General features: G+C 67.2%; 101 protein-coding genes and 3 tRNA genes (1 of these 104 running past the window's edge). 53 read left to right on the top strand and 51 right to left on the bottom strand.

Annotated features, from left to right (window positions below; all coding sequences use genetic code 11):
* The 3 genes from NO930_RS13380 to NO930_RS13370 all read left to right on the top strand — a co-directional run.
* Positions 1 to 1,274 (top strand): MFS transporter (locus NO930_RS13380; protein ID WP_256403793.1); only part of this gene is annotated, 1,274 nt, incomplete at its 5' end.
* A gap of 88 nt (positions 1,275 to 1,362) precedes the next feature.
* Positions 1,363 to 2,136: an NAD(P)-binding domain-containing protein gene (locus tag NO930_RS13375; RefSeq protein WP_256403423.1), complete on the top strand. Its 774-nt coding sequence runs from the start codon at positions 1,363 to 1,365 to the stop codon at positions 2,134 to 2,136.
* Between the two features lie 38 nt (positions 2,137 to 2,174).
* On the top strand, positions 2,175 to 3,674 hold the full coding sequence (locus NO930_RS13370) for a small ribosomal subunit Rsm22 family protein (RefSeq protein ID WP_256403424.1): 1,500 nt from the start codon (positions 2,175 to 2,177) through the stop codon (positions 3,672 to 3,674).
* A gap of 82 nt (positions 3,675 to 3,756) precedes the next feature.
* Here the strand turns inward: NO930_RS13370 and NO930_RS13365 are convergent, their stop codons facing one another.
* Positions 3,757 to 4,008: a hypothetical protein gene (locus NO930_RS13365; RefSeq protein WP_256403425.1), complete on the bottom strand. Its 252-nt coding sequence runs from the start codon at positions 4,006 to 4,008 to the stop codon at positions 3,757 to 3,759.
* A gap of 153 nt (positions 4,009 to 4,161) precedes the next feature.
* Positions 4,162 to 4,920: an SOS response-associated peptidase gene (locus NO930_RS13360; RefSeq protein WP_256403426.1), complete on the bottom strand. Its 759-nt coding sequence runs from the start codon at positions 4,918 to 4,920 to the stop codon at positions 4,162 to 4,164.
* 328 nt (positions 4,921 to 5,248) lie between these two features.
* Here NO930_RS13360 and NO930_RS13355 point away from each other — a divergent pair, with 328 nt between their 5' ends.
* A complete protein-coding gene (locus NO930_RS13355) occupies positions 5,249 to 6,010 on the top strand; it encodes a ribonuclease H-like domain-containing protein (RefSeq protein ID WP_256403427.1) in 762 nt (253 codons plus the stop codon).
* Between the two features lie 28 nt (positions 6,011 to 6,038).
* On the opposite strand, the gene NO930_RS13350 is transcribed toward NO930_RS13355, so the two are convergent.
* The 3 genes from NO930_RS13350 to NO930_RS13340 form a co-directional block, all read right to left on the bottom strand.
* Positions 6,039 to 6,350, bottom strand: a complete 312-nt coding sequence (locus tag NO930_RS13350; RefSeq protein ID WP_137784410.1) for a DUF6360 family protein — start codon at positions 6,348 to 6,350, stop codon at positions 6,039 to 6,041.
* Positions 6,351 to 6,352: 2 nt separating this feature from the next.
* Positions 6,353 to 8,101, bottom strand: coding sequence for a nitrite/sulfite reductase (locus NO930_RS13345; protein WP_256403428.1), 1,749 nt, complete (start codon positions 8,099 to 8,101; stop codon positions 6,353 to 6,355).
* A gap of 80 nt (positions 8,102 to 8,181) precedes the next feature.
* Positions 8,182 to 8,499, bottom strand: coding sequence for a DUF8134 family protein (locus NO930_RS13340; protein ID WP_199242195.1), 318 nt, complete (start codon positions 8,497 to 8,499; stop codon positions 8,182 to 8,184).
* Between the two features lie 216 nt (positions 8,500 to 8,715).
* On the opposite strand from NO930_RS13340, the gene NO930_RS13335 reads away from it, so the two are divergent.
* Positions 8,716 to 8,844: a hypothetical protein gene (locus NO930_RS13335; protein ID WP_255511561.1), complete on the top strand. Its 129-nt coding sequence runs from the start codon at positions 8,716 to 8,718 to the stop codon at positions 8,842 to 8,844.
* Positions 8,841 to 9,029 carry a hypothetical protein gene (locus NO930_RS13330; RefSeq protein WP_137783266.1) on the top strand — a complete coding sequence of 63 codons (189 nt, stop codon included), beginning with the start codon at positions 8,841 to 8,843 and terminating at the stop codon, positions 9,027 to 9,029. The genes NO930_RS13335 and NO930_RS13330 overlap by 4 nt, the downstream gene beginning before the upstream one ends.
* Before the next feature lie 33 nt (positions 9,030 to 9,062).
* On the opposite strand, the gene NO930_RS13325 is transcribed toward NO930_RS13330, so the two are convergent.
* Entirely contained in the window at positions 9,063 to 9,602 is a 540-nt protein-coding gene (locus tag NO930_RS13325; protein ID WP_137783265.1) for a CBS domain-containing protein, read from the bottom strand.
* Positions 9,603 to 9,751: 149 nt separating this feature from the next.
* Here NO930_RS13325 and NO930_RS13320 point away from each other — a divergent pair, with 149 nt between their 5' ends.
* The 5 genes from NO930_RS13320 (at position 9,752) to NO930_RS13300 (ending at position 13,116) form a co-directional block, all read left to right on the top strand.
* On the top strand, positions 9,752 to 10,768 hold the full coding sequence (locus NO930_RS13320; RefSeq protein ID WP_137783267.1) for a thiamine pyrophosphate-dependent dehydrogenase E1 component subunit alpha: 1,017 nt from the start codon (positions 9,752 to 9,754) through the stop codon (positions 10,766 to 10,768).
* Positions 10,765 to 11,793, top strand: a complete 1,029-nt coding sequence (locus tag NO930_RS13315; protein WP_137783264.1) for an alpha-ketoacid dehydrogenase subunit beta — start codon at positions 10,765 to 10,767, stop codon at positions 11,791 to 11,793. The genes NO930_RS13320 and NO930_RS13315 overlap by 4 nt, the downstream gene beginning before the upstream one ends.
* Positions 11,790 to 12,077 carry a lipoyl domain-containing protein gene (locus tag NO930_RS13310; RefSeq protein WP_137783263.1) on the top strand — a complete coding sequence of 96 codons (288 nt, stop codon included), beginning with the start codon at positions 11,790 to 11,792 and terminating at the stop codon, positions 12,075 to 12,077. Before NO930_RS13315 ends, NO930_RS13310 begins: the two co-directional genes overlap by 4 nt.
* Before the next feature lie 81 nt (positions 12,078 to 12,158).
* Positions 12,159 to 12,530 (top strand): methylglyoxal synthase, encoded by a 372-nt coding sequence (locus NO930_RS13305; protein ID WP_137783262.1) that lies wholly within the window; start codon positions 12,159 to 12,161, stop codon positions 12,528 to 12,530.
* A gap of 88 nt (positions 12,531 to 12,618) precedes the next feature.
* Entirely contained in the window at positions 12,619 to 13,116 is a 498-nt protein-coding gene (locus NO930_RS13300; protein ID WP_137783261.1) for a DUF7332 family protein, read from the top strand.
* Between the two features lie 91 nt (positions 13,117 to 13,207).
* On the opposite strand, the gene NO930_RS13295 is transcribed toward NO930_RS13300, so the two are convergent.
* On the bottom strand, positions 13,208 to 13,657 hold the full coding sequence (locus tag NO930_RS13295) for an Lrp/AsnC family transcriptional regulator (protein ID WP_137783260.1): 450 nt from the start codon (positions 13,655 to 13,657) through the stop codon (positions 13,208 to 13,210).
* 131 nt (positions 13,658 to 13,788) lie between these two features.
* Here NO930_RS13295 and ileS point away from each other — a divergent pair, with 131 nt between their 5' ends.
* The 3 genes from ileS (at position 13,789) to NO930_RS13280 (ending at position 18,133) form a co-directional block, all read left to right on the top strand.
* Positions 13,789 to 16,938, top strand: a complete 3,150-nt coding sequence (gene ileS / locus NO930_RS13290; protein WP_256403429.1) for an isoleucine--tRNA ligase — start codon at positions 13,789 to 13,791, stop codon at positions 16,936 to 16,938.
* Positions 16,939 to 17,104: 166 nt separating this feature from the next.
* Positions 17,105 to 17,575: a GNAT family N-acetyltransferase gene (locus NO930_RS13285; RefSeq protein WP_137783607.1), complete on the top strand. Its 471-nt coding sequence runs from the start codon at positions 17,105 to 17,107 to the stop codon at positions 17,573 to 17,575.
* A gap of 63 nt (positions 17,576 to 17,638) precedes the next feature.
* Positions 17,639 to 18,133: a hypothetical protein gene (locus tag NO930_RS13280; RefSeq protein WP_137783606.1), complete on the top strand. Its 495-nt coding sequence runs from the start codon at positions 17,639 to 17,641 to the stop codon at positions 18,131 to 18,133.
* A 19-nt stretch (positions 18,134 to 18,152) separates the two neighbouring features.
* Here NO930_RS13280 and lrpA1 read toward each other — a convergent pair whose 3' ends face one another.
* The 3 genes from lrpA1 to NO930_RS13265 all read right to left on the bottom strand — a co-directional run bounded on the left by lrpA1 (position 18,153) and on the right by NO930_RS13265 (position 21,523).
* On the bottom strand, positions 18,153 to 18,581 hold the full coding sequence (lrpA1, locus tag NO930_RS13275) for an HTH-type transcriptional regulator LrpA1 (RefSeq protein ID WP_256403430.1): 429 nt from the start codon (positions 18,579 to 18,581) through the stop codon (positions 18,153 to 18,155).
* A 105-nt stretch (positions 18,582 to 18,686) separates the two neighbouring features.
* Positions 18,687 to 19,625 carry a thiamine pyrophosphate-dependent enzyme gene (locus tag NO930_RS13270; protein ID WP_137783604.1) on the bottom strand — a complete coding sequence of 313 codons (939 nt, stop codon included), beginning with the start codon at positions 19,623 to 19,625 and terminating at the stop codon, positions 18,687 to 18,689.
* Positions 19,626 to 19,627: 2 nt separating this feature from the next.
* Complete coding sequence (locus NO930_RS13265) at positions 19,628 to 21,523, bottom strand: 2-oxoacid:acceptor oxidoreductase subunit alpha (protein WP_256403431.1); 1,896 nt, start codon at positions 21,521 to 21,523, stop codon at positions 19,628 to 19,630.
* Positions 21,524 to 21,686: 163 nt separating this feature from the next.
* Between NO930_RS13265 and dph5 the strand changes: the two genes are divergently transcribed.
* From dph5 to NO930_RS13250, 3 genes are all read left to right on the top strand, one after another.
* The gene (gene dph5, locus NO930_RS13260) at positions 21,687 to 22,484 is read left to right on the top strand and encodes a diphthine synthase (RefSeq protein ID WP_256403432.1); all 798 of its coding nucleotides are present in this window, start codon (positions 21,687 to 21,689) and stop codon (positions 22,482 to 22,484) included.
* Positions 22,485 to 22,548: 64 nt separating this feature from the next.
* On the top strand, positions 22,549 to 22,932 hold the full coding sequence (locus NO930_RS13255; RefSeq protein WP_137784263.1) for a CBS domain-containing protein: 384 nt from the start codon (positions 22,549 to 22,551) through the stop codon (positions 22,930 to 22,932).
* A 68-nt stretch (positions 22,933 to 23,000) separates the two neighbouring features.
* Positions 23,001 to 23,375, top strand: coding sequence for a CBS domain-containing protein (locus NO930_RS13250; RefSeq protein WP_137784262.1), 375 nt, complete (start codon positions 23,001 to 23,003; stop codon positions 23,373 to 23,375).
* A gap of 25 nt (positions 23,376 to 23,400) precedes the next feature.
* Here the strand turns inward: NO930_RS13250 and NO930_RS13245 are convergent, their stop codons facing one another.
* The 6 genes from NO930_RS13245 to NO930_RS13220 all read right to left on the bottom strand — a co-directional run bounded on the left by NO930_RS13245 (position 23,401) and on the right by NO930_RS13220 (position 29,337).
* Positions 23,401 to 24,648 carry an MgtC/SapB family protein gene (locus NO930_RS13245; protein ID WP_256403434.1) on the bottom strand — a complete coding sequence of 416 codons (1,248 nt, stop codon included), beginning with the start codon at positions 24,646 to 24,648 and terminating at the stop codon, positions 23,401 to 23,403.
* A 129-nt stretch (positions 24,649 to 24,777) separates the two neighbouring features.
* Positions 24,778 to 25,740: an archaeosortase A gene (artA, locus tag NO930_RS13240; RefSeq protein ID WP_137783925.1), complete on the bottom strand. Its 963-nt coding sequence runs from the start codon at positions 25,738 to 25,740 to the stop codon at positions 24,778 to 24,780.
* Positions 25,741 to 25,855: 115 nt separating this feature from the next.
* A complete protein-coding gene (locus NO930_RS13235) occupies positions 25,856 to 26,308 on the bottom strand; it encodes a transcription elongation factor Spt5 (protein WP_008004357.1) in 453 nt (150 codons plus the stop codon).
* The gene (locus NO930_RS13230; protein WP_006628863.1) at positions 26,308 to 26,484 is read right to left on the bottom strand and encodes a protein translocase SEC61 complex subunit gamma; all 177 of its coding nucleotides are present in this window, start codon (positions 26,482 to 26,484) and stop codon (positions 26,308 to 26,310) included. Before NO930_RS13230 ends, NO930_RS13235 begins: the two co-directional genes overlap by 1 nt.
* Before the next feature lie 77 nt (positions 26,485 to 26,561).
* Positions 26,562 to 27,719: a cell division protein FtsZ gene (gene ftsZ, locus NO930_RS13225; RefSeq protein ID WP_256403435.1), complete on the bottom strand. Its 1,158-nt coding sequence runs from the start codon at positions 27,717 to 27,719 to the stop codon at positions 26,562 to 26,564.
* A 142-nt stretch (positions 27,720 to 27,861) separates the two neighbouring features.
* Entirely contained in the window at positions 27,862 to 29,337 is a 1,476-nt protein-coding gene (locus NO930_RS13220; protein WP_256403436.1) for a D-aminoacyl-tRNA deacylase, read from the bottom strand.
* 149 nt (positions 29,338 to 29,486) lie between these two features.
* On the opposite strand from NO930_RS13220, the gene NO930_RS13215 reads away from it, so the two are divergent.
* The 3 genes from NO930_RS13215 (at position 29,487) to NO930_RS13205 (ending at position 32,202) form a co-directional block, all read left to right on the top strand.
* Complete coding sequence (locus tag NO930_RS13215) at positions 29,487 to 30,674, top strand: redox-regulated ATPase YchF (protein ID WP_256403437.1); 1,188 nt, start codon at positions 29,487 to 29,489, stop codon at positions 30,672 to 30,674.
* 92 nt (positions 30,675 to 30,766) lie between these two features.
* A complete protein-coding gene (locus NO930_RS13210) occupies positions 30,767 to 31,597 on the top strand; it encodes an amidohydrolase family protein (RefSeq protein WP_256403438.1) in 831 nt (276 codons plus the stop codon).
* Positions 31,598 to 31,704: 107 nt separating this feature from the next.
* Positions 31,705 to 32,202, top strand: coding sequence for a DUF371 domain-containing protein (locus NO930_RS13205; protein ID WP_256403439.1), 498 nt, complete (start codon positions 31,705 to 31,707; stop codon positions 32,200 to 32,202).
* A 3-nt stretch (positions 32,203 to 32,205) separates the two neighbouring features.
* Here NO930_RS13205 and NO930_RS13200 read toward each other — a convergent pair whose 3' ends face one another.
* Both NO930_RS13200 and NO930_RS13195 read right to left on the bottom strand, forming a co-directional pair.
* Positions 32,206 to 32,757, bottom strand: coding sequence for a DUF7122 family protein (locus NO930_RS13200; protein ID WP_256403440.1), 552 nt, complete (start codon positions 32,755 to 32,757; stop codon positions 32,206 to 32,208).
* Positions 32,754 to 33,719 carry an RsmB/NOP family class I SAM-dependent RNA methyltransferase gene (locus NO930_RS13195; RefSeq protein WP_137784366.1) on the bottom strand — a complete coding sequence of 322 codons (966 nt, stop codon included), beginning with the start codon at positions 33,717 to 33,719 and terminating at the stop codon, positions 32,754 to 32,756. The genes NO930_RS13200 and NO930_RS13195 overlap by 4 nt, the downstream gene beginning before the upstream one ends.
* A 119-nt stretch (positions 33,720 to 33,838) precedes the next feature.
* Here NO930_RS13195 and NO930_RS13190 point away from each other — a divergent pair, with 119 nt between their 5' ends.
* Complete coding sequence (locus NO930_RS13190) at positions 33,839 to 34,579, top strand: proteasome assembly chaperone family protein (protein WP_256403441.1); 741 nt, start codon at positions 33,839 to 33,841, stop codon at positions 34,577 to 34,579.
* A gap of 10 nt (positions 34,580 to 34,589) precedes the next feature.
* On the opposite strand, the gene NO930_RS13185 is transcribed toward NO930_RS13190, so the two are convergent.
* Both NO930_RS13185 and NO930_RS13180 read right to left on the bottom strand, forming a co-directional pair.
* Positions 34,590 to 35,972, bottom strand: coding sequence for an isochorismate synthase (locus NO930_RS13185; RefSeq protein ID WP_256403442.1), 1,383 nt, complete (start codon positions 35,970 to 35,972; stop codon positions 34,590 to 34,592).
* 125 nt (positions 35,973 to 36,097) lie between these two features.
* Positions 36,098 to 36,706, bottom strand: coding sequence for a sulfite oxidase-like oxidoreductase (locus tag NO930_RS13180; protein WP_137784063.1), 609 nt, complete (start codon positions 36,704 to 36,706; stop codon positions 36,098 to 36,100).
* A gap of 221 nt (positions 36,707 to 36,927) precedes the next feature.
* On the opposite strand from NO930_RS13180, the gene NO930_RS13175 reads away from it, so the two are divergent.
* Both NO930_RS13175 and NO930_RS13170 read left to right on the top strand, forming a co-directional pair.
* Complete coding sequence (locus NO930_RS13175) at positions 36,928 to 37,143, top strand: DUF7120 family protein (RefSeq protein ID WP_049982317.1); 216 nt, start codon at positions 36,928 to 36,930, stop codon at positions 37,141 to 37,143.
* Between the two features lie 119 nt (positions 37,144 to 37,262).
* Positions 37,263 to 37,541: a UPF0058 family protein gene (locus NO930_RS13170; protein ID WP_137784064.1), complete on the top strand. Its 279-nt coding sequence runs from the start codon at positions 37,263 to 37,265 to the stop codon at positions 37,539 to 37,541.
* Positions 37,542 to 37,593: 52 nt separating this feature from the next.
* Here the strand turns inward: NO930_RS13170 and aspS are convergent, their stop codons facing one another.
* From aspS to NO930_RS13145, 5 genes are all read right to left on the bottom strand, one after another.
* Entirely contained in the window at positions 37,594 to 38,898 is a 1,305-nt protein-coding gene (gene aspS, locus NO930_RS13165) for an aspartate--tRNA(Asn) ligase (RefSeq protein ID WP_256403443.1), read from the bottom strand.
* Between the two features lie 106 nt (positions 38,899 to 39,004).
* Entirely contained in the window at positions 39,005 to 40,366 is a 1,362-nt protein-coding gene (larC, locus tag NO930_RS13160) for a nickel pincer cofactor biosynthesis protein LarC (RefSeq protein WP_256403792.1), read from the bottom strand.
* A 162-nt stretch (positions 40,367 to 40,528) separates the two neighbouring features.
* Positions 40,529 to 40,613 (bottom strand) — tRNA-Leu (locus tag NO930_RS13155).
* Positions 40,614 to 40,749: 136 nt separating this feature from the next.
* Positions 40,750 to 41,136 (bottom strand): ferredoxin, encoded by a 387-nt coding sequence (locus tag NO930_RS13150; RefSeq protein ID WP_137784316.1) that lies wholly within the window; start codon positions 41,134 to 41,136, stop codon positions 40,750 to 40,752.
* Positions 41,137 to 41,283: 147 nt separating this feature from the next.
* Complete coding sequence (locus NO930_RS13145) at positions 41,284 to 41,742, bottom strand: DUF5796 family protein (protein ID WP_137784317.1); 459 nt, start codon at positions 41,740 to 41,742, stop codon at positions 41,284 to 41,286.
* 264 nt (positions 41,743 to 42,006) lie between these two features.
* Between NO930_RS13145 and NO930_RS13140 the strand changes: the two genes are divergently transcribed.
* Together NO930_RS13140 and NO930_RS13135 are read left to right on the top strand one after the other, a co-directional pair.
* Positions 42,007 to 42,906: a shikimate kinase gene (locus NO930_RS13140; protein ID WP_256403445.1), complete on the top strand. Its 900-nt coding sequence runs from the start codon at positions 42,007 to 42,009 to the stop codon at positions 42,904 to 42,906.
* Between the two features lie 4 nt (positions 42,907 to 42,910).
* Positions 42,911 to 43,204: a chorismate mutase gene (locus NO930_RS13135; protein WP_137783253.1), complete on the top strand. Its 294-nt coding sequence runs from the start codon at positions 42,911 to 42,913 to the stop codon at positions 43,202 to 43,204.
* On the opposite strand, the gene NO930_RS13130 is transcribed toward NO930_RS13135, so the two are convergent.
* Together NO930_RS13130 and NO930_RS13125 are read right to left on the bottom strand one after the other, a co-directional pair.
* Entirely contained in the window at positions 43,201 to 43,554 is a 354-nt protein-coding gene (locus NO930_RS13130) for a type II toxin-antitoxin system PemK/MazF family toxin (RefSeq protein ID WP_137783254.1), read from the bottom strand. The two genes, NO930_RS13135 and NO930_RS13130, sit on opposite strands and share 4 nt — an antisense overlap.
* A 3-nt stretch (positions 43,555 to 43,557) precedes the next feature.
* Positions 43,558 to 43,824 (bottom strand): AbrB/MazE/SpoVT family DNA-binding domain-containing protein, encoded by a 267-nt coding sequence (locus NO930_RS13125; protein WP_137783255.1) that lies wholly within the window; start codon positions 43,822 to 43,824, stop codon positions 43,558 to 43,560.
* A 313-nt stretch (positions 43,825 to 44,137) separates the two neighbouring features.
* On the opposite strand from NO930_RS13125, the gene NO930_RS13120 reads away from it, so the two are divergent.
* From NO930_RS13120 to NO930_RS13110, 3 genes are all read left to right on the top strand, one after another.
* On the top strand, positions 44,138 to 45,133 hold the full coding sequence (locus NO930_RS13120; RefSeq protein WP_256403446.1) for a class I SAM-dependent methyltransferase: 996 nt from the start codon (positions 44,138 to 44,140) through the stop codon (positions 45,131 to 45,133).
* A gap of 567 nt (positions 45,134 to 45,700) precedes the next feature.
* Positions 45,701 to 45,773: transfer RNA gene (locus tag NO930_RS13115), tRNA-Thr, on the top strand.
* A gap of 693 nt (positions 45,774 to 46,466) precedes the next feature.
* Positions 46,467 to 46,811 carry a hypothetical protein gene (locus NO930_RS13110; RefSeq protein ID WP_256403447.1) on the top strand — a complete coding sequence of 115 codons (345 nt, stop codon included), beginning with the start codon at positions 46,467 to 46,469 and terminating at the stop codon, positions 46,809 to 46,811.
* A gap of 72 nt (positions 46,812 to 46,883) precedes the next feature.
* On the opposite strand, the gene NO930_RS13105 is transcribed toward NO930_RS13110, so the two are convergent.
* Together NO930_RS13105 and NO930_RS13100 are read right to left on the bottom strand one after the other, a co-directional pair.
* Positions 46,884 to 50,795, bottom strand: coding sequence for an Eco57I restriction-modification methylase domain-containing protein (locus tag NO930_RS13105; protein ID WP_256403448.1), 3,912 nt, complete (start codon positions 50,793 to 50,795; stop codon positions 46,884 to 46,886).
* A 137-nt stretch (positions 50,796 to 50,932) separates the two neighbouring features.
* Positions 50,933 to 51,367: a hypothetical protein gene (locus NO930_RS13100; RefSeq protein WP_256403449.1), complete on the bottom strand. Its 435-nt coding sequence runs from the start codon at positions 51,365 to 51,367 to the stop codon at positions 50,933 to 50,935.
* A gap of 172 nt (positions 51,368 to 51,539) precedes the next feature.
* Here NO930_RS13100 and NO930_RS13095 point away from each other — a divergent pair, with 172 nt between their 5' ends.
* The gene (locus tag NO930_RS13095; protein ID WP_256403450.1) at positions 51,540 to 51,785 is read left to right on the top strand and encodes an ArsR family transcriptional regulator; all 246 of its coding nucleotides are present in this window, start codon (positions 51,540 to 51,542) and stop codon (positions 51,783 to 51,785) included.
* A gap of 807 nt (positions 51,786 to 52,592) precedes the next feature.
* Here NO930_RS13095 and NO930_RS13090 read toward each other — a convergent pair.
* The 5 genes from NO930_RS13090 to NO930_RS13070 form a co-directional block, all read right to left on the bottom strand.
* Entirely contained in the window at positions 52,593 to 54,569 is a 1,977-nt protein-coding gene (locus tag NO930_RS13090; RefSeq protein WP_256403451.1) for a hypothetical protein, read from the bottom strand.
* Between the two features lie 792 nt (positions 54,570 to 55,361).
* Positions 55,362 to 56,045, bottom strand: coding sequence for a hypothetical protein (locus tag NO930_RS13085; RefSeq protein ID WP_256403452.1), 684 nt, complete (start codon positions 56,043 to 56,045; stop codon positions 55,362 to 55,364).
* Between the two features lie 49 nt (positions 56,046 to 56,094).
* On the bottom strand, positions 56,095 to 57,102 hold the full coding sequence (locus NO930_RS13080; protein ID WP_256403453.1) for a tyrosine-type recombinase/integrase: 1,008 nt from the start codon (positions 57,100 to 57,102) through the stop codon (positions 56,095 to 56,097).
* A gap of 268 nt (positions 57,103 to 57,370) precedes the next feature.
* Positions 57,371 to 59,191: a sensor histidine kinase gene (locus tag NO930_RS13075; protein ID WP_256403454.1), complete on the bottom strand. Its 1,821-nt coding sequence runs from the start codon at positions 59,189 to 59,191 to the stop codon at positions 57,371 to 57,373.
* On the bottom strand, positions 59,191 to 60,147 hold the full coding sequence (locus NO930_RS13070) for a glycine betaine ABC transporter substrate-binding protein (RefSeq protein ID WP_256403455.1): 957 nt from the start codon (positions 60,145 to 60,147) through the stop codon (positions 59,191 to 59,193). The genes NO930_RS13075 and NO930_RS13070 overlap by 1 nt, the downstream gene beginning before the upstream one ends.
* A gap of 114 nt (positions 60,148 to 60,261) precedes the next feature.
* Between NO930_RS13070 and NO930_RS13065 the strand changes: the two genes are divergently transcribed.
* On the top strand, positions 60,262 to 60,828 hold the full coding sequence (locus tag NO930_RS13065) for a peptidylprolyl isomerase (protein WP_137783259.1): 567 nt from the start codon (positions 60,262 to 60,264) through the stop codon (positions 60,826 to 60,828).
* A 157-nt stretch (positions 60,829 to 60,985) separates the two neighbouring features.
* Here the strand turns inward: NO930_RS13065 and sod are convergent, their stop codons facing one another.
* Positions 60,986 to 61,585, bottom strand: coding sequence for a superoxide dismutase (gene sod / locus NO930_RS13060; RefSeq protein ID WP_256403791.1), 600 nt, complete (start codon positions 61,583 to 61,585; stop codon positions 60,986 to 60,988).
* 385 nt (positions 61,586 to 61,970) lie between these two features.
* A tRNA-Ser gene (locus tag NO930_RS13055) sits at positions 61,971 to 62,054 on the bottom strand.
* 311 nt (positions 62,055 to 62,365) lie between these two features.
* Between NO930_RS13055 and NO930_RS13050 the strand changes: the two genes are divergently transcribed.
* Positions 62,366 to 63,319 (top strand): D-2-hydroxyacid dehydrogenase, encoded by a 954-nt coding sequence (locus tag NO930_RS13050; RefSeq protein WP_256403790.1) that lies wholly within the window; start codon positions 62,366 to 62,368, stop codon positions 63,317 to 63,319.
* A gap of 57 nt (positions 63,320 to 63,376) precedes the next feature.
* On the opposite strand, the gene katG is transcribed toward NO930_RS13050, so the two are convergent.
* Positions 63,377 to 65,518 (bottom strand): catalase/peroxidase HPI, encoded by a 2,142-nt coding sequence (katG, locus tag NO930_RS13045; RefSeq protein ID WP_256403789.1) that lies wholly within the window; start codon positions 65,516 to 65,518, stop codon positions 63,377 to 63,379.
* Between the two features lie 412 nt (positions 65,519 to 65,930).
* Between katG and NO930_RS13040 the strand changes: the two genes are divergently transcribed.
* Positions 65,931 to 67,250 (top strand): phosphoribosylglycinamide synthetase C domain-containing protein, encoded by a 1,320-nt coding sequence (locus tag NO930_RS13040; protein WP_256403788.1) that lies wholly within the window; start codon positions 65,931 to 65,933, stop codon positions 67,248 to 67,250.
* 60 nt (positions 67,251 to 67,310) lie between these two features.
* Entirely contained in the window at positions 67,311 to 67,868 is a 558-nt protein-coding gene (locus tag NO930_RS13035) for a helix-turn-helix domain-containing protein (RefSeq protein WP_256403787.1), read from the top strand.
* Between the two features lie 96 nt (positions 67,869 to 67,964).
* Here the strand turns inward: NO930_RS13035 and NO930_RS13030 are convergent, their stop codons facing one another.
* Entirely contained in the window at positions 67,965 to 68,369 is a 405-nt protein-coding gene (locus NO930_RS13030; protein WP_256403786.1) for a universal stress protein, read from the bottom strand.
* A gap of 127 nt (positions 68,370 to 68,496) precedes the next feature.
* Between NO930_RS13030 and NO930_RS13025 the strand changes: the two genes are divergently transcribed.
* From NO930_RS13025 to NO930_RS13010, 4 genes are all read left to right on the top strand, one after another.
* The gene (locus tag NO930_RS13025) at positions 68,497 to 69,828 is read left to right on the top strand and encodes an HD domain-containing protein (RefSeq protein WP_256403785.1); all 1,332 of its coding nucleotides are present in this window, start codon (positions 68,497 to 68,499) and stop codon (positions 69,826 to 69,828) included.
* A 70-nt stretch (positions 69,829 to 69,898) separates the two neighbouring features.
* Positions 69,899 to 70,963 (top strand): amidohydrolase family protein, encoded by a 1,065-nt coding sequence (locus NO930_RS13020; protein ID WP_256403784.1) that lies wholly within the window; start codon positions 69,899 to 69,901, stop codon positions 70,961 to 70,963.
* Positions 70,964 to 71,054: 91 nt separating this feature from the next.
* Entirely contained in the window at positions 71,055 to 71,510 is a 456-nt protein-coding gene (locus NO930_RS13015; RefSeq protein ID WP_256403783.1) for a hypothetical protein, read from the top strand.
* Between the two features lie 89 nt (positions 71,511 to 71,599).
* A complete protein-coding gene (locus NO930_RS13010) occupies positions 71,600 to 72,256 on the top strand; it encodes a thymidine kinase (protein ID WP_256403782.1) in 657 nt (218 codons plus the stop codon).
* Between the two features lie 39 nt (positions 72,257 to 72,295).
* Here NO930_RS13010 and NO930_RS13005 read toward each other — a convergent pair whose 3' ends face one another.
* Positions 72,296 to 73,489, bottom strand: a complete 1,194-nt coding sequence (locus NO930_RS13005; RefSeq protein WP_256403781.1) for a PAS domain-containing response regulator — start codon at positions 73,487 to 73,489, stop codon at positions 72,296 to 72,298.
* Between the two features lie 111 nt (positions 73,490 to 73,600).
* On the opposite strand from NO930_RS13005, the gene NO930_RS13000 reads away from it, so the two are divergent.
* The 9 genes from NO930_RS13000 (at position 73,601) to NO930_RS12960 (ending at position 83,662) form a co-directional block, all read left to right on the top strand.
* On the top strand, positions 73,601 to 74,704 hold the full coding sequence (locus NO930_RS13000) for a pyridoxal phosphate-dependent aminotransferase (protein WP_256403780.1): 1,104 nt from the start codon (positions 73,601 to 73,603) through the stop codon (positions 74,702 to 74,704).
* Between the two features lie 269 nt (positions 74,705 to 74,973).
* A complete protein-coding gene (locus NO930_RS12995; RefSeq protein ID WP_425601451.1) occupies positions 74,974 to 76,158 on the top strand; it encodes a LeuA family protein in 1,185 nt (394 codons plus the stop codon).
* 370 nt (positions 76,159 to 76,528) lie between these two features.
* The gene (gene ilvB, locus NO930_RS12990; protein WP_256403779.1) at positions 76,529 to 78,319 is read left to right on the top strand and encodes a biosynthetic-type acetolactate synthase large subunit; all 1,791 of its coding nucleotides are present in this window, start codon (positions 76,529 to 76,531) and stop codon (positions 78,317 to 78,319) included.
* Positions 78,316 to 78,993, top strand: a complete 678-nt coding sequence (gene ilvN / locus NO930_RS12985; protein WP_256403778.1) for an acetolactate synthase small subunit — start codon at positions 78,316 to 78,318, stop codon at positions 78,991 to 78,993. Before ilvB ends, ilvN begins: the two co-directional genes overlap by 4 nt.
* A 17-nt stretch (positions 78,994 to 79,010) precedes the next feature.
* A complete protein-coding gene (ilvC, locus tag NO930_RS12980) occupies positions 79,011 to 80,063 on the top strand; it encodes a ketol-acid reductoisomerase (protein ID WP_137784629.1) in 1,053 nt (350 codons plus the stop codon).
* A gap of 61 nt (positions 80,064 to 80,124) precedes the next feature.
* The gene (gene leuC, locus NO930_RS12975) at positions 80,125 to 81,546 is read left to right on the top strand and encodes a 3-isopropylmalate dehydratase large subunit (RefSeq protein ID WP_256403777.1); all 1,422 of its coding nucleotides are present in this window, start codon (positions 80,125 to 80,127) and stop codon (positions 81,544 to 81,546) included.
* The gene (leuD, locus tag NO930_RS12970; protein ID WP_137784654.1) at positions 81,543 to 82,211 is read left to right on the top strand and encodes a 3-isopropylmalate dehydratase small subunit; all 669 of its coding nucleotides are present in this window, start codon (positions 81,543 to 81,545) and stop codon (positions 82,209 to 82,211) included. Before leuC ends, leuD begins: the two co-directional genes overlap by 4 nt.
* Positions 82,208 to 83,200 carry an isocitrate/isopropylmalate family dehydrogenase gene (locus NO930_RS12965; RefSeq protein ID WP_256403776.1) on the top strand — a complete coding sequence of 331 codons (993 nt, stop codon included), beginning with the start codon at positions 82,208 to 82,210 and terminating at the stop codon, positions 83,198 to 83,200. Before leuD ends, NO930_RS12965 begins: the two co-directional genes overlap by 4 nt.
* Before the next feature lie 90 nt (positions 83,201 to 83,290).
* The gene (locus NO930_RS12960; RefSeq protein WP_049982345.1) at positions 83,291 to 83,662 is read left to right on the top strand and encodes a DUF555 domain-containing protein; all 372 of its coding nucleotides are present in this window, start codon (positions 83,291 to 83,293) and stop codon (positions 83,660 to 83,662) included.
* Positions 83,663 to 83,691: 29 nt separating this feature from the next.
* On the opposite strand, the gene NO930_RS12955 is transcribed toward NO930_RS12960, so the two are convergent.
* The gene (locus NO930_RS12955) at positions 83,692 to 85,617 is read right to left on the bottom strand and encodes a beta-CASP ribonuclease aCPSF1 (protein ID WP_256403775.1); all 1,926 of its coding nucleotides are present in this window, start codon (positions 85,615 to 85,617) and stop codon (positions 83,692 to 83,694) included.
* 199 nt (positions 85,618 to 85,816) lie between these two features.
* On the opposite strand from NO930_RS12955, the gene NO930_RS12950 reads away from it, so the two are divergent.
* A complete protein-coding gene (locus NO930_RS12950; protein WP_256403774.1) occupies positions 85,817 to 86,356 on the top strand; it encodes a DUF7984 family protein in 540 nt (179 codons plus the stop codon).
* A gap of 25 nt (positions 86,357 to 86,381) precedes the next feature.
* Here the strand turns inward: NO930_RS12950 and NO930_RS12945 are convergent, their stop codons facing one another.
* From NO930_RS12945 to NO930_RS12920, 6 genes are all read right to left on the bottom strand, one after another.
* On the bottom strand, positions 86,382 to 87,266 hold the full coding sequence (locus NO930_RS12945; protein WP_256403773.1) for an SDR family oxidoreductase: 885 nt from the start codon (positions 87,264 to 87,266) through the stop codon (positions 86,382 to 86,384).
* A gap of 68 nt (positions 87,267 to 87,334) precedes the next feature.
* Positions 87,335 to 88,150: an archaeal proteasome endopeptidase complex subunit alpha gene (gene psmA / locus NO930_RS12940; protein WP_256403772.1), complete on the bottom strand. Its 816-nt coding sequence runs from the start codon at positions 88,148 to 88,150 to the stop codon at positions 87,335 to 87,337.
* A gap of 4 nt (positions 88,151 to 88,154) precedes the next feature.
* Positions 88,155 to 88,634, bottom strand: a complete 480-nt coding sequence (locus NO930_RS12935) for an Rpp14/Pop5 family protein (protein WP_256403771.1) — start codon at positions 88,632 to 88,634, stop codon at positions 88,155 to 88,157.
* A gap of 7 nt (positions 88,635 to 88,641) precedes the next feature.
* Complete coding sequence (locus NO930_RS12930; protein ID WP_256403770.1) at positions 88,642 to 89,292, bottom strand: class I SAM-dependent methyltransferase; 651 nt, start codon at positions 89,290 to 89,292, stop codon at positions 88,642 to 88,644.
* Positions 89,276 to 90,079: an RNase P subunit p30 family protein gene (locus NO930_RS12925; protein WP_256403794.1), complete on the bottom strand. Its 804-nt coding sequence runs from the start codon at positions 90,077 to 90,079 to the stop codon at positions 89,276 to 89,278. The genes NO930_RS12930 and NO930_RS12925 overlap by 17 nt, the downstream gene beginning before the upstream one ends.
* Before the next feature lie 83 nt (positions 90,080 to 90,162).
* Positions 90,163 to 91,059: a DUF6498-containing protein gene (locus NO930_RS12920; protein WP_256403769.1), complete on the bottom strand. Its 897-nt coding sequence runs from the start codon at positions 91,057 to 91,059 to the stop codon at positions 90,163 to 90,165.
* Positions 91,060 to 91,162: 103 nt separating this feature from the next.
* On the opposite strand from NO930_RS12920, the gene NO930_RS12915 reads away from it, so the two are divergent.
* Positions 91,163 to 91,447: a DUF357 domain-containing protein gene (locus NO930_RS12915; RefSeq protein WP_256403768.1), complete on the top strand. Its 285-nt coding sequence runs from the start codon at positions 91,163 to 91,165 to the stop codon at positions 91,445 to 91,447.
* Positions 91,448 to 91,498: 51 nt separating this feature from the next.
* Here NO930_RS12915 and NO930_RS12910 read toward each other — a convergent pair whose 3' ends face one another.
* The 5 genes from NO930_RS12910 to glpK form a co-directional block, all read right to left on the bottom strand.
* Complete coding sequence (locus NO930_RS12910) at positions 91,499 to 92,008, bottom strand: MOSC domain-containing protein (RefSeq protein WP_256403767.1); 510 nt, start codon at positions 92,006 to 92,008, stop codon at positions 91,499 to 91,501.
* A 147-nt stretch (positions 92,009 to 92,155) separates the two neighbouring features.
* Positions 92,156 to 92,848, bottom strand: a complete 693-nt coding sequence (locus NO930_RS12905) for an HAD-IIB family hydrolase (RefSeq protein ID WP_256403766.1) — start codon at positions 92,846 to 92,848, stop codon at positions 92,156 to 92,158.
* A 156-nt stretch (positions 92,849 to 93,004) separates the two neighbouring features.
* Positions 93,005 to 94,168 carry a Cdc6/Cdc18 family protein gene (locus NO930_RS12900; RefSeq protein WP_256403765.1) on the bottom strand — a complete coding sequence of 388 codons (1,164 nt, stop codon included), beginning with the start codon at positions 94,166 to 94,168 and terminating at the stop codon, positions 93,005 to 93,007.
* 271 nt (positions 94,169 to 94,439) lie between these two features.
* Entirely contained in the window at positions 94,440 to 95,528 is a 1,089-nt protein-coding gene (locus NO930_RS12895; protein WP_137783674.1) for a DUF7973 family transport facilitator, read from the bottom strand.
* A gap of 3 nt (positions 95,529 to 95,531) precedes the next feature.
* Positions 95,532 to 97,061 (bottom strand): glycerol kinase GlpK, encoded by a 1,530-nt coding sequence (glpK, locus tag NO930_RS12890; RefSeq protein ID WP_137783675.1) that lies wholly within the window; start codon positions 97,059 to 97,061, stop codon positions 95,532 to 95,534.
* Positions 97,062 to 97,469: 408 nt separating this feature from the next.
* Here glpK and glpA point away from each other — a divergent pair, with 408 nt between their 5' ends.
* The 5 genes from glpA to NO930_RS12865 all read left to right on the top strand — a co-directional run.
* The gene (glpA, locus tag NO930_RS12885) at positions 97,470 to 99,251 is read left to right on the top strand and encodes an anaerobic glycerol-3-phosphate dehydrogenase subunit GlpA (RefSeq protein ID WP_256403764.1); all 1,782 of its coding nucleotides are present in this window, start codon (positions 97,470 to 97,472) and stop codon (positions 99,249 to 99,251) included.
* Positions 99,238 to 100,617 carry a glycerol-3-phosphate dehydrogenase subunit GlpB gene (gene glpB / locus NO930_RS12880; protein WP_256403763.1) on the top strand — a complete coding sequence of 460 codons (1,380 nt, stop codon included), beginning with the start codon at positions 99,238 to 99,240 and terminating at the stop codon, positions 100,615 to 100,617. The genes glpA and glpB overlap by 14 nt, the downstream gene beginning before the upstream one ends.
* Positions 100,614 to 102,131, top strand: a complete 1,518-nt coding sequence (locus tag NO930_RS12875; RefSeq protein WP_256403762.1) for an anaerobic glycerol-3-phosphate dehydrogenase subunit C — start codon at positions 100,614 to 100,616, stop codon at positions 102,129 to 102,131. Before glpB ends, NO930_RS12875 begins: the two co-directional genes overlap by 4 nt.
* Before the next feature lie 142 nt (positions 102,132 to 102,273).
* On the top strand, positions 102,274 to 103,410 hold the full coding sequence (locus tag NO930_RS12870; RefSeq protein ID WP_256403761.1) for a hypothetical protein: 1,137 nt from the start codon (positions 102,274 to 102,276) through the stop codon (positions 103,408 to 103,410).
* 113 nt (positions 103,411 to 103,523) lie between these two features.
* Positions 103,524 to 104,378 carry the 5' portion of a CRTAC1 family protein gene (locus NO930_RS12865; protein WP_256403760.1) on the top strand. It continues 603 nt past the right edge of the window, so the window shows 855 of its 1,458 coding nt (coding positions 1-855); it begins with the start codon at positions 103,524 to 103,526; its stop codon lies off the right edge, out of view.

Genomic DNA, 104,378 nt, shown 5'->3' with positions numbered 1-104,378 from the left:
CGGAGGCGGACCGCGGGACGCGTCGCCGGCTCGGAGCGGTCGTACTCGCGGTGTTGATCTCGCAGGTGCTCTTGTATCCGGGGGTCCCCGACCTCGTGGTCGCGCTCGGCGCGCCCGCCGGGATCGACGCCGGAATGTGGTTCCTCGTCGCGGAGTTCGGCGCGTTCGTCGCCTTCGCGGTCGTCTGGGGGGCCGCGAGCGACGCCCTCGGTCGGCGGCTCCCGCTCGTCGTCGTCGGGGCACTCGGCGGCGCGGCCTCCTACGTCGCGCTCGCGGCGCTGCCCCGATTCGGTCTCGGCTTCGACGCGGTCCTCGCCGTCCGGGTCGGCGGCGGCGCGCTCACGATCGGGGCGTTCTCGCTCGCGATCACTTCGCTGATGGATCTGCGCGGCGGCAACGGTCGCAACATGGGCACCGCGGGGCTCGCTATCGGACTCGGCGCGGCGATCGGGTCCGTCGTCGGCGGCGCGCTCGCCGATATGAACACCTTCTATCCGGTGTACGCCGGGGCGGCGGTGCTCGCGGCCGCCGCGGCCGTCGCGGCGACGGTCGACGAGGAGGCGATCGCGGAAGCCCGGCGCGGGGACGGTGGCGAGGGGAGACTCTCCGGTGACGACGGGGACGAGACCGGCGTCGGCTTCCGTGCCGTGCTCGACCGGACGCGGTCGACGCCCGGGCTGTTGGTTCCGCTCGCGTTCGGATTCATCGACCGGCTCACCGCCGGCTTCTTCGCGCTGGTCGGTGTGTACTACTTCCAGGACCCGACGACGTTCGGCCTCTCGGCTGCGGGCGCGGGCGCGACGCTCGCGCTGTTTTTCGTCCCGTTCGCGCTGTTGCAGGCCCCGTTCGGGTCGCTGTCGGATCGGATCGGGAGATTCCTCCCGGTCGTCGCGGGGTCGCTCGCGTACGGCGTCGTCACGATCGGTGTCGGTGTCGCACCGATATACCCGGTCGCGGCCGGCCTGATGGTGCTCGTCGGCGTCTGCGGGGCGTTCATGGCACCGGCGACGATGGCGCTCGTCACCGACCTCGTCGATCCGGAGGCGCGCGGCGCGGCGATGGGGCTTTTCAACGTGTTCGGCTCGCTCGGTTTCCTCACGGGGTTCCTCGTCGGCGGCGGCACCACGGACCTGTTCGGGTACACGCCGGCGTTCCTCGCTGTCGGCGGCCTCGAACTCGCCATCGCGATCGCCCTGCTCCCGGCGGTGAAAGCGATCGCGCCCGGGAGGGGAGTCGGCGGGCTGTTCGAGACCGACCGGTCGGTCTCGGAGTGAGCGGGACCCGGTCGACGGGCCCGCCTGACCGAACGGCCGCCCGAGTCGAGCCTTTTTACCGCACCCGCGCCATCCGTACGGACGACAGATGGACCTCCTGATCGTCGGGGCGGGCGAGATCGGCCGCTGGATCGCCGACACGGTCGGGGCCGACGAGTCGCCGCTCGACGCGACGGTCGCCTTCGCGGACCGCGATCCCGATGTCGCCGCCGACGCGGCCGAGAGTCGCGACGCCGACGTAGTCCCGGCCGACGGCGACACGACACACGACGCGGTGTGTCTCGCGGTGCCGATGTCGGCGGTTCCCGCCGCGGTCGAGGCGTACGCGCCCCGCGCGGAGCGGGCGATGGTGGACGTGTCGGGCGAGATGACGGAGGCGGTCGCGGCGATGCGCGAGCACGCGCCGGCGCTCGAACGCGCGAGCTACCACCCGCTCTTCGCCCCGCCGCGCGTTCCCGGCAACGTCGCCGCCGTCATCGACGCCGACGGTCCCGTCGTCGAGGGGATCTCCGCCGCTATCGCGGCGGGCGGCAACGACGTGTTCGAGACGACGCCCGCGGAACACGACGAGGCGATGGAGACGGTTCAGGCGGGCGCGCACGCGGCCGTGCTGGCGTGGCGACTCGCTGGCGACGACGTGCGCGAGGAGTTTCACACGCCCGTCTCGGCCGCGCTCGACGAGGTCGCGGACACGGTGACCGAGGGCGCGCCCGAGGTGTACGCCGAGATCCAGCGCGCGTTCGACGGGGCGGACGAGGTCGCGGCGGCGGCCCGCGAGATCGCAGACGCGGACGGCGAGGCGTTCGCGTCCCTGTACGAGGCGGCCCGCGGCGACCACGAGGGGCGGGAGCGACACGAGTGAGGAGAGCGAGGCGGACCCGAGACGGAGACGACACACCAATGATAGACCGAGAGGCAGTCCGGAACAACGCGAACTACCTGCGAAACGTCAGACCGATCGACCCCGACGAGATCGCGGAGTACGTGGAGGGGACGCCGCATCCGGCGGTCGTCCGCGAGACGCTCCGCGAAGAAGCGTTCGACCTCCGGCTCCGCGAACGCGACGACGGAACCTTCGAACCCGTGGAAGCGGGACCGATCCCGGCTCCGAGTTGGTCGCCGACGGCGCTCCCGGACGCGTACTCGTTCGCGCTCGAAGACCTCCTGGTCGGCGAGTTCGGCGCGAACTGGCACCGCGGGGAGTCCGGCGATCGACTTCGGGAAACCGTCCGGCGGCTGAAGACGGATTACCTCTACGAGAACGACGTGGCCTACGACCGCGTCGCCGCGCTCGGCTACGCCACGTATCACCTGCCGGCGTACTACGCGACGGTCGGCTACGTGCTCGACGACCTCGCGGAGAACGGCCTTATCGACCGGACGCTCCGAGTCCTCGACGTGGGCGCGGGCGTCGGCGGCCCGGCGCTCGGACTCCACGACTACCTGCCGGACGACGCCGTCGTCGACTACCACGCGGTGGAGCCGAGCGCGGCCGCCGACGTGCTGGACCACATGCTCGACGAGACGGGGCGCAACTTCCGGTCGACGATCCATCGGACGACGGCGGAGGAATTCCTGGGGACCGAGGGCGGAGCCGACGGCGCAGACGACGTAGACAACGCCGACGACGCGGGCGACGCAGACGAAGCGGCCGGCACCGATGACAGCGACGAGGAGTTCGACCTGATCGTGTTCGGCAACGTCCTCTCGGAGTTGGACGACCCGGTCGCGGTCGTCGAGGCCGCGCTCGACCGGCTCGCGGCCGACGGGAGCGTCGTCGCGTTCGCGCCCGCCGACCGCAACACCGCGATGGGGCTCCGGGAGGTCGAGCGCGCGGTCGCGACCCCCGAATCCGGCGTGTCCGTGTACGCGCCGACGCTCCGCCTGTGGCCGGACGCGACGCCCGCCGACGGCGGGTGGTCGTTCGACGTCGCGTCCGACCTCGACGTGCCGCCGTTCCAGCGCCGGCTCGACGAGGCGGCCGCGCGCGAGGCGGGAGACGAGCCCGGCGAGTTCGTCAACGTCGACGTGCAGTTCGCGTACGCGATCCTCAGACCGGACGGGAGACGGCGGGTGGACGTGCGCGCGAGCGCGGACCGGTGCGCGCCCATGGCCGACTCCGAGTCGCACGTCACGGACCGGGTGAACCTGCTCGCGGTGAAGCTCAGCCACGACCTCAGCGGCGGCGACAACGCGCTGTACCTCGTCGGTGACGGATCACAGACGGTCGACCACTACCTCGTCTGCACCCGGGAGACGGCGTTGAACCGCGACCTCCGCGAGGCCGGCTACGGCGCGGTCGTCTTCGTCGAGAACGGGCTCGTCCTCTGGAACGACGACGAGGGCGCATACAACGTGGTCGTCGACGACGAGACGGTCGTCGACCTCGTCGCGCCCTGACGGCTCCAGATCCGTGGGGATCCGGCGCAGCGAGTCCGCGAACGCAGGGGGTCCGCGAACGAAGCTGAGTCCGCGAACGCGGTCAGAGTCCGCTTCCTGTCGCCGAGCCGCTCCGACCGATCTCGTCCCGGACGACGAAGTAGAGGACCCAGACGATCAGACCGCCGAAGAACGCGCCGACTGTCCACGCTATCGCGTGTCCGCTGTCGCGACGCTTCGCGTCGCGATAGATGAGCGCCGAGACGATCACCGCCACGAGGGCGAAAAACACGGGAACCACGAGCAGAACGAACAGTTCCGGACCGACGGGAATGCCTTGGAGGGGGAGTGGCATAACGCGACCAACTACCGTGACGAGAGTCAAAAACGTTCCTCCGCGAGGTCGACGACGCGGGAGAGTCGGGCGGTCCCGGGCGCGTCAGCAGGGCGTCGGGCGGTCCCGGGCGCGTCAGCGTGGCGTCCGGCTCGTCGCCGTCACTCCGCGCTATCACTCCGCGCCGACCGGCTCGATCAGCTCCGGCGCGTCGACCGCGGGCGAGTTCACCCGCGTCGACACCGGGTGGGCGGTCATGTCGTCGGCGGGATACGGGTCCAACAGGTCGGCGGCCTCGGCGGAGTCGCCCCGGAGCCACGCCTCCTCCTCGTCCGGGCCGAGGATGACGGCCATCCGGTGGTGGAGGTCGGCGACGAGGTCGTTCGGCTCGGTCGTGAGGACCGCGAACGTCTCGACCACGTCGCCGCCGCTCCCGTCGTCGACCGCGTCACCCCCGTCGTCGGCCCCGTTTCTCGCGTCGCCGAAAGCGTCGAGCCCGGTCTGGGTCGTCTCCGGCTCGGGCGGTTCCCACCGCTCGTAGATCCCCGCCATCGCGAACGGCCGATCGTCCGCGAAGGCGACCCGGTACGGCCGTTTTCCGGACGAGCGTCCGGCGGAGTCGTCGGGGCGCTCGACCCACTCGTAGAACCCGTCCGCGGGCACCAGACACCGCCGGCGCTCGAAGGCGTCGGCGAAGCTCCGCTTCTCGCGGACGGTCTCCGCGCGGGCGTTTATCAGATCGAACGACTCGTCGGCCCAGCGCGGGGTGAGCCCCCACTCCATCCGCGTCGCGGCCGCAGGGTCCTCGCCGGTGATCACCGGGAGCGACTGGCCGGGCGCGCAGTTGTAGCTCGGCTCGTGGCCACCGAAGTCGGCGTCGAACCGCGCTTCGAGGTCGGCGGCGGGCGTGAACAGGGTGTAGCGGCCGCACATTCTGTCGGTGATTCGTGCGGCGAGTAGTTAAATGCGAAGCGGGACAGGACGGTTCGACCGGCCGACGCGGGTCGGCACGGGGCGGTCGGCCGAGCGCCGCCCTCGTCCCTCCCCAGCCTCGGCGTCCGGCGGACGCGAACCGTCTCACGTCCGCCCGGCGCCTCCCTCGCGAGCCCCTCGCGCCCGCTCGTAAGCGGCCGCTCGGCGGCGCGCCGGTCGATGACGGCCGTGCGCTATCGCGCTTGGTATGGCCTTCGGCGCCTCGTTTATGAACTGTCGGCGCTCTCGCTCCCGTCGGCTTTTTACCGGCGCGACGCCGCGGTCGGGTATGCGCATCGAGAACAGCTTCATCCCGGTCGAGGGCGTCGGCGAGACGACGGAGCGCCGGCTCTGGCGGTCCGGGGTCACGACGTGGGAGGCGTTCGATCCCGGCGTCGGGGTCGCAGGCGTCGGGGACGCGACCGCAACGCGGATCGAGTCGTTCATCGCCGAGGCGCTGACCCGGCTCGACGACGGCGACGCCGCCTACTTCGACCGCGCGTTCCCGAGCGGGGAGCGCTGGCGGCTTTACGAGAACTTCCGGTCGGAGACGTGTTTCTTCGACATCGAGACCACGGGGCTCGACGAGCACCGCGACCGGGTCACCACGGTGAGCTTCCACCGCGACGGCGAGACGACGACGCTCGTCGCCGGCGAGGACCTCACAGCCGAGGCGATCGCCGCGGAGTTCCGCGACGCCAGCCTGCTCGCGACGTTCAACGGGGCTCGCTTCGACGTTCCGTTCTTAGAGAGTTCATTCGATATCGAGGTCGACACGCCGCACCTCGACCTGATGTACCCGGCGAAGCGGATCGGGCTCTCGGGCGGACTGAAACCCATCGAGAAGCAGCTCGGTATCGAGCGCGACCGGCCGGACATCTCCGGGCGCGACGCGGTCCGGCTGTGGCGCGAGTACGAGCGCGGCGACGAGGACGCACTCGACACGCTCGTCTCGTACAACCGAGAGGACGCGGAGAACCTGCGCACGCTCGCCGACGTGGTCTGTGAGTCGCTTCACGAGAGCGTCTTCGTCGACGAGCGTGAGCTGTAGCGCGGTGAGAAACCGACGGAACGCCCCGCTACCGGTCGGCGTCGCCGTCGGCGGACGAATCGGCTCGCGCCGCCTCGACGCGATCGGCGGTCGACTCCAGCGCGTCGCCGAGCGTCCGCGCCTGCGCCGGCGAGAGGTCGATCTCGTCGGCGTGCGGCGCGAGCGCGTCGGTGTCCGTCCCGTCGAGTTCGACCTGTAGCGTCACGTGCTCCGGGTCCTCCCGCGGGGCCGTGACGTTTACCACGCCCGGCGCGTCCGCCTCGAACTCGTGGCCGCGGGCGCGGCCGTCGACCAGATCGAGAGTGGTGTACGCGTTCACCCGAAGCAGCCTGTCGGCCATCATCAGTCGTCCGCCGGCGCGGGTGGCGCCGAATCGAGCGAGTCGTCCTCGGCGTACGGGTACCACGTCCGCTTCGTGTTGTGCATCATGGGGTCGTCGTAGTCGGTCTCCTCGGGGTCGACGAACGCGTCCAGTTCGTCGTCGTCGTGGCGGGCGACGAACGCCCGGAACGACTCGCCCTCCTCGCGCTCGGCGGCGAAGGTGTCGATCAGGTTCGCGATCGCGCCCGGGACCTCGTCGGCCGGGACGCGCTGGGTTACCCACCGGGCGAACTGCGGCTCAGCGCCGAGGCCGCCGCCGAGACCGACGTCGAGCGCCTCCACGGGCTCGCCGTCCTTACGCGTCTTCATGCCGCGGAGGCTCACGTCGGCGATCTGCGGCTGCGCGCAGGAGGCCGTACAGCCCGAGAGGTGGATGTGGAACTGGTCGACGTCGTCGGGCAGTTCGACGTTCTCCTTGAGCCACCGGGCGTACCGGACCTGTCGGTTCTTCGTCTCGACGATGGACAGCGAGCAGTACTCGGTGCCGGTACACGCGACGGAGCCGCGCATGAACGGCGACGGCGACGGCGAGTAGTGCTCCAATATCGGCTCGTCGAGCAGGTCGTCGATCGCGTCGTCCGGCACGTCGGTCACGATGACGTTCTGGCGCTGTGAGAGACGCACCTCGCCGGAGCCGTACTCCTCGGCGACGTCCGCGAGTTCGAGGACGTCTTCGGCACCCATCCGCCCGACGAGGACGTTCAGGCCGACGAAGTTCGTCCCGTCCTTCTGGTCGTGGATTCCGATGAGATCGTTCCGCTCGCCAGCGCCCGTGTTGTACGTGTACTCCTCGCGGACGTCGCGGCCGGCGGTGTGCAGATCGAAGTCGACGTACTCCTCTTGGAGCGTCTCGCGGACCCTCTCGGCTCCCCACTCGTCGACGAGGAACTTGATCCGAGCGTTGTAGCGGTCCTCGCGGTCGCCGTTGTCTCGGAACAGCGCCGAGAGCCCGCCGGCCACGTCGGAGACGCGCTCGGGCGAGACCCAGACGTCGATGTCGCGGGCGAGCCGCGGCTCGTTGCGCGAGAGGCCGCCGCCGACGCGGACGTTGAATCCGACGACGTCCTCGCCGTCGACCTCCTTGTACGCGGGCTCGAAGGCGAGGTCGTTGATGTCGCCCTGACCCGAACCGTCGGCGGAGCCGGTCACCGACACCTTCCACTTCCGCGGGAGGTTCGAGTGGTCGTCGTTCCCCTTGAACGTCTCGTTGAGGTCGCGGATCACGGGCCACGCGTCGATGACCTCTTGGGCGTCCTTGCCGGCCACGGGGTTGCCGACGATGTTCCGCCACGAGTCGCCACAGGCCTGCTGAGTCGAGAGCCCGTTCGCTTCGAGCTTCTCGAAGATGGCGGGCACGTCCGAGAGTTCGATCCAGTGGAGCTGGATCGACTGGCGGGTGGTGAAGTCGGCGTACGCGTCGCCGAAGATCGGGTTCGTTCCCGGACCCCGGGCGTACTCGTCGGCTATCTCACCGACGACGCGGAGCTGCCCCGGTTCGAGCACGCCGTTCGGCGTCCCGATCCGCATCATGAAGTACCCTTCCTGTCCGTTCCGCTGGTGGTACAGGCCCCACCACTTGAACCGCTCGAACCACGCGTCCCGCTCGTCGTCGGGGATCGAGTCGAACCCCCGTTCGGCGAACTCGAACAGGTGGTCTCGGATCTCCGACCCGTAGACCTCCGACTTCCAGTTTTCGACGTCCGTTGGCATCGATATCGCCTACACGCCCCCATCACATAGGCGACTGCGTCGAGTCAACCTTCCCCGGTGCTGCCCCGAAGCGGCAACTGTTACTGGTTCGTCTCGGGGCGTGGCCGTCTGATAGCGGACCGATCGATTGCGGCGAAGGAACCGTCGCGAATCCGTCCGACGGGTATCCAGCCGGTCGTTCCGGACGCGCCGCAGGCGATACACTGTCCGTACACGCGGACCTCGACGGTCGACCCGTCGACGCCGACGGTCTGGAAGTTCTCGACGACCAGATCGGCGAGATCGCAGCCACAGAATTCGTCGGTGTCGAGCCGCCACAGTTCGCTAACGCGCACTTCTCGGTGGTCGTCGACGGAGATCCACGCCCCGTCGTCGAGGACTCGCAGGCGAGTTGTCACGGGTCGAATTAGGCGCGAGGCCGTCAATGCGTGTCGGTGCGTGCAAACGGCCGGCGTTTCCGTGACGCCTCGAACAGGCGAAATCGCCGGACTGAGGCGCGAACGGTCGCCGCGCCGTCGTCACGAGTACCGGACACCGGTTCCGGTATCCCCGAGTAGTGGTGCGAATTACTCCTGAACGGCCGCTTATGGCCCGGTGGGCCGTGGACCATATCGATGACCGACCCGACTACCGGATCGAAAGCGCCCTCCGCCGTTCCGGCGAGTGCGGAGCACAGAGAGCACGCGTCCGCGGACGTGGCACCGGAGCTGTTCGAGCGCGACGCAGACGGAGAGGGCCGATGACGCTCGACACCGCACCGCCGTCGACGGACGAGTCGGAGTCCGAGACCGAACACGGCGCGGCCCCGAGCGACGACGCCGACGACGGTCCGCGACCGGCGGACGGCGACGCGAGCCACCTCGACGACCTCGAAGACGGCGCGGGATGTACGGAGATCTGGGAGAAGCTCTCCGAGGGACGGGAGTAGCTTCAGCGGACGCGCACGCGTCAGAAACGCGCGCTAGGACAGGTGTGCCGCGATGTCGGCCTCCGTGATGATGCCGACCGTCTCGCCCCCGTCGGTGACCATCACGGCCTTGTAGTGGTCGAGGAGGTTCCGGACCTCGTCGACCGTCGCGCTCGGCGCGACGGTGGGGAACGACTCGCTCATCACCTCGCTGACCGGGTGCTCCCCGACGTTGTCGCCGGCGTGGATCACGTCGCCTTGGCTGATCGACCCGACCGGCACCCCGTTCTGGAGGACCGGTAACTGCGAGTACGCCTCCGCTTCCATCAGTTCGACCGCCTCACGAACCGCGTCGTCGGGCGCGACGCTGATGACCGTCTCGTTCATCAGGTCGGTCGCGCGGACGACCTCGCCTTCGGCCGCGTGGAGCGCGTTGACGATCCGACGCAGCGTCGAGAGCCGCGGGTCGACGTCACCGCCCTCGATCCGCGCGATGAGCGGCTGTGAGACGTCGGCCGCCTCCGCGAGTTCACTCTGTGTCAACTCGAGGTCCGTTCGGCGCTCGCGGAGGTCCTGTGGCGTCGGAAGTTCCATACCGACGGATAACTCCGGGTTATTAGAAAAGGTTTCGACGGCGTCCGATATCGCAGCGGGACAGTTCCGGACGTCCGACTGCCGCCGGAAACACTATCATCGATCGTGTACGATACCGTGTCATGGTATCACTGGGCAGGATGCGGGAGTTGTACGCCGACATGGTCACGGCGCGCCACTACGAGGAGCGCTTACAGGAGGAGTATCTGGAGGGGAAACAGCCGGCGTTCGACATCTCGGCGGGACCGATCCCCGGAGAACTCCACCTCGCGGCGGGACAGGAGGCGGCGGCCGTCGGCGTTTGTCACCACCTCCGAGCGGACGACACCGTGACCGCGCCGCACCGACCACACCACGTCGCGATCGCGAAGGGCGTGGACCTGAAGCGGATGACCGCAGAGATATTCGGACGGAAGACGGGACTCGGCAAGGGGAAAGGCGGTCACATGCACCTGTTCGACCCCGACGTGAACTTCGCCTGTAGCGGGATCATCGCCGAGGGGTGTCCGCCGGCCGCCGGGGCGGCGCTGGCGGCGAAGAAGCGAAACGAGGACTCCGTGGCGGTCGCGTTCCTCGGCGAGGGCGCGATCGATCAGGGAGCGTTCCTCGAATCGCTGAACTTCGCGAGCGTTCACGACCTGCCGGTCGTGTTCGTCGTGGAGGACAACGACTGGGCGATAAGCATGCCGAAAGAGCGCGTCACCGACGTGGAGAACGGCTCGGACAGGGCGGCCGGATTCGACATGCCCGGCTTCCGCGTCGACCGCGACGACGCCCTCGCCGTCTACGAGGCGGCCGGGGAGGCGATCGGCCGCGCGCGCGACCAGAACGGACCGACCCTCTTGGAGGTGCAGGTCCACCGCCGGATGGGCCACTTCATGGGCGATCCACAGACGTACCGCCCCGACGACGACGAGGAGGCGGCGCTCGCTCGCGACTCGATCGACAGGCTCGAATCGACGCTCCGCGACCACGGCCTCGGCGACGACGACCTCTCGGCGATTCGCGGCGACGCGGAAGAGCGGGTCGAGGAGGCGATCGCGTGGGCGAAAGAGCAGCCGCAGCCGGCTCCCGAGGACGCTTACGACGACGTGTTCGTCAACCCGCCGTCGGGCGTGACGACGGAGGAGCCCGACTTCGATCTCGCAGGAGGTGACGACCGATGAGCGACGCGGACGACGCGGTCGACCGCGAGCTGACGATGAGCCGAGCGATGGTGGAGTCGATCGCCCACGAGATGCGCGCGAACGAGGAGGTCTTCTACATGGGCGAAGACGTAGCCGACTACGGCGGTATCTTCGACAGCACCCAAGGGCTCCTCGACGAGTTCGGCCGCGACCGGATCATGGACGTGCCGATAAGCGAGACGGCGTACCTCGGGGCCGCCGTCGGCGCCGCCCAAGAGGGGATGCGACCCATAGCGGAGCTGATGTTCGTGGACTTCTTCGGGGTCGCGATGGACCAGATCTACAACCAGCTCGCGAAGAACACCTACATGAGCGGGGGGAACGTGAACGTCCCGCTCGTTCTCACGGCCGCCGTCGGCGGAACGTACAACGACGCCGCCCAGCACTCACAGACGCTGTACGGGACGTTCGCGCACGTGCCGGGGCTGAAGGTCGTCGTTCCGTCGACGGCGTACGACGCGAAGGGGCTGATGCACAACGCGATCCGCGACGACGACCCGGTCATGTACCTGTTCCACAAGCGGCTGATGGGTATCGGCTGGATGCCGGCCCCGGACGGGCCGAAGACGCCCGTCCCGGAGACGGACTACACGATCCCCTTCGGGTCGGCGGACGTCAAACGCGAGGGAGCAGACGTCACCGTCGTCACGCTCGGTCTCCACGTCCACCGGGCGCTCGACGCGGCGGAGTCGCTCGCGGCGGGCGGTATCGACGCGGAGGTCATCGACCTCCGCACGCTCGTTCCCCTCGATACGGAGACGATACTCGAGTCCGTCCGGAAGACCGGACGGCTCGTCGTCGTCGACGAGGACTACCGGTCGTTCGGCGTGACCGGAGAGATCATCGCGAGCGTCGCCGACGGCGACCTCGACGCGCTCGACGCCGTCGAGCGGGTCGCCGTCCCCGACGTCCCGATCCCGTACGCTCGCCCCATGGAGAACGAGGTCATCCCGGACGCCACGGACATCGAAGCGAGCGTCCGCGAGGTCGTCTCGGGAGAATGACCGACCGGAGACGCGTGACCGACGGCGGATCCGGGATGCGGGTCGCGGTTCGCGCCGCCGGCGACTGGGAGGAGGACGTCGACGAGACCGAGGGGATCGTCGTCGACTGGTTCGCCCGCGAGGGGCGGTCGGTGCAGGCCGGCGATACCGTCTGTGAGATACAAGTGGAGAAGGTGAGCGTCGATATCCACGCGCCCGTCGCGGGAACCCTCGACGAGATCGTCGTGGACGAAGACGACGCGTTCGAGATCGGCGACACGCTCGGGTGGCTCCGGTCCGAGTGAGCACACCGGAGCGCCCGATTCCCCCGGTTTCGCTCGGCCGGGCCGGGGGATTATATATCGACGGAACGTGCGGTCTGTGGTATGCGCATTGCGCTCATCGCCCACGACGAACTGAAAGACGAGATGGTCGCGTTCGTCACCGCTCACGCTGACGCCCTCGGAGAGTGTGAACTGGTGACGACCGGGACGACGGGAAAGCGGATCGCAGACGAGACGGGCCTCGCGGTGAATCGACAGGCCTCGGGTCCGTACGGCGGCGACCTCCAGATCGGCGGGATGATCGCGGACGGGACCGTAGACGGCGTCGTGTTCCTCAGGGACCCGCTCACCGCGCAGGCACACGAGCCGGACATCTCGGCGCTGTTGCGCGTGTGCGACGTGAAAGACGTCCCGCTGGCGACGAACGTCGCCTCCGCCGACCTCCTCGTCGACGGACTCCTCGGCGACGGGTGAGCGCGTTCGGTCCCGTCGAGGCCGCCGATTATCATCGTAGAGACTCCGTCCGGCGATGTTTTACCCCCGGCCGTCGTACGACCCGCCGATGAAGCGTCCGGATCGGCTCCGCGTCGTCGTCGCGGTCGCGCTGCTCCTCGCGGCTCCGGGGGCTGTGAGCGGCGCGGCCCTCACGGGGCCGGCTCAGGCGGCAGACGACGGGCTCCCCGGCGACCCGAGCGACGGCTCGGTCGAGCCGATGACGGCGTGTTTCACCGGCGACGGATATCCCATCTCGATAGGTGAGACGGGGGCGACGCTGGACGCGCTCGTCCACCTCTCCGTGTTGACGGACCCGGCGGTCGGCAACGAGTTCGGAATCGAGGCGGCCGGCACGTTAGAAGACGACTCGATCGTGACGCTCGCCGCCGGCGTCAGACTCACCGCGCGAGAGGCGATCGCGGACGGCGTCGACCCGTTCGCGGCGTTCGACATCCTATATACCTACGAACTCCGCCTCCCGATGTTCAGCGGGTCGATAGACGAGACGGAATACCGGGACAGCGGCTCGCCGTTCCGATCGAGCGCGGGCGTCGTCCCGTGTTGACGTGTTCCGGCCGTCGCGTTCGGGTTCGCGGGTCGAGGTCATCGAACGCGACGCCAGCGTTCGTTGACTCGACCGCCGGCGAGTCCCGACGTCAGACCGGAGGACCGTCTTCCTCGTAGTTCGTTTCGAGGATGATCATCGTCTGTGACCGCGAGAAGCCGTCCATCTCCGCTATCCGGTCGAACATCAGTTCTCGGAGGCTCCCGGTGTCGGCGGCGACGACGCGGAGGAGCACGTCCCACTCGCCGGTCGTCAGGTGGATCTCGCGGACCTCGTCCACGTCGCGAAGTCCGTCGATCGCGTTCTCCTCGCGCCCCTGTTCGACCCGGAGCCCGACGAACGCGCTCACGCCGTACCCGACCGCCTCGGGGTCGACCGACGCGTGGTATCCCTCGATGACTCCCGCCTCCTCCATGCGACCCACCCGGTCGTGGACCGTCGCACTGGACATGTCGATGCGGCGTGCGACCTCGGAGAACGGCGTTCGTGCATCCGCCTGAAGGATTCGGAGGATGGCGCGGTCCGTCTCGTCGAGTTCCATGCGTACGATACGCATCCGCCGGACTTGGCCCTTCCGGAGCCACGTGGTCGCGATACACGACCCGTGATACGCGACACCACGCCGGTGCGTGACTCCGCCGTATTCAAATATCCGCGCCAAGACCGATCCGTATGGACGATATCGACGACCAGTACACGCCCGCCGACGTCGAGTCGGCGGTCGACGAGTACTGGGACGACGCCGACGCCTACGAGGCGGCCAAGGAGGCGCACGCCGACGACCCGCCGTTCTTCTTCGTCGACGGACCGCCGTACACCTCCGGTCAGATGCACCTCGGGACGGCGTGGAACAAGACGCTGAAAGACGCCGTCATCCGCCACAAGCGGATGACCGGCCATCGCGTCACCGACCGACCGGGCTACGACATGCACGGGCTCCCGATCGAGGTGAAAGTCGAGGAGGAGCTCGGCTTCGAGAACAAACGCGACATCGAGGAGTACGGGATGGAACCGTTCATCGAGCGGTGTAAGGAGTTCGCCTTAGAGAACCGCGCGGCGATGGACGAGGACTTCAAGTCGATCGGCGTGTGGATGGACTGGGAGGACCCGTACGAGACGGTCTCGCCCGAGTACATGGAAGCCGCGTGGTGGGCGTTCTCGGAGGTCGCAGACAAGGGACTCGTCGAGCAGGGGAAACGCTCCATCTCGCAGTGCCCGCGGTGTGAGACCGGCCTCGCGAACAACGAGGTCGAGTACGAGGACGTCGAGGACCCCTCCATCTACGTGAAGTTCCCCCTGGCCGACCGCGAGGGGAGCCTCGTCATCTGGACGACGACGCCGTGGACCATCCCGGCGAACACCTTCGTCGCGGTCGACGAAGACCTCGCGTACAACGCGGTTCGCGCGGAGAAGAACGGCGAGGAGGAGCTGCTCTACGTCGCCGAAGAGTGCGTCGAAGACGTGCTCGGTGAGGGGCGCTACGAGGACTACGAGATCGAGGCGGAGCTCTCGGGGAGCGACCTCGTCGGCTGGGCGTACGACCATCCGCTCGCCGACCACGTCGCCGAGTACCCCGACTTCGAGGGCGCGGGGCAGGTGTACGCCGCAGACTACGTCGAGGCCGACCGGACCGGACTCGTCCACTCCGCGCCCGGCCACGGGGAGGAGGACTTCCATCGCGGCACGGAGCTCGGACTCGACGTCTACTGTCCCGTCGGGCCGAACGGAGAGTTCTCCGAGGCCGCAGGCGAGTACGCCGGGGAGTTCGTCCGCGACGCCAACGGCGACATCATCGACGACCTCGTCGCCGACGGTCACATGCTCGCGCACGGGACCGTCGAGCACAGCTACGGCCACTGCTGGCGGTGTGACACCGGGATCATCCAGCTCGTCACCGACCAGTGGTTCATCTCCATCACGGACGTGAAAGACGACCTCCTCGACAACATGGAGGCGTCGGAGTGGCACCCTCAGTGGGCCCGAGACAACCGCTTCCGCGACTTCATCGAGGACGCCCCCGACTGGAACGTCTCCCGCCAGCGGTACTGGGGAATTCCGATCCCGATCTGGGTGCCCGAGGACGCGGACCCGGACCACCTCGACGAGGACATGATCGTGGTCGGCACCCGCGAGGAGCTGTCAGAGCGGGTGGAAGAAGACGTCGACCCCGACGCGATCGACCTCCACCGTCCCTCGGTCGACGACCTCACGATCGTCGAGGACGGTACGACGTACCGCCGCGTCGAGGACGTCTTCGACGTGTGGCTGGACTCCTCTGTCGCCACGTGGGGCACGCTCGGCTACCCGAGCGACGAGGCCGCTCACGACGAGCTGTGGCCCGCGGACCTGATCATCGAGGCGCACGACCAGACCCGCGGCTGGTTCTGGTCCCAGCTCGGGATGGGGACCGCCGCGGTCGGCGAGGTCCCCTACGAGGAGGTGATAATGCACGGGTTCGCCAACGACGAAGACGGCCGGAAGATGTCCAAGTCCGTCGGCAACATCGTCACGCCCGAGGAGGCGATAGCGCGCGCCGGTCGCGACCCGCTGCGGACCTACCTGCTCAGTCACGACCAACAGGGGGTCGACCTCGCGTTCGAGTGGGACGGGCTCGGCGAGATCCAGGGGAAACTCAACATCCTCTGGAACGTGTTCCGGTTCCCGCTCGAATACATGGATCTCGACGGGTACGACCCGGCCGAGCCGGACCTGTCGGACGGCGACCTCGAACTCGTCGACCGGTGGGTGCTCTCTCGGCTTCAGTCGGTCGAGACGGAGGTCACCGAGGCGTGGGACGACTACCGCGTCAGCGACGCCGTCAACGCCGTGATCGAGTTCGTCACGCAGGACGTCTCTCGATTCTACGTGAAGGCCGTCCGCGACCGGATGTGGGAGGAGGCCGACTCCGCCTCGAAGCGCGGGGCGTACGCGACCCTCGCGACGGTCCTCGACGAGGTGATCCGACTGCTCGCGCCGATCGCTCCCTACCTCACGGAGCGGATGTACCAGACGCTCGACGGCGGGGCGACCACGGTCCACCAGCTCGCGTATCCGGAGCCCGACGACGACCTGCGCGACCCCGACCTCGAACGCGACGTGGCGGTCCTCCGCGACGTCGAAGAGGCCGCCGCCAACGCCCGCCAGCAGGCCGGTCGCAAGCTCCGGTGGCCCGTGCCGCGCGTAGTCGTCGAGACCGACGACGAGGAGGTCGCCGCCGCCGTCGAGCGGCTCGCAGACCTCATCGCCGACCGCGTCAACGCCCGCGAGGTTCGCGTCACCGACGCGTTCGACGAACTGGTCGAGACCGCGGAGCCGCAGATGAGCGAGATCGGTCCCGCCTTCGGCGGCGACGCCCAGGAAGTGATGGAAGCGGTGCAGGGGGCGACTCGCGAGGCCGTCGAGGCCGGCGACGTCACGGTCGACGACGATCCCGTCGACCTCGACGACGCGATGGTCGAGTACGTCGCCGAGCCGCCGGAGAACGTCACCGGCGTCGAGTTCGACGGCGGGGCCGTGTACGTCGACACGTCGCTGACGCCGGCGATCGAGTCCGAGGGGTACGCCCGCGACGTGATCCGTCGGATTCAGGAGATGCGAAAGGACCTCGATCTGGACGTCGAAGCGCGGATCCGCGTCGGCGTGGCCGTCGACGATGACCGCGTCGCCGGGTTCGTCGACGACCACGCCGACCTGATCGCCGGCGAAGTCCGAGCCGACGCGTGGCTCGACGACCCGAGCGAGGCGGCGGGAGAGGAGGGACTCACGGAGGAGTGGGAGGTCGAAGGGGTCACGGTCACGATCGGGATCGAACCGGTGTCGTAAGCGGACGCTGGTCGACGCACGAACCGCGTGGCCGTCGGGGTCGAAATCGATCGAACGCCGCGTCTCTGTGAGTGAGCGGCCAGCCGATCGGCTGTTCGTCGAGTATCTGTGTGGGGTACAGTGACATCCCGAAACCTATAGGTGATCGCTTTCCCCATGGTCACGTATGCATGTTCGGGCGGCCCGGCCCGACGACGCGGAGGCGCTACGGACGGCCGTCTCGCGAGCCCGAGAGGCGACCGTCTTCGACGATATCGGATCCCCGCTTCTCGACGTGTCCGCCGCCGGCGTCCGCGAGGCGGCCGCGGAGGCGGAGTGGTCGTTCCTGATGGAAGACGACGACGGCCCCGTCGGCGTCGCCATCGCACACCCCGACACGGAGGGGACGGAGGCCGAGCTGCTCGCCCTCTGGGTCCACCCGACCCACGCCGGCGAAGGCGTTGCGGACGACCTGCTCTCTCGGGTCGCGTCCTCGGTGATCGACCGCGGCGTCGACACCCTCCGTGCGAGCGTCCCGACCGACAGCCCGGGCGCACAGGAGTTCTTCGCGTCGTACGGCTTCGAGCCGCGGGAGACGCGACGCGGTCCCGCGGGCGACGAGACCATCGTCGCCACCGACGTGGACGCGCTCCAGTGACGCACCGCACGCGCGACGGGGTGAAGTGAAGACGATAGCGTTCCCAACGACACCCGTCCACCGATGAGTTCCGCCGACGTCGCCCCCGCCCTCCTCGTCGCGCTCGGTGTCGCGCTCTGTATCGTCGCTCTCGCGAGCCTGCCGTCCGGAAGCCGACTGCGCCGGCTCTACGGAGTCGCCGACACGGACGATCGGGGCGCACGGGCGAACGCGGCCGTCCTCGCGGGAACCGGCGCGTTTCTGCTCGCGCTCGCCGCCGCGATCGTCGCCGACGTCCCCGACCGGATCGTCGCCGGCGGGGCGCTCGGAGTCAGCGCCGTCGGGACGCTCGGTCTCGGCTGGCTCGTCCGCTACCGCGACCGGCGTGAACTCCTGACGACCCCGGACGTGAGCCGCGAGCGGGCGCGCCGGCTCGGCGGTGCGGCGATGGCGACCGGAGTCCTGCTCTGCTTCCCGCTCGTGGGGGTCCTACTGGGGGCCAGCGAGACCGTGATAGCGGCCGTGACACTCTTTGTCGGCGGAATGGTCGGCGGCCTCGTGGCGCTCGCGTATCGGTAGATCTGTTCTGCCAGCGTCGTCACTTCAGCCGTTCCTGTAAGAACGAGGGGTGTGCAGCGGTGACACCGTCGATCGCGAGCAGCTTATCCGAGATCACGTCACCCAGTTCGTCGCCGTCGCCGGCGCGGACTTCGGCCATCAGCATGTGGTCGCCAGAAGAGGTGTAAAGCGCCTGCACCTCGTCGAGCTCTTTCAGCTCGCGGGTCGCCCCGACGTACTTGCCGGAGTCGACGTCCATCCCAACCATGGCGATCGACTGCGAAGAGAGCTTCTTCGGGTCGATCTCTGCCGAGTACCCCACGATAACCCCCTTCTCTTCTAAACGATCGATGTACTTCCGCACGGTCGGCTTGGAGACCTCGGCGCGTTCTGCGATCTCGGCGCAGGACGCCTGCGCGTCCTCCTCTAACACCGACAGGATCCGTTCTTCCGTCGATACCGTACTCATACCCGTGGGTTTGTCTCCGTAGAAAAAATACCTTCCGAATCGAAAAACGAGACGAACGGACACCGAACCGCGCCGGATCGGCGGCCCGCTCTGGCGGTCGGGGCGTTACGCGTGCTTGTCGAGGAACGAGTCGTGAGACCGCTCCCACTCGTAGTCGTCGTCCCAGTACCGCTCTGCGAGCGGCTCCTCTGGCATCTCGCCGATCGCGCGCTTCTCTTCGCCGTACGACGGGCGGTCTTCGTCCACGTAGAAGCGGCCGGTGAGGACCTCGCCCTCGTAGAGCGACTCCTCAGTCGTCCGCATCATCTCTTGGGCCTCGACGCGGTCCGTCTTGTCGAAGTCGTAGTCGTCGGACTCGTTGACGTCGATGTACGGGACGTACTGACGCGCGTCCTTGTTCCAAGTCGGGCACTGAGTGAGGAAGTCGACGTGGGCGAACCCGTCGTGTTCGATCGCCTCGATGAGGATCTCTTTGGCCTGGTTCGGATTGACCGCGGCCGTGCGGGCGACGTAGGATGCGCCCGCGTTGAGCGACATCGAGAGCGGCTTGATCGGCTCCTTGGCGCTGCCGGACGGCTGGGTCTTCGACTTGTGGCCCTTCGGGCTGGTCGGGGACGTCTGCCCCTTCGTGAGCCCGAAGATCTCGTTGTTGAACACGATGTACGTCATGTCGTGGTTCTCCCGGGCCGTGTGGATGAAGTGGTTCCCACCGATCCCGTACCCGTCGCCGTCGCCGCCGGCGGCGATGACTTCGAGGTCGGGGTTCGCCAGCTTCGCGGCGCGGGCCACGGGCAGCGAGCGCCCGTGGATCGTGTGGAACCCGTACGTGTCGAGGTAGCTGTTCAGCTTGCCGGAACAGCCGATCCCGGTACAGAGCAGGGTCTCCTCGGGCGTGCGCCCGACTTCCGGGAGCGCCTGTTTCAGCGCCTTCAGGACGCTGAAGTCACCGCAGCCCGGACACCACGTGGGCTGGGGCTCGACGCCCGGTGTGTACTCGTCGCGGTCGATCTCTCGCTCCTCTCCGATTGCTGAAAACGTGCTCATTGTTAGTCACCTGCGGCTGGGACGAAGGTGGTCTGGTGGCCGGACGCGTCGCCGTCGCCCTCGATGATGGCGGCCTCGAACCCGTCGACGATCTCCGCCGGCTCGAACGGGTTCCCGTTGTACTTCAGCAGGCTCGACAGCCTCTCGCCGTAGCGGCCGAGGTTCTTCTGGATGAGCCCGCGGAACTGTCCCGAAGCGGTCATCTCGACGACGAGCACCTCGTCGACGCTCTCGACGAACGCCTCGACCTGCTCGGTCGGGAACGGGAGCATGTCGGAGACGCCGTACGACTTCACCGAGACTCCGGCGTCGTTGAGCCGACCCACGGCCTCCTCGACCGTGCCCTGCTGGCTCCCGAAGGTGAGGATCCCGTACTGGGCGTCCTCGGGACCGGCGTACGAGCCGGTGTCCTCGGCGTCGAGGTCGGCGCGGATCGCCTCCAGCTTCTGTGTCCGCCGGTCGATCTGCGCGACGCGGTTGTCGGGGGACTCGGCGATGTGGCCGGTCGGGTCGTGTTCGTTGCCGGTCGCGAGGAAGCGACCGCCCTTCTGGCCCGGCAGCGAGCGCGGTGAGACGCCGTCGTCGACGTCGTGTTGGAACCGGTGGAACTTCCCGTCGGCCGAGTGGGGCTGCTCCGCGAGCGCGTCTTCGGTCAGCGTCTTGCCGAGCGTCGGGTTGGGTTCGCGATCGAAGTGGCTCTTGGGAACGTTGACGAGTTCGCCGCCGAGCTTCTGGTCGTACAGCAGGATCGACGGGATCTGGTACTCGTAGGCCAGCCGGAAGGCGAGCCGCGACTGCTCGTAGGCCTCCTCGACGGTTCCCGGCGCCAAGACGACGCGCTGGGAGTCGCCCTGTGAGGTGTACAGGACGTGTTCGAGGTCGGACTGCTCCGGCTTCGTCGGCATGCCGGTCGAGGGACCGGCGCGCATGGCCTCGACCAAGACGACGGGCGTCTCCGTCATCTCGGCGAGCCCGAGCGGCTCGGACATCAGCGCGAAGCCGCCCCCGGAGGAGCCGGACATGGCCTTGACGCCGGCGTGCGACGCACCGACCGCGAGCGCGGCCGCCGCGATCTCGTCTTCGACCTGCTCCGAGATCCCGCCGAGCTTCGGCAGGTGTTTCGTCATGATGGTGAACACCTCGGTCCACGGCGTCATCGGGTAGCCGGCGATGAACCGGCAGCCCTCGTCGATGGCACCGTAGGAGATCGCGTCCGACCCGGACATGAGAAGCTGCGTCTCGTCGTGCTCGCCGGTCGGTACGGCTACGTCGGGCGCGTCGACGTCGTACTCCTCTTGGACCTGGTTGTACGCGGTCTCGAGGATCTCGAGGTTCGGGTCGAGGATCTTCTCCGGCATCGCGTCGCGCATGAGGTCCTCGACGTGCTCGGGGTCCATCCCGATCAACGCGAGGGTCGCGCCGACTCCGGCGGTGTTGCGCATGACTTCCCGGCCCATGTCGCGGGCGAGCCCGCGGAGGTCGAGCGGGTAGACGTGCCAGTTGTTCTCCTCGGCGCGCTCCTCGAAGTTCGGGATCTCGGAGGCGTCGAGCAGGCCCTCGTCGTACACGATGACCCCGCCCTCGCGAAGCTCGTCGAGGTTCTCCGAGAGCGGCTTGACCTCTTCGTTCCCGTAGACGGCTTCCTCCTGCGGGTTACGGGCGAACGAGTCGCCGAGCGCCAAGAGGAAGTTGTACCCGTCGCCGCGGGACTGTACCGGGTCCGCGGACGCGCGGACCTCGGTGTACGTGTGGCCGCCGCGAATCCGCGACGGGTAATGGCGATGCGTGAAGACGTTCAGCCCCGAGCGCATCAGGGCCTTCGCGAAGTTCTGGCTCGTCGAAGCGATCCCGTCACCGGATCCCCCCGATATTCGCCAGATGAGTTCATCGTCAGTCATAGTGGTATGTGAGCCCGTGTAGGCCTCGTAGCTTGGGGTTGTGTCGGTTACCTCTTAGTGCTTGCTATGGAATCACAAGAGACGATCGTGAAGAATACCGGACCGCTCTCCGTCGGCGACGCGGTTCCGGGTCACTTTAACGGTCTCCGCTCCGACCAGTGGCATGCTCACCTTCATCGGGCTCGGCCTCTACGACGAGCGGTCGGTCACCGTCGAGGGGCGCGAGGCGATCCGGGCGGCCGACCGCGTCTTCGCCGAGTTCTACACCAGCAAGCTCGTCGGCGCGGACGTGGCCGACCTGCAGGCGTACCACGACGTCGACATCGAGGTCCGTCCGCGCGAGGGCGTCGAACAGGACCCGGAGGCGATCCTCGACGCGGCCGCGGACGGCGACGCCGCGTTCCTGACGGCGGGCGATACGATGATCTCGACGACCCACACGGACCTCCGGCTCCGCGCCGCGGAGCGCGGGATCGACACGCGCGTGATCCACGGCGTGACGGCGCAGTCGGCCGCGTCGAGTCTCACCGGCCTCCAGAACTACCGGTTCGGGAAGGCGACGACCCTCCCGTTTCCGTACGCACACGGCGGCGACGACGTGCCACAGAGCGTGATCGAAACGATCGAGGCGAACCGCGAGCGCGGGCTCCACACGGTCGTCTACCTCGATATCAAGGTCGGGACCGGTCCGACGGGGCCGGATCCCGACCACGAGGAGTACATGACCGCGGACGTCGCCGCCGAGCTGCTCGCCGAGGGATGGGAAGACGTGCTGGCGGTGGTCGTCGCCCGCGCCGGCTCCCCCGACGCCGTCGTCACCGCCGATCGGCTTTCGGCGCTCGCAGACCGCGACTTCGGCGACCCGCTCCACCTGCTCGTGATCCCCGGCGACCTCCATCACGTCGAAGCCGACGCGCTCGCCGGGCTGGCGGGCGCACCGGACGACCTCGTCGAACGGTGAGTCGCCACAGCCCGTCGCGTCGCGACCCCACGTTTGATATCGACGTAGCACGGTACCATGTCTCATGGACTCACCAGCAGTCGAAGCGATCATGTCGACGGACCTCGTCACGATCGGACCGGACGCGACCGCGGCCGACGCCGCGGCGCTGATGCTCGAAACCGGCGTAAACTCCGTGTTGGTCGTCGACGGGGGTCGGCTCACGGGACTCATCACCGCCACCGATTTCGTCTCGCTGGTCCACGAGAACGACCCGGAAGACGAGACGCCCGTCGACGCGTTCATGACGCACGACGTCGTCACGGTCGGGCCGGACGACACCGTCGAAGAGCTGGCCGAGCCGACGGCGCACGGGTACACCCACCTACCGGTGACCACCGGGGACGACGAGCTGATCGGGATGGTCTCTTCGACCGACCTCACGGCGTTTCTCTCGAAGGCGCAGTAGCGACGGGGCACCCCGACCCCGGTGGGTGTTCCGGAAGAGTAATTTAACGTGATAGCACACACCACTGCATGGATCTGAACGATCGGACCCGCGTCAGCGACGTCATGTCGACACCACTGGAGACGATCGGCGCGGACGAACCGCTGCGAGACGCGGCGAGACGGATGCACGACGACGGGATCAGCGCGCTCGTCGTCACGACGGGCGGCGGCTGTATCGTCACCCAGAGCGATATCGTCGGCGCGGTCGCCGAGGCGCGCGACGTCGAATCGACGACGGTTCGAGACGTGATGACGGAGAACGTCGAGACCGTGACTCCCGATCTGATGATGGAGGAAGTCGCGGCGATGATGACCATGTACGGCGTCAAACACCTCCCGGTCGTCGACGACGACTACGTCGGGATGGTCTCCTCGACGGACGTGGCCGAGCACCTCTCGTGACGGTCTGACGAGCCGTTCGTACCGGTCACAGGACCAACAGCGGAACGCCCGCGACGACGCCCGCGGCGATCAACACGAGGTTCCAGACGAACACCGGTCGAACGAGTTCTCGCGAGACGCTCGCGGCGAAGGCGGTCTTCACGAGGATGCTCGCTACCGTTCCGGCGATCACGCCCGCGACCGCGGTTTCGACGCCGATCTGTCCGGTTCCGAGAAGCGACACCGCCGTCGCCGTCGAGGTCCCCGAAGAGACGAGACCGGAGAGGAACGACGTGGCGACGAATCCGCCCGCGCCGAAGGCGCGCTCCGCGCCCGCAGAGACGAACAGGACCGCGAGGAACAGCGCGCCGAACGTCAGCGCGTTCCGGAGGCTGAACGGCGAGGTGAGGTCCGTCTCTATCGGCGTCTCCCAGTCGCTTCGCCACACCGCGACGGCCACCCCGACGACCGTGATCGCGCCGAGAGGCACGCCGACGACGAGGGCGGCGTCCGGTACGAAGACGGCGACGACCGCGGCGTTTCGAAGCGCCATCGCCGCGTTCGCGAGCAGGATCGACCCGACGGCGACGCGTCGGAGGTCTTCGCGCCCCCGCGCTCGCTTGGCCATCTCGGCGACGACCGCGGTGGAGTTCACGAGCCCGCCGAAGAAGCCGGTGACCGCGTACCCCCTGCTCTGGTACCGCTTCACGAGCACGTAGTTCACGAAGCCGATACCGCTGACCGCGACGACGAGCGACCAGACGAGCCGCGGCTGGATCGCCCCCCACGGGTCGACGGTCTCCGTCGGAAGCAGCGGGAAGACGACGAACGCGAGGATGGTGAACTCGACGGCGCTTCGCACCTCCTCTCTGGAGAGTCCCCACGCGAACTGGTGAAGCTCGCGTTTCAACACCAGGAGCAGCGAGGAGAGCACGGCCACCGTCACCGCCTCGATGAAGAACTCGTTCGCGACCAGCGCGCCCACTCCGTAGGTGACGAGCATCGAGACGGACGTCGTGAGCGAGAGCCCCTCGACGTCGGATTCAACGAAGCTGCGGACCGCGAGCAGCACCGCGATGACGACGATGAGGATCCCCCCGACGATCAGGAGCCCGTCGCTGTCGACGAGAGAGAACACCGCGGCCGAGAGGCTGATCAGCGCGAACGTCCGTATCCCGGCCGACTTGTGGGACCACTCCCGCTCCAGTCCGAGGAACATCCCGAGCGCCGTCGCCAACGCCAGCTTGGCGACGTTCGTCTGGAGGTACACGAGCGGGTCGACCGCGTCTACCATCTCCACCACCGCCGGGTCGCGAACCCGCGCCCGTTCGCCGTCGAAGCTGTACCTCGCATACGCCGAACCACTCGACAGCGACGCCTATAGTTTGCCATGCAACGCGTTACCCGGCGACGGCCGCTCCGGTCACCGGTTCGTCGGCTCTCGCGGAAGGTCGAGCGACTCGGTGAGGTCGTGCTCCTCGCCCGTGAGGAGGTACAGCACGTCTTCGAGGATGACGACGAGTTCGGGCATCTGTCGCACCACGAGGAACGTGATCCCGACGAGCGCGACGACCGCGAGGAGTTGGCTCATGATCCGGTCTGAGATCAGAAAGGAGACGCGGTACGGGTCGGTCGCGCCGAACATCGTCAACACGAGATCGGGGTACCAGTGCATGTACTGGTTGCCGGCGACGACGGAGATGAACGTGGTCCGGAGGATGTTGAGGACGTAGATGAGCGGGAGCGACACCGCGAGCGCGCGGAACTTCCGCGACAGCGGAGCCTGCACCGCGGCGACGAGCCCGCCGAAGATCGCCATGCTCCCGAGTCCCGTACACGCCAGCACGATGTGGATGACGACGGTGTGGCCGTCCTCAAGCGTCCACGAGTACGCCGCGTCGTACCCCTCGCTGCTCGTCACCGCCTCGGGCGCGTAGCCGAGCAGGTCGATGAGCGCCCCGGTTTGCGCCGCGACGATCTCGATCAGCACCCGTCGCGGCTCCGGAACCGCAACGCCCGCGACGGTGAACGCCGGGATCGTCTCGAACGGGAGGTAGATGAACAGCATGATCGCGATCGCTCGCGTGAGGGTGAAAAGCGACGCGCGACCGCTGTACAGCAGGTAGCCGGCGTACACGCTCGCGGGAAAGCCCACGAGCGCGAGGATCGACTCGACGTAGCTCTGGTGTTCGAACGCGAAGTACGGCACCGTCGACAGCCAGAACAGCCCGAACAGCGCCCACGTCCCGGCCGCGAGCGCGCGTCCGGCCGCCAGCCCGCGGCTGTCCAGAAGCCACGCCGTGGCGAACAAGATCGCGACGATCCACGCGAACGTGAACGTGTCCGGGATAAGGCTCAAAACCGCCGGCACGCCGGAACCGAACATATCCGACCTGTCGGTCGTCGCCGAATAAAGCCCTTGTCGTTGCCGACGATGCGTCGGGTATCCGGACGCGGGACGAGAACGGGAGTTCGGCGGCGTCGGGTCGCCGCCGATCCGATCAGCGTTCGTCCGAGTCGAGCACGCGGATCTGGTCCCCGCGCACGGTGACCGGAATCGGGACGGTCGCCTCGTACAGCTCGACGGTCACCTGGTCTTTCCCCTCGTCTATCCGCTGAACGCGGGCCTTCTCGCCTTTGAACGGACCGGCGATCAGCTCGACGATGTCGCCCTCCGCTATCCCCTCCACGTCGGGGGTCGGCGAGAGGAAGTGTTCGACCTCCGAAAAGGGGCTCTCCGCGGGTCCCTCGGAGCCCTGAATCACGCCGCGGGCGTGCGGGATCTCGTCGAGGATACGCGCGAACACGCTCCCGTCCGTCGCCTCGACCATCACGTAGCTCGTGAGCTGGTCGGGGGCGATGACCGCCTGAATCTCCGGCATCTCCTTTTCGGCGAGCATGTCGGCGACGGTCCGCTCCTGGCTCGCGGTGGTTTTGACCGAGAAGATCGGCATTACGCGCCGACCCCCGGCAGGAGGCTCATGATCGCGAACATCAGGAACCCGATGAAGCCGATGAGGAGGATGCCCGCGCCGGCGATCTTCGACACCTGGAGGAACTCGTCGGTGCTCGGCGTGCTCGCCAGCTTCAGCACCCGAATGTAGCTGTTGAGGTCGTACGGAACGTCCATGTTACGACCGGCTTCGAGACGCGACGGTTTTTACCTTTTGATGCTGGCCGGTCGCAGGTCGGACCGTCCTGCCTCGATCACTCCACGTAGTCGATGTCTTCGACCTCGGACGCGCCCTCCGGGGCCTCGCCGTTGCGGCCGTAGATCTGCGGCGACTCCACGCCGGTGACGACGATCATCGTCCGCATCTCCCCCTCCAGATCGTCGTCGACGGAGGTGCCCCAGATGATCCGCGCGTCGGGGTCGATCCGGTCGTAGATCTCCTCGACGACTCCTTCGGCCTCCTCGATCGACATGTCTTGCCCGCCGGTGACGTTCACCAGCGCGGAGTTCGCGCCGGAGATGTCGACGTCGAGAAGCGGCGAGCGGAGCGCCGATTTCACCGAGTCCTGCGCCTTCGAGTCGGAGTCGGACTCGCCGAGGCCGATCATCGCGACGCCGCCCTTCTCCATCACGGTGCGGACGTCGGCGAAGTCGAGGTTGACGAGCCCGGGCATCGTGATGAGCTCCGTGATACCCTTCACGGAGCGCATGAGGACCTCGTCGGACACCTTGAACGCCTGTCGGACGGGGAGCTTGCCGACCGCGTCGAGCAGGCGGTCGTTGGGGACGACGATGACCGTGTCGCTCACGTCGCGGAGCCGCTCTAAGCCGGCCTCGGCGTTCGTCCGGCGCACCTCGCCCTCGGCGGTGAACGGGGTCGTGACGATGGCGATGGTGAGCGCGCCCGACTCGCGGGCGGCCTTCGCGACGACCGGGGCGGAGCCGGTGCCCGTGCCGCCGCCGAGCCCGGCGGTGACGAACACCATGTCGGAGCCGTCGATGGCGTCCTGGATCTCCTCTTGGGACTCGATCGCCGCCTCCTCGCCGACCTGCGGGAGCGAGCCGGCACCGCGCCCCTGCGTCTTCTGTTGTCCCATCAGGATCTTCGTGTCCGCCTCGATGTTGACGAGGTGTTGCACGTCCGTGTTGGCGGCCACGAGCTTCGCGCCGTGGATCCCCTCCTCCGTCATCCGGTTGACGGTGTTGCCGCCCGCCCCGCCGCAGCCGACCACCGTGATGTTCGTCTGGAGGTCTTGGAGAACGTCCTGCAGTTCGTCGTCGGTCATCGTTCCGGTCTGTGGCGGCGCACTGGCGGTTCCGTCGCCGGTGCCGGCGTCCGCGCCGGCCTCCCCGGCGTCGTCGCCCGGGGATTCCTCGGCTTCGTCGATGGCGTCCTCTACGATGGAGTCCATTATGTGGTGTGGTTGCGACCCGGACGTATTTATTTTTGCCCGATCGTCTGACGATAGTCGGACGTATTCCGTCGATCGGAGGCTCCGTACCCGACATGCGCCGGGAGGCCGATCAGCCGTGACGGTCGTCGTCTTCCGCGGTTCAGACCGGGAACCGATCCACCTGCGTCCGCGACACGTCCGCCGGCTCGACCGTCCCGTCGCCGACGTCCACCGGCTCGCCGTCGGCGAGTCGCCCGAACGCCGGCCCCTCGGGTACGCCTTCCTCGGCGGCGAGTCCCGGATCGAAGGCGGTCTCGCGGGCGACGACCGCCGTCGGTTCTCCGGTGCCAGTGGCCGGTTCGGTATCAGCGTCAGCGGCCGGTTCGGTACCGGAGCCAGCCGTCGGTCCGGCACCGGAGTCACCGTACTCGACGTCGACCGCGTCGTACCGTCGTTCCAAGACGCCCGCGAGTTCGGTGACGAGGTCGGCGTAGTCCGGCGTTTCGGAGGCCGTCGCGAACGCCGCTCGCCCGGCGGCTCGCGTCCCGGCCTGCTCGGTCTCGAAGGCGACCGTCGCCGATTCGACCGCCGCGCGGGCCGCAGTCGAGTCGATGCCCTGCGCCCGAGAGAGCAGGGCGTCGGGCAGGTCGCGTCGCCGGAGCCCGTCGGAGTCCGTCGACGCGGGCGCGACCTCGCCGAACCGGAGCCCGTCGTCGACCGCCGAGAGGTCGGCCTCCAGTCGCTCCACGAGCCCGAGCGGTCTGTCGCCGACCGCCCGCACCCACGTCTCGCTCACGACGCGGTACCCGAGGTCGTCGATCACCGCTTCGAGGGCCGGTCTGTCTCCCTCGACCACGGCGAGGTCGGCTCGACTCCGCTCGAACGCCTGCCGTAGTACGTCTCGGTTCGCGTCGGGCGCGCCCATCTCCCCGAGCGCCCAGTCCGCGCCCACGTGACCGACCGCCCACGCCGTCTCGCGGACGATCCGGGTGAACCGCGGCGCGTAGTGGCCGCCGCCGAATCCGACCACGTGGCGCGGGGTCGGCTCCCCTCCGTCGTCGCCGGCGACGAGCAGGTCCGGCCCCGTGCCCCGCAGATCGAGGACCGCCCGCGCGACGGCGCGGGCCGCGTCCGGGTCGCTCCACTGCGGCTCGTCCGAGCCGAGTTCGACGAACAGCGACGGGACGCCCACGTCTGTCGGTCCGTGGTGCGTGCACTCGATCCCCACGTCGTACCCCGCGGGCGCGTGCGACGCCAGCGCCGCGACCGCGCGCTTTTCAGTGCCGGGCGCGGCCCGCGAGAGCGTCTCGGACGCGCCGCCGTACGGCGCTGGGCCGAAGTTCCCGGTGACGTGTGCGGTCAGCAGCTCGCCGCTCTCGCCCGAGTGCCTGGAGACGAACACGAGGACCGCCGGCGTCTCGCCGTCCGTACCGAACGCGTCCGTCGGATCGTCCAGATCGACGTGGAGGTCGTCGAACTCGCGGAGCTCGAACCCGTCGGTCCGGTAGTAGGTACCGCCTCCCGCCGCGTCGGGGCGCGTCTCGTCCTCGTGCGGCTCCCAGTCGCCGACCGCGAGCAGCTGCTCTCCGATGTGTACCGAGGCGCTGTCTGCCCGACTCACGACGATCGCTATCACGCCCGTCGCTCCGGGAGCGTCGCCCGAATAGCCGTCGGTTCGCGGGCGGGCTCGAACGGCTGTCGGGCCGTTTCCGGTCGCGGGCGGACGAGCGGCCGCCGGCGAACGACGACCGAAAGGCGCTTTTCGCGGGCCCGCGACCCTCGCGTATGATCACGGTCGCGCTGGCGGGAAAGCCGAACGCCGGCAAGTCAACCTTTTACACCGCCGCGACGATGGCCGACGTCGACGTCGCGAACTACCCGTTCACGACGATCGACGCCAACCGCGGGGTGACCCACGTCCGGACCGAGTGCCCCTGTCTCGACCGCGACGAGCGCTGCGGCAACGAGCGCTGCCGTGCCGGCAAGCGGTACGTCCCGGTCGAACTCCTCGACGTGGCCGGGCTCGTCCCGGGCGCACACGAGGGGAAGGGGCTCGGCAACCAGTTCTTAGACGAGCTGACGAACGCGGACGTGGTGGTGAACGTCGTCGACGCGTCCGGGGCGACGAACGCCGAGGGCGAGCCGGTCGAACCGGGGAGCCGCGACCCGCTCGACGACGTGGACTTCATCGAGGAGGAGATGGACCTGTGGCTCACGGGGATCGTCGACCGCAACTGGGAGGGCGTCGAGCGCAAGTCGCGGTCGCCGGAGTTCGACATCGAGGCGGCGCTCACGGACATGCTCACGGGGTTCGGCGCGAGCGAGCACGACGTGGCGGCGGTGCTCCGCGGGCTGGAGTACCCCGCCGACCCGAAGGCGTGGACCGACGACGACCGCGAGGCGCTGGCGCGGGCGGTCCGCCGCCGGACCAAGCCGATCGTCGTCGTCGCCAACAAGGTCGACGCCGCGCCCGAGGGCGCGGTCGACCGCATCCGCGAGGGGACCGACAAGCCCGTGGTCCCCGCGACCGCGGACGGCGAGCGCGCCCTCCGCCGCGCCGCCGAGGCCGGCGTCGTCGACTACGACCCGGGCGACGAGTCGTTCGAGGTCGTCGGCGACGTCTCCGAGAGTCAGCGGGCTGGCCTCGACGCTATCGCCGACGCGATGGCGAGCCACGGGGGAACGGGCGTGCAGGCGGCGCTGAACGCGGCCGTCTACGACCGCCTCGATCGGATCACGGTGTATCCGGTCCAGGACGCCGGGAAGTGGACCGACGGCACCGGGAACGTCCTCCCCGACGCCCACCTCTTGCCCGCGGGGTCGACGCCGCCCGATCTGGCGTACGCCGTTCACACCGACATCGGCGAGGGGTACCTCCACGCGGTCGACGCGCGCTCCTCGCGCCGGATCGGAGAGAGTCACGAGCTGTCGGAGGGCGACGTGATCAAGATAGTCTCGACGGCGGGGCCGTGACCGGTTCCGGGAGCCGCTGGCGTCGGACGCTCCCCGCCGTGCGACCGATAGACACATCCGATTCGGGAGAGAGGGACCGGTAGACACCGGCCATGCTGGGGCTCGAACACGACTTCCGGATCGTCGACACGCGGGCGACGCTCGATCCCGACGAGTCGTCGGTCGCGACCCACGGCCGTGACATCTCCCCCGAGCGGCTGGAACGGGAGATGCTGCAGGCCGGGATCGTCCGCGCCGTCGCGAGCCCCGGACAGCGCGCGGCGGGACGGAGCTACCTCCGCGCGAACAACGCCGTCGCGCGGCTCTCCATCGATCGCCCCTTCGTCGCGTTCGCCCGCCTCAACGGTCCGCGCGACGCCGGAACCGGACCGATGTCCGTGGTTCGGAACCTCCGCGCGGAGCGCGAGGACCACCACACGCGACCGGACGACGTCGAGCAGTACTCCTACGACGACCGCTTTCACGGGTTCACGCTCGCGCCGCACGTCGACGGGCTCCCCAACGAAGACGTGTTGACGCGGCTGGCGGACGCGGACCTCCCGCTCATCGTCCACGCGGGCAAGCGGTTCCCGCCGTCGGCGGTCGAGACGGAACTGCTCGGGTACGACTTCCCGGTGGTGCTCGGGGGCTTCGGCGGCCATCCGCTCGACGCCGACCTGATGAACGAGACGCTCGACCTGCTCGACGACCACGACCGGCTGTACGTCGACACGACCGCCGTGCGCTACCGCGAGGTGCTCGAACGCGGTATCTTGGAACACCCGGACCGCGTGCTGTTCGGCTCCGGCGCGCCGGACGCCCATCCGAACGTGGGCGTGATGGAGGTGCTCACGCTCGACGTCTCCGAGGACCTGATGCGCCGGGTGTTCGCGAAGAACCCGGTTCGGCTGGTGCCCGCGCTCGCCGAGGGGGCCGACGTCTGACCCTGACTGTGCCGCGCTGCCGACTGACGCGCTGCCGACGACTCCTACCGACCGCACCGCCGACGCCAAGCGGTAGCCACTTGCCGGCGCGTCGCCCACTCGCGACCATGAGCGACGCAGACGCCGACGGCCCCGACGACCCCCTCGTCGAGGTCGTCCGCGCGACCGGCCACGAGAACGTCACCGCCGAGCACGCGAGCACCGTCGAGTTCACCACCGACGACTGGCTCACGCCCGCGGGCGACTGCATCGTCGGCGTCGCGGCCGACCGTACCCCGCGGGACTTCTCCGCCGAGTTCCGCGAGGCGTGTCGGGACGCCGAGGCGACGATCACCGCGGAGATCGCGGTGGGATCGCCCGACGACGAAACGGTTGCGCTCGACGACCCGGCCCACGCGGGGGCGATCGTCGGCCGGGGCGACCCCGACCTGACGCTCCTCGATGACCGCTCCATGGTCGCTCGGACGAGCGCGTACACCGACGACGAGCGGACGGTCCTCGTCGACGGGAACGCGGCGGCCGGCGACCTCGCCCGCGACCTCGTCGACGCGCTCGCGGCCGGCGCGCCCGCGGCGCTGCGGTTGACGGTCGATCCCGGAGCGTAGCCGTCACTCGACGACCGGCAGGTCCGCTCGGCTCCCCTTCGGCACGACGGAGCGAAGCTCGTCGTAGAGGTAGAGCCCGACGCCGATCGGGACCGGTTCGCCGGCGACCTCGTGGGTCGCGATCAGGTACCCCCAGTCGCCGTCCCACTCGGGGAGGTCCTGGTCCTCGCCGGCCGCGAACCGGGCGGCCCGTTCGGGACCCAAGTCGATCACGTTTCGCGTCGCGTGTGCCCCGAACCGCGACGCCGCCCGACCGGTTGGCTTCCAGTGCTCCTGTCGCGTCCGGAGGAACGTCATCCCGACGGCCTCCACCTCGCTCGGGTCGCTCGCCTCCCCGTTGAATATCCAGATCTTCCCGGCCCCCTTCTCCCAGAAGCTGTACCCCTCGAACACGCCCGTTCCGATCCCGAACCGCTCTTGCCACCAGTCGAGCACCTCGGCGCGGCTCGCGCGCCCCTCGACCACCCGGTCCGCCGGCGTCTCGGGCAGACGGTCGAACCGCTGGCCGTCGTTGGCCGGGTCGCCTCGCTTCTCGCCGTCGGTGTTGTCGCTCACGTCGCCACCTCCGTCTCGTCGACCCCCTCGTCGGGGGAGTTACCGTCGGCATCGCCACCGTCAACCCGCAGCTTCGCACAGAAGAACCCGCCCGTGTCGTTCCGGTGCGGGTAGATCCGCTTCGCGCGGGTCACCGCCTCGTCGTAGGTCTCGTCTTCCCACTCGGTGACGCCCGGATCGGTTACAAGCGGGAGGTCGAACTCGACCACCTCGCACGCCTCGTTCGCGAGCACGTGGTCGAGCACCGCCTCGTTCTCTTCCGGCGCGAACGTGCACGTCGAGTAGACGACCGTCCCGCCGGGACGGGTCGCCTGCACGGCGCGCGAGAGGATCCCCTTCTGGATCCCGGCGACGCCGTGGACGTGATCGAGCGTCCACTGGTCGAGGACGTCCGGGTTCTTCCGGCAAGTCCCCTCACACGAGCAGGGGGCGTCGACCAGCGCGCGGTCGAACGCGTCGAACGCGAGCGGTTTCACGGAGAAGTTGCGCGCGTCCTGGTTCGTGACGATCGCGTTCGTCACGCCGAGCCGCTCGGCGTTGTGCCGCAGCGCCGAGAGCCGACCGAGATTGTTGTCGTTCGCGACGACGGTCCCCCGGTCGTCCATGGCGTCGGCGATCTGCGTCGTCTTGCTCCCCGGAGCGGCACAGGCGTCCCAGACGCGCTCGCCGGGCTGCGGGTCGAGTGCGAGCCCCGGCAAGACGGAGACCTCCTCCTGGCCGTGGGTCCAGCCGTGGACGTACGGCCAGTTCCCGCCGGGGTTCCCGTCGGGCAGCCGAAACAGTCCGTCGTGCCAGTCGACGGGCTCGTACGACACACCCTCCTCTTCGAACGCCTCGCGGACGCGCGACGGCGAGGCGGCTATCCCGTTCGTGCGCACGACCGACGGCAGCGGCCGGTCACACGCCGCCCGGAACGCGTCGACGTCGTCGACGAGTGACTCGTACCGGTCGAGCGGATTCATGGCCTGTCTACCCCGCGGGGGCGTTAGTCGGTTTCGGCACGGAACGGTCCGGAACTCGCCGCGCTCCCGTGGCCCGACGGCCCCACCGTTTTAGGTCGGTCGGCGGCGTACCGCCGCACATGGCGCGAATATCCGTACTCGACGACGAGGTGTCGCTGTCCGAACCGACCCTTGTCGAGGGGTTTCCCGGCGTGGGGCTCGTCGGCAAGATCGCGACCGATCACATGATCGACGCACACGAGATGACTCACTACGCCAACGTCCACTGCGACGGCCTCCCGCGAGTGGCGGTGTACCGGGAAGACGATCCGACGGTGACCGCTCCCGTGCGGCTGTACGCCGACCCCGAACTCGATCTCGTCGCGCTCAGAAGCGACGTGCCGGTCCACCCGAACGCCGCCACGGAGGTCGCGAACTGCCTCGACGGCTGGTTCGACGAGACGAAAGCGTTCCCCGTGTTCCTCTCCGGACTCGGCCGCGAGAAGGACGAGGAGCCGCCGGCGCTGTACGGGATCGCGACCGGCGACGGCGGCGACGCACTGTCGCGCGCGTCGGTCGACGACCCCCCGGAGTCCGGGCTCGTCTCCGGGCCGACCGGCGCGATGATCGCGGCGGCGTTAGAGCGCGGCCGCGACGCCGTCGGTCTGATCGTCGAATCGGATCCACAGTTCCCCGACCCGGAGGCCGCACGGGTCCTCGTTCGCGACGGCATCGACCCGATCGCCGGGACCGAGACGCCGACCGACGGCCTCGTGGATCAGGCGACCGAGATCCGCAACGCCAAACAGCAGCTCGCAGAGCAGATGCGGGAGGCGACCGAGGAGAGCTCGCAGGCGGAGCCGCTGAAGATGTTCCAGTGACGAGAGTAGCCTAGCCGCCGTCCGCCGCCCCCGTCTCCTCGCCGGGAGCGGCGGTTCCGTCCTCCAGTTCGTCGAGGATCGGCCGGTACTTGAGTTGCACCTCGTCCCACTCCCGGTCGGGGTCGGAGTCGGCGACGAGACCCACGCCGGCGAAGAGCGTCGCTCGACGCGGACGCGCGACCGCAGAGCGTATCGCGACCGCGAACGCGCCGTTTCCGGCGGCGTCGATCCAGCCGACCGGCGCGGCGTACCACCCGCGATCGAACGGCTCCGCCTCCCGGATGGTGTCGAGCGCGCGGTCCGGCGGAAGTCCCCCGACCGCGGGTGTCGGGTGAAGCGCCTCGACCAGTTCGAGGACGTGGCGGTCGTCGTCGAGCTCCGCCGTGATCGGCGTGTGGAGGTGCTGTACCGTGGCGAGCCGACGCACGCGCCTGTCGCCGGCCGAGATGGACGCGGCGAACGGCTCCAACTGCTCGCGGACCGTCTCCGCGACGAGTTCGTGTTCGTGGACGTTCTTCGCGTCGTCGAGGAGTTCGTGCGCGAGCCACTCGTCTTCCGTCGGCGTCTCGCCGCGGCCGGTGGTCCCGGCGAGCGCGTCCGTCTCCACCGTTCGGCCGCGGAGCGCGACCAGCCGTTCGGGAGTCGCGCCGAAGAAGGCGCTCCCGCGCTCGTCGCCCGCGGGTTCGAAGTAGTACCGGTGACAGTCGGGGTACTTCTCCGCGAGCCGCTCCAGGGTCGCCGAGCGCGGGAACGGCGCGGAAAGCTCCGCTTCGAGCGCCTGCGCGAGAACGACCTTCTGTAGATCGCCGCCTCGGATCCGGTCGACTGCGGCCTCCACCCCTGAGCGCCACGCCTCGCGGCTCGTGGTGCGGTGGCTCGCTGCGATCCCGGGACGCGGCGGCCGTTCCGTCTCCGCGTCGAGCCCGGACAGTCGATCCGCCTCGGCTTCGAGCCGACGCTCTACGTCGCCCACGGACGCGTCCGACCCGTTCGCGTTCACCGTCAGCCAGACGCCGTTGTCGGCGAACGTCACCTGCACGCGCGGGAGGACGAACCGCGCCTCGGGGAACGGTTTCCACGGGTCGCCGTCACAGCTCCCCGCGTGAAACGCGAAGCCGCCGAACACGCGAGGGCGGGCGGCCTCGGTGCCGGCGTGGACGTCGCCGGAGTCGAACAGGTCGGCGGCGGCGGCGCGGATCTCGGCGAAACGGTCGGGGCCGCGGCCGGTCAGCGTCGCGGCCGCCCCGCTCCCGAGCACCAGCGCGTCGTCGGGTGCGTTCCACGTCGTCCGCGGTGCCGGAAGCGCGTCGAACGCCGCCGCGAACGTCGGGGCGTCGATCGCGGTCGTGCGGCTGACGAGCGACGGCGGCGACGTCGAACGCGCCTGTTCCATTGCCGTGAACTCCGGGCCGAGGAACCTTTATCCTGACTATCGGGGGAACCCGCCCGCCCGTCGACCGGCGCGACGATCCCCGACTCGACCGGCCGACGTGCGGTTCGTCGTGCCGCACGCGGCCGCTAGCTGTACCGCTCTTCTTCCCACGGGTTCGCCGTGTCGCTGTACCCGCGCTTCTCCCAGTACCCGAGCGTCTTCTCGGTGAGAAACTCCACGCCCGTGACCCACTTCGCGCCCTTGTACGCGTACTTGTGGGGAGTGACGACCCGGATCGGGCCACCGTGGTCGGCGGGGAGGTCGCCGCCGTCGTAGCCGTACGCGAACAGCACCCCGGGCTCTGTGCACTCGTCTATCGGAAGGTTCGTCGTGTAGCCGTCGAGCGCGTGGAACACCACGTGAGAGACGTCGTCATCGAGCCCGGCACGCGCCGCGATCTCGGCGAACTCGACGCCCGTGAACGTGCAGTCGAACTTGCTCCAGCCGGTGACACAGTGGAAGTCCTGCCGCTGCGTGACAGAGGGGAGGTCGCGAAACGCCGCGAGCGAGAACGACCGGGGCTCGTCGACGGCACCCCACACCTCGAAGGCGAACGAGTCCGCGTCCCACGCGGGCGTCTCGCCCTTCGAGAGCACCGGGAAGCGGTCGGTCTCGCGTTGTCCGGGCGGGAGCCGGTCGTCGCCGTACTCTCGAAAGAGCCCCGTGAGATCGGTCACGCCGTCGGTGTCGGCCATGCGTGCCGATCAGTGGCGTACGCACCTATCGGTGTCGCTCCCGGCCGGAGAGCGCAATCCGACGCGGCGAACACATACGCACACACTCACTAATACGCATATTCTGAAATAGAGTTAGATGAATTCGAAGTAGTCTTTTGAAGTATTCTACTTTTGTTTTCTTATACCCGCATCTTCGACGCCACATTTATATCCCCATTGCCATTACTCCCGGACAGGAAATGCCACGAGTGGAGATAACCGTGCCGGAGCATCTGGAGATGCAGATCGCCCAGATGGTGGAGCAGGGGGAGTTCCTCAACCGAGAAGAAGCGGTCGAAGAACTCCTGTCGACGGGAATTAAGGCGTACAAAACCAGCGGTCCCCGAGACGACGAGGAGTCGAGTGGCTTCGAGGACGAGGGGATGATGGGCCACGAAGACGAGTACGTGTTCTGACCGGCGGCGGTCGGGCCCGGTCTCGCCGACGCGGCGATATCCGACCGCTATCGCACCGACAAAACCGTGCGTACCCCCCTCAACAACGCTTAAAGGGGCGAGGACCCGTATCTGCGGGTATGCACAAAGACGAGCTGCTCGAACTTCACGAACAGATGGTGACGATAATGGAGCACTTCCGCGACCACGAGACGGTCGACGGCTCGCTTTTCGATCCGTACGACGAACTCGACGTCGACCCGTCGCACGTCCACAAGTCGAAGAGCGAGCACAAACACGCCGTGTTCGTGCTCGGCAACGCCCTCGCGAACGCGATGAGCGAAGACGAGTTCTCGCCTGCGGGCCGCGTCGGAAAGCGGATGAAAGAACTCGCCGACGACGCCGAAAACAAGATCTGAAAGGCGGTTGTACGCCGATACGCGGACTCCCTGCCGGCAGCGACGGCGCGCTCTACGGTTCTAAACGGTTCGGGTCCCGCGGGAACATGATCGCCTCTTTGATGTTCGAGAGCCCGGCGACCTTCTGAACCAGTCGGTCGATACCGAGCCCGTAGCCCCCGTGCGGCGGCGTGCCGTAGCTCAGCGCCTCGATGTAGAACTCGAAGTTGGCGGTCTCGACGCCCTCCTCTTCCATGACCTCGACCATCCGATCGACGTCGTGTTCACGCTGCCCGCCCGACGACAACTCCTGTCCCTTGTAGATCAGATCGAACTTCCGAGACGCGATGTCGTCTTCGTCGACGTCCTGCATGTAGTAGAACTTCTCGTCGGGGTACCCGACGACGAAGAAGGCGGGGTGTCCCTGCTCCTCGAAATGCTCGCCGAGCAGCTTCTCACCCTTCGTGTCGAGGTCGGTCGGGTCGTCCGGGAAGTGGCCGTACTCGGTTTCGAGGATGTCGAGCGCCTCCTCGAAGGTGACCCGCGGAAAGTCGTCTTCTGGCACCTCGAGGTCGACGTCGAGTAAGTCCAGTTCGCGCTCGGCGTCCTCTGCGACCGCGCGAAGCGCGTAGCGGAGCGACTCCTCTTGGACGTCCATCACGTCGTCGTGGTCGTCGATGTACGCGAGTTCGACGTCGAACATCGCGATCTCGGAGACGTGCCGTGAGGTCGCGAAGTCCTCGGCGCGGAACGCGGTGCCGGTCTCGTAGACTGCCTCGTAGCCGGAGGCCATGAGCATCTGCTTGTACAGCTGCGGGCTCTGTGAGAGGAACGCGTCTTGGTTGTAATAGAGGATCGGGAACAGCTCCGCGCCTCCCTCGGCTCCGCCCTTCGAGATGAGCGGCGTCTTGATGTCGACGAACCCCTCGTCGTCGAACCACTCTTCCATCGCCGTGATCAGCTTCGAGCGCAGGGTGAACACGGCGAGCGTCTCCGGTTTCCGGAGGTCGAGCGCGCGGTTATCGAGCCGGGTGGAGAGGTCGACCTCGATGTCTTTCGAGATCTCGAGCGGCAGCGGCGAGCCCGCCTCGTCGATGACTTCGTACTCGGTCGGCGCGATCTCGACGCCGCCTGGCGCCTGGTCGCTCTCCAGCGGCTCGCCGACGACGCGAACGACGTCTTCGGCTCCGACGTCTTGGACCGCCTCGAACAGGTCCGGCTCCCGCTCCTCTTTGAAGACTATCTGGATGAGCCCCTCACGGTCGCGTACGATGAGGAAAACCAGCCCGCCTAAATCGCGGATCTCGTGAACGTGGCCGGCGATGGCGACCTCGTCCGCGTCCGGTTCGACGTCCGACGTGTGGATACGCTCTATCATGGAGACTGAGTTACGTCCCACTGGTCGGGCGGCCGTCATAGGCCTGTCGTCTCGCCTCGACAGAACCCGACGCGCTGGGTCGTCTCGTCCGTAATCTCCGTCGCGGTCACCCGTCTATCGGCGCGCGGACCTGCGCTTCCGCGCGGCGGAGCACCTCCCGCACAGCGAGTCCGGTCTCCGCCGCGACCGCGGCCGCGTCGTCGTACTCGGCGCTGACGTCGTAGACCTCGCCGTCGGCCGTCGACGCCACCTTCACCGACACCTCGTGGTCCGCGCCGTCGAGAGAGATCGTCGCCGTTTCGAACTCGCGATCGGCGATCCAGCGGTGGCTCGCTCCCGACTGTCGGACGCCGAGCGTCCCCGTCTCGCGGGCGAGCGCCTCCGCGACCGCCTCGGCGTCGGCCGGGCGACAGATCACCTTCACGAGGTGGCCGGGCCGCGATTTCTTCATCGTCGTCGGGACGACCGTCACGTCTCGCGCACCCGCCCGCGAGAGCGTCTCTTGGAGCCCGCCGAGCACCTCCGGCGTGGCGTCGTCGAGGTTCGTTTCGAGGACGGCGACGTCGTCGCGGACGAGTCCGCCGGCGTCTCGGTCTCGCTCGTCCCCAGCGGCGCGACCTCTTCCGTCGCCGACGAGGACGCGGAGCACGTTCGGATGCTCGGGGAACGTCGCGTCGCCGGCACCGTACCCGACCCCGTCGAGCGCGAGGTCCGGCACCGAATCGACGCCCTCGGCGACCGCACCGAGGATCGCCGCGCCCGTGGGAGTCAGAAGTTCGGCGTCGACGGGGCCGCCGCGAACCGCGTAGTCGGCCTGAGCCGCGATCTCCGCCGTCGCCGGGGTAGGGACCGGATAGACTCCGTGTGTCATCGCCACCTCGCCGCGCCCGGCGGCGACCGGGGTGGTGACGACGCGGTGCGGGTCGAGGTCGTCGAGGAGGAGCGCCGCGCCGACGACGTCGGCGATCGCGTCGTCCGCGCCGACCTCGTGGAAGTGCGTCTCGTGGAGGTCCGTGCCGTGGACCGAGGCCTCGGCGCGGCCGAGTCGCTCGAACGCGTCGAGCGCCGTCGATTCGACAGATCCGGAGAGATCCATCGACTCGACGAGCGCCACTACCTCGGAATAACTCCGAGTGACTCCGGCCCCCTCGGCGTGGTCGTGGTCGTGGTCGTGGCCGTGGTCGTGGTCGTGTCCGTGGTCGTCGTGGTCGTGGCCGTGTCCGTGGTCGTCGTGGTCGTGGTCGTCGTGTCCCTTCGACGGCTCGATATCGTCTCTCGGCCCGTCGAGGAGCACGTCCACGGTCGTCGCGCGTATCCCGTTTCGGGTCGTCTCGCCAACCTCGTACCGGACCGGCAGCCGCTTCGAGACGGGGGCGAGCACGGCCGGGTCAGCGCCGGCCGCGATCAGCGCGGCGCAGATCATGTCGCCGGCGGCACCGGTTCGGCCGTCGAAGACGAGCGTTCGCATGGCCCATCGGACGCGAGCGGCGGACAAATACCTCCGGATTCGACTCCGATACCCCACCGCGAACACGCCCGGTCCGCGTCGCGGCTCTCTCACTTTCCGCTCCCCGATTCGAGTCCCTACCAGCCCGGCCGCGGCGCTCACGAGGTGTGAGCGCCGCAGGCATGCGGGGGAAGGGATTCGAACCCTCGAACCTCTACAGGAGCGGATCTTAAGTCCGCCGCTTTTGGCCAGGCTCAGCCACCCCCGCGCAGATCCGGGTTCAAGCGGCGGAGTCAAACCCCTTTCGAATGATCGGGCCGCGATCCGCGGGGCGGTCCACGGATGTCGATCCACAGACAGCGATCCACGTGCGTCCGAGATGTGGGCGACGACGTGTCGGTGACCTACCAGTCGACCGAGAGCGTCCCGTCGCCGTGCGGATCGGGTGCGATCTCCTCGTCCGTCCGCCGGTCGACGACGTGAATCACGCCCTGTTCTTTCTTCGCGGGACACACCTCCGCGGCCCGGATGTTCTCGTCGAGTTCGTCCTCGCCGATGTAGTACGACCGCGGCTTCGCCATGCCGCTCTGGATGTCCATCACCCAGTTGTCCGCGACCTCCGCACACTTGCCCGCCCCGAAGCACTTGTTGGCTTCAAAGACGATCTTGTACGGCTTCTCCTCGACCGGCGGCCCCTCGCCGCCGATGTCGCTCGCCCGAACGACCTCGTCGCGGTCGGTCTCCGGTTCGGCCTCGTCCGTGTCCGCCGCCGTCTCGTCGGCGTCGCTCATACGTTTCGTCGGCGCCGACGCGACTTTCGTCTGTCGATCGTTCTCGCCGATCGGCGACCGATGGTTCTCGTCGTCCCGGTGGTCTCCGAGTCTCTTCTCGGATCACGCAGGTCTCTTCTCGGACCGCACGGGTCTCCCTCCGGCGGCTCACCGGTGTGCGTCGAGTCCGTCCTCGGGCCCCTCGACGATCTCGTAGCTCCCCTCCGTCCAGCCGTCTTCGACGAAGACGAACACCCGCCCGCCGGCGATCTCGGGGTCGGCGATCACCTCGTTGCGCTGTCCCGTGCGGCCGACGATGACGCCGGGAAACACCTCCTCGCGGTCCCCTTCCTCGACCATGACGCGGCCGACGCCAGAGTCCTCCAGTATCTCGTCGTCGGTGTTGTAGTCGTTGACGTACGTCATCACACCCTCGGTCTCCGTCGGATCGGTGACGAGGACGTGCGTCTCCTTGCCCGGGCCGGCCGTCACCGACCCCTCCACGGAATCGGGAACACCGCGGTAGAGGGTGGTCCGCCCGTCGAGGTATTCGACGACGACGCCCTCCTCCCGGAGGTCGATCCCGATCGACGTCGGCGGAACGTCGCTTCGCGAAGGCGCTGACATACGAACCGGTCCGAGCGCGCCCCTCAAAAGCGACGCGGGACGCGCCGACGAGCGATGGGCTCACGCCGGCATGGCCGAACTCGCGGGTGCGTGCGAGACGGCAGATAGCAATAGAAGAGTGGATAACAATAGAAGCGGAGATGGCAACAGGAGATCGCGATTGCGATCATAAGCGAGCGGACGTGCGCCGCCACCGCGAACCGACGCCGTGAGAGACTCGCCGTGATCGCTACCTCTTTATTTGCGCTCGCGAGCCGTGAGTGCATGGAGGGACGGGCAGCGGCGCTCGGAGCCGGAACCGTGTTGAACGCGCTCGCGACCGGCACCGGCGCGGCCTTCGGTATTGACGTCGAGACGCGCGCGACGGTCGCGCTCGACCCCGACAGCGACGGCGTCGACGGACGGATCGCCGAGGACGCCGACGCCGACACCGACCTGATCGAGCGCTGCGTCGCCCTCGCGGTCGATCGCTGGGGCGGCGGCGAGGGGGGAACCGTCCGCACCGACAGCGACGTCCCGCTCGCGGCGGGGCTGAAAAGCTCCAGCGCGGCCGCGAACGCGACCGTCCTCGCGACCTGTGACGCGCTCGGCCTCGAGGTCGGCGACGACGCCGACGACTCGTCGGTCGACGTCACGCGTCTCGAGGCCTGTCGACTCGGCGTCCGCGCGGCCCGAGAGGCCGGCGTCACCGTCACGGGCGCGTTCGACGACGCGGCCGCCTCGATGCTCGGTGGCGTCGCCGTCACCGACAACGGGAGCGACGAGCTCCGGTCGCGCGACCCGGTCGACTGGGACGTGCTCGTGTGGACCCCGCCCGAACGCGCCTACACCGCCGACGCCGACGTGGCGCGCTGTGAGTCCGTCGCGCCCATGGCCGACCTCGTCGCCGATCTCGCCCTCGACGGGCGGTACGCCGAGGCGATGACCGTCAACGGCCTCGCCTTCTCCGCCGCGCTCGGGTTCGACGCCGATCCCGCGGTCGAGGCGATGCCGCACGCGTCCGGCGTCTCGCTGTCGGGTACCGGACCGAGCGTCGTCGCCGTCGCGGACCCGGACGACCCCGACGCCGACCTCGACGCTGTCGCCGACGCGTGGGACGACCGACCCGGAGCGCTGCGACGAACGACAACGAGAAACGACGGCGCGGCCGTTCTCCGAGAGTGAACCAATGAGCGAAACACCGAATCCCGAAGAGATGAGTCTGGACGAACTGCGCCGCGAGATAGAGGACATCGACCGAGAGATCGTCGAGCTGATCGCCCGTCGGACGTACGTCGCCGACACCGTGGCGGCCGTGAAAGCGGAGCGCGATCTCCCGACGACCGACGAGGGCCAAGAAGAGCGCGTGATGGAGCGCGCCGGCGACAACGCCGAGCGCTTCGACGTCGACGCCAACCTCGTGAAGGCGATCTTCCGGCTTTTGATCGAACTGAACAAGGTCGAGCAGCGGGAGAGTCGTTAGAGTTCCATCAGACCGAGGCTGTATTCGAGTGCCTCGTCCACTTCCTCCATACGGGACGCCGGCACGGAGCCGAGACTGGTATTAATACGATGCTCGATGGACACCGTGCGAATCTGACTACAGAGAGCGACCGAATCCTCTCGGAGCGGAGACTCGGCGGCCGAGACGAGTACCTCGAACGGGTACAGTTCGTCTCCTTGCGAGGTCGTAAACGGGACGACGATGGTCGTCGGCGCATTCTCGTTCCCAACGTCGTTCTGCACGACTAGGCACGGTCGTGTTCCCCGTTGCTCTGACCCCTCTGTCGGGTCAAGCTCGACGATGACGATGTCTCCGCGGCGAACGTCCATCGATTACCACTTGGGAACATCACCGAGGTACTCGTCGGCCTCGCGAGATACACCGTCCATCTCCTCCGCGAGGGCTTCGGATTCTGCTGCGCGTCGTCGGTATCCCTCAGCGAGTTCCTCACGAGACAGCGGTTTTTCGATGGTGATTTTCCCGTCCTCTTCGTGAACCAGTACCTCGTCCCCCCCGTGGATACCCAGTTTCTCTCTCAGTTCTTTCGGGAGGGTGACTTGCCCCCGTTCACCGACCTTACGTTCCTCGCTCTGGCTCATGTTTATTCATATCATATTCATATCTATATCCTTTTCGCTCGGAGAAGAGCTGAGAGGGGACAGACCACCACGACATGCGCAACTTTCGTTCGGGGTTCGATATAATGGATTTCAGCTACCTGAACAAGGTCGAGCAGCGGGAGAGTCGGTAGGGGGGTCACACCGGATACGCTACGTTCGGCCATCGACCGATCGAGCCCCTAGAGAGCGGTTTCAGCGGGATACAACGCCTTGCCGTCGAGACGTCTCGTGGCGAGCGTGCCCCCGACAGCGAAGCGTCACTGTTTATGTTGCCTCGCCTCTGGTTGCAGCAATGAGCGTTCCATGTGTCGCGGTCGCGCGCGAGCGCGGCGAGCACGTCCGCGAGCTGCTCGCCGACGCCGACGTGATCGACGGGGACCACGAGATCACCGTCGACGGAGACACGATCTACATACCGGTCACCGACGCGGAACGCGTTCCGAGCGGCCTCGGAGGCCGGATCGAGAGGCGCGACGCCCCCGAGCGCGACAGACCGAAGACGCCGGCCGAGATCCTCGGATTCGAGCCCTCGGTAGAGCGACTGGGAGATATCGTCATCGTCGACGAGGACGATCCCGACCGCGCCGCCGCGATCGCCGACGCGGTGATGGCTTCCGATCTGCCCTGCGAGACGGTGCTCAATCGCGCGTCACCCATCGAAGGCGAACTTCGCGTTCGGCGGTGGGACGTGCTCGCCGGGAACGGCACCGAGACGGTCCACCGCGAGTACGGCCACGAGTTCGCGCTCGATGTCGCCGAGGTGTACTTCTCGCCGCGGCTCGCGACCGAGCGTCATCGCGTGGTGACGCAGGTCGGCGCGGACGAAACGGTCGTCGACATGTTCGCCGGGGTCGGTCCCTACGCGGTTCCGATGGCGAGCCACGGTGCCGACGTCGTCGCCTGCGATCTGAACGAGACGGCGATCCAATACCTCCGGGAAAACGCCGAGCGAAACGGCGTCGCCGATCGGGTGACCGCGGTCGCCGGTGACGTCCGCGAGGCGGCGACGGAGTACGCCGACACGGCGGACCGGCTCGTGATGAACCTCCCGCACTCCGCCGACGAGTTCCTCGACGCGGCGACCGCGCTGGCCGGCGACGACTGCGTGATCCACTACTACGACATCCAACACGAGGACGATCCGTTTGGCCCGGGAGCGGACGCGATACGCGCCGCCGTCGGAGACGAGTACGCGGTCGACGTAGAGACCGAACGGGTCGTCCGGTCGTACGCGCCACACGAACACAACGTCTGTTTGGACGTCAGACTGACGCGGACGGAACCGTAGTGCGGTCCAGTGGAACTGGTACCGGCGTCTAGAGGCGGTGGCAAAGGCAGATTCGCCGCCCGCCCGAGAGTATCGCGGGTCGGAACGGCGTCGGGCCCGTCACATGACAAGAGTCCACGGCCCCGTGACCGTCGAGGTCAGAGGCGATTGTGCGCTTGACACGCCGGTAGCGTTGGCCACGCAGGTGCCGTGGTGGATCACTCGCTGGGGAGAGTGGCGCGTCAGATCGCCGTGGGGGATGCGATCGACGCGGTCGTCGACGCCCGGTACGGGCTCCGACCGGGCACACACCGACGAGGGAGTCGATCCCCGCCATCGCGGCACGCGTTCGGTGTCATCACACTCTGATTAAACCCCAACCACATATTTATGCTTTTTCCTTATATCATACGAACTATTTGCTAGATACCTACTCGTATGTAGTAATATATAGTGTATTTCAAAACACATGGATGTCGTGCGAGTGTCTACCGACCGGAACAACCGATCCGATCGGTACCGACTGGACTTCGTCGCCGCCACCGTTTCGGAACCCTTATTTTCGTGTTCGGAAATGGTCACATGCGCGCCGGGGTAGCTCAGCTGGCAGAGCGATTCCTTCGTAAGGAATAGGTCGAGGGTTCAAATCCCTCCTCCGGCTCTCGCTTCACTTCGTTCTGCGAGGGAGTACGAGTAACCGTTAGAGGGCCTCATACTTGTCTTTTCGCATTTAGGAGCACCTTGATAACTACCATTTGATTCGGTCTCGCGGACGGGATTGCCGTTAACATTTGATTCGGTAATGGGGTCGCGGGTGAGCCGTGGTGGAGTCTAAGCAAAGGAAACGAATCCGGATGATCTTCAGGCGCGGGTCCGTTCGCTGGCAGCCTCGCGCGGCCCCTCGTTGCGATAGAACGTCCCCGACGATACCACACGACCCACGGGGGACCGGTTAGAACTCGGTCAGGCGACTTGTGTGCGTGACACAGAGTTAGGGCGAGAGTCGATCTCGAATTTTACGGCGGCCCTATACGATTCCGCGTAGATTCGGGTAGGGCTGGTCCAAGGGTGGAGAAAAGTTGACGGCGGCAGTTCTATCGCAATGTCCGCTCTCTCCCCGGACAAATCACACATATTGGAGAGTGTAGTTTCTTCGGAGAAAGATACAGCCTCGGTTAGTGACGGACGGGACACCCTCGATCAGATGGGCTGAATATTGTAGGGGAATGAAAGGCGGCTAAGCAGAGCGCACAGATGGCTGTGAACATTTTCGCCGTGACACTCGCCATGGAAGTGTGTTCGCTACAAAACGTCGTCAAGTAGTTTGATATGAGCCTTCCACGAACTGGTATATATGACTCAGGAACTCTACGGAATACGGCTTATCGAGGAAGGGGATGTGCGTATTGAGTTCCAAGGGCCACGTCAAGTCGATCCCTTCGTAGACCTCGTAAACCACCTGCTAAGCGAGTATAATTTGGAATCGAAAATTCAACCCCTTCCCTATATCCCCGGTACAATGCGACCAATCATACATGATCAGACTTCTCATGGAGAGAGGAAAATGAAACAACCTCGTGAACTCGTTAACGGATATTACTTAGAGCTGAACCTAAGCGCCGAGCAAAAACAACGAGAGGTTGAGCGTTTAGTTAGGAATTTTGCTTTTGAAGTTCAGTACACCGGAAAGTGGGATTGAGTCAACGCGCGTAGTGTCTGTTCCCCGATGTTCTTTCGGACCGGATATTGTCTAAACCCGAGACGGTGTCTATTAGAACACGTCGAGGTAGTCTTCCACGACGGCGCGTTCTTCCGCAGTTAGGTCGAACAGATCGTACACCGCATCATCGATCTCGGCTTCGAGTTCGGCTATGTTCGTCTCCTCGACCTCGGTACGATCCGTCTCCAGACGCTCCAGTAGTTCCACCACGCCATCATCGCTCCGGGGAATGGGAATGGTCGTTTCCTCGCTGCTCTTGACGCTCCGACCGTCTACGGCGGCGTGAACGTACTCAGCGCGGCGCTTGCGAGCGTCTCGATCATCGGAGTACATCGCCGGGTCGTTGATCTCGTCAGAACGCCCCGCCTGTACGGTAAAGTCGCCGTCCATGTCCCCCTGAATTTCGGCATTGACCGGGTACCGCCGGGTCTGCCACTCGTAATTGATGTAGTCGAGTTCACCGTCGTAGTCGCCGAGGTATGCCTCCGGGAAGCGGTCGGTCCGGCTATCGAGGTCGATGGTGTCTACGATCTCTCCTGCCGTCCCGCGCATCGATCCGAAGACGCCCGCCGTGTCCTCGGTGACACAGGGGAGCTTCTCGACGTACTGCGATCTATACTCGTAGTATCCGCCCATCTTGACCGTCGTGATGTGCTTGAAATAGAAGTCGAGGGCTTTCGAGTTGAGCTGGCATGTGATCTCCTCGGTGAGGCTTCGGTGGTCGGGATCTAAGAGGACTCCATACGCGGTCGTGAAATACCAAGTCCCCGGCTCGTCGATCATAAATGTCGCATCGGTAGCGATGTGTGCTTGGATGATCTTGGGTGCCTCGAATTTCCCGAGGTTCTTCGGATAGATGTAGCCGTACCAGTCGTCCTTACCTTCTTTTCGACCGCTCTCTCGGGCCTCAAGCGCGTCTCGATGTTCGAGGAAGAACTGCCACGTTTTCGGAAGGTTCTCGCTTAAATACTCTTGCGAGTACAACCCGGCCTCAACTTCGCCGCTGTCTGTCTCCTCGGCATAGTACGGGTGAACGACATGGAGTCCGCCCCAATCGCCTCGCCATCGTTTCACTTCGTCTCCTTCCAAGAACGGGCGAAGTAGGTCGGTCTCGATCTCGTACTCCTGTGACTCTCCGATCGGGACTACGGTCACTACCCCGTCAGTATCATCCGATTCAATTCTGTCGGCATCCAGCACATCCACCACATAGATCTTGTTCGCGCTGGTTCGGATTCCCTGAAAAACGGCGTCAGTCACGTCCCCAATCGTCGCTGGTGCCTGCCTCTCCAGCTTCTCGAAGACCTGTAGCTCCTCGGGAGGCATCAACGCCCAATACTCGTCTCCCGAGAGCTTCGATTGTGGGTAGTCGAACACGTCGATGAACTCGTCAGAATAGCCCGGGGAGCCGCGGTTCTCTCGCACCGAAGTCACAATCTCCTCGTCCAGTTCTCGGTCGTCCTCTCCGTCCGTGTTCGCCTTCACCCGGACGCACCGAATTTCGTTGTCTTCGCGCGCCGCTCGGTCGGGCTCGTCTTCGAGGATCACGACCGCGGGGTAGTTGGTGGCGTCCTCGAACACGCCCGAGTCCCGGAAGTCGTACACCTCCTCGATCTGGCTGTCTTCGAGGAGAACGCGCCGAAGCCCCTCCCCGTAGTCCGTGACCATGAACTGGTTCGGCGTGATGAATCCGAGCTTCCCCGTGCCCTCCGCGAGCCAGTCGAGACCGCGCTCGTAGAATGGGCAGTATATGTCGTAGTTCCCGGTTGTCGCGTCGTACAGCGTGTCCATCATCGCCTTCTGACTGTCCGGGAGGTTCTGGATACGGACGTACGGTGGATTCCCCACCACGTAGTCGTATTCCATGTAGTTCTTGACGACGAGTGCCAGCACCGTGTCCTCGAACATCTTGAACAGCCGCCCGTCGTTGTGTTCCTCCTTGAGATACCGGACGTTCTCCAGCATGTCGTTCACGTACGGGGCGAAGAACTCCTCGACGCCGTCGTACTCGCGCTTGGTGTGGTGGTGGATACGCTCCTCAAGCCCGCTCTGGTAGGTCCAGTCGAAGTCCCCGCCGAACTCCTCCGCGAGCGCCATGTGGTCCTTCACCGTGTCGAGAACGCCCTGTAACGCGGCGAAGTACTCCCCGAAGTTGCTCACGCCCGTCTGAACTTGGAGGGTGTCGAACAGCGGCATCCGAACGCGTCGCACCAAAAAGCCGTCCTCGGTCTCATCCACCTCGTCCTCGTCCACTTCGACTGGGAGCGGGACCGGGATCCGCACGTCTTTCTCATCGTCGACCATCGCGTCGAAGGTCATCTGCCGGGAGCCGTCGTCACCGAGGTCGGTCCCGGTTAGTTCCCGCTCGTTCCGTAGAGTGTCGGTCCGGTAAATGGGTAGACGGCGGATCGTGTATTCCGGATGTTCCTGTTTTGCCTTCCGATACGCGGGGAGAACTGCCACGACAAACCGAATCTGCGCCATGAGAACGGCGAAGGGGTGTATGTCGAGCCCGACCACGCGCGGGCGGGTACATAGGTCCTGTAGGTGGTCTTTCCAATCCGGGTCCTCCTCGTACTGCTCCACGTCCGCGATGTACCGCTCGACGGCTTCCACGAGGAACGTCCCGGAGCCACAGGCTGGATCAATGAGTCGCTCGTTTGAGACTCCCCGCTCGTAGCCGACGCCGTCCATGATGTAGTCGATCACCGGTTGCGGCGTGTAGAACTCTCCGAGGGCCTTCCGCGTCTCCGGGTCGAAGTATCGCTGATACAGGTCCCCAAGGAGGTCCCCCTCAACGTCCCCGAAGTCGAACCGAAGTACGTTGAAGAACACCTCCGCTACCGCCCGGCTGAATCGGTCTCGGGTCGCGTCGCTGATCCGGTCCACCCCGCCGGCCTCCTTGGCGACTTCCTCGAACTGGCTCGCACCCGTCTCGTGCCCCCGAGACAGTTCCTCGGCGTAGCCGTCCGTCCACCACACGAAAATGTCGTCCTGAAACAGCCCCTCAACGAGCTGATCCGACATGTCGTCAATGAGATTGTCCGCGGCGACAGGGAACGCGTCGAGATTGATCGTCCGGCCGAACCCTTGGAGTCCGCGGAAGTAGTCGTCCATCCCCCCGTACGGGGTGCCGGCGAAGAAGTCGTGATCCTCGGTGGCCTTCGCGAGGAGGAGACGGGCGAGAAGTGCGTGTCCGCTTTCGAGACAGAACATGAAGTCCCGGAGCGACTGGTTCCCGCCGATGAACGGCTCCCACGAATCTGGCACCTCGTCGGGCTCGCTCGCGTATGTCGCCTCCCAAAAGTCGTACGCCCCCTTCACGAACTTGGCTTCCTGTTCGTCACGGAGTTCTTCGAGGAGGTCCATCATGCCCGTAACGAGGTCGGCGAACGGGCTGCCCTCCTCAAGCCGGAACGTGTCGAAGAAGTGTTCCTGCCCGAGTTCGGCCTGCTGATTCAAGGGAATCGGATCGAGGTTCCCGAGAAAGTTGTTCACGTCGTCGGGATCGGTGAGGTCGAACTCGCGTTTCTGGAGCGCGCTTGCGAGGTCGCGGGCGTCCGAGTCGGTGACGGCGTCGAGAGAAACGACGAGTCGGGGGCGGTCCTCCCCACGTCGGTAGAGGCGCAGTTCCTCGCCGTTCGTCAGAACTCCGTGTTCCGCCCGGAGGAAGTCCATGTAACCGAACAGCTGTGACCTGTGTTGCGGGAGGGACTCGCCGGTGGTCTTGAATTCGTATACGGTCGTGACGGCCTCGTTCGAGTCCAGCGTGATGTAGTCAGGGCGGCGATCGTCGGGAAGGGTGAACTCGCTTCGGAGATCGGTGCCGGTTCCCTCGAAACCAAGAGCATCGTAGAAGCCGGTTTCGAGAAACAAGTTCTCCACGTCGCGCTCACTCATGTCCCCCGCCGAGAGGGTACTGACGGCGTGGAGAGACTCGGAGACGGCGGCGGCGTCGGGCATAGCCTCTTGTGTCGACCGGTGTTCCTTAATGATTGCTGACTACTTGGGTACTCGATCGCGATAGAACCCCGGCGAGAATAGTCCGTTCTGGCGTTCGGATATGCCGAGCAAAGGATCGCAGGCGGCGGGGTTCCCGCCTACTCGGGGAATTCGCGCCGGCCGACGGAGTAGCAGTCAAAACACGGGAGCCGGTCGCCGTCACACTTGCACCCGCCGTCGGTGGCGACGCCGAGGGCCGGGCTTGAGCCCTCGAAGTCCACGGCCGCGTTCAGGACGGTCGGGCCCCCGACGATCGCGAGTGCGGTCTTGTGCTTACAGTCCGAGTCGTGATGAACGTCGGCCGGGCACTCGCACTCGGCTGGAACTGCGACGCCGTCCCGCACCTCCACGCCGACCGTGTACGAATGATCGTCTTTGAGGTAGCCGTAGCTCGCGTTCGTGACTTCGATCAGGTGCGGGCCGGTCACGGTGAACTCCCATGACTCCCACTCGACTCGGCGAAGGGTTCGCGAGGTGTAATCAAGGTATTCGACAGCGGTACGCTTTTCTCCGGTTCGGCTTGTAGTTGCCATTGGTCTTCCCCAAGAAGGCCACCGTCCGGCGTCACTACCGCCGGGCGTTTCCGATACGCCCCGAGGGATGGGTCCTTCTTACCACTACCTACGTAGGAATAGGATATAGCTGTATCGGTTACCCTCGAAGGAACTGGAAACAGCTATCTGGATTCGGATAGAACCGCCCGGTATGACTGCCGACAATCGCGAGCGTTCGGACGACGGGACCTATGCCGAGACCGTCACTCCCGAAGACGTCTTGGCGCTGTTCACCGACACGGAGCCCCGGACTGCGACCGAGGTAGCGGATGAACTCGGGATCGTACGCCGGACGGCCTTGAACAAGCTGAACGAACTCGCCGAGGAGGGTCGTATTCACAAAAAGAAGGTCGGAAGTCGAGCGGTGGTTTGGTGGGTTTCGGGCGACGACGAGTGACCGAACAGGGTCGCCTCAGGCGGCCGAGGATGCTCCCTACGGGCTCCAAGCAACAGACCGTAGATGGGGTCCTGTTCCCGTCCCAAAGCTCACCACGGGACTCACCGAGAGCCTACGAGCGAAGAAAGCGGCCGGCGGGGTCGGCGGCGTTCTATCGCCCCCTCGGATCCGCCTTGGGCTCTCCTCACAGGTCCTATCGTGGCTCGCCGTCGACGGGGATCCATTTGGGGTCCGGTAGGGTTCCGGCCGAAGGTCTGGTACTAACTTTTCATGGCGAAAAACCGCCTATACCAAAGGCTCGAAACGGCTTGCATGGACGGATCCGGGTCCGGGGTCTGCCGGGCTCGTAGTCGACGTGTTAGGGGCTTGCCGATCCGGGGTCTGGTCCGTTGTCCCCGTCGTGGAGTCCGACCGGTGAAGGAACCGCCCGCATATCCCCCTGTCTCTGTCGGGCTCCGCCGTGGGTTCGGGGTCCCGTCGCTCCCACCGTCGGCCGGCGTCGACCCACCAGAATTCTGCGCGCGAGGTAAGGCCCGGTCGGTTGCTACACCGTCAATTCCCTCTACAGGTATAGAGAGTGTTACCCCGCAGATATTTTTGAATTTTTGAGATACCTCTATAGGCCCCTCGGAAAGGTACAGACAGGGCTCAGAAGGTGGATTGTGTATTTCCTTATGAGCGTTCCCTGAGTTAGCTCGCAGTAAGCAGCGGTCGCTGATATTGTGGGCGGCGGTTCTCTCGCAATGTTGGCTCTCTTTCCGGACACATCACACTCATATTAGAGTGTGGCATGCCCGATGAATGACCTCACATAGCAGTCTCCCGCGGAGGAACTACATAGCCCGGACCGAACTCAATCAGCTCGGAAAGGTTCTCGGGGGTATACCGCCATGGACGGCCTCGGCCCGAGCCTTTTCCTGTCCGTTTTTCTCCTGTCACGATTCCATCCTCGGAGAGACCATTCAGGTTACGGCGTGCTGTTTCCACGCAGATGGCATCCTCCTCGCCATGGATCGTCTCTAAGACCTCCTGAACCTCTCTTGCGGTCCACTCTGTAGTTTCGTCTCCGTACTCCCGAAGTACACGAAGAACATCGGTCAGTCCATCGCTGTTCACCCACAGTTTAGGACTAATCAACCGATCATCGTATTCGACCCACTCCGGGAGTGCCGAAGTGTGAACGAACACAGTCGCTCCGCGATTTCCGTTCTCGTCTGGTTGTCGACCATAGCGCATCGCAGCTTGGAGAACAACGTTTTCACGGACTGCGTGGAGAAACGGTTCGCCTGCGGTTCCGAAACTTAGATTCCGTCCTGAGAGACGCTCTCCATCGTCGTTAGTCACAGCTTCAACTCCAACACCGCAAAGCGCCGCCCACATTTTGACAACTTCGTCGCCGGGGTAGTTACAGCCGGATACGATCCCGAACCGGGAGCGACCGAGTGCGTTCGTCCCGATTAGGTTGTTGTAGTGCTCGTATTGGTCGACCTCATTCAAGAAGCCGGCACGCCCGTAAGCTTCGTTGACGGCCTTGGTGCTGATTAGTGAGGGCGGGTCGTCGCTCCCGTGTGAGCCGATCATCCATTTGAACGCGAGCACATCTCTTACTGTAGCCTCGTTCATACTGTGGATCTGATTGCTCGGCTTATCGGGGTCGAACTCTTCCCCTGATGCGTAGGGCTTGACGTAGGCACTCGTCCGGATGAATCGTAAGCCAAGTTGATCGCGGATATATTCGTTTTTGTACTCCTCAGTCGGGAGTACCGGGTGATGTTCGATACCGGGCAGCAGAAGGTCCCATAGCTCAAGCGTCGGCGTTCCATCGAGAGCAATGACTCCCCGAGCGTTCGTAACCGGTGGCCGAGTCAGAAGCCACACAGAGCCGTTTCCACCGTTCATTACCCCTATGGTGTCCCGGCCGACCTCAGCACGACCGTATCTGTTGACTGGAAGTGGCTTGGCAGAAAGCGCCAGTTCAGTTAGCAAGGGTGCTTCGGCTACCGCGTTACCTCGACCATTAAAACGGCTTGACCAGAACGAGCGGTTCTTTCCCTGTGACGATCGCCACTTGCTAATCTCAGACTGGATCTCCGGATCGTCTTTCCTCTCGTTTAGATCGGCATAGTTCTTGAACGGGAGATCGGGTTCTGTCTGGAGATATGCCGTAATACTCTCTTGAACAGTCTCTCCGCCGATTTTCCGAACGGCATCCTCTCCGGGGAATTCGTCGAAGACGACGTACCGATCCTTGTGATACCGGCCAGGTTTCTGGATCGTTATTTCTTTTCCGTCCGACTTCTGGATCGTCTCGGTGTACGGTGTAAACGAGTGGAGATAGTTACCGATGATCACGTCATATGGTTCCGCATTTCCCTTCTCGATCTCGTCCAGCATCCGGTGGAACCCCTCGCGGCTTTGGACGTAAGGACACGGACCATCGGATTGGCACGGAAGCTGATCCCCGAAGTGCTCATGTACTGCGGTGAAACTTTCGAGCCGTTCGTAGACCTCTTCAACCTTGTCGTCCCACTCGTCCGCTTCTGGATGACGAGACTTACCGTGGGTATTCTTATACTGTTCTCCAAGTGGACAGTCGGCTCGCTGTGACGGAATACGCGCGTATCGCTGGTTAAGTTCCTCACACGACTCTTCGTACTGACGATACAGGTCGTGTCTGAGGGTGTAGATCGTAATCGGTTCTCCGGTATCGGTCTCCCAAAGAGGTATACCACGACTTTTGCCCATCGCCGGCAGGGCATCAACCAGTCCTGGCCTGTCGCTCACAAATGCTTCACAGATTGTCTGGTAGCAATTCGGATCAACGGACTTTCGGTACGATTCTATCGCTGTAGATGTAGGTTTAGCAGACATTTTTAGACTAAATCAGAGAGTTTCAGGTCGGTCGCACCCGGGTAGCTAATATCGCCACCGGATTCACTCAGCCATTCACCGAACGAGAGACTACATCCATGACAAAAGAAATGGAAGTGAATCTCCTGCTCAATATCTCGCCCATGAGGTGGGCGGTATGTCCGGTCAATCATCTCGTAGCCAGTCATACAATTAATCAGATCGCCACACCGCTCGCAATAACCGCCTATAGTTTTGTTAGACATTTTCGAATGGAGAGGATCGCCGGAATACAGATTAGACTGAGACTTAGATAAGCATCTCAAGAACTACGATTCAGTCATACTCATACAATCCCGGATATCGAACTTACGAGATTAGAATGGATGCTGTCTGACAGCGTCTCCTTTCCACCCACTAATCTACGAGTAAGTATATATAGATACCGTTCAGGAAGGTGATATAGCTGCTCGGCAGGAAGTCCTCTTCACTATACAGACTACCTCTATCCTATTATAGATACCGTGACACGAGATCGCAGACTTGCCGGCAGAAACTCTCTTCACTATACTAACAACCCAATTTGTCTTATAGATTCCGTAACACGTGATAGCAGATAGCTCGCCCGGCAAATACGAGTGGGCGGCGGTTCTGTCGTGATCCAGACTATATCATAATCCGTGAGATGGTGTGGGATCTATGAGTGTGGGAACAAGTCCGGCTGTCCTACCGGTCGTACCCCTCTACTCGCCAATCGTGGTAGATCTGCTTCGGCCACGTCGCACAGTTTCCATCCTTATGATGGCTCACCATCCCTCTTAACATTCTAACATACTCTACACTTTCAGGAGGCATCCCACAAGAAGGACAGAGAAATGGAGCCTCTTCCTCAATTTGGCCCCGTTCCATGGGTTCCGGTAGTTTCTCACGGAGGTGCTCCTCAAAGTGGGAATGACAATCAGCACAGATGTTAATTAAGGACCGTTGTCTTCGGGTGATCTTATCCTCTCGAATCTTCTCCCCATCATGAATGTCAACATTATGTTTACAGACATTCTCGACCTTTCCGGTCCTCGACTTTCTCAGGACGTGATCCCGGTACGGTGGAGGTCGAAACAGAATGTAGTGCTTGCCAAAGTCGGGTGGCACCTCACCAATTATTTTGATAGAGTCAATCGGTCCCTCTTTGATGGGATGTGCCGAATAATAAGCTCCCGAACTGGTGATGCTTACTTCATCGTCGATTGTGTTTCCCCACTCATCAAGAAGGGTGATCAAGGTCTCCTCGCCATGTTCTCTGACTGAATCTACCACCACCTCCATTCTTGCATCTGTGTCGAACGCCGTCCTGTGGTAGTCTAAGCGGAGTACGTCTCCGTTGCTCAATTGGTTGGGATTTGGTATTGTCATAGTCTCTATTTGAATTTGATTGATATGTCTGTGCCGGTCATTAGTTCGATCAAATATCCTTCAAGTAGTCTTTCCGTCGCTCGGCCTTCTCATCGTGGGTACCCTTGTCGTAGTGCTTGTCCAAGATCGGTCCGCTCATGTTGACTCTATTTCCGGTCACGTCTTTCGGCTGCCCTGCGTTTCTCGCAGCCGTCACGTAGCCCCGACGAAGCGCGTGCGGACTGACTGAACCGGGGCACTTCGAGGCGTGGCCCCAACTGGTCGACTGACACTCCTGCGGGTCCTCGTTGAACGGACAGGTGCCGCCGTTGTAGAAACACGGTGACGTGGACAGGTAGACGTGCTTCGTGATGGTCGTACGGCTTGCCCGGCCGTGGTCCGTAGCAATTAGCGGCTCGCGGTCGTGGTCGTCGATCACGTCAGGCCGGCGGTTCTGAATGAAATCGGCAACCACATCGGCGGTGTCGGGCCGAATCAGCACGTCCCGCTCGCTGTTGTGTTTCCGCTTCAGAGGAGTTCCTGTCTCCGGCCGGTGTCGGATCTCGATCGCCGGCCGTCCCTCATCAAAGTCGTCCACGTCAAGCGTACGGAGGCCGCTGATTCGCATTCCGCACTTCCACAGGAGTAGGATGGTGACGTGGCGGAGGCTCGCGTACTGGTACTTCTCAAGTTGGTTGAGGATCTGAACTGCCTCCTCGCGGAGTAGTACGTCGTTGCAAATCTCGTCCTCCTGTTTGACTTTCGTGATCTGGATGAGTTCGTGGAGCCCGACAGGGACGGCCTGTATGGACTCGCAGAACTGAATGAAGTTCCGGATCGTCCGCATATCGTTCCGGGCGGTGATCGGCTTGACCGACTCCAACCGCCATTCCTCAAACTGTGCGATAGTGTCGCTGCTCACGTCACGCATGTCGGCGGTTCCCTTGCTATCCAAGAACTCGATAAGTCGCGTGAGTGCGGTGTCGTAGTTGTAGATCGTCTTCTCGGTGACGTGGGTTCGCTTCTTGTTCAGGTACCGTGTCCGTGCGTCCCTCGGGGGAGTAGGTTTGAGTTCCATGGGTGGTCTCGTGTACTCCCCGGCAGAACGCCGCGCTCGTGTGCCCGCGTCGAGGGGTTTCAAATCCCTCCTCCGGCTCTTCTGACGAAACGAAGCGGGACCGAAGAGCTGCAAGAGCCATTTGAACCGGGAGCGAAGCGAGGTGTCGAGCGGAACGACCGCGGTTCACGGTCTCTGCCGGCGTGGGTTCGACGGTCGTCGTTGCCGGCACGGCGTCAGTTGCCGAGGGATTCTACGGGCCGGGATAGAACGCTCTTCCGGGTCGAAGCTACGGTTCGGAAGGGAGTGGCAGCGTCATCCGCACGGTCGTGCCGTTCTCGTCGAGCGCGAGGTCGCCGTCGGCGTTGTCCACGGCCCACTTGAGACACCAGAGAGAGACGTTTTCGGCGTGCGCGAGCGGCGTCTCCTCGCCGCGTTCGACCGCCTGCACGTCGAACTCCGGAAGCCCACAGCCGTCGTCTTCGACGGCGACGAGCACGGCGTCGTCGGTATCGGCTCGGGTCACGCGAACCTCGACGGTGACGCCCTCGTTGTTTCGAGCGATCTGCGCGACGACGTCCGCTATCGTCTCTGGTAAAATAGACACGCCGGTGACTCGCTCCGGCACGTCGTCGTCGACGTCGAGCGCGATCGCCGTGTCCGAGTCGCCGACACGCACCCGCGAGAGCGCGTCGTCCAACGCGCTCGCGATGTCGACCGGCAGCTGGTCGGCGTCGTCGTCGGCCAACAGCTGTTGCATCCGCCGCGTCTGCTCCGAGACATCCGCCAGCTTCATCGCCGTCTCTCGAATCGTGTCGAGGCCGTCCTGCTGGTCGCTTTCGGCGTTCCGTGACAGCAGGTCCGCGCGTCCGGCGATGATGTTGATGTCGTTACGGACGTTGTGGCGGAGGATCCGATCGAGGACGCTCAGCATCTCCGTACGCTCTTCGAGCGCGACGTTCGACGCCTCGAGCTGGTCGCGCGTCTCGCGTATCTCCGCGATTCGATCCCGCTGGGCGTCTCGCATCGCCGCGAACGTCCGATTCAGCTCACCGAACTCGTCCGCGCGCTCCGTCTCGAACGTCACGTCGTACTCGCCGTCTCGTATCCGCCTCGCTTTCTGGGTGAGTCGTGAGAGCGCGCCCGTCACGTCCGCGCCAAGTATTGACACGACACCTACGAAGCCGGTCAGCATGAACGCGCCGACGATCCCGATCCACGTTCGGGTTTCGTGAAGGATCGCGAACGCCTCGCGTTCCGGCGCGTGTTTGATCAGTACCCAGTCGGTCCCCGTGACGGGAACGTACGCCGCGACGTATCCGTCCCCGTCGCTCGCGGACAGGGCAGAATCCGACGGTTCCGGGTCGGCAATGAACCCGGACTCGCCGCGAAGCCCGGAACGGAGAGCGTACGGTCGTTCTCCGCCGTCGTCGTACGGCTGCAGCGTCGCCGACGCGTCGTCCGCGAGCACGATGGTCCCGTTCGAGTCGACGACGCGCGTGAAGCCGCCGGCGACCGGGTAGGTGAACCTGTCGAACGCGCTCGTGGTCCCGACGGCGACGACGAGAAGCAGTTCGGGCCGCTGGCGGATCGGCGTCACGTAGCTGACTACCGTCGTTCCATCGACGCGTTCGTACGGGTCCGTCGATCGAACGTCGTCGAACCCGCGGAACGCGAGCCGCTCGTTCCACGGGAGCGCGGTCGTCGGCGCGCCCTCGATCGACGGATCGGTGCTCGTTCTGATCGATCGATTCCGACGGTCGACGACGTACGCGGCCTCGATGGCGATCTCGTCGCGCGTCCGTCGTTGCCCCTCGAGGTACGATCGGATGGCCTCGTCGTCGTTCGCGTACACCGGATGCTCCGAGAGGATCTGTGCCGTGAGCCGGTTCCGGGTGTCCCACTCGGTGAGTTCGCCGGCCTCGGCCGTCGCCGCGGCAGTCATCGAGTCCTCGACGTTCTCGTTCAACAGCCCGCCGACCTGAACGTACAGCCCGACCCCACCGACCGCGGTGACGAGGAACACGGCGAGCAGTGCCACGGCGAGCTTCCGCCGATACGAAGACCGAACGAACGACCGAAGGCGCGCGGCACCGGGCGGAGACCACATCACCGGACCTCCGCCGACAGGAACGACTCGGCGACGGCGCTCGGAAGCTCGCCGTCGACGAACACGCGTCGGTTGAGCCGTCGCATCGCCGGCTCGCTGAGGGCGTCGACCACGGGTTCGAGCGCCGTGAACACCGCCGGATGCGCGTCGACGGTCGGAGCGTGTGCAGTCGGAGCCGGATTGTACGGGAGAAAGTATCCTCCGTCGTCGTCGAGCGTGACGATTCCGTCTCGGTCGAGCTGCGGATCGCTCGCGAACCCGTTCGCGACCGTCGCGTCGCCGCTCGCGAGGAGTTCGTACGTGAGACCGATGGAGGTGACGGTGAGCGCGTCGCCGGAGAGCGAGGCCCGCGCCGCCGGATCGGCGTCGTAGTGGTCGAAGAGTCCCGGCCAACCGTCGCGGCGGTGGTAAAACGCTCCGTTGACCGCGACCGGGACTGCACGCTCCGCCGCGCTCGCGTACGCCAGCAGGTCTCCGATCGTCTCGACTCCGGTGTCGCGACTCCACGCCGCATCGGTGACGAGCACGTACTCGTTCGAGAAGTCAGCGGGCGGGGCCATCGCTACCCCCTGGTCGCGAGCGTCCGCTGCGGCTCGCTCGTAGACCGCTCGGGGATCCATGATCCGCTCGTCGCGGACGGGCGGGAGGCGACCCCATACCGTTCCCGTGTACTCCCAGTAGAGGTCGATCGTGCCGTCCCGCACCGCCGCCCAGTTCGTCTGTGTGTCGCCGCGTCCGATTCGGTCGACGAGCCGAACTCGTTCGAGGTCTCGGAGGCTGTGGTACGCGAGGTATCCGAGAATGCGTTGCTCGTCGAACCCCTTCGAACCGATCCGGAGAGTGAACCGGGGACCGGCGGGCGAGGTGTCCCCCAGACACCCGGCCGAAACACCGGCGGTCACGCCGCTCCCGACTCCTGCGGCACGCGCGAGATACTGCCGGCGAGTCGGAGGCATACGTGCGAACATATCGGACAGCATAGACATAAACGTACGTGCCGGGAGCGGTCGCGGCCGCGTGCCACGCTCGATATGGGTAGGGTTTTCCGGCGTGCGGTCGTCCCCGTGAACATGGCACGAGACGTTTCCGATCCCGACAACCCGCAGGTGACGCTTCAGACGAACCACGGCGAGGTCGTCGTCGAACTGTTCGCCGACCGCGCTCCGAAGACGGTCGAGAACTTCCTCGGGCTGGCGCGTCACGACCCCGCCGCAGACGCCGAGCCCGACCGCGACACGAACACCTGGGAGGACCCCGAGACGGGCGAGACGCGGGGCGACTCGCTGTACGAGGGTGCCGTCTTCCACCGCGTCATCGAGGACTTCATGATCCAGGGCGGCGACCCGCAGGGGAACGGCCGCGGCGGCCCCGGCTATCAGTTCGACGACGAGTTCCACGACGAGCTGACCCACGACGGTCCGGGTATCCTCTCGATGGCTAACTCCGGGCCGAACACCAACGGCTCGCAGTTCTTCATCACGCTCGACGCCACCCCGCACCTCGACGGGAAACACGCGGTCTTCGGGCAGGTCATCGACGGGATGGACGTCGTCGAGGAGATCGGCTCCATTCCCACCGACCGACGCGACGAGCCGCGCGACGCGGTCGAGATCGAGGGCGTCACCGTCGACGAGTAGCGTCGCTCACCCACGAACGTGGGGCCGGTCTCGGTCCACCGACTGTTTCTCACACGCTCGTGGTCCGGTGTCGCTGTCGCTCCGCGAGCGGCGTCACTCTCGGACAACACAGCAAAAAATCGCAGAACTCGACGCGCGTCGCGCGCGGAACCCCTCGTTACTCGAAGAGTTGGACGGCCTGTTCGTAGCGGGCGGCGGGTTCGTTCCAGTCGACGACTTCGAAGAAGTTGTCGACGAACTCGCCGCGGGCGGGGCCGTAGTCGTGGTAGTAGGAGTGTTCCCACACGTCCAGCGCGAGGATGGGATGACCGCCCCAGATAGCGCCCTGGTCGTGTTTGTCGACCACGACGTTGCGCAGTTGGTTCGAGAACGTGTCGTATACCAGCAGCGCCCATCCGCTCGCGCCCGAGGCCGCGGCCTCGAACTCGCCTTTCCACGCCTCGTACGAGCCGAAGTCCTCCTCGATTCTGTCCGCGAGCTCGCCCGAGGGCTCGTCGCCGCCCTCGGGGCTCATGTTCCGCCAGAACAGGTCGTGCAGAATGTGGCCCGACGAGTTGTGCGTGACGTTCCGGATCGCGCCGGCAGACGACGAGAAGTCGCCCGCCTCGCGGTTCTCTTCGAGCGTCTCTTCAGCGGCGTTCCACCCGTTTACGTACCCCTGATGATGGGTGTCGTGATGCCATTCGAGCACCTGCTCGGAAATGTGCGGCTCCAGCGCGTCGTAGTCGTACGGCAGCGGATCGAGTTCGTAGCTCATCGTTGTATCACCTGTTATGCACATGCGCCGGAAACCTGTTAAAGATAATGCGGCACCTGATACCACACGTCACTGGACGTGAGTTGAACCCGAGACGCTCGCGTGCGAGGGATGCGCTCGCGGTTCAGGCGGAACGTCGGTCCACCGGCGCGGTCGTTCGTCTCAGTAGCACCGCACGATAGGGTAACCATAAATGGTTATATGGCGCGCGAAACAGCGCGTGCGTTCCTCTCTCGAATCACGAAGATGCGCCGCGTGCACTACGGTGGGACTGGGATTTGAACCGGAGCCAGACGATCGCCCTCGCTTCGCTCGGGCGCTGCGACTGGCAGGGTTCAAATCCGTCGGCGTGACTCATGACGGTAGGAAGTGTGTCGCGTTCGTACGGTGGGACTGGGATTTGAACCCAGGAAGCCGTGAGGCTACCTGCTTTCAAGGCAGGCGCAATGGGCCGCTCTGCCATCCCACCGCGATGCGTGCTATCGCCCCCACACGGTCGTGTGCCCTCGGCGTTCCGAAGGCGGGTCGAACGGTGAGCGTCAGTCGGTTCGCCCGGACCGAGCCGTGCGTGAATCGACGATATCCACCGCCGCGGGGCGTGTGAGGACCGACTGTCGCGACGAAGTTGAAGCTATCGTTATGCGGCCTTCCGAGTTCGAGCCGGCGGCACAGGGCCGTAGACCGCAGGTGCCGCTCTCAGGGCGACCGGCGACGCCACCGGAAACCGGCACCCCTCGCCGAACGGCCACGCTTTTTGTACGCCGAGGCGAGTCCATCGCCATGAGCGAGAGCGACCCCGACGTCGTCGTGTTGCGACAGACGATCCACGGTTCGGACGCCCGCGACCTGACCGCGGCGGTCCGCGAGCGACTCCCGAACAGCACGGTCGCGATGGCGCGGACGCCGGACGAGGAGCGCGACCTGCTCGAAACGGCGCGGATCGCCGTCGGGCTCCACATCGACGAGCCACAGTTGGCGGCCGCCGAGAACCTCGAACTCTTCGCCTGCGTGTTCGCGGGGACGGGCCACCTCCCGCGAGACGCCCTCGCGGACCACGGCGTCGCCGTGACGAACGCCTCCGGCGTCCACGGCCCGAACATCTCAGAGTACGTCGTCGGCGCGATGGTGACCCACGCCCGGCAGTGGCAGCGGGCCCACCGCCAGCAGGCCCGGCGCGAGTGGCGGAACTACGAGACGACCGAGGTGTACGGCTCCACCGCGGCCGTCGTCGGGCTCGGCGCGATCGGGCGCACCGTCGTCGACAGGCTCGACGCCTTCGACGTCGAGACGATCGGGGTCCGCTACTCCCCCGAAAAGGGGGGACCGACGGACGAGGTGTACGGCTTCGACGAGTTCCACGAGGCGATAGCCGACGCCGAGTACGTCGTTCTCGCGTGTCCCCTCACGGAGGCGACCCGCGGGCTCGTCGACGCCGAGGCCCTCCGCACGATGCGATCAGATGCGGTCCTGATCAACGTCGCGCGCGGGCCGATCGTCGACACCGACGCGCTCGTCTCCGACCTCCGAAACAGCCGGATCCGCGGGGCGGCCCTCGACGTCACAGATCCCGAGCCGCTGCCCGAGGACCACCCGCTGTGGGGACTCAGCAACGTCACGATCACGCCGCACAACGCGGGTCACACCCCGCACTACTACGATCGTGTGGCTGAGATCCTCGCGGAGAACGTCCGTCGCCTCGACGCCGGCGACGACCTCAAAAATCTGGTCGCGTGACCGAAGGGCCGGGACGCGCCCGACCGCCGTGAGTCCGCCCGCGTCAGCGCCGACCGCTCAGAGGTCGAAGCGGTCGAGCTTCATGACCTTGCTCCACGCGTCTGCGAAGTCCTGAACGAACTTCTCTTCGCCGTCTTCAGCGCCGTAGACCTCGGCGACGGCGCGGAGACGGGAGTTCGAACCGAAGATGAGGTCGAGCCGGGTCGCGGTCCAGTCGACCTCGCCGGTCTCGCGGTCGCGGAGCTCGAATACCTCCTCATCCTCGTCGACGGGCTCCCAGTCGCGGTCGAAGTCGAGCAGGTTGACGAAGAAGTCGTTCGTCAGCGTCTCCGGCTCGTCGGTGAACACGCCGTGGTCCGAGCCGTCGTAGTTCGCGTCGAGGACGCGCATCCCGCCGACGAGCACCGTCATCTCGGGAACGGACAGCTGCAGCAGCTCCGCTCGGTCGACCATCTCGTGTTCCGGCTCGTGAGGCAGGTCCTCGCCGAGGTAGTTGCGGAAGGCGTCGACCTCCGGTTCGAGCACCTCGAAGGACTCCTCGTCGGTCTGATCCTGCGTGGCGTCGACGCGTCCCGGCTCGAACGGTACCTCGACGTCGTGGCCGGCGGCCGCGGCGGCCTCCTCGACCGCGAGGTTGCCGCCGAGCACGATGAGGTCGGCGAGCGACACCCGCGTGTCGTCGTCGCGCGAGTCGTTGAACTCGGCCTGGATCTCCTCGTAGGTCTCTAGCACGGACGCCAGCTCGTCGGGGTCGTTGACCTCCCAGCTCCGCTGGGGTTCGAGGCGGATCCGCGCGCCGTTCGCGCCGCCGCGTTTGTCGCTGTGACGGAACGTGGAGGCGGACGCCCACGCGGTCTTGACGCGGTCGGAGACCGAGAGGTCGGAGTCGGCGATCAGCGCTTCGAGGTCGGCGATCTCCGCCTCGCCGACGACGTCGTAGTCGGCCTCGGGGAGCGGGTCCTGCCAGATCATCGTCTCCTCGGGGACCTCGGGGCCGAGGAACCGCTCCGGCGGGCCCATGTCGCGGTGGATGAGCTTGTACCACGCCTTCGCGAACGACTCCTGGAACTCCTCCGGATCGTCGCGGAACTCCTCTAGGACCGCCCGGAAGTCGTCGTCGTGTTTCAGCGCCACGTCCGTCGTGAGCATCATCACGTCCTCTTTGTCCGAGGGGTCTTGGACGCCGGGCGCGGCGTCGTCGAGCTCGTCGTTCTTCGTGGTCCACTGCCACGCGCCGCCGGGGCCCTTCTCCGGCTCCCACTCGTAGCTGAGCAGGTTATTGACGTAGCTCAGGTCCCAGACGGTCGGCGTGGTGTTCCAGGGGCCCTCGATACCGCTCGTGATCGTGTCGGGGCCTTTCCCCTCGCCGAACTCGTTGTCCCAGCCGAGCCCCTGCAGGTCGATCGGGGCGTCCTCGGGTTCCGGTCCGAGGTTGTCGCCGGAGTCGGCCCCGTGGACCTTCCCGAAGGTGTGGCCGCCGGCGATGAGCGCCACCGTCTCCTTGTCGTTCATCGCCATGTGGCTGAACGTGTCGCGGATGTTGTCCGCGGACCCCTCAAGGTCCGGCTCGCCGTTCGGGCCCTCCGGATTCACGTAGATGAGGCCCATGACGGTGTTCCCGAGCGCGTCGTCGAGGCTGCCCTCCTCGGTGAACCGCTCCGCCGACATCGACTCCCACTCGTCTTCCGGACCCCAGTCGACGGCGTCGTCGGGCGTGAAGTCGTCCTCGCGGCCGCCGGCGAAGCCGAACGTCTCGAAGCCCATCGATTCGAGGGCGACGTTGCCGGTCAAGACGATCAGGTCGGCCCACGATAGCTTGCGACCGTACTTCTGTTTGACCGGCCAGAGCAGCCGCCGGGCCTTGTCGAGGTTGACGTTGTCCGGCCAGCTGTTGAGCGGCGGGAGCCGCTGTCGTCCGCCGGACGCGCCGCCGCGACCGTCGTGCGTCCGGTAGGTTCCGGCGCTGTGCCACGCCATCCGGATGAAGAGCGGACCGTAGTGGCCGTAGTCGGCGGGCCACCAGTCCTGTGACGTCGTCATCACTTCCTCGATGTCGGCTTTCACCTCATCGAGGTCGAGCTCCTCGAACGCCTCGCCGTAGTCGAACTCCTCGTCGAGCGGTCCCGGGTTCCCGGCGTGCTCGTCGAGAACGTCCAAGTCGAGCTGGTTCGGCCACCAGTCTTTGCGGACCCCAGACATTAGCGACCCCCCTCCGATCCGTTCAGATACGTGTCGTGAGTGAATTCGTGAGACATGCGTCTTCGGAACGACCTTGCTCGACCGCGAATAAAAATGTGGCTACTTGCCCCGTGTAAAACGCGGCAAAAAGAACCACTATTGTGAATATAAAAAAATTTGTTTGCATACTTCAAATTCTATGGGGAACTGCGACGCGAACCGCCGTGTCTATCGGTACCCGGCCAGTCGCCGCGTTCGGTCGCTCCGAGAGCGCGCCCGGCGTCTCGGGTCGGATCTCCGCGCCCTGGGGGGTCGGATTTCCGTGCGCCGGGCCGTCTCGCCTACGCGGCCGCGTCGAACCGGTCGGCGTCGGGTCGGGGCGCGTGGACGTGTCGGCACCCACACTCAAGGCACTCCGCGGTCCAGCGTTCGCATGGGATCGAACCGCTTCCTGTTCGTCTCCGCAGACGCCGCGCTGATCACCGACTTGGCCTGGCACGTGCACCGCGAGGGCCACGACGTGAAGTACTACATCGAGGCCGAAGGCGATCAAGAGATCGGCGACGGCTTCGTCCCGAAGACGGACGACTGGCGCGCAGAGGTCGACTGGGCGGATGTCATCATTTTCGACGATATCTGGGTCGGTTCCGACATCGGCACGGGTGAACTCGCCGAGGAACTCCGCGAGGACGGGAACGCCGTCGTCGGCGGGACGCCCAACACCGATCATCTCGAAGAGGATCGAGGGTACGCGATGGAGATCCTCGAAGAACACGGCGTGAACACCGTCGAACACCACATCTTCGACAGTTTCGACGCGGGGATACAACACGTCCAAGAGAATCCTGCCCCGTACGTGATCAAACCACTCGGCGAAGTCCAGAACGTCAAGCGCTTACTGTACGTCGGGAACGAGGAGGACGGGAGCGACGTCGTAGACGTGCTGAAGGCGTACAAGAAGGCGTGGGGTCACCGGATGAAGGGCTTCCAACTTCAGCGCAAAGTCGAGGGTGTCGAAGTCGCTATCTGCGGGTTCTTCAACGGGGACGAGTTCATTGACCAAGTCAATTTCAATTTCGAGCATAAGAAATTATTCCCGGGAAATATCGGCCCCTCGACCGGGGAGATGGGGACCTCCATGTTCTGGGCGGGCCAGAACGAACTGTTCGAAGAAACCTTCGGGAAACTCGAAGACTGGCTCGCCGACGAGGGCTACGTCGGGAGCATCGACATCAACTGCATCGTGAACGAGACCGGGATCTATCCGCTCGAGTTCACGCCGCGGTTCGGGTACCCGACGATCGCGCTGCAAGAGGAGTCTATCGAGTCGTCTACCGGGGAATTCTTCTACGATCTCGCGCACGGCAACGAGCCCGAGGTAGAGGTTCACAACGGGTATCAGATCGCGGTGCGAGTCGTCCTCCCACCGTTCCCGTTCGACGACGAGAAGACGTACGACGAGAACTCCCGGAACGCGGCCGTCGTCTTCCAGACCGAGAGCCGAGAGGGGATCCACATCGAGGACGCGAAGAAGGTCGAGAGCCAGTGGCGCGTCGCGGGCGACAACGGGATGCCGATCGTCGTGACGGGCAGAGGCGAGACGATGCAGGCGGCCCGCGAACAGGCGTACGACCGGATCGACGATATCGTCATGCCGAACATGTACTACCGGGACGACATCGGCGAGCGCTGGGTCGACGGCGACGGCGACCGGCTGCAGGCGTGGGGATACCTCGGGCCGGCCGACGCGTGAACGGTCCACGCCGACCGGGCCTCCACGACTTTTTAACGGTCGGGGTCCACTACTCGCGGTATGGCGAAGTACTCGACGGGCGGCGGCGGGGGCGGCGACGACGGAGACGCCTGTGAGCTCTGCGGGCGCGAGACCACGGATCTCGAGCGGGCGACGGTCGCCGGCGCGAAGCTGCTCGTGTGCTCCGACTGCCGCCCGCACGACGACGCCGGGAACGCGCCCGGCGGTCGCGGCGGGTCGAGCGGCAGCGGGAGCACGAGCGGCAGCCCGGGCGGCGCGAGCGCCGGGACGAGCGGGAACGAGAGCCGGAAGAAGGAACTGGCCCGCAAGCAGGCCAAGATGTACGACTCCGCGGCGGGCGATTCCAAGCACTGGGAGGAGGGCGGAACCAACTACGAGTCGGACCGGCTCCCGTACCTCGTCTCCGGGTACGGCGACGACGTGGCGGCGGCTCGCCAAGACGCCGGCCTGACGGTGGAAGAACTCGCCGAGGAACTCGGTGTCGACGACGACGACGTCTTCGCCGTCGAGGACGGGCGCGCCGCGACCGCCGGCGTCGGCGGGTCCGTGGTCCGCGCGCTCGAAGAGCGGCTCGGCGTCGAGATCGTCGACGAGTGATCCGGCGCGACGAGACCCGCGGCCGAACCGGCAGACCGCTGACGGTCGCGGCGGCGACGCGGCGGTGACAACGATCGGGCCCGGAGCTTCGGCCGCTCAGTTCCCGTCCGGTGACGGAACGGCGAGCACGGGAACGTCGGCGCCGAGGATCACGTCTTGGGTCACGCTCCCGAAGACGGCTTTTCCCGAGGGGCGGCGCTTCCGCCCGGCGACGCAGATCGCGTCCGCGCCGATGTCCGTGGCCGCCGCGAGCAGTTCGTCGGCCGGATCGCCGCTCGCTTCGTAGTGGACGCAGTCGACCCCGGCGTCTTCCAGCGACTCTCTCGCGCGTCGAACCGCCGCGATCTGGTGGACTGACGCTCCCTCCGGATTGTCTCGGAACACGTGACAGAGGTGTGCGGTCACCGCGTCTGCGCGCGCCGGAAGGGCAGCGATGGCGTCGCCCTGTGCGACCGCGCGACCGTCGTCGGCGTTGTCGATCCCCACGAGTACGTCGTACATGGGCGACGGTTCGACGGGGTGGCTCATAAGTCGTACCGCCGTCCGGGACGGCCGCGCGGATCCGGGTACTCCGGCCGTGTTCGTCTCGTGCCGCCGGTTTTTATCTCATGCCGCCGAAGGTGGCTCCATGATTACGGTCAAAGACACCGTCCACGATCACATCGAGATCGACGGTGTCGCAGCCGACCTCCTCGATACGCCCGCTGTCCAGCGGCTTCGGCACGTCAAACAGCTCGGGACGGTACAGCTCGTGTACCCTTCCGCGAACCACACGCGGTTCGAGCACAGCCTCGGCGTCTATCACCTCGCCAGCCGAGCGCTCGATCACCTCGGTATCGACGGGGTGCAGGCCGACCGAATCGAGGCGGCGGCGATGCTTCACGACGTCGGCCACGGACCATTCAGTCACAACCTCGAAGCCCTGACGCACCGGCGGACGGGGAAGTACCACGACGACGTCGACGAACTCCTCGCCACCGGCGCGGTCGGCGAGGTACTCCGCGACCACGGCCTCGACCCCGAACGGATCGCCGGGCTCGTCGCCGGCGAGGGGACGTACGGACAGCTCGTCTCGGGCGAACTCGACGTGGACCGAATGGACTACCTCGTCCGCGACGCCTACCACACCGGCGTCCCGTACGGCACCATCGACACGGAGCGGTTCGTGCGCGAGCTGACGTTCACGACGCTCGCAGACGAGGCGGACGACGGAGGGGACGAGGCGGACGACGGAGACCGAGACGGAACCGATCGGATCGGGCCCGACGAACGAGGCGGTTTCGACGGCCGGAGAGCGGATGGCCCGACGCTCGTGTTGGACGAGGGGAACGTACAGACCGCAGAGAGCCTGCTCCTCGCCCGGGCGCTGATGAATCCGGTCGTCTACACCCATCCGGTCGCGCGGATCTCCAAGGCGATGTTGCGCCGCGCCGCGAGCGACCTGCTCGCCGCGACGACGACGACCGCGTCCGAGCTGCGTCGGATGGACGACCACGACTTCCTCGTCGCGATCCGCGACTGTCCGGCCACCGCGGACCTCTCCCGACGGTACGACGAGCGCGACCTGTACAAGCGCGCGGTGTGGGCCGAATACGGCGACGTCCCCGGCCGGATACACGAGGCCGACCACGACGACGAGGTGACGCTCGAACGCGAGATCGCGGCGGCCGCCGGCGTCGCTCGCGAGCACGTCGTTCTCGACGTTCCGCCGGAACCGTCGATGCGCGAGTCGACGGCGCGGGTCACGGTCAACGGCGACGTCCGCCGGCTGGAGCGGCAGTCGCCGTTGGTGTCCGCGCTTCGGACCGCCCAGCGCAATCAGTGGCGGCTCGGCGTGTACGCGCCGGAGCCCGCGACCGACCGCGTCGGACGCGCCGCGGCCGACGTGCTCGGGCTCGACCCCGACGCGCTCGTGACCGAGGTCAGGCAGGCGATGCCCACGACGCTCGACGAGTTTTGATCGGCCGTTGGGTGCGTTCGACCGCGATCCGTGCCGTGACGTTTTAATCCCGCGCTGGTCACGCTCGGGTATGCACCTCGAAGGGACGATCCTCCGCGGTCCCGACTTCGACCCCGTCGAGGGACGGGTCGTCGTCGCCGACGGGGAGATCGTCCGGATCGACGCGACGGCGGTCGACTCCGACGACGTGATCCTCCCGGCGTTCGTCAACGCGCACACGCACATCGGCGACTCCATCGCGAAGGAGGCGGGCGAGGGGCTCTCGCTCGACGAACTCGTCGCGCCGCCGGACGGACTGAAACACCGGCTGTTGCGCGCCGCGACCCACGACGAGAAGGTCGCTGCGATGGCCCGCACACTCCGGTACATGGAGTCGACGGGGACCGGAACCTTCCTCGAATTCCGCGAGGGAGGCGTCGAGGGCGTCGCCGCGCTGCGGGACGCGGTCGCGGGCGAGGGCGTCGCGTTCGACGAGCGCGCGATCGAGCCCGTCGTCTTCGGCCGCGACGATCCCGACGTGCTCGGTGCGGCGGACGGCTACGGGGCGTCGGGTGCCCGCGACGCCGACTTCGACGCCGTCCGCTCGGAGACCCGCGAGGCCGGCAAGCTGTTCGGCATCCACGCGGGCGAGCGCGACGCGGACGACATCAATCCGGCGATGGATCTGGACCCCGACTTCCTCGTCCACATGGTCCACGCGGAGCCGATCCACCTCGACCGGCTCTCGGACCGCAGCACGCCGGTCGTCGTCTGCCCGCGGTCGAACCTCGTGACGAACGTCGGCGTGCCGCCGATCCGCGACCTCGCCGACCGGACGACCGTCGCGCTCGGGACCGACAACGTCATGCTGGACTCTCCGTCGATGTTCCGAGAGATGGAGTTCGCGGCGAAGCTCGCCGACCTCCCCGCCCGCGAGGTGCTCCGGATGGCGACGGTCAACGGCGCGGCGATCGGCGGGCTGAACTGCGGCGTGATAGCGGAGGGGAAAGACGCCGACCTGCTCGTGCTCGACGGCGACTCCGACAACCTCGCCGGCGCGCACGACCTCGTCCGCGCGATCGTCCGGCGGGCGGGCGAGGCGGACGTCTCGCGGGTCGTGATCGGCGGCGACGAGGTCGTTCCGCGGAGCGACTGACCGACGCCCGTGTCCGGCGTCCGCGGCGTCGCGGACGCGCTCGCCTTCCTCCCGGCGACGGGCTGAAACCCTCGCCGTCCGTACCGTTCGTATGGCACCGTTCTCGCTTCTCGGCGGACTCGTGGTTGGACCGATCGTCGGACTGCTCGCCACGCTGGCGATGGACCGCGCCATGCCTCGACTTCCCGAGGGACAGACCGCGCCGCGGGTCGCCGCGAGCGTCCTCACCGGCGTTCCGGTCGGAGACGCGCCGGAGCGGCTCGCGACGTGGGTCCACTACGTCGCCGGCGGCGGGTCCGGGCTCCTGTTCGTGGGACTGGTCGCCGCGGTACGAGCGGTCCTCGGCGTCGGAACGCCCGCGGCGGCCGTCGTCGCCGCCCCCGTCATGCTCGCGCTGATGGTCGGCTTCTTCGCGCTCGTTCCGCTCCCGCGCGCGGAGGGGCTTCCGCGGCAGCGGCTCGCAGCGATCCGCCGCGACTGGGCGCTCTCGGCCGCGGCGTACGTCGTCGTCGCCGCCGTCCTCGTCGTCGCAGCCGCCGGGGTCTGAGGCCGTACCGCGATCCAACTCGGCCGGAGTGAGCGCGGCGAGAGCGACGGAGAGAAACGGTTTAGTCGGCGTGTCGTCCCGCTACTCACATGCACGCCATCACTCGATCCGGGTGGATCGAGGTCATCTCGGGGTCGATGTTCTCCGGGAAGACCGAGGAGCTCCTCCGGCGGCTCCGGCGCGCCGAGATCGCCGGACAGTCAGTCAGCGTGTTCACCCCGGCGGTCGACGACCGGTACGGAGAGACGACGATCGGGAGCCACGCCGGTCGGCAGTGGGAGGCGACGGTGGTCGACAACGAGGGCGAGGGACCGCGCGATATCCTCGACGTCGACGCCGCGGAGGTGGTCGCGGTAGACGAGGCGAACTTCTTCTCGAACGCGCTCGTCGACGTCTGCGAGACGCTGGCCGACCGTGGCCACCGCGTGATCGTCTCGGGAACCGACCAGACGTTCCGCGGCGAGCCGTTCGAGCCGCTCCCGCAGCTGATGGCGACCGCGGAGTACGTCGACAAGCTGCAGGCCATCTGCTCGCAGTGCGGCGAGCCCGCCTCGCGGAACCAGCGGCTCATCGAGGGCGAGCCCGCCCACGTCGACGATCCCACGATCCTCGTCGGCGCGGCGGAGTCCTACGAGGCGCGCTGTCGAGACTGCCACGTGCTCGTCACCGGGGAGCGGTCGGACGGCAGGCGGGCTCGGCTGTCGAAGCGGGAAGGGCCGAGCGACGCGAGCGGCTCGGACGACTGACGGAGCCGCCGGGCCCCGCGAGTCGGCAGTCGTCGCGTCTCATCTGCCGGGCCGGTCGGTCACGTCCCGGTAGGCCCACAGGTGCCCGTCTCCACCCGGCAGGTCGATCGGTCGGTAGGTCCGTCTGAGGGTCCGACCGTCGGCCATATCGATCCGCTCCCCCTCGACGGGCTCGCGGTCGGCGAGGACCGCGTCGATCCGCTCGACGAACCCCTCGGAGTCGGCGAAGAGTCCGCTTATCTCGACCGCGAACCGCTCGCAGTCGCGCCCCCGAGCGTCCGCCGGGTCGCCCGGAATGCCGAAGATGTCGTAGAGACGGTCGTTCACGCGGATGACTCGCCTGTCCGCGTCCTCGACTAACATACCGACCGGGAGGGTGTCGAGGACCGTCGAGAGGACCGCGTTCGTCCGTTCTATCTCGCGTTTGCGCTCCGTCTGCTCGGTGACGTCCTCGAACTGCGAGAAGACCCGGATCACCTCGTCTTCGTCGTCGGTCACCACCTGGTTGTGCCACGTACAGCGGATGCGCTCCCCGTCGCGCCTGACGTTCTCGTTGACGCTGCTGTACCCGCCCTTATCAGAGAGCAGATCGCGTTCGAGCGCCGCGACGTGGCGGTGCAGCTCCCGCGGGACGAACGGGAGCCACGTGCCGCCGACGAGCTCGCTCTCGTCGTACCCGAGTATCTCCTCCCCGGCGGGGTTCACGCGCTCGATCTGAAACGTCTCGTCGTACTCGATCGTCCCGAGTGGCGACTGCTCGATGTACCGCGAGAGCCGCTCTTCGCTCGCGGCGAGCGCACGCCGCGCGCGGTGTTGGTCCACCGCGTTCCGAACGCGGTTGGCGAGGACGGCGTACTGGTCGCTGCCGGCCTGTTTCTGGATGTAATCGGTCGCGCCAGCCGAGATCGCCTCGCTCGCGATCTCCTCTGAACCCTTTCCGGTGAACAGCACGAACGGGACCTCGAAGCCGCGGTCGCGGACCCGTTCGAGGAACGTCAAGCCGTCAGCACCCGGCATCTCGTAGTCGCTGACGATGCAGTCGATCCGCTCCGTGTCGTCCCCGAGAACGTCCAGGGCAGCTTCGACGTCCGTCTCGGAGCGGACGTGGAACTCCGCGTCGAGCCGTTCGAGGTACGTCGCAGCGAGGTCGAGGAAGCTCGGCTCGTCGTCGACGTGAAGGACACGAATGCCCGCTTCGCGACCGCCGTCTGGCCGGCTGGGCGTCCCCGTCATTGCCACGTACTACCACAACGGCAGGCATATACGTTCGGGTCTCCGCCCCCGCGGTTCGCCGCTGCGTTCAGCGGTCGAAAGAGCCACGGGGCCCGCCACCGAGGCGTCGGCATGGAGTACGAGGAGCCGAAGTTCTTTCACGTGATGCAGTACGCGGCCGCGGCCGACGGCGACGTCATCGACATGGTGAGCGGGAACCCCGACTGGGAGCCTCCGGCCGCGCTCAGGGAGGCGCTCCGCGAGTACGCCGACCTCCCGCCCGACGCCTTCCAGTACCCTCCGAGCGAGGGGCTCAGAGAACTCCGCGAGGCGATCGCGGAGCGCCGGGGGGTCGACCCCGAGAGGCTCGTCGTCACGAACGGCACCGGCGAGGCGAACTACCTCGCGATGGCGCGAGCGTTCGACCGCGAGGCCGGCGACGAGGCGCTTCTCACCGACCCCGTCTACCCGTACTATCCCGGGAAAGTGTCCATGCTCGGCGGGGAGGCGACGCTCGTTCCGACCGACCGCGACGGCGGTCTCGACGTGGCGGCGATCGACGCGGCCGCGAGCGAGGAGACCGCACTGATCGCGCTCAACACGCCGAACAACCCGACCGGTGCCGTCTACGACATCGAGACGGTCCGGGCGGTCGCCTCGATAGCCGACCGGGTCGACGCGCTCGTGTTGGTCGACGAGGTGTACGACCACTTCGATCTGTCCGGGCGGTTCGAGTCCGCGCTGACGCTCGACTCCGACCGGGTGATCGTCACGAGCGGCTTCTCGAAGTCGATGGCTATCACGGGGTTCCGCGTCGGATACGGCGTGTTCCCGGCCGAGCACGTCGCCCCGGCGAAGACGCGACACATGCTCGTGAACGTCGCGGGGGCGCGCCCCTCGCAGTACGCCGTGACCCACGCGCTCGCGGAGACCGATCCCGGCTACTACGCCGACGCGCGCGAGCTGCTCGCCGACCGGGTCGACGCCTTCACCGACGCGCTCGACGCCGCCGGAGCGGAGTACACCCGCCCCGAGGGGGCGTTCTACGTGCTCGCGCGCTTCGACGGCTTCCCCGGAACGATGGCGAACGTCAAGCGCCTGATAGACGAGGTCGGCGTCGCGGGGATGCCCGGCGAGGCGTTCGGACCCGCGCGCGACGACTGGATCCGGTTCGCGCTGGTGACGCCGCGCGCGACCGAGGCGGCGGAGCGGCTGGCCGACTACTTCGGCGAGTGAGCCGTCGGAACCCGAAGGAACCGCACGAACGTCGAATACGCATATGAATCCGGTTGCGAACGCACACCTCTCCGCCGGCCCGGTCGGCCATCCGTGCGTGTGTATTCCACACACGGCCTCGCGTGCTGCCGGTTCTCGCCCGTTTCGGGCGTGGGTCGCCTCCGGTCGCGTCGAGTCGAATTTGCGATCGCCACAAAGGTTAAGTTCCTAACCCTCCTGTCGTCAGTCGATGACAGACATCACGGAGGCTTCGTCGGACACCCCGGCGGATCGAGTTCTTCCAGGGCACGATAGCTTCTAACATCGATATCGGTCCTGTACGGATCTTCGACACGACGTTACGAGACGGTGAACAGTCACCACGGACGTCGTTCAGCTACGACGAGAAACGCCGAATAGCGGCGACGCTGGACGACATGAACACCCACGTCATCGAGGCGGGGTTCCCGGTCAACTCGGACGCGGAGTTCGAGGCCGTGAGCGATATCGCCGCCGCGACGGACACCACCGTCTGCGGGCTGGCCCGCGTCGTCGAGGGCGACATCGACGCCGCCATCGACGCGGGCGTCGAGATGGTCCACGTGTTCGTCTCCACCAGCGACGTACAGCTGGAGGACTCGATGCACGCGACCCGCGAGGAGGCGAAAGAACGGGCGGTCGACGCCGTCGAGCACGTCAAAGACGCCGGCGTCGAGTGCATGTTCTCGCCGATGGACGCCACCCGGACGGACCCGGACTACCTGATCGACATCGTCGAGGCCGTCTCCGACGCCGGCACCGACTGGATCAACATCCCCGACACCTGCGGCGTCGGGATGCCCACGAGCTTCGGCGAGACGGTGAAGGCCGTCGTCGAGGCGACCGACGCGCGCGTCGACGTCCACACCCACGACGACTTCGGGATGGCGGCGGCGAACGCGGTCATGGGCTTCGAGAACGGCGCGGAGCAGGCGCAGGTCTCGGTCAACGGGATCGGCGAGCGCGCCGGCAACGCGGCGTACGAGGAGGTCGTGATGGCCGTCGAGTCGGTGTACGGCGTCGACACCGGGATCGACACGACGCAGATCACGAAGCTGGCCCGGATCGTCGAGGACGCCTCGGACATCCCGGTGCCGGCGAACAAGCCCGTCACCGGACGGAACGCGTTCGCGCACGAGTCCGGCATCCACGCGGCGGGCGTCATCGAGAACGCCGACACCTTCGAGACCGGCGTGATGACCCCCGAGATGGTCGGGGCCGAACGCGAGTTCGTGTTGGGCAAACACACCGGCACGCACAGCGTGCGAAAGCACATGGTCGAGGCCGGGTTCGACCCGACGGACAGCGAGGTCCGACAAGTCACGAAGCGCGTCAAGGAGTACGGCGCGGGCAAGCGGCAGGTCACGGCCGGCGACGTCGAGCGGTTCGCCGAGGAGGCCAACGTCGACCGCACGGAAGAGGAGGTCAGGATCTGATGCCCGCGTCCCTGACGGGAGCGTCCGCCGAGCGGCGGCGGATCGACCACTCGCGGATCGGACGTCCGCGGACCGCTCGCGGGTCGCCGATCCGATCCGCAGGCGGTCGGTCGGCCCGACAGGGATTTATACCACGAACGCGTTGGTGCGAGCGAGATGCGACGGAACACCGACGTCCCGACGACAGCCGCCGTCGAGGGAGCCGTCGCGCGGATCATCGTAGGGGTCTGACCCCCTACACTACCCCTTCTACACCGACGCGAGGAACCGACGAACGCCACCGGACGGACCGCCGTGCGCGCGCCGTCCCGGCGTTCGGACCGACCGAATCTCACACGCGCGAGATGCTACATCGAACACCACCACGACAATGAGCGACACAGCAGCACAGCCACGAGAGGACGACCCGGACGGGTCAGAGGAACCGACGGAGCGGGAGGCCACCGACGACGCAGAGAAGGCGGTGTCGACCGGTGCCGACTCGGTGGTCGCCGCGCTGGAGGCCGCCGGGGCAGAGACGGCGTTCGGCGTCCAGGGCGGGGCGATCATGCCCGTCTACGACGCGCTGTACACCTCGTCTATCACGCACGTGACGATGGCCCACGAGCAGGGTGCCGTCCACGCGGCCGACGCCTACGGCGTCGTCACCGGCGAACCCGGACTCTGTCTGGCGACGTCCGGGCCGGGCGCGACGAACCTCGTCACGGGAATCGCCGACGCCGACATGGACTCCGACGCGATGCTGGCTTTGACCGGTCAGGTGCCGACGGAGTTCGTCGGCAACGACGCGTTCCAGGAGACGGACACGATCGGCGTCACGCGCCCGATAACGAAGCACAACTACTTCGCCAGCGGGGCCGACACCGTCGGCGACACCGTCGGCGAGGCGTTCGAGCTGTCGCGGTCCGGTCGCCCCGGGCCGACGCTCGTCGACCTCCCCAAGGACGTCACGCAGGACGAGACCGACCGGACGCCCGGGACGGCGACGCCGCCCCCGGGGAGCGCCCCGGACCCGAACGCCGACCCCGACGCGGTCGAGGAGGCCGCTCGTGCCATCGAAGACGCGGAGCGTCCCCTGTGTCTGTTCGGCGGCGGCGTGATCAAGGCCGATGCGAGCGACGCCGCGCGCACGTTCGCGCGGACGTACGAGATCCCAGTGACGACGACGATGCCCGGGATCGGGAGCTTCCCAGAGGACGAGGACCTCTGTCTCTCGTGGGCGGGGATGCACGGCACCGGCTACGCCAACATGGCGATCACGCACACGGACTGTCTGATCGCGGTCGGCACCCGGTTCGACGACCGGCTGACTGGCGGGATCGACACGTTCGCGCCCGAGGCCGAGGTCGTCCACGTCGACATCGACCCGGCCGAAATAAGCAAGAACGTCCACGCGGATTACCCGCTCATCGGTGACGCCGGGCACGTCCTCGACCAGCTGACTGCGGCGGTCCGCGAGGCGCCCGACGCGTCGGCGTGGCGCGACCAGTGCGCCGAGTGGAAAGAGACGTATCCGCTCACGTACGCGACGCCCGAAGACGAGCCGCTGAAGCCGCAGTTCGTCGTCGAGGCGTTCGACGAGGCGACGGACGACGACACCATCGTGACGACGGGCGTCGGCCAACACCAGATGTGGGCCTCCCAGTTCTGGACGTACACGGAGCCGCGAACGTGGGTCTCCTCGCACGGGCTGGGAACGATGGGGTACGGCGTCCCCGCCGCCGTCGGCGCGCGCGTCGCGGCCGACGCGATGGGCGAGCCCGAGCGCGACGTCGTCTGTTTCGACGGTGACGGCTCCTTCCTGATGACCATGCAGGAGCTGTCGGTCGCCGTCCGCGAGGAGCTGGACATCACCATCGCCGTGCTCAACAACGAGTACATCGGGATGGTGCGCCAGTGGCAGGACGCCTTCTACGAGGGGCGACACATGGCATCGGACTACACGTGGATGCCCGAGTTCGACAAGCTCGCCGAGGCGTTCGGCGCGTTAGGCCTCCGCGTCGACGACTACGACGAGGTCGCGCCCGCGGTCGAGGAAGCGCTCGACTACGACGGTCCCGCCGTGATCGACTTCCACGTCGATCCGGAGGAGAACGTCCTACCGATGGTGCCGAGCGGCGGTGCGAACGGCCAGTTCGCCACCGCGGAGGACCAGCTATGAGCGGAGACTCGTCGTCCGCGCCGGACTCGGACTCTCGGCCCATGCCCGGAGAACAGCCGGCACCCGACGAGCGACCCCACCCCGAGGGGCGGCGGAACCTCGAAGGGATCCGGATCGACCCTGTCGTCGAGGCCGAACACGAGTCGCGCCGCGCCGTCATCTCGGCGCTCGTGGAGGACGAACCCGGCGTGCTCGCGCGAGTATCCGGGCTCGTCTCGCGCCGACAGTTCAACATCGAGAGCCTCACCGTCGGACCGACGACCGTGGAGGGCCACTCGCGGATCACGATGGTCGTCGAGGAGACGGACCCCGGCATCGACCAGATCGAAAAGCAGATGGCGAAGCTGAAACCGGTTATTTCCGTCGGGGAGGTCGCCGGAAACGCCGTCACTGCCGAACTGGTCCTGTTGAAGGTACAAGCGGACGACCCGGCCGCGGTCCACGCGGTCACTGAGATGTACGACGGCCGGACGCTGGACGCGGGGCCGCGGACGATCACCGTCCAGCTCACCGGCGACGAAGACCGGATCGACGACGCGCTCGACGCGTTCAGGCAGTTCGGTATCATCGAGATCGCCCGGACGGGACAGACCGCGCTCGCGCGCGGAGACACCCCGACGGCACCCGGAGAGAAACCCGGAACGGCCGGCGAACCGACCACACACGACGACTGACAACACACATCATACACATGAGCGACAACGACATGCAGACGGTCGAATCCAACGTATACTACGACGAAGACGCGGACGGCGAGGCGATCGCCCAGAAGACGGTGGCCGTGCTCGGCTACGGCTCGCAGGGGCACGCCCACGCCCAGAACCTCTCCGACAGCGGGATCGACGTCGTCGTCGGGCTCCGCGAGGACAGTTCCTCGTGGGAGGTCGCAGAGAGCGACGGGCTCGACGTCGCGACACCCGCCGAGGCGGCCGCCGAGGCCGACATCGTGAGCGTCCTGTTGCCCGACACGGTACAGGCGGACGTCTACGAGAACGCCATCGAGCCGAACCTCGAAGCGGGCGACACGCTCCAGTTCGCACACGGCTTCAACATCCACTACAACCAGATCCAGCCGCCGGAAGACGTCGACGTGACGATGATCGCCCCGAAGTCGCCGGGTCACATCGTCCGCCGGAACTACGAGGAGGACCAGGGGACGCCGGGGCTGCTCGCGGTGTATCAGAACGCCACCGGGGAGGCCCACGACGAGGCGCTCGCGTACGCGGCCGCGATCGGTTGTACCCGCGCCGGCGTCGTCGAGACGACGTTCCAAGAGGAGACCGAGACCGACCTGTTCGGCGAGCAGGCCGTCCTCTGTGGCGGCATCGCCTCGCTGATCAAACAGGGCTACGAGACGCTCGTCGAGGCCGGGTACTCCCCCGAGATGGCGTACTTCGAGTGCATGAACGAGATGAAGCTCATCGTCGACCTGATGTACGAGGACGGGCTCGGAGCGATGTGGGACTCCGTGTCACACACCGCGGAGTACGGCGGCCTCACCCGGGGCGACGAGATCATCGACGATCAGGTCAGAGCGAACATGGAGGAGGTCCTAGAGGACGTCCAGAACGGCACCTTCGCCCGCGAGTGGATCTCGGAGAATCAGGCGGGGCGGCCGTCGTACACGCAGCTCCGCAACGCCGAGAAGAATCACGAGATCGAGGCCGTCGGCGAGGAGCTCCGCGGCCTGTTCGCGTGGCAGGAAGACGAGGAGGAAGAGGAGTCGGCAGAGGTGACCGCGTGATGGGCGTATGCGGCGTCACGGAGCGAACGCGAGAGACCGCGGCCGACGCGGGTGATCCCCGATGAGCGAGGGGACGCTGTACGACAAGGTGTGGGACCGCCACAAGGTGACGGAGCTGCCGACCGGACAGGACCAGCTGTTCGTCGGCCTCCACCTCGTCCACGAGGTCACCAGCCCGCAGGCGTTCGGCATGCTGAAAGAACGCGATCAGGAGGTCGCGTTCCCCGAGCGGACGCACGCGACGGTCGACCACATCGTGCCGACCGGCAACCGGGACCGACCGTACCGCGACGAGGCCGCAGAAAGCATGATGGCCGAACTGGAGGAGAACGTCCGCGGGTCCGGCATCGACTTCTCGGACCCGGACTCCGGCGATCAGGGGATCGTCCACGTCATCGGTCCGGAGCAGGGGCTCACCCAGCCGGGGATGACGATCGTCTGTGGCGACTCCCACACGTCTACGCACGGCGCGTTCGGCGCGCTGGCGTTCGGGATCGGCACCTCGCAGATCCGAGACGTGCTGGCGACGGGCTGTGTCGCCATGGAGAAACAGAAGGTCCGCAGGATCGAGGTCACCGGCGAGCTCGCCGAGGGCGTCACCGCGAAGGACATCATCCTCACTATCATCGGGAAGCTCGGAACCGACGGCGGCGTCGGCCACGTCTACGAGTACGCCGGCGAGGCCATCGAGAAACTGGGGATGGAAGGCCGGATGTCCATCTGTAACATGTCGATCGAGGGCGGCGCTCGCGCGGGGTACGTCAACCCCGACGAGACCACATACCAGTGGCTGAAAGAGACCGACGCTTTCGCCGACGACCCCGAGAAGTTCGAGCGGCTGAAGCCGTACTGGGAGTCGGTTCGGACCGACGAGGACGCCGAGTACGACGACGTCGTCACGATCGACGGGTCGGCCATCGAGCCGACCGTCACGTGGGGGACCACGCCCGGGCAGACCGCGGGCATCACCGAACCGATCCCGGACCCCGAGGACTTACCCGAGGAGGACCGCGACACCGCTCGGCGGGCGCAAAAGCACATGCGCGTCGAGCCGGGCGACACGATGGAAGGGTACGACATCGACGTCGCCTTCCTCGGGTCGTGTACGAACGCGCGCCTGAAGGACCTGCGGGAGGCCGCGGCGTTCGTCGAGGGACGCGAGGTCGCAGACGACGTGCGCGCGATGGTCGTCCCCGGCAGCCAGCGCGTCCGCGACGCCGCCGAGGCCGAGGGCCTCGACGAGATCTTCAAAGAGGCCGGCTTCGACTGGCGCGAGCCCGGATGCTCGATGTGTCTCGGAATGAACGACGACCAGTTGGTGGGCGACGAGGCGAGCGCGTCCTCCTCGAACCGGAACTTCGTCGGCCGGCAGGGCTCGAAGGACGGGCGAACCGTGCTGATGAGTCCGATCATGGTCGCGGCCGCGGCGGTGACCGGCGAGGTCACCGACGTCCGCGAGATGGAGGAGGTGGCGACCGTATGAGTTCGCCCGAGTTCAGCGCCGGCGAGGCTCCGGCGGAGAAGGTGACGGAAGTCACCGGGACCGGAATTCCGGTCCGCGGGAACGACATCGACACGGACCAGATCATCCCCGCGCGGTTCATGAAGGTCGTCACCTTCGACGGGCTGGGGCAGTTCGCCTTCTTCGACCAGCGGTTCGACGACGAGGACAACGAGAAGGATCACCCGTTCAACGAGGAGAAGTACCGGGGGGCGAACGTCTTGGTCGTTAACGCCAACTTCGGCTGCGGATCGTCCCGCGAGCACGCGCCGCAGGCGCTGATGCGCTGGGGGATCGACGCGGTCGTCGGCGAGTCGTTCGCGGAGATATTCGCGGGTAACTGCCTCGCGCTCGGTATCCCCACCGTTACGGCCGATCAGGAGGCCATCGAGGCGCTACAGGACTACGTCGAGGCGAACCCGGACGCGGACGTCGACATCGACGTGGCCGAGGAGACGATCACCTACGACGACACGGTGATCGACGCGACGGTCCACGACGCCCAGCGGAAGGCGCTCGTCGAGGGCGTCTGGGACACGACGGCGCTGATGGGCGCGAACGCGGAGGCAGTCCGCGAGACCGCGCGCTCGCTGCCGTACGTCCCCGACGAACACGTTCCCGAACCCGCGGCGGGGGACGGCGCGTGAGCTACGAGATCGCCGTCATCGAGGGCGACGGGATCGGCCACGAGGTCGTGCCCGCCGCCATCGACGTGCTCGACGCGCTCGACGTGGAGTTCGAGTTCGTCGAGGCGGAAGCGGGCGACGCTGTGGCAGCGGAGACGGGCGATCCGCTCCCGCAATCGACCTACGATCTCGCGGCCGACGCCGACGCGACGCTGTTCGGCGCGGCCGGCGAGACCGCGGCCGACGTCATCCTCCCGCTGCGGGAGGCCGTCGGCTCGTTCGTCAACGTCCGGCCCGCGAAGGCGTACCCGGGCGTCGACGCAGTCCGACCGGAGACCGACGTGGTCTTCCTCCGCGAGAACACCGAGGGCGTGTACGCGGGCCACGAGGACCGGCTCTCCGAGGACCTGTCGACGCTGACGCGTGTCGTCACCTCGTCCGCGTCTCGAGAACTCGCAGAGTTCGCCTGCGAGTTCGTCGAGGACGGCCGCGGTCCCGACCACGGCGACGGGTTCACGGTCGCACACAAAGCGAACGTGATGCGCGAGACCGACGGACGGTTCCGCGAGGAGCTGCTTTCCGTCGCCGACGAGCGCGGCGTCGACGCCGACGAGGAGCTGATGGACGCGTTCGCGACGAAGCTCCCGCTCGACCCCGGCCAGTACGGGGTCGTCGTCTGCCCGAACCTCGCGGGCGACGTGCTCTCCGATCTGGCCGCCGGGCTGGTCGGCGGTCTCGGCCTGCTCCCGTCCGCGAACATCGGCCACGACAACGCGCTGTTCGAGCCGGTCCACGGAACCGCTCCGGACATCGCGGGCGAGGGCGTCGCGAACCCGACCGCGGCGATTCTCTCTGCGGCCATGCTGGTGGAGTTCCTCGGCCACGTCGAGGAGGGACAGCAGATCCGCGACGCCGTGGAGAGCGTGCTCTCCGACGGCCCCCGAACCGGGGACCTTGGAGGAAACGCGACCACCGAAGAGGTCACCGCGGCCGTCGTAGAGCGGCTGTAAGCCGGACGCGACCCGGTTTTTTCACGGTCGAGGTCGGTCGCTCGCGTGCAAACCACAAGAAAGGAAACCCTGCGGCTCCTCGGCTCGGGTATGAGCAACTACTCGGTCGCGATGGAAGCAGCCTGGTTGGTCCGTGACGTCGAGGAGACCGACGACGCGATCGGCGTCGCGGTCAGCGAAGCCGGAAAGCGACTCAACGAGACGGACAAGCAGTACGTCGAGGTCGAACCCGGCGTCACCGGCTGTCCCGCCTGCGGCGAACCGTTCGACGCGGCCTTTCTCGCCGCTAACACGGCCCTCGTCGGCCTCCTCTTGGAGATCGACATCTTCAACGCCGACAGCGAAGAGCACGCCGAGCGGATCGCCAAGAGCGAAGTCGGCGGCGCGTTACGCGACGTGCCGCTCGAAGTCATCGAGATCGTCGAAACGGAGGGAGACGACGAAGACGCGTCGGACGAGTAACGTCGCGGTCCGCTCTTCGATCGGTCGGTCTACTTGAACCGGAACGTCTCCAGGTTCTTCGGCGCGAACGTCCGCATGTTGTAGTCGTGATACAGCGCCGACGAGAGGTCCTGGACGGACCGCTCGTCGCCGTGGACACAGAGCACCTTCTCGGGGCGAGGGTTCATCGTCTTCACGAAGTTCTCTAAGCCCTGCCTGTCGGCGTGCCCGGAGAAGCCGTCGACGACTTCGGTGCCCATCTCGAGGGTGAGCGTGTCTCCGCGGCCGCCACCGCCCCAGCCGTCGACCGGGATCTCGTCCCAGCCGTTCTGGATTCTGCGGCCGAGCGTTCCCTGTGCCTGGTACCCGACGAAGACGAGGTTCGAGTCCGGGTCGGGACCGATGTGGCGGAGCCACGACATGATCGGCCCGCCCTCGATCATCCCCGACGTGGAGATGATAATACTCTGCTCGCCGTCTGCGACCTCCTGTCGCTCGTCCTCTCCGGCGTCGATGTGGTTGAACTGGTCGGCGAGGAACGGGTTCTCGTCCTCGTGGAAGATGCGGTCGCGGAGGTCGTCGCGGAGGTACTCGGGGTAGGTGGTGTGGATCGCGGTCGCCTCCCAGATCATCCCGTCGAGGTGGACGGGCATCTCCGGGATCTCGCCCTCGCGCATCGCCTCCTCCAAGACGAGCATGATCTCCTGAGAGCGCCCCACGGCGAACGCGGGGATGACGACCTTCCCGCCCTGCTCGTACGTCTCGTTGATGACTTCCTTGAGCGCCTCCTCGGAGTCGGCCTGGTCGGTCTGGTAGTCGTCGCGGCCGCCGTAGGTGGACTCGAGGACGAGCGTCTCGACGCGCGGGAAGTCGTTGACCGCACCGTTGAACAGGCGAGTGTCCTCGTAGTGAATGTCGCCGGAGAACGCGACGTTGTAGAGGCCGTCGCCGATGTGGAAGTGGGTGACTGCGCTGCCGAGGATGTGTCCCGCGTTGTGGAAGGTGAGCTTCACGTCGGGAGCGACGTCGGTGACGTCGCCGTACTCCAGCGGGATGGTGTGTTTGATCGCCTCGCGGACCTGTGCGGACTCGTACGGGGGCGTCCGGCCGTCCTTGGCGGCGACGTCGAGGTAGTCGAGGGTGAGAAGCCCCATCAGGTCGCGCGTCGGCTCGGTGGTGTAGATGGGACCGTCGTAGCCGTACTTGAACAGGAGGGGCAAAAGCGCCGAGTGGTCGAGGTGGGCGTGCGTCAGGACGACCGCGTCGAGCGTCGCAGCGCCCGCGCCGAGCGCCTCGGGGACCTGGAGGTACGGAACTTCTCCTTCTGCGCCGGGTTTGTCGCCGCAATCGATGAGGATGCGCGTCTCGGGCGTCGAGAGGATGAAGGCGGCGCGACCGACCTCGCGGCAGCAGCCGAGCGTCGTGATCCGGACCCACTCGTCGTCGGACATCTCCTCGCGGTGGATCTGCCGGCCGACGCGTTCGAGGATGTCGCGGCGCTCCTCGCGCTCGTTTTTCAGGAACCCGCGCACGTTCGAGACGGTCGAGGACTCGATCGGCGGCGTTCGCACGACCTCGGGCGTCCACCCGACCTCTTGGGTTATCTCACGGAGCGTGGAGCCGCGGCGGCCGATCACCATACCCGGCTTCTCGGCTTCGATCACGACCTCACCGGTGTCCTCGTGGAAGTCGAGCGACGTGACGCCCGCCTCCTCGGGGATCACCTCGCGGACCTCCTCTTCGGCGCGGCGTGGAGGCGAGAGCGCGCTCGGGTCCGGGCGCACCGTGATCCGCTTGCGGAGCTTGGAGGCGAGCCGCCGGATCAGGTCGCCGTCGCCGGCGAACCGCTTCGGGTCGCGGGTGTACACGACCAGCTCCGGTCCCTCGTATTTGACGTCGGTGACCGTGATGTCGTTCGGAATCTCCTGTTCGATCTCTGATTTCAGTGTATCGAGTTGCTTATCGACTTGACTCATATCTTACCGCGGGTCGTCTGGGTCGCCGCCGCCGTCGAGTCGCAAACGGTCGACCGTGACGGGATAGGCATAATGGGAGTACTGTCCGTAGGTGGTACCGTGCGGGAACAGCCAGCGAAAACCCGCTTAGCTCAGGATTGTCCCGGCCGTTATAAAACCCTTCGCAAAGGGCAAGCCCCCGGAAGGTGAATCGCGTTGCATGCGTGTCACTCCCGAGTCGGTCCGTGCCGAGCGCGACTGGGTCCGCGACCGTGCCCCCGTCGTCGTCCCGCTCATAAACGACGCCCGAGACCGACTGGGTCGGCTCTTCGAGACGGAGGTGGACACGGTCACCGTCGAGACGTACCGCGACGAGGTCGAAACCGTCTTCGCCGACGGCGAGGTCGCGGTCAACGTCGCGGCCCTCGCGGGGATCCTCCGCGACCTCGACGTCGCGGACGACTACCCGGGGTTCGTCGTGGACGAAGTGCTCGGCCGCGAACTGGCGGCGACGATCGCCGGCGGGAGACCGCTTTCGCTGCTCGCGCAGGCGACGTTTCACTTCGTCGACGTGCACGTCGACGGCGACGCCCGGGAGCGGTCAGACGGCGCTGAGGGCGAGCAGGGATCCGCGGGGCGCGTTCCCGGCTCCGCCGGCGCGGACGATCTCGACGCCGCGCTCGCGGCCGGCTTCCAGACGCGCCTTCCGGGATGGAACTGGCGGGAGCGAGAGAGTCCGTTCGGGGTCGCGAGGGACTGATCGAGCGTCTCGACTGCCGGCGGCGTCAGGAGACGAGCTTCCGGACGAAGTCGTACCCGGCGTCGAGCACCGCGTCGGGGAGGAACCGCGCGAGGACGCCGACCCGGGCGGCGGTTCCGGGCTGGACGCGGGCCGGGGGCTGCGTCGCGCTCGCGGCGTTCACGATCGCGTCGGCGACCAGTTCCGGCTCGACCGATCCCGGGCCGTCACCGCCGACGAGTTCGGCGTCTTCGAACAGGGCGTACACGTCCTCGTACGCGCCGGTTCGGCCCGCGTCGGAGCCGTCGCCTCGCGTCTCGCCGCTTCGTCCGCCGGCCTCGCGCTCGGCGCGGTCCGCGAAGTTGGTCCGAACCGGGCCGGGCTCGACGACCACCACGTCGATCCCGTGGGTTCCGACCTCGTTTCGGAGCGCGTCCGACATCGCCTCGATCGCGAACTTCGAGCCGCTGTAGACGCCGCCGCCGGGGAACGAGACGCGGCCGGCGACCGACGAGACGTTCACGATCGTCCCGTCGCCCTCGCGCCGCATGCTCGGCAGCACCGCCCTGATCAGTCGATGCGGGCCGTATACGTTCACGTCGAACTGCTCGCGGACCTTCTCGGTCGGCACCTCCTCTATCGGACCGAACTGGCCGTAGCCGGCGTTGTTGACCAGCGCGTCGAACGCGCCCTCCTCGTCGAGGACGCGGTCGACGACGCGGTCGACGTCGGACTGGTCCGTCACGTCGAGAGTCGCGATCTCACAGCCCGCCTCGCCGAGCGTCTCGATGTCCGCCGGGTTCCGCGCCGTCGCGTACACGGTCCATTCCTCGTCGGCGAAGGCGTGCGCCGCGGCGCGACCGATACCGGAGGAACAGCCGGTGATGAGTGCCGTCTTCTGCACGCCTCTGCCGTCGGCCCCCGGCGGCATAACTCTCCCGACCGGCCGGCACACAAGAAGACAGCGGCCGCGGCAGACGCCGACGCGTGACTGGGCCGTCAGGCGTCGGCGTCTTCGTCCGCGTCCTCAGCGTCGTCGTCCGCGTCGTCACCGTCGGCCTCCGCGTCCTCAGCGTCGGCCTCCTCGGTCGCGAGCAGGTCGTGGTCGTCGAGGATCGCTTCGATCTCGTCGACCGACCGCTCGGTGTATCCTTCATCGACCGTGACCGTCGCGACGCCGACGCCCTCCGGAGAGAGCTCGCCGTCGTTCGACTGCGCGAGCGTGTCGAGCGCTAGCCCGACCGCCTCGTCGGTGGCGATGCCTTCCTCGTACTCCGATTCGAGGTAGTCGCGGAGGTCGCTGCGGTCCGAGCCGATCGAGAGCGCCTGCCACTCGTAGGGCGTCCCCGAGGGGTCCGTCTCGAACAGGCGCGGCTCGCCGTTCTCGATCCCGCCGACGATCAGCGCGACGCCGAAGGGGCGCGCGCCGCCGACCTGCGTGTACTGCTGGATGTGGTCGGTGATGTTCTTCGTCAGCGTCTCGATCCCGACCGCCTCGCCGTAGCGCAGGCGGTTGACCTGCGCCTGCCGACGCGCGAAGTCGATGAGCTGGCGGGCGTCGGCGACGTGGCCCGCGCTCGCGACGCCGACGTGGTCGTCGGCCTTGTGGAGCTTCTCGATACTCGCGGGCTCCATCAGGGGAGATCGGGCCCGTTTGTCCGCCGCGAGGACGACGCCGTCCTCGGCGCGGACGCCGACGCTCGCCGTCCCGCGTTTCACCGCCTCCCGGGCGTACTCGACCTGGTAGAGTCGGCCGTCCGGAGAGAAGATGGTGATGCCTCGGTCGTACGCCTGCTGTTGGGATTGACCCTGCATGATATCACTCGATGTCGAACGTCGTCGCGCCGACGTGTCCCGACTCGGTCCGCACGTCGCACGCGTCGCCGCGCACGACCGCGGGCCGCTCGGCGTCCTCGAACGCGACGTCTCGCTGTGTCGAAGTACCGCCCGCGCGACCCATATATCTTTCCTCACAGGCACGTACCGTCCCCGAGATCCCCCGCACTCGGATCCCGACCGGCTCGCCGTCGACCTCGCTCACGCACGCGATCGACGCCCGCGCCTCGGCGACGTGACCGTGCCTGACGCGGACGACCGCCTCGCCGCGGCCGTCGGCGTACGCGAACGAGAGCAGAGAGAGGTCGGCGTCGGCGCTGCCGGCGTCACCGACGAGATTGCCGGCGGCGTACCACAGCGCGCGCTGGAACGCCCGCCGTCCCACGTCGGCGTCCGGCCACGTCTCGATGCCGACGGCGACGTACCGCCACCGCGGTCTGAGGTACTTCGGGAGGTGTTTCATCCGTCGATCACTCCGGACCGCCGGTCTCTGCGCCGGGCTCTGAGAGCGCTTGGCCGCGCTCCGCGACGATCACGGCCACCTGGTCGTGGACGCGCTCGACCGTCGTCACCGCGAACCCCTCGTCCGTGAACGCCTCGACGAGCGTGCCGACGGTCGCCGGGTCGTCGACCTCCGGACCGTAGAACGGGGCCGCGGGATCCGGCTCCTCGAAGAAGGCCACGTCGCCGAGGACGACCCGCCGCGCACCGGTGGCCGCCATCACGCGGATCGCCTCGCGCTTCTCGTCGTCGGCGAGGTGGTGGAGCGCGAAGTTCGAGGTGACGACGTCGACCCGCTGGTCCGGGTCGATCTCGGGGTCGCGGAACTCGCCGTACGCGAACTCGACGTTCGAGAGCCCCGCCTCCTCGGCCTTCCGTCGCCCCTCGTCCATCATCCCCTCGCTGATGTCTCGGGCGAGCACGCGCTCGGCGTCGGGCGCGAGGGCGAGCGCGATAGCGCCCGTGCCCGCCCCGAGATCGAGGACGGTGTCCGCGGCCGACGGGTCGGCGTACTCGATCACGAGGCTCGCGCAGGCGTGGTACTCGTCGCTCTTCGAGTCGTCGTACTCGTCCGCCATCTCGGAGAACCGCGCCGCGTGTTCCTCAACCGTCTTCTTCATACCGTCCACGTCGGACCCCCGGCGCTATGAAGGCCTCGGAGCGCCGCTCCCGGGTTCGGGCCGCGATCTCGCCCCACGCGTCGAGCCCCTCGCGAACCCACTCGGGGTCGAAGCCGACCGCCTCCGCGGCGGCGACGACCTCCCGGGGGGCCCGCAGTTCGAGGTGCGACGCGGCGTTCGCACTCACGACGTGCGGGGCGTCGTAGTTGGTCACGATCTCCCGGAGCTTCCGGAGGTCGGCGAGCGCGCGGACGCGCTTCCCGCCCGTCTCTCGGAACAGCGGACCGAGGTCGAACTCCACGTGGACGCCGTTGTCGCGGGCGGCCTTCGCGAGGACGTGGTTGAATCCGCCCGACCCCGCCATCGGTCGGGCGAGCACGTCGACCCTGGGTTCCTCGACGGCGAACCGGTTCAGCGCGTCGTCGCCCCCGACGAGACAGACGACGGTGCGTTCGGGGCGGTAGTTGCCGACCGACCCGGAGGCGCTCGTCGGGTCGTCGGCGTCGATCTCGACCGCGTCGACGACGTCGACGCCGTACTCCTCGCCGAGCGCGGCCGGGTCGCGCTCGCGGTCCCCGGACGCCGGAGCACCGTCGGTGCTGGCGTCGGCGGCGGGGTCGCCGGCGTCGCCCGTCGCGCCGCGGTCGCCGGTCGGATCGACTAGGACCGGATCGAGCGCCTCGCGCGTCCGGACGACGATCCCGTCGTAGCCGTACCGCGCGGCGGTGGCGGCGTGGCGCGCGACGGTCGCGTCGCCGTCGGGGTGCGCGTGAACGGCCTCGTACATGGCGTCTCCTTTCGCCTCCGGCCGTATCCCGGTTGCGCTTTCCCGGTCGTCGCTGGCGCGCTCGCGGGCCGAGGCCTGCGGGCTCACAGCATCGGATCGCGCTCTCGTTGCCACTCGGGACGGGGGTCCTCCGGCGCGAACCACCCCGCGAGCCCGCTCGGGTCGGCCTCGTCGAACGCGATCTGACGCGACCGGTCGGCCGCGGCCTTCGCGAGCGCGAACGGGACCACGTACGCGACCGCGAACGGATCGAGACCCGCGGTCGGCGCGAGCGGACCGAGCGCGGCGGGAGCGACGCCTGCTGCGTCGACCGCCCCGGCGACGGCAACGGCCCCGAGGAACGAGACGGGGACGGCCACCACGCCGACACAGAGGTAGAAGACGACGACACGCTGGGCGGCCTCCAAGACCATGTACGCCGACCACGCCTCGTACCGCGGCGTGACGAAGAACTCCCGGCGGATCTCGACCGCCTGGGAGACGCAGACCGCGAGCGCCGCGGCGAGGACCGTCGGCGACGCGGCCGCGGCGACCGGGTCGACGGCGATCGCGTCGGCGATCATGAACGCGCCTATCGCGAGGAACCAGGCGATCCCGAGCGAGCGGGCGACGACAGGGGCGTTGCGCCGGTAGACCGGCGGTAGCCGGTCTGTGATAGGCGTCGGAAGGACGTGGCGGAGGCGGTCGACGACCCCGACCGGCTCGGGATCGCCGCTCCAGTGGTCGGCGTCGATCTCGGAGTTCTCGGAGAAGCCGACGATGTAGAACTCCCTGTCGTCGAGGTCGATCGGCCGCTCTGCGAACAGCGCGGCGGCGCTGTAGGCGGCGACCATGACGACGACTTCGATCCAGTAGACGACGAGGATCTCGGCGACGCGCCAGCCGAGGAAGACGACGCCGGCGACCGGCAGGAGGTTGGCGACGAGCACGACCGCGAGCCCTCCGCGATCGCTCGCGGCGGGCGGCTGGAGGGCGAACATCACCCGACGTGGCGGTCGCGGCGGGCATAAATCCACGGAGAACCGGCGTCGGTGCGCAAGACGCCCCGACGCCCTTTTTGTGCGCTCCCCGCAATCCGGCGGCATGGCCGCCGACTTAGAAGAAAAGACGGACCGGTACGAGCGGATGCTCGCGGACGCGCTCGCGGTCGCGGAGCCCCGCCCGCCCGCGGGCACGCCGCTCGGCGCGGCCGCGGCCGACGTGGCCGAGATGGCCGAGTCGTACCTCGAAGACGGCCGGCACTTCCGCGAGGCGAGCGATCCGGTCAACGCGCTCGCGTCGTACTCGTACGGCTACGGCTGGCTCGACGCCGGCGTCCGGATGGGGCTGTTCGCGGTGCCGGACGACACCGAGCTGTTCACCACGTGAGTGCCCGGCCGTCGACGAACCGGAAATCGCCTTCGCGCCGTCGAGCGGCGGTCACGCGTCGTCGAGCCGCGAGCGCGCGGCGTCGCGCGCGTCTCCGACGACCGCGATCGCGTCCCCGCGCTCTATCGTCCCGTCCGAGACGATCCGCGCGCGGAGCCCGCCCCGGTGGACGAGCGCGTCGCGGATCCCCTCGCGGGCGAGGTGCCGTTCGAGGTACGAGCACGGCTCGCACAGTTCGACGCCCTCACAGACCGCGTCGCCGACGCGGAACCGCGCGCCCACGAGGCGGTTGAGTCCGACGCCGGCGGTCGTGAGATTCCGCCGGTGTTCGTCCGCGCCGACGGGGATCCCGTAGTCGCGCTCGACGGCGTCGAGCGTCTCGCGTTCGATGAGCGAGACCTCCCGGCTCACGTCGCGGGACGACTGCGAGTAGGTCCCGCGGTCCAGGAAGTACCGGTCGCCGCGAAGCCCGCGGCCCGAGACGGCCTCGACGCCGTCCCGTTCCTCCATGGGCGCGCCCGACTCGGGCGCGGTGTGGACGGCTTCGACCCGCCCGGTCATGCCCCGTGTCCTCCGGTCATGTTCCGTGTCCTCCGACCATGCGTGTGTCTCACGCCGACGGCGGAGAAAGCGGTTACGCCGTGTCACTGACTGCCGCGGCGGAGGGCTCGCCGACGGCGTGTCCGACCTCGCCCTCGCTCTGTGCGCTCACTTCGGCCCTCGCTCTGTGCGCTCGCGGAGCCTTCGCAACAGCCCTGCCGTCCCGTCCATGTACGACTCCGCTAAGACGGTGTCTGCGGCGTCGCGAGCGGTCGCGTCCGCGTTGGCGACGGCGTACGATTCGCCGGCGACGGCGAACGTGGAGGCGTCGTTCTCGCTGTCGCCGACGGCGACGAAGCCGTCCGTGGCGAGCCCGAGCGCGTCGGCGACCCGTTCGAGCGCTTGTCCCTTGCTCACGTCCGTCGATTTGACGTGGTACGCGTAGCCGGTGTCGACGACCTCGACGCCGTCGGCGTCGGCCGCGACCTCGCGCAACAGGCGTTCGTCGGCGTCGAGAGACAGCGCGACCTCCGTCTCGCGCCAGCGGTTGACGGTGTCGCCGTCCCCCCAGCCGATCTCGCCGCCGCGCGCCTCGAACGCCTCGACGACGGCGCGGGGCGCGGCCGGGTCACCGAGGATCGACGTGTCGCCGTCGACGTACGCGACCCCGCCGTTCTCCGCGATCACGGTCTCCGGGCGGCCGAGGAAGTGCGCCAGCGCGACCGGATACGGGAACGCCTTGCCCGTCGCGAACACGACCGGCGCGTCCCAGTCGGGGAGCAGTTCGAAGACGCGCGAGTCGATCCGGCCGCTCGCCGTCGTCAGCGTCCCGTCGATGTCTAACGCGAGGGGCGGAACCATACCGCGGATCGGAGCGACCGAGGCAACTGTCTTGCGTTCGGCGGCGAACGAGGGAGCCACCGCGGTTGTCGGAGGGCTACCGCGGTCGGCGGATGACGACCGCGGTCGGCAGAGGATGACCGGGGGCGGTGGGGCGCTGCCGAGGGCCGTGGGGCGCTAGCGGGGACGGTCGAACAGCTCGCGAAACACGAGCGTGGGGAACCGCGGAACGAGCCGGCTCGGGGGACGTCCCTTGCCGTCGCTTCGCGCGACGGTCACTCGGTCGAGGAGGCCGGCGTCGGCCAGCTCGTAGAGGACGCGGCGCACGGTCGAGGCCGACAGGTCGACGGTCGGCCGCGAGGCGATCGTCTCGGTCGCGGCGCTCACCGACTTCCGGTTCGACTCGGGAAGGCTCACGAGTTCGTAGAGGAGGCGCTTCCGGCTCTCCGAAAGCGAGAGGACGCGGCCGAGCGCGACGCCGGGCTTCGTGATCTCCTCGATGCCCGCGTCGAGGTCGCGCGGGCGGATCGTCGACGCTCCCTCGCGCTCGGCCGTGACCGCCGCCCCCGTGATCGCCGCGAGCGCGTCGTGGGCGTCTCCCTCCGCCCACTCGCTGACCTCGCGGATCTGGTCGTGACTGACCGCGTCGCGGCCGAGGCCGGTCGAACACCGGCTGGTCAGAAGCTCGACGAGGACGTGCCGGCGGTACGGCTCGAAGGCGACCGACTCCGACACCTCCCACTCGATCGCGTCGGGGGACTGCCGACCCAGACACACCGGGACGATGCCGCCGCCCACGTCGTCGAGCCAGTCGACGACGGTGATCGGATCGGGCGTCTCCGGTTCGTTCACGTGGTCGACCGCGACGACGAGGTCCGGGCCGGTCCGCATCGCGCTTCGGAGCTTCTCTGCGAGCCCCTCGGTGCTGACGCCGTGTTCCGGCACCGGTTCGTCGCTCACCGCGTCGAGCGTGGCGTGGTACAGCCGGAACCGCGTGGCCGACAGCCGCGCGTCGACGTAGACGAACCCCGGAAGCGTCGGCTCGATCGCTCGGGTCGACGTCTGGATCGCCCGTCGCGGGCCGCTGTGCGCCGCGAGCCGCTCGAACAGCGCAGAGACGATCGCGGACTTCCCGCTCCCCTTCGGGCCGTGAATGTAGGCGCTCGGGGGGAGCCCGCCGGAGAAGGCCGGCTCGAAGACGTCGAGCAGCCGCTCGAAGGCCGGTCCCCGGCCGACGGGCGAGTCGACGTGGGAGACCGGCGAAACGGCCTCAAGGTCGACGAGGACGCCGGCACCGATGTCGTATCCGAGCCGGCGCTCGATCCGGTCGTCGATGTTCACGGGTCACCGTCCATCGGCCGGGAATAAAACCGGACCGGAGCGTTGTCGGCGTCCCCCGAAGCGCCGCTCGCGGCGCTTTCGAGCGCGTCGGCGGGCGGTTCTCGAACTCGGCGTCTCGGTGGATCCTGTGGCGTGATCATGAGCGTTCGGTGGGTGCTACGCGGCTCGCGGCTCAGCGTCTCCGAGCGGCCGCGGAGGGCCGCGGGGACGGTCCGGCGACGCGTGCCGCGGCGGTCTCGCTCTCGGCCGCGAAACGGTCTCGCGATCGTCCTCAGAGGTAGCCCGCGTTGGGTAGTATCCCGAGGATCGAGAGGATCGCCACGGCGACCATCGCGATGGCGATAGCCATCGCGGGCGGGTCGACGTGCGTGCCGGAGTGCGAGTAGAACAGCCGCTGCGTGACCTCGCCGAGGAGGCCGCTCACGGCACCGAACGCGCCGGCGGCGAGCAGCGCGACGACGCTCCCGGCGATGGGGTCGACGACGACCGCGCCGACGGCACCGATCAGGGTGATGTGATGGGTCACCGGGAAGTTCTCGACGCCGAGCTGCAAGAACAGCAGGCTCATCGCCGAGATCGCGTAGCCGAGGAAGATGCTCCCCGTCTGGATCCAGATGTAGCCGCCGAGAAGGCCCCCGACGACGCCGATGACGGCGACGTTCAGCCACTTGTACTGCTGCGGGAGCCACGGCTCCGTCGCGAGCCGCCCGGCGTGTTCTTCCGGGCCGCCGTCCGCCTGCGGATGCGGCTCTTCGTTTTCGAACGGCGACATGTCGAGGTAACCGGAGCCGTTCGGCGATCCGACGATCGGATACCCGAACGCGGCCCGGGCGATGAACGCGCTCAACACGACCGTGAGCGCGATGGAGTCGGTCACGCCGGTGCCGCTCACGACGAGCAGGCTCGCGGACAGCTGGTTGATGACGACGCCGAGCACGCCGAATATCGCGCCCACGGCGAGGATGTCCGGCTTCGTGCCGAACGCGTACAGGATGTTCTTCCCGAAGTGGTAGTCCCACCCGGCGGGCTCCATCTCGGGGTACTTCTTGCCGGCGTACGCGGAGGCGGCCACGCCGCCCGCGAACGCGATGTGCGGCCCGGTGATGGCCCCGAAGCCGAGGACGCCGGTGATGCCGGTGGCGAGCTGTCCGGGTTCGATAGCACCGATCTGGCCGGTCACTTGCCGTTGCAGAATTGCGACGCCCTCACCGAGGAACACGACGAAGCCCGTGAAGACGAACGCCGGCAGCGCGCCGATCGCGGCACCGAACGCGCCGCCCGCGAGCGCGGTGATGATGAGGAGCAGGAACTGCTCGACCGGCATCCCGATGACCGGGACCGTCAAGAGGAGTCCACTCATGATCTACTCCTCCTGTGCCCAGTCGAGCGACTTCTCGACGGCGTCGCCCCAGCGGTCGTACAGCGGGTCGACCTCCGACTGGCTCTTTTCGGGCGTGAACTCGCGGTCGACCTGCCAGTTGTCGCGGAGTTCGTCGACGGTGTCCCAGTAGCCGACGGCGAGCCCGGCGGCGTACGCGGAGCCGAGCGCGGTCGTCTCGTCGACTTCCGGTCGGGCGATGTCCGTCTGGATGATGTCGGACTGGAGCTGACAGAGGAAGTTGTTCTTCACCGCGCCGCCGTCGACGCGGAGGCTCGTCGTCTCCACGCCGGAGTCGGCCTCCATCGCCTCCGCGACGTCGCGCGTCTGGTAGGCGATCGATTCGAGCGTGGCGCGGACGATGTGTTCCTTGCTCGTGCCCCGGGTCATCCCGACGATGGTGCCGCGGGCGCGACCGTCCCAGTGGGGCGCGCCGAGCCCCGTGAACGCCGGGACCATGTAGACGCCGTCGGTCGAATCGACCGACCGAGCGAGCTCTGCGGTCTGTGCGGCGTTGTTGATCAGGTCGACGTCCTCTAACCACTCGATCGCGGCACCGGTGATGAAGATCGAGCCTTCGAGCGCGTACTGAACCGGCTCGCCGGACATCTGGAAGCCGATGGTCGTCAGGAGTCCGTGGTCGGACTCGACGGCGTCGGTGCCCGTGTTCATCAGGTAGAAGGAGCCGGTGCCGTACGTGTTCTTGGCGTCGCCCTCGTCGAAGCAGGTCTGCCCGAACAGCGCGGCCTGCTGGTCGCCCAGCGCGCCGGCGACGGGGACCTCCTCGCCGAGGAAGCCGTCCGCGTCGGTGTGGCCGTAGTACTCCTCGTCCGAGGAGGGGCGTACTTCGGGCACCATCTGCTTCGGCACGTCGAACTCCTCCAGCAGTTCGTCGTCCCACTCCAAGTCCCGGATGTTGTACAGCATCGTCCGGGAGGCGTTGGTGACGTCCGTGATGTGGTTGCCCGTGAGGTTATAGATGAGCCACGAGTCGATCGTCCCCATCACCAGCTCGCCGTCGCGGGCGCGGTCGCGGAGGTCGCCGCCGCGGGAGCTCTGCATCTTGAGCGGCTCCGCGTTGTCGAGGATCCACTCGGTCTTGGTCGCGGAGAAGTACGCGTCTGCTTCGAGGCCGGTCTTCTCGCGGATCTCCTCGACCATGTCCGCCTCCTGCAGTTCCTCGACGCGGTCGGTCGTCCGACGGTCCTGCCAGACTAAGGCGTTGTGGACCGGCTTGCCGGAGTCCTTGTCCCAGACGATCGTCGTCTCGCGCTGGTTCGTGATCCCGATCGCGTCGAGCTGGTCCGCTTCGAGCCCCGCGTCCGCGAGGCCGTCGAGGACCACCTGCTGCGTGTTCTCCCAGATCTCGATCGGGTCGTGTTCGACCCAGCCGGGATTGGGGTAGATCTGTTCGTGTTGTTCGTAAGCGTTCGCGACGACCTGCCCGCCGTGGTCGAACACCATAAAGCGGGTGCCAGTCGTCCCCTGGTCTATCGCACCGACGTACTGTGTCATGTGTTTGATCCCTCCTGTGGCGCTGGTCCGGTCTCGACGGCGACGGTCGCAAACGGCGTCGCGGTGGTCGACCGGACCACCGCCACCGTCCGGAACACGCCGCGGCGTCCCCCCTGCGGCGTTCGCCGCAGACCCCGCGTTCGGCGGCGAGACCGACTCGTCGCCCGAACGCGAGCACGTCGCCATCGCCGACGCGACATATCTTCACGGAAGCTACCACGCCGTTCGTGAACATAACGTACTACCATAATAAACTTCCCGTTAAAATCTCGATTGAGCGCCGTATGAAAAAGACAGTATATAATCTTCTCGGTGACTCTGCCCGACAACCTATATGAATAACTCGTATCGTTACCCGCGGTAGTAGGTAGGAGATAAAGTAAAGTGGGCAGGGTCCAAGCGATACGCATGGACAGACAGGTGGACGTCGTCGTCGTCGGTGGGGGTTCGACGGGATGCGGCGTCGTCAGGGACCTTGCGCGGCGGGGGCTGGAGGCGGTCCTCGTCGAGAAGGGGAACCTGACGCACGGGACGACGGGGCGCATGCACGGACTGTTACACAGCGGGGGGCGGTACGCCGTCTCAGACCAGAAGAGCGCCCGCGAGTGTATCGAGGAGAACCGCGTGCTCCGCGACATCGCGGCCCACTGCGTCGAGGAGACCGGCGGGCTGTTCGTGAAGCGACCGGAGGACTCGGAGGAGTACTTCCAGGAGAAACTGGAGGGGTGTCGCGCGTGTGACATCCCTGCGGAGGTGATCGACGGCGACGAGGCTCGCCGACGCGAGCCGTACCTCGCGCGAGACGTGGAGAAGGCGATCGCGTTACCCGACGGCGCGGTCGACCCGTTCCGGCTCTGCGTGTCGAACGCGGCCGACGCCCGCGAGCACGGCGCGCGGATCGAGACCCACGCGCCGGTCACCGACGTGCTCGTCGAGAACGGCGAGGTCGTCGGCGTCGAGATCGAACACGAGACGGGCCCCGGCAAGCGCGTCCACCGCGAGCCGGGGGCGACGGAGGAGATCCGCGCGCGCCACGTGGTCAACGCCACCGGCGCGTGGGCGGGCAACGTCGGCGAGATGGCCGGCGTCGACGTGGAGGTACGCCCCTCGAAGGGGGTGATGACGGTGATGAACACCCGGCAGGTCGACACCGTGATCAACCGCTGCCGGCCGAAGGGCGACGCCGACATAATCGTTCCCCACGAGACCGCCTGCATCCTCGGAACGACCGACGAGGAGGTCGACGACCCCGAGGACTACCCCGAGGAGGACTGGGAGGTCGACCTGATGATCGAGACGCTCTCCGAGCTGGTGCCGGAGCTCAAGAACGCCCGGACGCTCCGGTCGTTCTGGGGCGTCCGGCCGCTGTACGAGCCGCCGGGCACGGGCACCGAGGACCCGACCGACATCACGCGCGACTACTTCCTCTTGGACCACGGCGACCGCGACGACCTCCCGGGGATGACGACCATCGTCGGCGGGAAGCTCACCACCTACCGGATGATGGCGGAGTCCATCTCCGATCACGTCTGCGACGCGCTCGGCCACGAGGCGACCTGCGACACCGCCGACGCGCCGCTGCCCGGCTCCGAGAGCCCGGCGCGGATGAACGAGCTGATGGACGAGTTCGGCCTCCGGTCGCCGGTCGCCCGGCGGTCGGGCCAGCGGCTCGGGTCGCGCGCCGAGGACGTGCTGGAGGGCGTCGACCCCAACCCCGTCGTCTGCGAGTGCGAGGGCGTCACGCGCGCGGAGGTGCGGGACGCGATCGACGAGGCAGGCAGCGACCTCAACGCGGTCCGGCTCCGGACCCGCGCCTCGATGGGCAACTGTCAGGGCGGGTTCTGCTCACACCGGATCGCCGCGGAGCTCGCTCGGGAGTACCCGGAACCGGTCGTCCGCGACGCCGAAGACGAGCTGTATCAGGAGCGCTGGAAGGGACAGCGGCACGCGCTGTGGGGCCGGCAGCTCTCGCAGGCGATGTTGAACCACCTGCTGCACGCGACGACGATGAACCGCGACGGCGACCCGGCGAGCCTCGACGGCTCGGTGGACTTCGGCGCGTTCGACGCCGGTGCCGACGCCGACGCGGCCGGCTCGGACGGCTCCGAACCCGCCGGAACCGCCGCGGCCGACGGCGGCCGGGTCGGCGAGAACGCCGCGACGGACGGGGTGACCGATGGCGATCGATAGCGACGTGCTCGTCGTCGGCGGCGGCCTAGCGGCGGTCGCGGCGGCGGTCGCGGCGGCCCGCGAGGGCGCGGACGTGCGGCTCGTCTCGCACAAGTCGAGCACGCTCCGGCAGGCCTCCGGGCTGATCGACGCGCTCGGCTACGTCCCGGCGACCGAGCCCGCGACGCCGCTCCGAGAGGGGCCGCCGACGGCGGGCCGCGAACTCGACCGCGACGAGTGGCCGGACCCGGAGGGGCCGCTTTCCGACCCGTTCGAGGGGATCGAACGGCTTCCCGACTCGCATCCGTACCGGATCGTCGGCGCGGACGCGCTCCGCGAGGGGCTCGCGCTCTTCGACGACCTCGCCGGCGACGCCTACCGCGGGGGCCACACCGACCGCAACGCCCTCGTTCCGACGTTCGGCGGGAGCGTGAAGCCGACCGCGCGGTACCCCGCGTCCGCCGAGGCGGGACTCGCGAGCGACCCGCGGCCGACGCTCATCGTCGGGTTCCGGTCGCTCACGGAGTACGACGCGCGGGCGTTCGCGGGGCGGCTGGAGGCCGCCGGCGTCCCGTTCGACGTCGCCGGCGCGGAAGTCGAGTTCGCGGAGGCGTTCCGCGCCGACACGAAGGTGACGCGGGTCGCGAAGGCGCTCGACCACGACGAGGAGATCGAGGGGACGCCCGCTCGCGAGGCGCTCGCGAGGGCGGTCGCGCCGCACCTCCACGACGCCGAAGACGAGGCGGGCGGCGTCGAGCGCGTCGACCGCGTGGGGTTCCCGGCGTTCCTCGGCGACGACCGCGGCGACGAGGTCCGCGCCGAGCTCGCCGACCGGCTCGGCGCGGACGTGTTCGAGATTCCGATGGGGCCGCCGAGCCTGCCGGGGCTCCGGCTCGAAGACCGGCTGTACGACGCGCTCGCCGACGCCGGCGTCCGGTTCGAGACCGGCAACCCCGTCGTGGGGATCGACGCGGCCGCAGACGGGCGGATCGAGACCGTCTCGGTCGACCGGAAGGGCCGGGAGACGCCGTACGGCGCGGACGCGTTCGTGCTGGCGACGGGCGGACTCGTGGGCAAGGGGCTCGACTCCGACCGAGAGGGCGTCCGCGAGCCCGTCTTCGACCTGCACGTCGACCAGCCGGCGGACCGCTACGACTGGTTCGTCGACGACGCGTTCGGCGACCAGCCGTACGCCCGGTTCGGAGTGCGTCCCGACGAGCGGTGTCGGCCGCTGGACGCGGACGGGGGGGTACAGTACGAGAACGTCTTCGCGGCCGGCGGGGTCGTCGGCGGCGCGGACGTGGCGAGAGAGAAATCCGCGAGCGGGGTGTCGCTCGCGACCGGCGTGACGGCCGGACGAGAGGCGGCGACGGAGGCGAACGAATGACACGAGACACACGAACCGACGAGGACGACGGGAGAGAGACGACCGGCGAACCGGGAGAGACGACCGACGACTCGGACGAAACGCCGCGTCCGGGGCCGGGCGTGCCCCGGGTCGGCCGCGACGAGCAGCCGTCGATCTTCGTCCCGGACGAGGGGGACTCGGCGGGGGGAGACGCGGCGCGGCTTTCGGACCGCGCCGCCACCGACGGCGGCGTCGAGAGCGCGACCGGCGGCTCCGATTCGGCCGAGCTCGACCCCGACGCCTACGACCCGGTCGACGTGTTCCCCGGCGGCGACCTCGACCTGAGGGAGGGCGCGGACTCCTGTTACAAGTGCACGAGCTGTGACACCTCCTGTCCGGTCGCCGAGGTCGACGAGGAGTTCCCGGGGCCGAAGTTCCAGGGACCGGAGCAGTGGCGGCTCAAGCGCAAGGACGACCACGACATCGACGAGTCGATCACGTCGTGTTCGAACTGCATGCGGTGTGACTCCGCGTGTCCCTCCTCTGTGCCGCTCTCGCAGATGCACAACGAGGCGCGGGGGCAGTTCGTCGAAGAGCAGATGGAGAAGCTCTCGCGGGAGTACGTTCGCAATCGGATCCTCTCGAACTACCGCTTTTTCGCCTCCATCGCGAGCAAGGTCCCGCGGCTGGCGAACGCGGCGGCGAAGATCCCGGGCGCGATGACGCTCGGCGAGAAGGTGCTCGGGATCGCCGGCGAGCGCGACTTCCCCGAGTTCGCCACCCAGACGTTCCGCGAGTGGTGGCGCGAGCGCGGCGGCGCGCAGGTCGAGAACCCGGACAAGCGGGTGGCGTACTTCCACGGCTGCTACTCGAACTACAACACCCCAGAGGTCGGCAAGGCCATGGTGCGGGTGTACGAGCACTTCGGGTACGAGGTCATGGTGCCGCCCCAGAAGTGCTCCGGGACGCCGATGTTCGCGAACGGGATGTTGAAAGACGCCCGGAGACACGCGGAGACGAACGTCGAGAACCTCGTCGAGGCGATAGGCGAGGGCGCGGACGTGATCGCGTCGTGTACCTCCTGTTCGCTCTCCTTGCGACAGGAGTACCCCGAACTGTTCGACATCCACGGGATCGAGGACGTCTCCGAGCACACCTTCGAGGCGCTCGAATACCTCCGGATCCACGAGGATCTGGAGGGTGAGCTGGCGGACACCGAGCTCGCCGACGAGCAGTCGTTCGCGTACCACGCGCCGTGTCACGCCCGCAACCAGGGACTCTCTCGGCAGGCCGTCGAGACGTTCCGCGACGTGGAGGGCGTCGAGATGGAAGACGTCGGCGACTCCTGTTCCGGCATCTCCGGGACCTACGGCTGGAAAGAAGAGAAGTACGAGAAGTCGATGGAGATCGGCGCGGAGATGTTCGAGCACATGGAGGACGCCGAGGGCGACGTGGGGATGACCGAGTGTCCGACCTGCGCGATGCAGATGGAACACGGCACGGGCTACGAGATCAGACACCCGCTCCAACTGCTCGAAGACACGGTCGCCTGAGAGGTCCAGCGAACGAGAACGCGTCGGTGAGTGACCGACGCGCAGACTGAAAAATCCCCGGCCTGACGGCCCTCGACCGCCGTTTTTCAAAACGGATAACCGCGAGCCAATACTTATACGAGATTCACCCGGAACACGTTTCGTGACGCTCGAACAGCTCCTCGACCGCTTCGACGGCGTCGAGCGATCCCTCGTCGTGGTCAACCGGACCGACCCCGACCCCGTGTTGAACATGCTCGTCGACACGTTCGGGGACGACGGGGTGACCGTGATCGACGGACAAGCGGTGGGAGAGACGACGGGGGAGAGGCGATCGGCGGACGGCGAAGGGTCAGAGGACACGGGCACCCACGCCCGGAAGCGGGCGGACGGCGCGGGAACGGAGGCGGCAGACGGGGCAAGGACGGAGGCGGCAGACGGCGCGAGAACGGAGGCGGCCGACGGCACGAGAACGGAGGCGGACCGCAGAGCAGTCTCCTCTGGGGCGACGCGCGACAGCGGCCTCACCGCGAGCGAGTTCACCGCGATACGGACCACCGGGGACGACCCCGAGGCCGCGCCCGATCTCGTGATCGACGCGGAGGAGCTGCGTCGGAACGACGCGGTGTCGTTCGACGGCGACAGTCTGGCCGACGTCGAGAACCTCGCGCTCCTCGTCGAGGGCGACGAGGTGATAGCGGGGTCGACGCTCGGCGAACTGGGTGACGCCGTGCTTTTCGTCAACTCCGACCTCTATATCACGGGCAGCCGCCCCATCGCCGACCTCGATCTCCCGGCCGTCATCTCCGGGCTCGACGACACGCTGTTCACGCTGCGGGGCTATCCGGAATCGAACAGACAGAAACTGCTTCTCATCACCATCTCTCGGTTCATCGAACGCGCCGCGTGGATCGCCGGGAACGGCACGCTCCGCTCGTCGTTCCAGCGGCTCTCCCGTCTCGACGACGAGGTCGGAACCCGAGACGTGTACGAGCGCGTTGCCGGCGGCGGAGTCGAGACGCACCTCTACGGCGTGCCCGACGACGTGCCGAACGGGCTCGACGCGACGATTCACAGCGGCTACACGCCGGATTACACCGACAGCTGGTTCGTCGTGTACCGGCCGCCGGACGGACCGCGGCCGGTCGGGCCGGACGCGGGTGCCGATATCAAGCGCGGGCTCGAAGGCGGCGTCGCCCTCCTCGCGGTCGAGTCGGAACCGCGCGTCTGGCGCGGGCTCTGGTCGTTCGAGCCGGATCGCGTCCGCGCGATTCACCGGTACATCGATCGAAACCTGTAGCCGCCGGGGCGCGTCCCGCGACCGTCGCGGCGAGGCGACCGAGTAAATACCACGTCGCCCGCGTCGTGAATCCAACCCGTGAGTTCATATTCTCCGAGCGGTGACGGACGGTCATGTTCACGGAGCGGTCGGACCTCCTCGCGGGCGACGACCCACTTCGCGGCTACGGTATCGCGGTGACGCCGGGCCGGGAGGGGCCGCTCCTTTTCGTCGCCGGCTACGGAGAGCCGAACCGCCTGTACGCCCGCGACGGCGACCGCTTCGTCGACACCGCCTGCGGGATCGTCGCCGACGGGACCCGCCACGGGATGGGCGTCTGCGCCGCCGACCTCGACGCCGACGGCTGCGAGGAGGTGTACGTACACAACTGCGCGAGAGGGGTCGACGGCGGCGATCCGGACCTGCTCTTGAGCCGGGTCGAATCGGATCGGTTCCGCTGGACCGACGTGTTCGCTCTCGACGTCAACGCGGACCGCCTCGACGTCCGCGCCGGGCGCTCCGTGGCCGCGCTCGACCGCCTCGGAACGGGACGATACGGGGTCGCCGTCTCCGGATACGCCGCACCGCTCGCGTTCTACGAGCTCGGCGACGACGGGGAGATAACGGACATGGCAGAGGCCGTCGGCCTCACGGTCGAGGGCGGCTGTCGCTCGCTGCTCTCGATTCCCGACTGCTCCGGCGAGGGCGACCTGTTCGCCGGCGTCGAGCGGGGAGCGAACCGGCTGTTCCGGAACGAGGGGGGCCACTACGACGGGTCCGGCGACGTCCCGGCGCTCGCGGACCCGGCCGGCGACACCCGCGGTGCCGCGCTCGTCGACGAGGGCGGCGCGTTCGCGTTCGCCATCGGCAACGAGGACGGGCCGAACCGCCTCCTCCGCCGCACCGAGTCCGGGTCGTTTTCGGACGTGGCGACGGACTCGCTCCGGGGTCCTCGGCGCGTCCGAACGGTCGTCGCCGCCGACTTCGAC

This window comes from Halorubrum salinum (genome assembly GCF_024494575.1).
GTDB classification, from domain to species: domain Archaea; phylum Halobacteriota; class Halobacteria; order Halobacteriales; family Haloferacaceae; genus Halorubrum; species Halorubrum salinum.
This window is presented reverse-complemented; position numbering and strand designations above follow the sequence as displayed.

What these genes read in the sequence shown, in the direction of transcription:
- NO930_RS13375 (WP_256403423.1), top strand. Translation starts at nt 1,363, where the DNA reads ATGGACCTCCTGATCGTCGGGGCGGGCGAGATCGGCCGCTGGATCGCC.
- NO930_RS13370 (WP_256403424.1), top strand. Translation starts at nt 2,175, where the DNA reads ATGATAGACCGAGAGGCAGTCCGGAACAACGCGAACTACCTGCGAAAC.
- NO930_RS13365 (WP_256403425.1), bottom strand. Translation starts at nt 4,008, where the DNA reads ATGCCACTCCCCCTCCAAGGCATTCCCGTCGGTCCGGAACTGTTCGTT.
- NO930_RS13360 (WP_256403426.1), bottom strand. Translation starts at nt 4,920, where the DNA reads ATGTGCGGCCGCTACACCCTGTTCACGCCCGCCGCCGACCTCGAAGCG.
- NO930_RS13355 (WP_256403427.1), top strand. Translation starts at nt 5,249, where the DNA reads ATGCGCATCGAGAACAGCTTCATCCCGGTCGAGGGCGTCGGCGAGACG.
- NO930_RS13350 (WP_137784410.1), bottom strand. Translation starts at nt 6,350, where the DNA reads ATGGCCGACAGGCTGCTTCGGGTGAACGCGTACACCACTCTCGATCTG.
- NO930_RS13345 (WP_256403428.1), bottom strand. Translation starts at nt 8,101, where the DNA reads ATGCCAACGGACGTCGAAAACTGGAAGTCGGAGGTCTACGGGTCGGAG.
- NO930_RS13335 (WP_255511561.1), top strand. Translation starts at nt 8,716, where the DNA reads ATGACCGACCCGACTACCGGATCGAAAGCGCCCTCCGCCGTTCCGGCG.
- NO930_RS13330 (WP_137783266.1), top strand. Translation starts at nt 8,841, where the DNA reads ATGACGCTCGACACCGCACCGCCGTCGACGGACGAGTCGGAGTCCGAG.
- NO930_RS13325 (WP_137783265.1), bottom strand. Translation starts at nt 9,602, where the DNA reads ATGGAACTTCCGACGCCACAGGACCTCCGCGAGCGCCGAACGGACCTC.
- NO930_RS13315 (WP_137783264.1), top strand. Translation starts at nt 10,765, where the DNA reads ATGAGCGACGCGGACGACGCGGTCGACCGCGAGCTGACGATGAGCCGA.
- NO930_RS13310 (WP_137783263.1), top strand. Translation starts at nt 11,790, where the DNA reads ATGACCGACCGGAGACGCGTGACCGACGGCGGATCCGGGATGCGGGTC.
- NO930_RS13305 (WP_137783262.1), top strand. Translation starts at nt 12,159, where the DNA reads ATGCGCATTGCGCTCATCGCCCACGACGAACTGAAAGACGAGATGGTC.
- NO930_RS13300 (WP_137783261.1), top strand. Translation starts at nt 12,619, where the DNA reads ATGAAGCGTCCGGATCGGCTCCGCGTCGTCGTCGCGGTCGCGCTGCTC.
- NO930_RS13295 (WP_137783260.1), bottom strand. Translation starts at nt 13,657, where the DNA reads ATGGAACTCGACGAGACGGACCGCGCCATCCTCCGAATCCTTCAGGCG.
- ileS (WP_256403429.1), top strand. Translation starts at nt 13,789, where the DNA reads ATGGACGATATCGACGACCAGTACACGCCCGCCGACGTCGAGTCGGCG.
- NO930_RS13285 (WP_137783607.1), top strand. Translation starts at nt 17,105, where the DNA reads ATGCATGTTCGGGCGGCCCGGCCCGACGACGCGGAGGCGCTACGGACG.
- NO930_RS13280 (WP_137783606.1), top strand. Translation starts at nt 17,639, where the DNA reads ATGAGTTCCGCCGACGTCGCCCCCGCCCTCCTCGTCGCGCTCGGTGTC.
- lrpA1 (WP_256403430.1), bottom strand. Translation starts at nt 18,581, where the DNA reads ATGAGTACGGTATCGACGGAAGAACGGATCCTGTCGGTGTTAGAGGAG.
- NO930_RS13270 (WP_137783604.1), bottom strand. Translation starts at nt 19,625, where the DNA reads ATGAGCACGTTTTCAGCAATCGGAGAGGAGCGAGAGATCGACCGCGAC.
- NO930_RS13265 (WP_256403431.1), bottom strand. Translation starts at nt 21,523, where the DNA reads ATGACTGACGATGAACTCATCTGGCGAATATCGGGGGGATCCGGTGAC.
- dph5 (WP_256403432.1), top strand. Translation starts at nt 21,687, where the DNA reads ATGCTCACCTTCATCGGGCTCGGCCTCTACGACGAGCGGTCGGTCACC.
- NO930_RS13255 (WP_137784263.1), top strand. Translation starts at nt 22,549, where the DNA reads ATGGACTCACCAGCAGTCGAAGCGATCATGTCGACGGACCTCGTCACG.
- NO930_RS13250 (WP_137784262.1), top strand. Translation starts at nt 23,001, where the DNA reads ATGGATCTGAACGATCGGACCCGCGTCAGCGACGTCATGTCGACACCA.
- NO930_RS13245 (WP_256403434.1), bottom strand. Translation starts at nt 24,648, where the DNA reads ATGGTAGACGCGGTCGACCCGCTCGTGTACCTCCAGACGAACGTCGCC.
- artA (WP_137783925.1), bottom strand. Translation starts at nt 25,740, where the DNA reads ATGTTCGGTTCCGGCGTGCCGGCGGTTTTGAGCCTTATCCCGGACACG.
- NO930_RS13235 (WP_008004357.1), bottom strand. Translation starts at nt 26,308, where the DNA reads ATGCCGATCTTCTCGGTCAAAACCACCGCGAGCCAGGAGCGGACCGTC.
- NO930_RS13230 (WP_006628863.1), bottom strand. Translation starts at nt 26,484, where the DNA reads ATGGACGTTCCGTACGACCTCAACAGCTACATTCGGGTGCTGAAGCTG.
- ftsZ (WP_256403435.1), bottom strand. Translation starts at nt 27,719, where the DNA reads ATGGACTCCATCGTAGAGGACGCCATCGACGAAGCCGAGGAATCCCCG.
- NO930_RS13215 (WP_256403437.1), top strand. Translation starts at nt 29,487, where the DNA reads ATGATCACGGTCGCGCTGGCGGGAAAGCCGAACGCCGGCAAGTCAACC.
- NO930_RS13210 (WP_256403438.1), top strand. Translation starts at nt 30,767, where the DNA reads ATGCTGGGGCTCGAACACGACTTCCGGATCGTCGACACGCGGGCGACG.
- NO930_RS13205 (WP_256403439.1), top strand. Translation starts at nt 31,705, where the DNA reads ATGAGCGACGCAGACGCCGACGGCCCCGACGACCCCCTCGTCGAGGTC.
- NO930_RS13195 (WP_137784366.1), bottom strand. Translation starts at nt 33,719, where the DNA reads ATGAATCCGCTCGACCGGTACGAGTCACTCGTCGACGACGTCGACGCG.
- NO930_RS13190 (WP_256403441.1), top strand. Translation starts at nt 33,839, where the DNA reads ATGGCGCGAATATCCGTACTCGACGACGAGGTGTCGCTGTCCGAACCG.
- NO930_RS13185 (WP_256403442.1), bottom strand. Translation starts at nt 35,972, where the DNA reads ATGGAACAGGCGCGTTCGACGTCGCCGCCGTCGCTCGTCAGCCGCACG.
- NO930_RS13180 (WP_137784063.1), bottom strand. Translation starts at nt 36,706, where the DNA reads ATGGCCGACACCGACGGCGTGACCGATCTCACGGGGCTCTTTCGAGAG.
- NO930_RS13175 (WP_049982317.1), top strand. Translation starts at nt 36,928, where the DNA reads ATGCCACGAGTGGAGATAACCGTGCCGGAGCATCTGGAGATGCAGATC.
- NO930_RS13170 (WP_137784064.1), top strand. Translation starts at nt 37,263, where the DNA reads ATGCACAAAGACGAGCTGCTCGAACTTCACGAACAGATGGTGACGATA.
- aspS (WP_256403443.1), bottom strand. Translation starts at nt 38,898, where the DNA reads ATGATAGAGCGTATCCACACGTCGGACGTCGAACCGGACGCGGACGAG.
- larC (WP_256403792.1), bottom strand. Translation starts at nt 40,366, where the DNA reads ATGCGAACGCTCGTCTTCGACGGCCGAACCGGTGCCGCCGGCGACATG.
- NO930_RS13150 (WP_137784316.1), bottom strand. Translation starts at nt 41,136, where the DNA reads ATGAGCGACGCCGACGAGACGGCGGCGGACACGGACGAGGCCGAACCG.
- NO930_RS13145 (WP_137784317.1), bottom strand. Translation starts at nt 41,742, where the DNA reads ATGTCAGCGCCTTCGCGAAGCGACGTTCCGCCGACGTCGATCGGGATC.
- NO930_RS13140 (WP_256403445.1), top strand. Translation starts at nt 42,007, where the DNA reads ATGGAGGGACGGGCAGCGGCGCTCGGAGCCGGAACCGTGTTGAACGCG.
- NO930_RS13135 (WP_137783253.1), top strand. Translation starts at nt 42,911, where the DNA reads ATGAGCGAAACACCGAATCCCGAAGAGATGAGTCTGGACGAACTGCGC.
- NO930_RS13130 (WP_137783254.1), bottom strand. Translation starts at nt 43,554, where the DNA reads ATGGACGTTCGCCGCGGAGACATCGTCATCGTCGAGCTTGACCCGACA.
- NO930_RS13125 (WP_137783255.1), bottom strand. Translation starts at nt 43,824, where the DNA reads ATGAGCCAGAGCGAGGAACGTAAGGTCGGTGAACGGGGGCAAGTCACC.
- NO930_RS13120 (WP_256403446.1), top strand. Translation starts at nt 44,138, where the DNA reads ATGAGCGTTCCATGTGTCGCGGTCGCGCGCGAGCGCGGCGAGCACGTC.
- NO930_RS13110 (WP_256403447.1), top strand. Translation starts at nt 46,467, where the DNA reads ATGACTCAGGAACTCTACGGAATACGGCTTATCGAGGAAGGGGATGTG.
- NO930_RS13105 (WP_256403448.1), bottom strand. Translation starts at nt 50,795, where the DNA reads ATGCCCGACGCCGCCGCCGTCTCCGAGTCTCTCCACGCCGTCAGTACC.
- NO930_RS13100 (WP_256403449.1), bottom strand. Translation starts at nt 51,367, where the DNA reads ATGGCAACTACAAGCCGAACCGGAGAAAAGCGTACCGCTGTCGAATAC.
- NO930_RS13095 (WP_256403450.1), top strand. Translation starts at nt 51,540, where the DNA reads ATGACTGCCGACAATCGCGAGCGTTCGGACGACGGGACCTATGCCGAG.
- NO930_RS13085 (WP_256403452.1), bottom strand. Translation starts at nt 56,045, where the DNA reads ATGACAATACCAAATCCCAACCAATTGAGCAACGGAGACGTACTCCGC.
- NO930_RS13080 (WP_256403453.1), bottom strand. Translation starts at nt 57,102, where the DNA reads ATGGAACTCAAACCTACTCCCCCGAGGGACGCACGGACACGGTACCTG.
- NO930_RS13075 (WP_256403454.1), bottom strand. Translation starts at nt 59,191, where the DNA reads ATGTGGTCTCCGCCCGGTGCCGCGCGCCTTCGGTCGTTCGTTCGGTCT.
- NO930_RS13070 (WP_256403455.1), bottom strand. Translation starts at nt 60,147, where the DNA reads ATGCCTCCGACTCGCCGGCAGTATCTCGCGCGTGCCGCAGGAGTCGGG.
- NO930_RS13065 (WP_137783259.1), top strand. Translation starts at nt 60,262, where the DNA reads ATGGCACGAGACGTTTCCGATCCCGACAACCCGCAGGTGACGCTTCAG.
- sod (WP_256403791.1), bottom strand. Translation starts at nt 61,585, where the DNA reads ATGAGCTACGAACTCGATCCGCTGCCGTACGACTACGACGCGCTGGAG.
- NO930_RS13050 (WP_256403790.1), top strand. Translation starts at nt 62,366, where the DNA reads ATGAGCGAGAGCGACCCCGACGTCGTCGTGTTGCGACAGACGATCCAC.
- katG (WP_256403789.1), bottom strand. Translation starts at nt 65,518, where the DNA reads ATGTCTGGGGTCCGCAAAGACTGGTGGCCGAACCAGCTCGACTTGGAC.
- NO930_RS13040 (WP_256403788.1), top strand. Translation starts at nt 65,931, where the DNA reads ATGGGATCGAACCGCTTCCTGTTCGTCTCCGCAGACGCCGCGCTGATC.
- NO930_RS13035 (WP_256403787.1), top strand. Translation starts at nt 67,311, where the DNA reads ATGGCGAAGTACTCGACGGGCGGCGGCGGGGGCGGCGACGACGGAGAC.
- NO930_RS13030 (WP_256403786.1), bottom strand. Translation starts at nt 68,369, where the DNA reads ATGTACGACGTACTCGTGGGGATCGACAACGCCGACGACGGTCGCGCG.
- NO930_RS13025 (WP_256403785.1), top strand. Translation starts at nt 68,497, where the DNA reads ATGATTACGGTCAAAGACACCGTCCACGATCACATCGAGATCGACGGT.
- NO930_RS13020 (WP_256403784.1), top strand. Translation starts at nt 69,899, where the DNA reads ATGCACCTCGAAGGGACGATCCTCCGCGGTCCCGACTTCGACCCCGTC.
- NO930_RS13015 (WP_256403783.1), top strand. Translation starts at nt 71,055, where the DNA reads ATGGCACCGTTCTCGCTTCTCGGCGGACTCGTGGTTGGACCGATCGTC.
- NO930_RS13010 (WP_256403782.1), top strand. Translation starts at nt 71,600, where the DNA reads ATGCACGCCATCACTCGATCCGGGTGGATCGAGGTCATCTCGGGGTCG.
- NO930_RS13005 (WP_256403781.1), bottom strand. Translation starts at nt 73,489, where the DNA reads ATGACGGGGACGCCCAGCCGGCCAGACGGCGGTCGCGAAGCGGGCATT.
- NO930_RS13000 (WP_256403780.1), top strand. Translation starts at nt 73,601, where the DNA reads ATGGAGTACGAGGAGCCGAAGTTCTTTCACGTGATGCAGTACGCGGCC.
- ilvB (WP_256403779.1), top strand. Translation starts at nt 76,529, where the DNA reads ATGAGCGACACAGCAGCACAGCCACGAGAGGACGACCCGGACGGGTCA.
- ilvN (WP_256403778.1), top strand. Translation starts at nt 78,316, where the DNA reads ATGAGCGGAGACTCGTCGTCCGCGCCGGACTCGGACTCTCGGCCCATG.
- ilvC (WP_137784629.1), top strand. Translation starts at nt 79,011, where the DNA reads ATGAGCGACAACGACATGCAGACGGTCGAATCCAACGTATACTACGAC.
- leuC (WP_256403777.1), top strand. Translation starts at nt 80,125, where the DNA reads ATGAGCGAGGGGACGCTGTACGACAAGGTGTGGGACCGCCACAAGGTG.
- leuD (WP_137784654.1), top strand. Translation starts at nt 81,543, where the DNA reads ATGAGTTCGCCCGAGTTCAGCGCCGGCGAGGCTCCGGCGGAGAAGGTG.
- NO930_RS12960 (WP_049982345.1), top strand. Translation starts at nt 83,291, where the DNA reads ATGAGCAACTACTCGGTCGCGATGGAAGCAGCCTGGTTGGTCCGTGAC.
- NO930_RS12955 (WP_256403775.1), bottom strand. Translation starts at nt 85,617, where the DNA reads ATGAGTCAAGTCGATAAGCAACTCGATACACTGAAATCAGAGATCGAA.
- NO930_RS12950 (WP_256403774.1), top strand. Translation starts at nt 85,817, where the DNA reads ATGCGTGTCACTCCCGAGTCGGTCCGTGCCGAGCGCGACTGGGTCCGC.
- NO930_RS12945 (WP_256403773.1), bottom strand. Translation starts at nt 87,266, where the DNA reads ATGCCGCCGGGGGCCGACGGCAGAGGCGTGCAGAAGACGGCACTCATC.
- psmA (WP_256403772.1), bottom strand. Translation starts at nt 88,150, where the DNA reads ATGCAGGGTCAATCCCAACAGCAGGCGTACGACCGAGGCATCACCATC.
- NO930_RS12935 (WP_256403771.1), bottom strand. Translation starts at nt 88,634, where the DNA reads ATGAAACACCTCCCGAAGTACCTCAGACCGCGGTGGCGGTACGTCGCC.
- NO930_RS12930 (WP_256403770.1), bottom strand. Translation starts at nt 89,292, where the DNA reads ATGAAGAAGACGGTTGAGGAACACGCGGCGCGGTTCTCCGAGATGGCG.
- NO930_RS12925 (WP_256403794.1), bottom strand. Translation starts at nt 90,079, where the DNA reads ATGTACGAGGCCGTTCACGCGCACCCCGACGGCGACGCGACCGTCGCG.
- NO930_RS12920 (WP_256403769.1), bottom strand. Translation starts at nt 91,059, where the DNA reads ATGTTCGCCCTCCAGCCGCCCGCCGCGAGCGATCGCGGAGGGCTCGCG.
- NO930_RS12915 (WP_256403768.1), top strand. Translation starts at nt 91,163, where the DNA reads ATGGCCGCCGACTTAGAAGAAAAGACGGACCGGTACGAGCGGATGCTC.
- NO930_RS12910 (WP_256403767.1), bottom strand. Translation starts at nt 92,008, where the DNA reads ATGACCGGGCGGGTCGAAGCCGTCCACACCGCGCCCGAGTCGGGCGCG.
- NO930_RS12905 (WP_256403766.1), bottom strand. Translation starts at nt 92,848, where the DNA reads ATGGTTCCGCCCCTCGCGTTAGACATCGACGGGACGCTGACGACGGCG.
- NO930_RS12895 (WP_137783674.1), bottom strand. Translation starts at nt 95,528, where the DNA reads ATGAGTGGACTCCTCTTGACGGTCCCGGTCATCGGGATGCCGGTCGAG.
- glpK (WP_137783675.1), bottom strand. Translation starts at nt 97,061, where the DNA reads ATGACACAGTACGTCGGTGCGATAGACCAGGGGACGACTGGCACCCGC.
- glpA (WP_256403764.1), top strand. Translation starts at nt 97,470, where the DNA reads ATGGACAGACAGGTGGACGTCGTCGTCGTCGGTGGGGGTTCGACGGGA.
- glpB (WP_256403763.1), top strand. Translation starts at nt 99,238, where the DNA reads ATGGCGATCGATAGCGACGTGCTCGTCGTCGGCGGCGGCCTAGCGGCG.
- NO930_RS12875 (WP_256403762.1), top strand. Translation starts at nt 100,614, where the DNA reads ATGACACGAGACACACGAACCGACGAGGACGACGGGAGAGAGACGACC.